Source organism: Aeromonas sp. ASNIH7 (genome assembly GCF_002903485.1).
Lineage (GTDB): Bacteria > Pseudomonadota > Gammaproteobacteria > Enterobacterales > Aeromonadaceae > Aeromonas > Aeromonas caviae.
This window is the reverse complement of record NZ_CP026226.1, coordinates 4,240,539-4,355,881: the sequence shown is the minus strand read 5'-3', so window position 1 is coordinate 4,355,881 and position 115,343 is coordinate 4,240,539. Positions and strand designations below refer to the sequence as shown.

Here is a 115,343-nt window from a genome sequence, read left to right as displayed (position 1 = left end):
AGATGAGGCTGGCATCGAGCCGGCTCAGGCCCAGACCGTCATACTGCTCCGGGGTATAGAGGCCGCACAGGCCCAGCGCCGCCGCCTGCTTGATGGTGGGGATGGGGAACTCGTGCTCCCTGTCCCAGTGCGCGGCATGGGGTTTGAGCGCCAGATCGGCGAAGGCGCCGGCCGACTCGACACAGGCCCGTTGGGATTCGGTCAGGGTAAAATCCATCTTGTTCGCTTCCTTTGTACTTGTTCCGTCGATCCGTTGCTGTCAATGGGGGCACCCGGGCAAAGTGGGCAACCCCTGCCGTCAGCGCAGCTGAATGGTCATATTGGGGCCGCTGGGAATGTCTTCGTCGAACCAGCGCTCCGTCACCGTCTTGGTCTCGGTGTAAAAACGCACCGCCTGCTTGCCGTAGGCGTGCAGATCCCCGTAGAAGGAGCCGCGCCAGCCGGTAAAGGAGAAGAACGGCAGCGGCACCGGGATGGGCACGTTGATCCCCACCTGGCCCACCGCCACCTCGTGGCGAAACTTGCGGGCGGCGGCGCCACAGCCGGTGAAGAGGGAGGTGCCGTTGCCATAGGGGTTGGCGTTGATGAGGGCAAGCGCCTCATCCAGGCTCCCCACCTCGAGGCAGGCCAGCACGGGCCCGAAGATCTCCTCCTTGTAGATGCGCATCTCGGGGGTCACGCCGCGAAACAGGGTCGGCCCCACCCAGTTGCCCACCGGGTAGCCGGGGACGTCGCAAAAACGGCCGTCCAGCAGGCACTCGGCTCCCTCGGCAATCCCCGCCTCGATAAGCCCCTCCACCCTGACTTTCGCCTCCGGGCTGATGAGGGGGCCGTAGGCGGCCTCGGGATCGTGCCAGACACCGGGTTTCACCTTGGCGAACTCGGCGGCGAGCTCGGGGATCCACTCCCTGGCGCTCCCCACGAACACCGCCACGCTGATGGCCATGCAGCGCTGACCGGCGGCGCCGACTCCGGCTCCCACCAAGTTGCCGAGCACCTGCGCCTTGTTGGCATCCGGCATGATCACCATGTGATTCTTGGCGCCGACAAAACACTGGGCGCGCTTGAGCTGCGACGTGGCGCTGCGATAGACGTGGCCGCCGACCCGGGCCGAGCCCACGAAACTGACTGCCTTGACATCGGGATGGGCCAGCAGCGCATCCACCTGCTCGGCGCCGCCGTGCACCACCGACAGAATGCCCCTGGGGGCCCCCGCCTCGGTAAACAGCTCGGCCAGGCGCATGGGGGTGAGGGGATCCTGCTCGGAGGGCTTGAGCACAAAGCCGTTGCCGCAGGCCACCGCCAGCGGGAACATCCACAGCGGTATCATGGCTGGGAAGTTGAACGGCGTGATGCCGACGCAGACCCCGAGGGGCTGCACCCAGGAGTGGCCATCCACCCGGCGCGCCACGTTGCCCATGGTCTCCCCCAGGGTCTGACTGGCAATACCGCAGGCCTGCTCCACCACCTCGATGCCGCGCCACACATCCCCCTTGGCATCCGCCAGGTTCTTGCCGGTTTCCTGGGCCAGCAGGGTCGCCAGCTCGTCGTGATGCACTTTCAACAGATGCTGGTAGTTGAACATGACCCGGGCCCGCTCGGGGGCCGGCACCTCCCGCCACAGCAGGTAGGCGTCGTGGGCGGCGCGCACCGCCAGCTCAATTTCCGCAGAGGTAGCTTTCGGCACACGCGCCAGCAGATGCTGGTCCGCCGGGTCGGTCACCTCTATCCACTCGTCGCTTGCGGACGGACACGCCTCGCCACCGATGTAGAGCGGCAGATCCCCGTACTGGGTGTGATGCTGGCTCATGCCCCCCTCCTAGCCCGTTGGCTGGCGATGGCAGGCCACTGCAGGCCGGCCACATCCATGTTGCTGTTGCACATCCTGTTCACTCCTTGCGCTCCTCTGCCCGGGTAGCCCCTTGCGGCGGGCTGCCATCGAATTTACCTTAGACTAACAATCAATTTACGTTTACGCTAACGTAAACTTGAATCACGAATGGACTGACCAATCATCACCCTGATGGCAGGGGAAATCGGCAGTCCACTGCACCAAGGAGAGCACGGATGCATGCCCTGATGGATGAAACCCTCCAGGCCCTGACCGAACAGGTCGAGGCTTTCTGCCAGAAAGTGATCGCACCGCGCGCCAGCGAGATCGATCAGAGCAACGCTTTTCCCCGGGATCTCTGGCCCCGCATGGGTGAGCTGGGGCTGCACGGCATCACGGTGGCGGAGGAGTATGACGGGGTGAACCTCGGCTATCTGGCCCATGTGCTGGTGATGGAGCAGGTGAGCCGCGCCAGCGCCTCGGTCGGCCTCTCCTACGGCGCTCACTCCAACCTCTGCATCAACCAGATCCACCGCCACGGCACCCCTGATCAGAAGGCGAAATATCTGCCCTCCCTCGTCAGCGGCAAACACGTGGGGGCGCTGGCCATGAGCGAGCCGGGTGCCGGCTCCGATGTGGTGAGCATGCGCCTCACCGCGGTGCGCGAGGGGGATCACTTCGTGCTGAACGGCAACAAGATGTGGATCACAAACGGGCCCGATGCCGACACCTTCGTCATCTATGCCAAGACCGATGCCGCTGCAGGGCCCAAAGGTATTTCCGCCTTTATCGTCGAGGCGGGAACTCCCGGTTTTTCCACCGCCCAGAAGCTCGACAAGCTCGGCATGCGCGGATCCAGTACCTGCGAGCTGGTGTTCGACAACTGCCGGGTGCCGCAGGAGAACCTGCTGGGTCCCCTGCACGGCGGGGTCAAGGTACTGATGAGCGGGCTCGACTACGAGCGGGTGGTGCTGGCAGCAGGCCCCCTTGGCATCATGCAGGCCTGCATGGACGTGGTGCTTCCCTATGTGCGCGAGCGCAAGCAGTTCGGCCAGGCCATCGGCGAGTTCCAGCTGGTGCAGGGCAAGCTCGCCGACATGTATACCCGTCTCGCCAGCAGCCGGGCGCTGGTCTATTCGGTGGCGAGCGCCTGCGATCAGGGCCGCACCAGCCGCAAGGATTGCGCCGCCGCCATCCTGTTTGCCGCCGAAAATGCCACCCAGATGGCCCTCGATGCCATCCAGCTGCTCGGCGGCAACGGCTACATCAACGAATACCCCACAGGCCGCCTGCTGCGGGACGCCAAACTCTACGAAATCGGCGCCGGCACCTCGGAGATCCGCCGCTGGCTCATCGGCCGCGAGCTGATGGGGGATAATGCATGAGCAGGATCCACTCCCGTCTCGACACCGCGAGCCCCGACTATGAGGCCAATCGTGCCGCCATGCAGGCACTGGTCGACGATCTCAATGCCCGCCTGGAGGAGATAGCCTTGGGCGGCGGTGCTGCCAACAAGGCCCGCCACCAGGCCCGTGGCAAGCTGCTGCCCCGGGAGCGCATCGACCAGCTGCTGGACCCGGGTTCCCCCTTTCTCGAACTGTCGGCGCTGGCTGGCTGGCAGGTCTATGACGAACCGGTGCCCGCTGCCGGCATCCTCACCGGCATCGGACGGGTCTCGGGGCGCCTGTGCATGCTGGTGGTGAATGACGCCACCGTGAAGGGCGGCACCTACTACCCCCTCACGGTGAAAAAGCACCTGCGCGCCCAGGCCATTGCCGAGCGACTGCGCCTCCCATGCCTCTATCTGGTGGATTCCGGCGGTGCCTTCCTGCCCATGCAGGACGAGGTGTTCCCCGACCGGGAGCATTTTGGCCGCATCTTCTACAACCAGGCTCGCATGTCGGCCCAGAGCATCCCCCAGCTGGCGGTGGTGATGGGACTCTGTACCGCCGGGGGTGCCTACGTGCCCGCCATGGCGGACGAGTCGATCATGGTCAGGGAACAGGCCACCCTCTTTCTGGCGGGCCCGCCCCTGGTCAAGGCCGCCACCGGTGAGGAGATCAGCGCAGAAGCCTTGGGCGGCGCCGAGGTGCACTGCGTCCACTCCGGGGTGGCGGATCACATGGCCAGGGACGATGCCCATGCCCTGGCCATCACCCGCACCCTGGTAAGCAACCTGGGTGACAACCAGACGGCGGCGTCACCCGCCCCATCCGCTCCCTCCTATGATGAGCCGCACTACCCCATCGAGGAGCTCTACGGCCTGGTGGGCACCAGTCTCAAGCGCCCCTATGACGCACGAGAATTGATCGCCCGACTAGTGGATGGCTCTGTGTTTGACGAATTCAAGGCGTTGTTCGGCACTACCTTGGTGACGGGTTTTTCCCGCATTGAGGGCATGCAGGTGGGGATCCTCGCCAACAACGGCGTGCTGCACAGCGACAGCGCCCAGAAGGGGGCCCACTTCATCCAGCTCTGCAACCAGCGGGGGATCCCGCTGCTGTTTCTGCAAAACATCACCGGCTTTATGGTGGGGAGTACGGCGGAGAAAGAGGGGATCGCCAAGCACGGCGCCAAGCTGGTGACCGCCGTGGCCTGCAGCCGGGTGCCCAAGATCACTCTGATCGTCGGCGGCAGCTTCGGTGCCGGCAACTACGGCATGTGCGGGCGCGCCTATGAACCGGATTTTCTCTTCAGCTGGCCCAACAGCCGCATCTCCGTCATGGGGGGCGAGCAGGCGGCCGGGGTGCTGGTGCAGGTGCGCCGGGACAAGCTGGCCGCCGAGGGCAAGACTCTGGGCGAGCCGGAGGCGGCCGCCATTCGCGCCCCGGTGATCGCGCAGTACGAGCGCCAGGGTCACCCCTATTACGCCAGTGCTCGCCTGTGGGATGACGGCGTCATCGACCCGGCCCAGAGCCGCACCGTGCTCGCCCTGGCGCTGGCGGCCTGCCAGGGGGCCGAGCCGGGCCCCGGGCAGTACGGCATCTTCCGGATGTAAGGAGTTCATATGTCAGACCCGCTCTTCAACGATCCCCTTGCCCATTTTCGCCTGGAGCGCCACGGCCCGGTGATCGAGCTGGTGCTCGCCCGCCCGGCCCGTCACAACGCCCTCGATGCCGACCTGATGCAAGGGCTGCTCGACTGCCTCGACGAGCTGACCCACGGCCAGCCCCTCGCCGACCGCCCCCACGTGCTGCTGCTGCGCGCCGAGGGGCCGCATTTTTGCGCGGGCGCCGATCTCGAGTGGATGCGCAAGATGGCAGGGGAAGCGTTCGACCCCCGCGCCTTTGACAAGAATCGCGAGGACGCCCGGGTGCTGGCCCACCTGATGCAGGCACTGGACGAGCTGCCCTTCCCCACGGTAGCCCTGGTGCAGGGGGCCGCCTACGGCGGCGCCTTAGGCCTTGTCTGCGCCTGCGACATCGTGCTGGCCAGCGAAAATGCCCGCTTCTGCCTCTCCGAGGTGACCCTGGGACTGGTGCCTGCGGTGATCAGCCCCTACGTGGTGCGCGCCATGGGGATGCGCCAGGCCCGCCGCTACATGCTGAGCGCAGAGCCTTTCGATGCCATCACCGCCTGCCGACTCAACGTGGTGCACAGGCTCAGCCAGCCTGATCAGTTGCTGGCGGAGGGACGCGCCATGGCCCTGCGGTTGTGTCGCAACGGCCCCCAGGCGATGAAGGAGACCAAGCGGCTGCTGGCCGCCCTCGAAGGGCGCCCAGGCCACCAGCACGAAGAGCAGACCGTCGAGACCATCGCCCGGGTACGGGTCGGTCTCGAGGCCCAGGAGGGGATCCAGGCCTTCTTCGACAAACGCCCCCCAACCTGGCGCCCCCGTTTCAAGGACGAAGCATGACTCAATACCACCTCATCAAGCACCTGCTGATCGCCAACTGTGGTCAATATAACGGGAGTGTGGATCAACACGCTTCGCACTTGTGCGCCTTGAACAACAGGGAGGCAGCATGACCCATCACACTCCCATCAAGCGCCTGCTGATCGCCAATCGCGGTGAAATCGCCGTGCGCATCATCAAGACAGCACGGCGCCTCGGCATTCACACCATCGCCCTCTACTCGGACGCCGATGCCCGCGCCATGCACGTGCGCGAAGCCGACGAAGCCTGGCATCTGGGGCCGGCCCCCGCCCGGGAGAGCTACCTCGACACCGGCAAGGTGCTCAAGATTGCCAAAGAAGCGAATGCCGACGCCATCCACCCGGGCTACGGTTTCCTCTCCGAGAACAGCGACTTTGCCACCGCCTGCGAGCAGCGGGGCGTGCGCTTTGTCGGCCCAAGCGGCGCCGCCATCCTCGCCATGGGGGACAAGTCGGGGGCCAAAGGGCTGATGCAGGCAGCCGGCGTCCCCGTGCTGCCCGGTTATCACGGCGCGGATCAGCATCCCGACTTTTTGCGCGATCAGGCGAGCCAGGTGGGCTTCCCGCTCCTTATCAAGGCGGCCAGCGGCGGCGGTGGCAAGGGGATGCGGCGGGTCGATCAGCTGGCCGACTTTGACGACGCCCTGGCGGCGGTCAAGCGGGAGGCGAGTGCCGCCTTTGGCGACGACCATGTGCTGCTGGAGCGCTATCTCCCCCGCGCCCGTCACGTGGAGGGGCAGGTCTTTGCCGATGCCCTTGGCAACGCCATCTATCTGGGGGATCGGGACTGCTCCTTGCAGCGCCGCCACCAGAAGGTGATCGAGGAGGCCCCCGCCCCCGACATCTCCCCTGCCCTGCGCCGCGCCATGGGCGAGGCGGCCGTGGCGGCGGCCAAGGCCATCGCCTATCGGGGGGCGGGCACCATCGAGTTTTTGCTCTGCGGGGAGGAGTTCTTCTTCATGGAGATGAACACCCGGTTGCAGGTGGAGCACCCGGTTACCGAGGCCATCACAGGCCAGGATCTGGTGGCCTGGCAGCTGGCGGTGGCCGAGGGCAAACCGCTGCCCCTCACCCAGGAACAGGTGGTGCTGCGTGGCCACGCGGTGGAGGCGCGCCTCTACGCCGAAGACGTGGCCGCCGGTTTTCTGCCAGCGAGCGGCCCCATCCACTGGCTCACCTGGCCCAAGGGGGTGCGCATCGACACCGGCGTCACCGCTGGCGATGAGGTGAGCCCCTATTACGACCCCATGATCGCCAAGCTCGTCGCCCACGCACCGAGCCGCAGCGAAGCCTTTGCCACCCTGGCCGATGCCCTGGCAGCCCTGGATCTCGGCCCTCTGGTGCACAACGGCCCGCTCCTGCAGCGCCTGTGCGAAGCGCCAGAGGTGCTGGCGATGCGCCACCACACCCAGTGGCCCATTCCCACCGACACCCTGCCCGTTCCTGCGCTCGCCTGGCCCCTCGCCACCCTCTGGCTCGCCACTTGCGAGCGCGATGCCTCCCCCTGGCAGCAGGCCGCAGGCTTTCGGCTGGGCCCCACCCGCCGCTTTTGCGCCACGGTGCGCATCGGCGAGGAGACCCGCACTCTCACCCTCGCCGAGCGGGCAGGCAGCCTACTCTGGCAAGGCGAGCAGATCCCGTTTGAACTCGGGTCAGAACAGATCCGCCTGTGCCAGGGTGGACATTGGCAGCGCTATCCGGTGCAGCCCCTCGGCGAGGACGCCTATTTGCTGCACCTGGCGGGCAGGCGCATCCGCTTCTCGCTCGATGATCAGCATCATCAGCTCCACCATGATCACGACACGAGCCATGTCCCGGGCATCCTGGCCCCCATGCACGGCATCGTGGTGGCGCTGCAGGTCGAGGCCGGCCAGCCGGTCAGCAAGGGGCAACCCCTGCTGGTGCTGGAGGCAATGAAGATGGAGCACGTCCTCAAAGCTGACCGGGACGGGGTGATTGAGGCCCTGCAGTGCCGCCAGGGCGAACAGGTGAGCCAGGGCGCCGTGCTGGTGCGCTTTGCCGAGGACCATACCGCGCAGGAGGAGCGCTCATGAGCCACACGCACGAGAACCGGGACGACAAGGTCAGCCTGGTGGAGATGGGGCCGCGGGACGGCCTGCAAAATGAGACCGCCACCCTCTCCCTGGCGCAGCGGCTGGCGCTCATCGCCCACCTGGCCGAGAGCGGGTTGCAGCGCATCGAGGTGGGGGCCTTCGTGTCGCCCAAGAAGGTGCCGCAGATGGCGGATTCCGCCGCACTCTTTAATGCCCTGCCGCGCAGGGGGCCGACCCGCTATGGCGCCCTGGTGCCCAATCTGCAGGGTCTGCAGGCCGCCGTCGCCGCACGCGCCGACGAGATAGGTCTCTTCACCGCCTGCTCGGACGGCTTCACCCGAGCCAACATCGGCATCAGCGTGGAGGAGTCCCTGGTGCGCTTCGCTCCCCTGGTGCAGGAGGCGCGCAGCCTCGGCATCAAGGTGCGCGGCTACCTCTCCACCGTCATCGCCTGCCCGTTCGACGGCCCGACCCGCCCGAAACGGGTCGCCGCCCTTGCCGAGCGGCTGCTGGATCTGGGCTGCCATGAGATATCCCTCGGCGACACCATCGGCGTCGGCACCCCGGGCACCGTGGCTCCCATGCTGGATGCGGTGCTGCACGAGATCCCGGCGGGCCGGCTTGCGGTTCATTTTCACGACACCTACGGCCAGGGGCTGGCCAACCTGCTGCCGGCGCTCGAGCGCGGGATCCGCACCATCGACTGCTCGGTGGCCGGGCTCGGCGGCTGCCCCTATGCCCCCGGTGCCTCCGGCAATGTGGCGTCGGAAGAGGTGGTCTATCTGCTGCACGGCCTTGGCATGAGCACCGGCGTCGACCTCGACCAGCTGGCCGCCACCGGCCAGTGGGTGAGCGAGCTGCTGGGGCGCCCCAACGGCTCCCGGGTCGGCCAGGCCCTGCACGGGAGGGGGCGGCGCTTCGCACAAGAGCGTGAGCAGCGCCCCCCGGGAGGCCATCATGCATCATGAACCCGGCCCTTGCCGCGGGGCCAGGACCCCGCCAGCTCATCAGGAGGGCGCACCATGAGAGCCAGACACGCCAGTGGCAAGGAGAGGACCTACAGCATCTCGGAGCTGGCCCAGGAGTTCGACATCACCCCCCGCACCATCCGCTATTACGAGGACGAGGGGCTCATCACCCCGACCCGGGAGGGGCAGACCCGTATCTACAGCCACAAGGACAGGATCCGCCTGAAACTGACCCTGCGCGGCAAGCGCCTCGGGTTCAGCCTGGCGGAGATCCGCGAGCTGTTCGACATGTACGACACCGACCGCTCCAGCCGGATGCAGCTTCACTCCATGATCCAGCTCATCGAGGCCAGACGCCACTCCCTGCGCCAGCAACTGGAGGACATCCAGATGGTGATGGCCGAGCTCGATGCCGCCGAGCAGCGCTGCATCCACTCCCTCGGCGGCTTGAAAACCGACGGGGATTGACAGACTCTGGGGGTATCTCGCCCCCGGTATCCCGGTTTTCCAGTGGATATTCGCAGTGGCAGGCCCTGACCCGGCAACCCCCTTGTTCCCCACATCGCCCGTCACGGCATGCCGGACAGACTGGGCGGTTTGGGCAAGCGGCGAGGTGGGGCAAACGGGGGAAATCCGGCCTTGGTCGCACAATAATTCCCCAGCCCGGTCAGAGTGCGGCGCACCTCATGAGTCCTTCCCATGAACCGGGCACGATTAATTGCTACCATATGCGCATCAAATGGAGACCATCATGCTCAAGCCTCTGCCCGCTCGTCTGCTGCGCTATGCCCTCTATCTTCTCGCGCTCCTGCTCATCGGCATCACCATCCTGCTCTGGCAGGCGCCGACCCTCATCCAGCGCCATCTCCCCGGCTGGCTTGCCACCCATTACGGTCTGCACCTCTCCCTTGGCAAGATAGAGGTGGGGATCCGCTCCCCCTCCCTCGTGCTGGGGCCCAGCGCCCTGCTCGATGACAAGCAGCAAGCACTGGTGTCATTTGAAGAGCTGAAGCTCATTCCCGCCTTGAAAGCGAGCTGGCAGCAGCGCGCCCTGGTACTGGAAGAGGCCACCCTGACCGCCCCCAGGGCAGATCTGGTGCGCCTCGAGGATCTCAAGGGGGAGGCACGCTTCAACCTGACCGATGCACTGGCCTCCCTGCTCGCCCCTGCGCCGGAGCAAACACCGCCAGCTAGCGCCGAGCCCGTGCTGGTGACCATCGGCAAGCTGTCCGTCGAGCAGGGCCGGCTCAGCTACCGGGACAGCCGCAAGCAGAGCAGCCCGGGGTGGGTCCCGCCCCTCACCCTGGACAAGCTCGCCCTGCACCTGCCCGGCTTTTCCAGCGCAGAGGGGGTGCTCAACCCCTATCGCCTGAGCGCCACCGTCAACGAGAAGAGCCCCCTCAAGGCCGAAGGGGAATTCGACATGATGAGCGGCGCCGGCAAGGGCAACCTCAGCCTTGGCAAGGTGGCCATCGCCCCCTTCGCCCCCCTCTGGGCCCCCTATCTCAAGGCGACCCTCGCCAAAGGGGAGGCCAGCGCCGAGCTCGCCTATCGCCTCACCCAGGGCAAGCAGGGACTGGACTGGCAGTTGTCAAAGGGCAAGCTGACCCTGGCCAACTGGCAGCTCACACGCAACAAGGGGGAGGAATTTGCCCGCTTCAAGCAGTTGGCGCTGACCGGGATCCGCATCGATGGCAACAAGCAGCGCCTTGAGCTCGATGCCGCCACCCTCAAGAGCCCGGCCATCACCGCCGTCCTCGACCAACAGCAACAACTGGATCTCGCGGACCTGTTGATCCCCCAGAAGACCCCCAAGGGGGGCAAACAACCGGCCACCCCCGCCAAGCCCTGGCAATGGGCCCTCAAGCAGACCCGCATCGACCAGGGCAGCCTCACTCTGACCGAAGCCACCAGCGGCAAGCCCCTGAAACGGGCCATCTCCGCCCTCGCCCTCACCCTGGGGCCCCTTGGCAGCCAGACCGCCCAACCCAGCCCCCTCACCCTCAACGCAACCCTCGACACCAGGACGACGGTGGCGTTTGACGGCACCCTGGGGCTGACCCCCTTCACCCTGAACGGCGCCATCCGCCAGCAGGGGCTGCCGCTGACCCTGGCTCAACCCTACCTGCAGGATCTGCTGCGCATCAGCGTACGGGACGGCGAGCTTGCCAGCCGCACCAGGCTGGACCTGGCCACCGACCGCCAGGGGGCCATCAGCAAGCTGGAGATAAGCGGTGGACTCGAGGTCGCGGGGCTCAACGTGTTGGATCGGGCCGACAACCAGCGCCTGCTCCAGATAGAGAATCTGCAATTGAGCGGCCTGCACTATGATGGCCTGAGCCAGCAACTGCGCATCGCCGACATCCTGCTGAGCAAACCCTATGCCCGCATCGAGATCAACGAAGAGGGGATCACCAACGTGCAGCAACTGCTGCTGCCGCAACCCGCCGCGAACGCCAGGGAGAGCGCCCCCGCCCCGCACATCGTCATCGATCAGATCCGTACCGCCCAGGGCAACCTGCGCTTCGCCGATCGCAGCCTGAGCCCGGAGTTCGTGGTGGACATCGCCTCCCTCGACGGCCAGAGCCGCCATATCAGCAACACCCCGGGGCAGCGCTCCGAGCTCGCCTTCAACGGCAAGGTGGACCGCTACGCCCCCGTCACCATCCGGGGGGCGCCAACCTGCTCATCGAGGATCCCGTGCTGGATGTGGCCGTGGCCTTCAACAATCTGGAGCTCACCACCTTCACCCCCTACTCCAGCACCTATGCAGGCTATGCCATCGACAAGGGGCAGCTCTCCATGAAACTCAACTACAAGCTGCAGGGCAACCGGCTGGAGGGGGACAACGACATCACCATCAAGAAGCTGCAACTCGGGGAGAAGGTCAAGAGCGAGCAGGCCAAGGATCTGCCCCTCGGCCTCGCCATCGCCCTGCTGAGCGATTCGAACGGCGTCATCAAGATGAACCTCAAGGTGAAGGGCAATCTGGATCAGCCTGATTTCAGCCTGGGCAACATCTTCTGGGACGTGCTCGGCAATACCCTCGGCAAGGCCATCACCTCCCCCTTCTCCCTGCTTGCGTCCTTGACGGGGGGCACCAAGGATCTCGACGAGCTCCCCTTCCTACCTGGCGATCCCGCCCTGACCCCGACCCAGCAGACCAAGCTGACCACCCTCGCGCAGGCCCTCAAGGAGAGGCCCAAGCTCAGCATGAACATTCGCGGCAAGGTCAACTTCAACGAAGAGCGCCCCATCCTCCAGCGCCAGAAGCTTGAGCGGCTGCTGGCCAAGACCACCGGCAGCCCGGTGGATTTGACGCTGCTGGAGCAGGATCCCGCCATGCAATCCGCACTGGCAGAGGCCTATGAAGCTAAGTTCAACGAAGATCTCGGGGATCTGGCCGACCGGTTGCGACTCGATGAAGGGAGCGAGGCCCTGCGCGCCCAGGCGGTGCTCCTGCTACGGGATCAGCAGCTCATCACCGCCAAGTCCCTGCGAAACCTCGCCATGCGCCGCGCCCAGAACACCAAGGAGTATCTGGTGGATACCCAGGGCATCGCGCCGGAGCGCCTCTTCGTGCTCGACAGCCAGGTGAAGGAGACGGACAAGGAAGCCAAGGTGGTGCTGACCCTGGACAACTGATCCGGCGCCCGCCGGATGCCCCTCTTGTTTGCCCCGACGGCATATGGCCCAAGGGGCTCCCACCCCCGACCCCCACCGGATAACGCCTTCCTGGCCATTTAAGGTGCCCACCGCCCAGATACCCGTGCGGTGCCAGTTGCTCGACCCTTTCTCATCCCTTTCTTTCCCGCCGGAGCGAGCGGGCGGTGGCTGGTCCCGCGCTTTGCCCCTGCTGTTCCCTTTGTGCCTAGCGGCGGCGACATCATGGTGGAGCTGCCTTATCCCTGCTTGCCTCCCCTTCTCTAACCTCCCCCGACCCCTGCCATCAGGATTTATCTCTCGCTAGCCGTCTCGAAAGATCTCGTTATCCCGTTATCCCGTTATCCCGTTATCCCGTTATCCCGCATGTCGGCATGTCGGCATGTCGGCATGTCGGCATGTCAAAATAGATGGCCCGATTAGATATACAGTGTCTAATCGGGCCAATCCTGAACACCCTCTCGCGCACGCCAAAGGGCCAACCCCGCGCCCCCCTTCCATTTCGAAGCGTCTTTACTGGGCCCATGGCCCATCCCGCCTCTGGCTTTCTGACAAGGGCAGCCTCTGATCCTGCCCGTTAATCTTGCGCCCCTTTCGCCCGTGGCAGTCAACACAGCGCGCCTGCGGGTTTCTCAGGCGCCCCGCCCTTGTGTAGGGAACACGGTGGCGAGCGCGGGGTTGACGAGAAAATGGGGAGCGCAACGGACACTGCGATGGCAAGCGATACGGGAGGTCCATGCGCCACAAACAGGAGGGAAACACTCTGGTCTGATGGCATATGAACTCATTTTTCAATCAAACCGCCATGACGCGACCATCCGGGGCGCGTTTCCCTCACCAGTCCCAGTCACCATCGTCGTTGCCGACTTTCATGCCAAGTTGCCTTTTATACAAAATCGCAACGTTGAAAACGTTTTTCATTCACCACTCGTCTACCTGAATGGCACGAATGGTTGGCCACTTAAACTTTCGTGTTCTTTTTTTACCATTTCTGTGTGTCCCCCCCTTGCCCGGGACCCTGAGCCTGCCTAAAATCGCGCGTCTTTTATCAACCCCACCTCTATTGTTGGAGAACACCACGTGAGCGAAAAATTGGCCAACCCTGCCCCTCTGGGTCTGATGGGTTTCGGTATGACCACCATTCTGCTGAACATCCATAACGCAGGTTTCTTCCCCATCAGCGCCATGATCCTGGCCATGGGTCTGTGCTATGGCGGTCTGGCCCAGATCATCGCCGGCATCATGGAGTACAAGCGTGGCAACACCTTCGGTGTCACCGCCTTCATCTCCTACGGCACCTTCTGGTGGAGCCTGGTGTTCCTGCTGGTGATGCCGACCATGGGTCTGGCCGAGGCCACCCCGCACGCCTACATGGGCTGGTACCTGCTGATGTGGGGCATGTTCACCCTGTTCATGCTGATCGGGACCGTCAACTTCCCCCGCGTGAAGCAGTTCGTGTTCGCCTCCCTGACCGTGCTGTTCTTCCTGCTGGCTGCCCGTGACTTCACCGGCAGTACCCTGATCGGCACCATCGCCGGTTTCGAAGGCATCATCTGCGGCGCCAGCGCCATCTACCTGGCCATGGCCACCGTGATCAACGAGCAGTTCGGTCGCACCGTGCTGCCCATCGGCGAGCAGAAGAAAGCCGCTCCCGCCCAGCTCAAAGCCGCTGCCTAAGCACCCGGCGACATCGCTGTCACGAAAAAGGCACCCTCAGGGGTGCCTTTTGTGTTTCTGCCGCCCGGACGCAGTGCCGGTCAGCCCTGCGCTCCGGGATCTCCGGCCAGCAACCGGGTGGCCGGGTAGCGGGCAGCGGGATCCTGACCGTAGAAGCGGGCGAACTGGTCATAGACCGCAGGGTAGACGACACGCAGACGCAACGGATCGGTGAAGAAGCTCTCGCTGCACACCGCGAAGAATTCGGCGGGGTGCGAGGCGGCGTAGGGGTCTATCTCGGTCACCTCCTCTCTGGTCAACTGATCGTTCATCTCGTCAAACGCACCTTGCAGCGCCCGGGTCCATTGCTGGGGATCCATGCCCCGCGGCAGGGGCGGTGCACCGTCCGCATCCCCTCCCAGCATGTCGAGCTTGTGGGCAAGCTCATGGATCACCAGGTTGAATCCGTCCCAGTCCCCGTCCTGCTGCAATTCGCTCCAGGCCAGCACCAGTGGCCCCTGGGGCCAGGATTCACCGGCGTTCTCCTCTTCAAATTCGCTCACCAGCCCGAACTCGTCCTGCACCTCCTGACGACGGGTCACGGGCTCGGGGATGATGATCACCTCGTGGAAACCTCGATACCAATCGAACCCCAGGTGCAGGATGGGCAGCACTGCCTGCAGGGCCAGCACCCCCTGCTGGCGGGGCGTCAGTTCCACCCCGATCTGGGTGAGGGTCTTGCGCGAGAGAAAATGGCGCGCCAGCTCCATCAGCCTCTGCGCCTCTTCTTCTTCAAGCCCCTGCAAGATGGGCACCGCCGCCAGCGCCTCGCGCCACTCCTGCTCTTCTGGGAGACGAGGCTCCCGGGGAGATGCACCACCCAATACCTCTTTCAACCTGGACCAGAACACACAGACTCCTCTTGCCAATCAGACAGCTTTCACAAAACGTTTCGGACGCTCGCAATACCCTTGCGCCAGATAAAATCGGTGCGCCCCTTCGCGCTTGAGGCTGCTGGAGAGCTCCAGCTGGCCGCACCCCAGAGCTGCCGCCCGCTGCTCTGCCGCCGCCAGCAGCAGGGCCCCGATGCCCCCGCCCCTTGCACCCTCATCGACAACCAGCGCCGAGATCAGGCCCCAGGCTGGTGCAAGGTGCATGGGTTGCAAGTGGTGCCACACCAGCACCCCCACCGGGATCCCCTCGCACAGGGCTACCAGTACCTCCCGCGCCGGATCGGGCTGGGCCAGCCTGGCGCTGACCGCCCCGTCAGGGTTGGGGTAGCCCAACTGGGCAAACAACCCCGTCAATCCGGCCCCATCCGCCTCCCCGGCGAGGCGAATGATGTATCTGTTTTCCCTTGTTGCCACTCCTGGCCTCCTATTTGCATTACCTCAATCAGCCCTCTGGGCATGGCAAAGCGGCAGATGATGGGTATGTACCGAATCTTGTCCAGTTCCATTCACCATTTGTTAATGTCAATTCACAAATTAACAAAGCCACAACACTTTTCACTAGGAAGGCCCTGAACAAACCGATATGTTAAATCCCGCGGACTAACCAGTCGAAAGTCCCGCACAATCCTGAGTGACCCCCTTGGTCACCGCATATTTCAATGTTAAGGGAGCGAGGCATATAGACCTCGCCAAGACAGCGCAACAAAGGAGTTGTTGTACATGAATGAGATCGTCAATGCCATCAATGGCGTGATTTGGAGCCCAGCGCTCATCTATCTGTGTCTGGGGGTAGGCCTCTACTTCTCCCTGCGCAGCCGTTTCCTGCAACTGCGCCACTTGAAAGGCATGATACGCCTGATGTTTCAGGGCAAGGGCAACGATGCCGGTGTCTCCTCCTTCCAGGCACTCTCCATGACCCTGGCCGGTCGCGTCGGTACCGGCAACATCGCCGGTGTGGCCACTGCCATCACCTTCGGCGGCCCGGGCGCCCTGTTCTGGATGTGGATGGTCGCCTTCCTTGGCGCCAGCTCCGCCTTCGTGGAGTCCACCCTGGGCCAGGTCTACAAGGAGAAGATCAACGGTGAATATCGCGGCGGTCCGGCCTTCTACATCGAGAAGGGCCTGGGCATGAAGTGGTATGCCTGGACCTTCGCCATCGCCACCATCTTCGCCTGCGGCGTGCTGCTGCCGGGCGTGCAGGCAAACTCCATCGGCTCCAGCCTGCAGACCGCCTTTGCCATCGACCCCAACGTGACCGCCGCCGGTCTGGCGCTGCTGCTCGGTTTCATCATCTTCGGCGGCGTCAAACGCATCGCCAATTTCGCCAGTACCGTGGTGCCCTTCATGGCGCTGGGTTACATCATCGTGGCCTGCGTCATCATCGCCCTGAACATCGGCCAACTGCCGGGCGTGATCCTGCTCATCTGGAAGAGTGCCTTCGGGATGGAAGCCGGCTTCGGCGCCATTCTGGGTCTGGCCATCATGTGGGGTGTCAAGCGCGGGGTCTACTCCAACGAAGCCGCCCAGGGGACTGGCCCCCACGCCTCCTCCGCCGCGGCGGTGAGCCACCCGGCCAAGCAGGGCCTGGTGCAGGCGTTCTCCGTCTATATCGACACCCTGTTCGTCTGCTCCGCCACCGGCTTCATGCTGCTCATCACTGGCCTGTACAACGTGCAGGGTCCGGACGGTGCCGCCCTCTACACCGGCATCGCCGGCATCGCGGCAGGCCCCGGCTATGTGCAGACCGCCATGGAGAGCATGATGCCAGGCTTTGGCAACTACTTCGTCGCCATCGCCCTGTTCTTCTTCGCCTTCACCACCATCGTGGCCTACTACTACATCGCCGAAACCAACATCGCTTTTGTCAACCGCAAGATTAACCGCCCCTGGCTCACCTTCCTGCTGAAGATTGCGCTGATGGCTGCCACCGTCTACGGCACCGTCAAGACCGCCGATCTGGCCTGGGGCCTGGGTGACATCGGGGTCGGCCTGATGGCCTGGCTCAACATCGGTGCCATCCTGATGCTGCAAAAGCCGGCTTTCGCCTGTCTGAAAGACTACGAGGCACAGCTGGCCAAGGGTCTGGATCCCGTGTTCCACCCGGAAAAGCTCGGCATCAAGAACGCGGACTACTGGATTGAAAACCGCGCCGAAGTAAACCTGATGCGCGAGCAAACCGGCCACCCCTTCGAGGCGGACCCGGATACCGTTGCCAAGTAATCAGACGGCACAATGCAAAATGGCAGCTTCGGCTGCCATTTTCATTTGTGTTGGATGGGTGAGGGGTTCAAAGCGCGTTGCGGCGCGGTCCGAATGGCAGGCGCCAGCGAAACAGGCTGTTGAGGGTCGCCCGCCACTGGTTGGGGCGCCCCAGGATCTGCCTCTGCAACCGGGTCTCTTCCTTGAGCATGGCCTCGTCACTGCGAGCCCAGGCCTGGGTGTAGAGCTGCTTGATCCCCGCCAGCGCATCCGGCGACTTGGTGATCAGGGTCCGGGCAAAGGCCCGCGCCTCTTCCAGGGGATCCGCGCACACCCGGCTCACCAGGCCGAGGGACTTGGCTTCGCTGGCTTCCAGCTCGCGCCCGCTCATGGCAAGCTCCATGGCGGTATCCATCCCCATCAGGTTGCGCAGGGTGACGCTGCCGCTCATGTCGGGGATGATGCCCCACTTGATCTCCATCACCGAGAAGCGGCAATCCGGGGTGCTGAAGCGAAAATCGGCGCCGAGCGCTATTTGCAGGCCGCCGCCAAAACAGACCCCCTGGGTCACCGCAATCACGGGCACCGGCAGTTGATGCCAGCCATAGGCCACCCGCTGGGCCAGGTTGGTCGCCTCGTCCGCCTCGCGCTTGAGGATCTCCAGCGCCGCCACAGGCTGCCTCAGCATGGATTTCACATCCAGCCCGGCGCAGAACGCCCGCCCCTCCCCGTGCAGGATCACGGCCCGCAGCCCTTTTTGCCGGGATAGCGCGTTCAGCGTCTCGTCGATGGCGTCGAACATGGCCCGATCCAGCGCGTTGAGCTTGTCCCCCCGGCAGAGCATCACCTCGGCGATCCCCTCCTGAAACACCCATTTGACCCTTGGCTTTTCCATCTCCGTCTTCGTCCTTTTGATTCAACTGGTCATACCACAACGTTACCAGAGTGTTATGGGCAGGTACAGGGAGGCCGCCCCGGGCCTGCGACTAAAGTCGGCTGGCCCGGTGGTAGAGCCTTTGTCAGACTGGCCCCATGGTCACGGTGGAGCCTCTCATGTCACTTCTGTTCAATTTTGCCCGTCCACCGTTCGACGGCCTGGACGAGGAGGCACGCCAGCGGCTCGGTCAGCACCTCAGCATCTGCTACTTTCGCGCGGGCCAGACGGTGCAGCACGCCGGGGAGGAGCCCGCCGGGCTCTACCTCATCATCAAGGGGGCCGTGGAAGAGTCTGCCCCCCATCAATCCTTTGGCGACTATGGCGAGGGGGACATGTTCGACGTCCGTGCCCAGTTTGACGGGCACTGCCGCCACCGTTTCGCCGCCCTGGAAGATACCCTCTGCCAGCTCATTCCCCGCCCCGTCTTTCTGGCCCTGTGCGACGCGCACCCCCATATCGCCCGCTACTTCACCGCCACCCTGGCGGAGCGCCAGCGGGAGCAGGAGCGGCGCAGCCAGCTCGGGCAGCAGAACCTGGCGGAGTTCATCCTGACCCGCATCGCTCCCGACCATCTGCAGGCGCCGCTCATCGTGGAAAGCAGCCTCTCGCTCCTGGCCGCCACCGAGGCCATGGTGGCCAGGGGCACCGACTGCCTGCTCTATCCCGGAGCAGACGGCAGCCTGAGCCTGGCCACCCGCAAGACCCTGCTCCACGCCCTCACCCTCAAGGGATTGCCGCTCAGTGCGCCGCTGGCGGTGCTGACCCCCACCCCGCTGACGGGTCTGCCACTGGGGAGCTATCTGTTCGATGCCCTGCTGCTGATGACCCGCCACCGCATCAAGCGCCTGGTCATCTGGCAGGGGCAGGAGGTGGCAGGCATCCTGCATTTGACCCAGGTGCTCGGGCTCTTCTCCACCCACTCCCATGTGTTGACCCTGCGCATCGCCCGCGCCGACTCCCCGGCCGCCCTCGAGGCGGTCGCCCGGGAGCAGCAGCAGCTCATTCGCTCCCTGTTTGCCCAGGGGATCCACACCCTGTTCCTGATGAAGCTCATCGCCACCATCAACGAGCAGTTGATCGCCAAGGCCTTTTCCCTGGTGATCCCCGCGGCGCAGCAAGAGCAGGTGTGCCTGCTGATGCTGGGGTCGGAGGGGCGTGGCGAACAGATCCAGAAAACCGATCAGGACAATGCCCTGATCCTGCCGGATGGCCTGCCGTGGCCCACCCAGTCGGCGGATCTGGCCGCCTTCAGCGCCCTGCTGGCGCGCCTGGGTTATCCCCCTTGCCCGGGCAGGGTGATGGTCAACAACCCGGCCTGGGTGAAGCCGCTTGGCGGCTGGCTGCAAGGGATAGAGCAGGCCTGTGTGCGCGCCAGCGAAGCGGATCTGCTCTGGCTCGCCACCCTGGCAGATGCCCAGGCCATCACGGGAGATCGCGCCCGGCTCGCCCCCGTCGCCCGTCACCTGCGGGCCTGCCTCGCCGACCGGCCGGATCTGCTGGCGGAGATGGCAAGGGCCGCCGTCGCCTTTCACGCCCCCCTCACCCTCTTTGGCAGGCTGGAGCAAGCCCCGGAGGGGCTGGATCTCAAGCGGGGCGGCCTCTTCCCTCTGGTCCACGGCGTCCGGGTACTCTCCCTGGAGGCGGGGATCCTGGAGACCTCGACCACGGGGCGCATCGAGGCCCTGGTGGGCCAGGGACGCCTCAGCCGGGACTATGGCACCAATCTGGCGGAGGCCTTCCGGCTGTTCATGCGGCTTCGGCTGCGCAGCCAGTTGCAGGAGGGAGACGGACGGGTGCGGGTGGCCGACCTCGGCCCCGCAGAGCGGGATCTGCTGCGCCATGCCCTGCACCAGGTGAAGAAGTTCCAGCAATGGCTCACCTTGCACTTTCGTCTTAGGCAATAGCGATGTGGATGCACTGGCGCCGCCGCTGGCTTGGCAGGACGTTTCGGGAGGGGGAGTTTGCCCCGCTCTTTGCCCGCCCTGCTGGCGACGAGTGGGTGGCGCTGGACTTCGAGACCACCAGCCTGGATCCGGCGCTGGCGGAGATCGTCTCCATCGGGGCGGTGCGCATCCGGGGCAACCGGATAGAGACGGGCGATGCCCTTGCCATCCGGGTCCAGGCTCCCGCCAGCCTGAGCGCCGGGTCCGTGGTGATCCACGGCCTGCGCCATCAGGATCTGCAACAGGGAATGGCACTGGAGCCCGCGCTGCGCGCGCTGCTGGAGTTCATCGGCCCCCGTGAGCTGGTGGGGTATCACATCGCCTATGACCTGCGCATTCTCAACCTCGCCTGCCAACGGCTGTGGGGGCTCACCCTGCCCCAGCGCGGCATCGAGGTGAGCCGCCTCTATCACGATCACCTCTATCGCCGCTATCCCGACGCCGCCATCGATCTGCACCTGGCCGCGATCTGTCGCCATCTGGCGCTGCCAGCCCTGCCCCCCCACGACGCCCTGAGCGATGCTGTCACCGCCGCCCTTGTCTTTGTACGCCTGCATCAGGGCGGCCCGCTGGCTTATCCCAAAGTCTAATTGTTCGGAAATAACATTTAATTCACATTTTGCTTACATGGACAGCCGTGCTGTCCGGTAGGGAACCCCTCATCCACCGCTGACATTCACTGTCATGGAGAACTGCAATGGAACAGCAACCGTATCTTCGGATCCAGCAAGATCCCAACTTCCAGACACTGGTCGCCAAACGCCAGCGTTTTGCCTGGACCCTCTCCATCCTGATGCTGGGGCTCTACCTGGCGTTCATCCTGCTCATCGCCTTTGCACCGGGCTGGCTTGGCACCCCCTTGAGCGAAGGCTCCAGCATCACCCGTGGCATCCCGGTCGGGATTGGTCTCATCGTATCGGCCTTCGTGCTGACCGGTATCTACGTATTTCGTGCCAACGGCGAGTTCGACGAACTGAACCAGAAGATCCTCAAGGGAGCGCAATCATGAAAGGCAAGTTTCTGCTGCCGCTGGCAGGTCTGATCTCCACCCCCTTGCTGGCGGCCGACGCCATCAGCGGCGAGGTGCAACGCCAACCCCTCAATATCTCGGCCATCGTGATGTTCGTGATCTTCGTGGCCGCGACCCTGTTCATCACCTACTGGGCCTCCAAGCGCAACCGCTCGGCTTCCGACTACTACGCCGCCGGCGGGCGCATCACCGGCTTCCAAAACGGTCTGGCCATCGCCGGTGACTACATGTCCGCCGCCTCCTTCCTCGGCATCTCTGCCCTGGTCTACACCTCGGGCTACGACGGTCTCATCTACTCCATCGGCTTCCTGGTGGGCTGGCCCATCATCCTGTTCCTGATCGCGGAGCGGCTGCGCAACCTCGGCAAGTACACCTTTGCCGACGTGGCCTCCTACCGCCTCAAGCAGACCTCGGTGCGCAGCCTCTCCGCCAGCGGCTCCCTGGTGGTGGTCGCCCTCTACCTCATCGCCCAGATGGTCGGTGCCGGCAAGCTCATCGAGCTGCTGTTCGGCCTCCAATACCATGTGGCCGTGGTGCTGGTCGGCATCCTGATGGTGCTCTACGTGCTGTTCGGCGGCATGCTGGCCACCACCTGGGTACAGATCATCAAGGCGGTGATGCTGCTCTCCGGTGCCTCCTTCATGGCCATCATGGTGATGAAGTCCGTCAACTTCGACGTCGGTACCCTGTTCAGCGAAGCGGTCAAGGTGCATGCCAATGGTGCGGCCATCATGAGCCCGGGCGGCCTAGTCGCCGACCCCATCTCCGCCATCTCCCTTGGGCTGGCCCTGATGTTCGGTACCGCCGGTCTGCCCCACATCCTGATGCGCTTCTTTACCGTGAGCGATGCCAAGGAAGCCCGTAAATCGGTGTTCTATGCCACCGGCTTCATCGGCTACTTCTACATCCTCACCTTCATCATCGGCTTTGGCGCCATCCTGCTGGTCAGCACCAACCCGGACTTCAAGGACGCCACCGGCGCCCTGCTGGGGGGCACCAACATGGCGGCCGTCCATCTGGCCGACGCCGTGGGTGGCAGCCTGTTCCTGGGCTTCATCTCCGCCGTGGCGTTTGCCACCATACTGGCGGTCGTGGCCGGGCTGACCCTGGCGGGGGCCTCAGCGGTCTCTCACGACCTCTATGCCTGCGTCATCAAGGAAGGCAAGGCCAACGAGGCCGACGAGCTGCGTGTCTCCAAGATGACCACCCTGGTGCTGGGTGTGGTCGCCATCGGCCTTGGCATCCTGTTCGAGAAGCAGAACATCGCCTTCATGGTGGGCCTGGCCTTCTCCATCGCGGCGAGCTGCAACTTCCCGGTGCTCTTCCTCTCCATGTTCTGGTCCCGCCTGACCACTCGTGGCGCCGTCTATGGCGGCTGGCTCGGTCTCATCAGCGCCGTGACCCTGATGATCCTGGGCCCCACCGTCTGGGTGAAGGTGCTGGGTCATGCCCAGGCCATCTTCCCCTACGAATACCCGGCGCTCTTCTCCATGGGGCTGGCCTTCATCGGGATCTGGTTCTTCTCGGTCACCGACAAGTCCCAGGCAGCCTCCGACGAGCATGCGAAGTTCTTCCCGCAGTTCGTCCGCTCCCAGACCGGGCTCGGTGCCTCCGGCGCCTCCGCCCACTAAGTGGCATCCCACGCATCCAAGCCGGCCCAGTGCCGGCTTTTTTCATGACCGCCCCCTCGCCTCCCCTCTGCAAGAGAGGCCGGAGCCCGTTGCCGGCCTGGTCGTGAAATCTTCCCCCCTGCAATGGGGCCAGATCACAGTTCCTGCTAAAACTTTCGGGGATCTGTGCCATAATGCGCGCCATTTGACAGACCAACCGGGACATTCCAGTGCTTTCAAGCAACAACATCACCATGCAGTTCGGCGCCAAGCCGCTGTTTGAGAACATCAGCGTCAAGTTTGGCGGCGGCAACCGCTACGGCCTCATCGGTGCCAACGGCTGTGGCAAGTCCACCTTCATGAAGATCCTCGGCGGCGATCTCGAACCCACCGGCGGCAATGTGAGCCTGGATGTCAACGAGCGCATCGGTAAGCTGCGCCAGGATCAGTTCGCCTACGAAGAGATGCGCGTACTGGACGTGGTCATGATGGGCCACACCGAGCTGTGGGCCGCCATCGCCGAACGCGATGCCATCTACGCCAACCTGGAGGCCACCGACGACGACTACATGAAGGCCGCCGAGCTGGAAGGCCTGGTCGCCGAATATGATGGCTACACCGCCGAATCCCGCGCAGGCGAACTGCTGCTGGGTGCCGGTATTCCCATCGAGCAGCACAACGGCCCGATGAGCGAAGTGGCCCCGGGCTGGAAACTGCGGGTACTGCTGGCGCAGGCGCTCTTCTCCAACCCCGACATCCTGTTGCTGGACGAACCGACCAACAACCTGGACATCAACACCATTCGCTGGCTGGAGCAGGTGCTCAACGATCGTGAAAGCACCATGATCATCATCTCTCACGACCGTCACTTCCTGAACTCCGTCTGCACCCACATGGCGGATCTGGACTACGGCGAGCTGCGGGTCTACCCGGGCAACTACGACGAGTACATGCTGGCTGCCACCCAGGCCCGCGAGCGCCTGCTGGCCGACAACGCCAAGAAGAAGGCCCAGATCGCCGATCTGCAATCCTTCGTCTCCCGCTTCAGCGCCAACGCCTCCAAGTCCAGCCAGGCTACCTCCCGCCTCAAGCAGATCGACAAGATCAAGATTGAGGAAGTGAAGGTATCCAGCCGTCAGAACCCCTTCATCCGCTTCGAGCAGGACAAGAAGCTCTACCGCAACATCCTGGAGATCGAAGGCGTCTCCAAGGGTTATGGCGACGGTCCCCTGTTCAAGGGGCTCAACATGATGCTGGAAGTGGGCGAGAAGGTCGCCATCCTGGGTACCAACGGGATCGGTAAGTCCACCCTGATCAAGACGCTGGTCGGTGCCCTGGCACCGGATACCGGCACCATCAAGTGGTCCGAGAACGCCCAGATCGGCTACTACGCCCAGGATCACGCCGAAGACTTCGACACCGATCTCAATGTGTTCGACTGGATGGCCCAGTGGAAGCAGGAGAACGAAGACGAGCAGGCGGTGCGCTCCGTGCTGGGTCGTCTGCTCTTCTCCCAGGACGACATCAAGAAGCCGGTCAAGGTGCTCTCCGGTGGTGAACAGGGCCGGATGCTGTTCGGCAAGCTGATGATGCAGCGCCCCAACATCCTGATCATGGATGAACCGACCAACCACCTGGACATGGAATCCATCGAATCCTTGAACCTGGCGCTGGAGATGTACAAGGGCACCCTGATCTTCGTCTCCCACGACCGCGAGTTCGTCTCCTCCCTGGCGACCCGCATCCTGGAGCTGACCGAAGACGGCATCCGCGACTTCGGCGGCACCTACGAGGATTACCTGCGCACCCAGGGTGTGGTGTAATCCCCCGCCTTCAAGCAAAGTGATCAGAACCGGCGCCTCGTGCGCCGGTTTTTTTATGCCTGCTGGCAACGCCGAGCGGGATGCAAACTAGGACGACGTATCCCCCCTGCGAGCGGGCAGCAGCTCTCCCTTGTGCCGCGTGCAGATAAAAAAACGGCTCCATCATGGAGCCGTTTTCACACTTGGGGCCGTGAGGCTGACTTACTCGACAGTGGCTTCCACGTCGGTGAAGTATTCGATCTTGGCCGCCTTGCGCAGCTCGTCGATCAGCGACTTGTAGTCGGCCTGTGCCTTGCCCTGACCCAGCTGACCTTGCAGCAGGCTCACCATCTGGGACGGCTCCTTGATGACGTTGACCTTGTCCAGCGCCACCACCACACGATCACCGTTGGCTTCGGTCACCAGCTCGACGCTCGGCTTGCCATCGGTCGGATGGGGCATGCGGAACGCCTGGGTCACCAGGTTCTGATCCATCTCCTGGGCGAAACGGGATACGCCGGTATGGGTATCCACTTTCAGACCCAGCGCGGTCAGGTCGGCCTGAACGTTCTGACCGGCCTTGAGCTTGTCCAGCAGACCCTGGGCCTTGCCACGGGCCACTTCACTGGCCTTGTCGTGCTTGATGGCGGTGATCACCTGCTCTTTCACCTCGGCAAGCGGCTTGGCCGCCTTCGGCTGGTGACCCATGATGTGCAGCACCAGCGCCTTGCCGTCAGCCAGCTCGATCACGTCGGAGTTGGTGTTGTCATCGCGCAGCTGTTCGGAGAATGCCACGGAGAGCACCTTGGGATCATTGAGCGGTGCCGGCGCATCGGCCTGGCTGAAATAGCCGGTGGACTGCACCTGGAGACCCATAGCTTCGGCGGTCAAGTCCAGGGAGTCCGGGTTCTCGAAGCTGCTGTCGGCCATCTTCTGCTGCTCGGCGAAGAACTGCTCCTTGGCCTTCTCAGATTGCAGACGGGCGATGGTATCGCTCATCACGTCCACGAAGGGCTTGGTCTTGGCAGGCTCGACTCCCAGCAGCTTGATGATGTGGAAGCCGAACGGGCTCTTCACCACGGCGGAGAGATCGCCAGCCTTGGCCAGCGCGAACGCGGCTTTCTCGAAGGCAGGATCCATCACCCCTTTCTCGAACCAGTCGAGCTCCCCGCCCTTCTTCGCAGAGAAGGTATCGGAGGAGTCGGCCTTGGCCAGCGCGGCGAAATCGTCACCTGCCTTGGCCTTGGCCAGCACGGCCTCGGCTTTCTGCTCGGCGGCCTTTTCATCCTTGCCAAACGGGATCAGGATGTGCGCCACCTGACGGCGCTCGGGACGCTGGAACAGATCCTGATGCTGGTCGTAGTAATCCTGGGCATCCTGCTCGGTGACCTTGATGTTCTTGCCAAGGTTCGCGGCATCGAGCAGCAGATAGTCGACCTTGACCGTCTCGTCGTTCATGAAGCGAGCGCTGTTGGCCTTGTAGAACTGCTCCACCTCGGCATCGCTCACCTCGATCCCGTCCACATAGGCGGAAGCGGCCAGACGGATCAGGCGCAGGTCACGGGTCTGGTTGTAGAGACGATCCAGTTGCTCGGCTTCACCCTTGAGGGCGAACTCCGATCCCAGCACGGCGCCCATCAATTGCTGGCGCACCATGTCCTGGCGCAGGGAGTCGCGGAACATCTCGGGGGTCATGCCGGCACGGCGAATGAGCTGCAGGTAGCGGTCATTGCTGAACTTGCCGTTCTCGGCAAACTCGGGCATGGCGACGATGGCCTGCTTGATCTGCTCATCGCTGACGCGCAGACCCAGGGAGCGGGCCTTGTCATCGATCAGCGCCTGATCGATCAGACGGTCCAGCACGCCACGGCGGAACTGTTTCATGTAATCGGGATTGGCGGCCAGCTGGTTGAAGGCCTCACCCATTTGGGATTCCATACGGGCCCGCTCATTGCGGTAGGCATTCTCCAGTGCGGGGGCACTGATGTCATTGCCGTTGACGGTGGCGGGGGCGGTACGTGCCGGGCCATTGAGGTAGCTGCCTACCCCGGCCAAGGCAAAGGAGAGGATGATCAGGCCCAAGATAACCTTGGCTACCTTGCCCTGCGCCCCTTCGCGTAGTTTATCCAACATCATGTTTGTACTTATGCTCCCGAACTCGATGGGCGTAAATAATGAAAAGGCGCACCGATTGCGATGCGCCTTGGTCAAGCAGTATGAGGGAGAGCCCTCTCACTTGTCTGGTCAGAGACCAAGGACGGTGCCGATAGATATCAGCGACCGGCTTAGTTGACCGCGTCTTTCAGGGCCTTGCCGGCTTTGAAGGCAGGAACTTTACCGGCAGCGATTTCGATGGTCGCACCAGTTTGCGGGTTGCGGCCGGAACGGGCTGCACGCTCGCGAACGGCGAAAGTACCGAAACCAACCAGAGCAACCTGGTCACCCTCTTTCAGGGCTTCGCCCACGGCATCGATGAAGGCATCCAGCGCACGGCCAGCGGCAGCTTTGGAGATATCAGCACCGTCTGCAATCTTGTCAATCAGTTGAGATTTATTCACTCTTATATTCCCCTTTTATCGAACATCGCTGCGGCGCTGATTTCCCTGGCCACAACAAGTGGAGGTTTTATAACAAGCCTCCTGATCAGTTGCAAGTGACAATCTGGCGCAAACCCGCGCCACATCACGCATTGCGACTCATCATGAGTACCCGATCGGTGGTCAAGGCTACTTCCGTTGTCCGGTGCATGCAAGCCTTAACCACCCCCCGAATGCGCCAAATTTGCGGCGCATCAACATTTACACGACAGAAACGCGTTCGAAACCTTGCGGATTGTCCTGCAACGCCAGTGCAAGCACCTCATCAATCCAGCGAACCGGATAGATTTCAAGATCTTGTTTGACGTTGGCCGGGATCTCCTCGAGGTCACGTTCGTTCTCTTTCGGGATCAGCACACGCTTGATGCCACCACGGTGGGCCGCCAGCAGTTTCTCCTTGAGACCACCGATGGGCAGCACCTCGCCACGCAGGGTGATTTCACCCGTCATGGCCACGTCGGCACGCACCGGGTTGCCGGTGAGGCTGGAGACCAGGGCGGTACACATGGCGATACCGGCGCTCGGGCCGTCTTTCGGGGTCGCCCCTTCCGGCACGTGCACGTGGATGTCGCGCTTCTCGTAGAAGTCGCCGTTGATACGCAGCTTCTCGGCACGGGCCCGCACCACCGTCATGGCCGCCTGGATGGACTCCTGCATCACGTCACCGAGGGAACCGGTGTAAGTGAGCTTGCCCTTGCCCGGCATGTTGGTGGTCTCGATGGTGAGCAGATCGCCCCCCACTTCGGTCCACGCCAGCCCGCACACCTGACCAATCTGGTTCTGGTCGGTGGCCTTGCCATAGTCAAAGCGCTGTACCCCCAGGAACTCCTTGAGGTTCTCCTGGTTGACCTGAACATGCTTGATGCTCTTGTCCAGCAGGATGCGTTTGACTGCCTTGCGACAGATTTTGGAGATTTCACGCTCCAGGCTGCGCACACCCGCCTCGCGGGTGTAGTAGCGAATCACCCCGATCAGCGCCGAATCCTCAATGGTGATCTCGGATGGCTTCAGGCCGTTGCGCTGGATCTGCTTGGCCACCAGGTGCTGCTTGGCAATGTTGAGCTTCTCGTCCTCGGTGTAACCGGACAGACGGATCACTTCCATCCGGTCCAGCAGCGGACCCGGTATGTTCATGGAGTTGGAGGTGGCCACGAACATCACGTCCGACAGGTCATAATCCACTTCCAGATAGTGATCGTTGAAGCTGCTGTTCTGCTCGGGATCCAGCACCTCCAGCAGGGCGGAAGCGGGATCGCCACGCATGTCCGAGCTCATCTTGTCGATTTCGTCGAGCAGGAACAGCGGGTTCTTCACGCCGACTTTCGCCATCTTCTGGATGAGCTTGCCGGGCATGGAGCCGATGTAGGTACGGCGGTGACCACGGATCTCCGCCTCGTCACGCACCCCACCCAGGGCCATGCGCACATACTTGCGGCCGGTGGCCTTAGCGATGGACTGGCCCAGGGAAGTCTTGCCCACCCCGGGAGGCCCGACCAGGCAGAGGATGGGGCCCTTAAGCTTGTTCACACGCGCCTGCACTGCCAGGTATTCGAGGATGCGATCCTTGACCTTGTCCAGGCCATAGTGATCCGCATCCAGCACCTCCTGGGCCTTGCCTAGGTCTTTCTTGACCTTGGAGCGGGCCTTCCAGGGCACCTGCACCATCCAGTCCACATAGCTGCGCACCACGGTGGCTTCCGCCGACATGGGGGACATCATCTTGAGCTTGGCGAGCTCGGCCTGGGCCTTCTCGCGGGCATCCTCCGGCATCCCGGCCTCTTCAATCTTGCGATTGAGGGCTTCGAATTCATCCGGGCTGTCTTCCAGCTCACCCAGCTCTTTCTGGATGGCCTTCATCTGCTCGTTGAGGTAATACTCCCGCTGGCTCTTCTCCATCTGCTTCTTGACCCGAGAGCGGATGCGTTTCTCGACCTGCAACAGGTCGATCTCCGACTCCATCATGGCCATCAGAAACTCGATGCGCTCGGACACGGAGGCGATTTCCAGCACCTTCTGCTTGTCTTCGAGCTTGAGCGGCATGTGGGCAGCCATGGTATCGGCCAGGCGCGCCGCATCGTCAATCGCCGAAATCGAGGTGAGTACCTCGGGCGGGATCTTCTTGTTGAGCTTGATGTAACCTTCGAACTGGCCGATGGCAGAGCGCACCAGCACGTCCTGATCCTTCTCCTCGATGGGGGCGGACGCGATGTACTGGGCCTCCCCGACAAAGAAGTCGCGATCGTCGATCATCCGCTCAAGGCGGGCACGCTGGCCCCCCTCCACCAGCACCTTGACGGTGCCGTCCGGCAGCTTGAGCATCTGCAGAATATTGGCCACTGTCCCGACGGAGAAAATTTCCTCCACCGTCGGTTCGTCAGTCGACGCATCCTTCTGGGCCACCAGCAGGACTTTCTTGTCCTGCTCCATGGCCGCTTCCAGACAGCGAATGGATTTTTCCCGCCCCACAAAGAGTGGAATGACCATGTGGGGATAGACCACCACGTCACGAAGAGGCAGGACGGGAATCTCGATGCGTTCTGAACGCTCTAGGTTCATATATGTCCTCTCGGCTTGTTATACCGTTGGCAAAGGCTTGGCTGAGTATATGGGGGCGCAAAGATGAGATTCAATCGCCTTGGCCGTAAAAAGCATGAAAGGGGCAAAAAGCCCCTTTATGTGATTAAAAATCAGACAGTTACTCTGAGGCTGCGGCCTGAGTCTCGGGATTGTCGTAGATCATCAGGGGCGCGGAGTCTCCCTTGATCACCGTCTCGTCGATCACCACCTTGCTGACCCCTTTCAGGGAGGGCAGGTCATACATGGTGTCGAGCAGTACGGCCTCGACAATGGAACGCAGACCCCGGGCACCGGTTTTGCGCTCCATGGCCTTGCGGGCAATGGCATTGAGCGCGTCGTCACGAAACTCCAGCTCCACCTCTTCCAGGGCGAACAGCGCGGCATACTGCTTGGTCAGCGCGTTTTTCGGCTCTTTCAGGATCTGGATGAGGGCAGCCTCGTCAAGCTCGGTCAGGGTCGCGACCACCGGCAGACGGCCGATGAACTCGGGGATGAGACCGTACTTGATGAGATCTTCCGGCTCCACCTTGGCAAAGTTCTCGCTCAGGGTTGCCTTGGCATTCTTGGATTTCACCTCGGCGCCAAAACCGATGCCGGTGCCCTTGACGGAGCGCTGCTCGATCACCTTGTCCAGCCCCGCGAAAGCACCACCACAGATGAAGAGGATCTTGGAGGTGTCGACCTGCAAAAACTCCTGCTGCGGGTGCTTGCGACCGCCCTGGGGCGGCACGGAGGCGATGGTGCCTTCGATCAGTTTCAGCAGTGCCTGCTGCACCCCTTCCCCGGAGACGTCGCGGGTGATGGAGGGGTTGTCCGACTTGCGGGAGATCTTGTCGATCTCGTCGATGTAGACGATGCCACGCTGGGCCTTCTCCACGTCGTAGTCGCACTTTTGCAGCAACTTCTGGATGATGTTCTCCACGTCCTCGCCCACATAACCGGCTTCGGTCAGGGTGGTAGCATCGGCCATGGTGAAGGGCACATCCAGCAGACGAGCCAGGGTCTCGGCCAGCAGAGTCTTGCCGCTGCCGGTGGGGCCAATCAGCAGGATGTTGGATTTGCCCAGCTCCACGCCACCGGACTCGCTGCCGCTGCGAAGACGCTTGTAGTGGTTGTAGACAGCCACTGCCAGCACCTTCTTGGCGTACTCCTGACCGATCACGTAGTCGTCCAGATGGGCGCGGATCTCATGAGGGGTCGGCAGCTCGCTACCATCGCGCTTGGGAGAGATCTCGCGGATCTCTTCGCGGATGATGTCGTTGCACAGCTCGACACACTCATCACATACGTAGACGGAAGGGCCAGCGATCAGCTTGCGCACTTCATGCTGGCTTTTGCCGCAGAAAGAGCAATACAGCAGCTTGTCGCCCTCACCCTTGCGTTTCTCTGTCATTCAGCGACCTCGTTTTATCAATAGAGGATGGATCGTCCTGCTGAGTTTACAACAGGACGGGGTACCCTGCTCAGCCGCGCTGGCTCAGGATGCCGTCAACCAGACCATAGGCAACGGCCTGCTCGGCGGACATGAAGTTGTCACGGTCGGTGTCGCGCTCGATGGTGGCCATGTCCTGACCGGTATGGAACGCCAGACGATCGTTCAGGGTATTCTTGATTTTCAGGATCTCCTGGGCATGGATCTGGATGTCAGAAGCCTGCCCCTGGAAGCCGCCCAGCGGCTGGTGGATCATCACTCGGGCATTGGGCAGGCAGAAACGCTTGCCCTTGGCGCCACCGGCCAGCAAGAAGGCCCCCATGGAGCAGGCCTGCCCCATGCAGACGGTGCTCACGTCCGGCTTGATGAACTGCATGGTGTCATAGATGGACATACCCGCAGTGACGGCGCCACCCGGCGAGTTGATGTAGATGCTGATGTCCTGATCCGGGTTCTCGGACTCCAGGAACAGCAGTTGGGCCACCACCAGGTTCGCCATGTGATCCTCGACCTGACCGGTCAGGAAGATCACCCGCTCTTTCAGCAGACGGGAATAGATGTCGTAGGAACGCTCCCCTTTCGCGGTTTGCTCTACCACCATCGGGATGAGCGCATTGCGTGGGGATTCAGTCACATCGTTATAGTTCTTGTACATAAGGCATTGTCCCTAAAATAAAATGGCCCGAGTGGAGATCACACGAGCCATTATACTTAACAGTTTTGACCTTAAGTCAAATGTTCTTAGGCAGCGGCACCGGACTTGTTGATCACTTCGTCGAAGGCAACTTCTTTCTCGGTGACTTGCGCCTTGGACAGGATCAGATCGATGGCTTGATCTTCAATGGCCAGGTTGCGCACGCCGTTCAGCATCTGCTCGTTCTGCTGATAGTACTCGATCACTTCTTTCGGATCTTCGTAGGCAGTGGCCATGGACTCGATGATGCTGGTCACACGGGCGTCGTCAGCCTTGATCTCGTTGGTGCGGATGACGTCACCCAGCAGCAGACCAACGCGGACACGGCGCTCGGCCTGGGCCTGGAACAGCTCGGCCGGCAGCTCGGGGGCGTTGCCGCCCTGGAAGCCACCGAAGCGCTGCAGAGCCTGCTGACGCAGGGTGTCGATTTCCTGGGCAACAGCAGCCTTCGGCAGATCGATCTGGTTGGCTTCAACCAGGCCGTTCAGTACCTGCTCTTTCACGCTGTTTTTCAGGGCCTGGGCCAGTTCGCGCTCCATGTTCTTGCGCACTTCAGCCTTCAGCTCTTCAACGCTGCCGCTCTCGATGCCGAAACGCTTGACGAACTCTTCGGTCAGCTCGGGCAGCACTTGCTCTTCAACCTTGTGCAGCTTGGAGGCAAACTTGGCAGCCTTGCCCTTCAGGGCTTCGGCGTGGTAGTCAGCCGGGAAAGTCACCTCGATGGTGAACTCGTCGCCCGCTTTCTTGCCCAGGATGGCGTCTTCGAAGCCCGGGATCATGCGGCCAGCGCCCAGTTCCAGGGTGAAGCCTTCAGCCTTGCCACCGTCGAACTCTTCACCGTCGATGGAACCGACGAAGTCCATGGTCACACGCATGCCGTTGGCGGCAGCCACAGCGGCTTCAGTCCAGGTGGCGTGCTGCTTGCGCAGGGTGTCGATCATGTTTTCCAGGTCGCTGTCCTTAACGGTGGCAACCGGCTTCTCGACCTTGATGCTCTCCAGACCGGCAACTTCGAACTCCGGATACACTTCGAAAGTGGCGGTGAACTCGAAATCCTGACCTTCTTTGATTTCTTTCGGATCCATGGTCGGGGCGCCAGCCGGGCTCAGTTTGTTCTCGATGATGGCCTTGATGAAGTTGTTCTGCATCATTTCATCGGCAACGCGGGCGTGAGCCATGGCACCGAACATCTTCTTGATGATGGCAACCGGAGCCTTGCCAGGACGGAAACCGTCGATGCGACGGGTTTTGGCCAGGCCATTCAATTCTTTGCGCACGGCGGCGTCAACGGTAGCGGCCGGTACAGTGATGGTAAGACGGCGTTCCAGACCCTGGGTTGTCTCTACAGAAACTTGCATTCTTTTACCTCGTTCAACTCAGCACTGCGTGCTGACCCTTTATTGCCCCCGGGCAAGCCCGGAGTCTTCCTGTTTATAAAGACAACGACTGTCTTTGTGATGAGAAAATATGACGCGACATTATAGCGGCGTGCAGTGGTCGCGTCGAGCCGCACATCCCCCATCCGGGGCACAGACAGCACAATTTGCGCAAGACTTTCTCCTATATGGGGAAGCCTTGCACCGAGTTCAAGCATTCCATCCGCAATAATTTGCACTGGCTCACTCTTTTTCACGGTAAACGGGCCATTTTGATCGCCATCCGCCGCCAATCGGGCACAAAAATGGCGTGCTGCGACCCAAATTGTCCACCTTCTCGCCTGTGCCATTGCGTCCCCCGGCCGGCCTCGCTATGGTGACAGCCAATTCACGTGCTGCTGGAGTCACCCACATGTCCTTTTTCCGCTTCTTGTTCAATCTGTTCTGGTTCGTGCTGGGAGGCGTCTTCATGGGGCTGGCCTGGTGGCTGGCGGGGCTGCTCTGCTTCGTCTCCCTCATCGGGATCCCCTGGGGACGCGCCTGCTTCGTCATCGGCACCTTCACCTTCTTCCCGTTTGGCAAGCAGGCGGTGAGCCGCAAGAGCATGACGGGCCAGAGCGACATCGGCACCGGCGCCCTGGGGCTGATTGGCAACATTCTCTGGTTTGTGCTCATCGGGGTCTGGCTGGCCATCGGCCACATTGCCTCGGCGCTGGCCTGTTTCGTCACCATCGTCGGCATCCCGTTCGGCATCCAGCACCTCAAGCTGGCCCTCATCAGCCTGGCCCCCATCGGCCAGATGATAGTGACCAACCACGAGGCCGAATCGGGTCGCTACATCCGCTGAGGGCCCATCTCAGGCTATCCTTGCGGGTGGAAAAAAGGGCAGACTAGGGTCTGCCCTTTTTCATTGCCCCATTCGAGGTCTTCCATGCTGCCCAGCCATTTTTTTGCCAACCTCGCCCGTATGCGCCTCATCTACCGCTGGCCCCTGATGCGCAACATCCAGCCCGAAAACATCGCCGAGCACAGCCTGCAGGTCGCCATGGTGGCCCACGCCCTCGGTCTTATCAGCAATCGCCTGTTCGGCGCTCAGGTGGATGCAGACCGGGCCGCCGTCATGGCCCTCTACCACGACAGCAGCGAGGTGCTGACCGGGGATCTGCCCACCCCGGTCAAGTACTTCAATCCCGAAATCGCCCGCGAATACAAGAAGATTGAGCTTGCCGCCGAGCAGCGCCTGCTGGGCATGTTGCCGCCTGAGCTGGTAGAGGACTTTCGCCCCCTGCTCGACTCCGGCGCCCAGGACGAGGCCCTCACCAGCCTGGTGAAGGATGCAGACACCCTCTGCGCCTACACCAAGTGTCTGGAGGAGCTGAGCGTCGGCAACCGGGAGTTCGAGCCCGCGCGAAAGCGCCTCGAGCAGATGCTGGACGCCAGGATGAACCCCGCCATGCGCTACTTCATCGATGTCTTCGTGGGGAGTTTTTCACTGCCTCTCGATGAGTTGAATGCCCATTGATGCCATTAACACGGCACCGGGCATCATCTCCTCCTGCGTATTGCCCCGATAACCGCCACGTCGGGGGTTTCCCCACAAAAGAGTGACAATAAAAAGGGCCCCGCAGGGCCCTTTATCACATCCATGGGCATCAATGCCCCAGTTCCCGGGACGGCACCAGGCCGCTCGCCCGCCAGGCAGGATAGAGGGTCGCCACCAGGCTCATCAGGATGGCGGCGCCGGTCACGATGAGCAAGTCCTGCATGTGCAGCTCGGTCGGCAGGAAGTCGATGAAGTAGATGTCGGGATTCAGGAAACGGTGCCCGATAACCCCTTCGATGGCGCTCAGGATCTGGGTCAGCTTGCTGGAGAGCAGACCGCCAAGCAGGGCGCCGAGCAAGGCTCCCGCCACCCCGTTCACCATCCCCTGGATGACGAAGGTAAGCCGGATCTGGCCCGGGCTCGCCCCCATGGTCTTCAAGATGGCAATCTCGCTGCGCTTCTCATTCACCGCCATCACCAGAGTAGAGACGATGTTGAAGCAGGCCACCGCCACCACCATCAGCATCACCACGTACATCACGGTGCGCACCATCTGGATGTCCTGATAGAGATAACCCTGACGGCTCATCCAGCTACTGATATAGACGTAGTGCGGGAATTTCTGGGCCGCCGCCACCGTGATGGACTGGGCCTTGAGCACGTCGTTCACCTTGAGGCTGAACCCCTCCACCGCGCTGCCCATGCCGGTGATGGCCTGGGCGTCCGCCAGGTGCATGAAGCCGAGCAGGCCGTCGAGCTGGCCGCCGATCTCGAGCAGCCCCACCACGGTGAGCGCCTCCCGTTTCGGGTTCTTGATGCCGGCGGCATCACCCGCCTGGGGCAGCAGCAGGGTGACGGTGTCCCCTGTCTTGACCCCCAGCTTGTCGGCGATGATCTTGCCGAGGATGACCCCGTGTTCACCCGCCTGCAGCTCGCGAAGGCCCCGACCCGTCATGAAGTTGCCCGCATCGGAGAGATTGGCTTCCAGCTCCGGCAGCACCGCACGCAGCTGGACCCCCTTGAGGGCGGAGCCGTGCTCCAGCAGGCCGTCCAGGCGAATGACGGGGGCAGCCGCCTCCACCCCGGGCTGAGCCAGCAGGTAGTCCCTGAGCCGCGGCCAGTCAGGCAGTGGCGCCTCCATGCCGATGAGCTCGCCGTGGGGGACCACGGAGAGCACCCGGTTCTTGAGCTCCCGCTCGAACCCGTTCATGGCGGAGAGGCCAAGAATGAGGGCCATCACCCCGAGGGCGATGCCGATGAGGGAGGAGGCCGAAATGAAGGCGATGAAGCCGTTGCGACGGCGGGAGCGGCTGTAACGCAGGCCCAGGAACAGGGGCAGCGGTTTGAACATCAGGCGACCTCCGCCATGATGCCGCTCACCAGGGTGACCCGGCGGTGGAGCTTGGCCGCCAGGCTCAAGTCATGGGTCACCACCACGAACGCGGTGCCAAGCTCGCGATTGAGCTCGCACAAGAGCTCATAGACGGCGGTGGCGCTGGCGTGATCCAGGTTGCCGGTGGGCTCATCCGCCAGCACCAGGCTGGGTTCGTTGACCAGGGCTCGGGCGATGGCCACCCGCTGGCGCTCGCCACCGGAGAGCTCGGACGGTCTGTGGTTGAGACGGTGGGAGAGCCCCACCCGCCCCAGCATCTTGCTCGCCTTCTCGGTGGCGCTGGCCACCGACTCACCGGCGATCAGCAGCGGCATGGCCGCATTTTCCAGTGCGCTGAATTCCGAGAGCAGGTGGTGGAACTGGTAAACGAAACCCAACTCCTGGTTGCGAAACCTCGCCTGGGTGCGGCTGTCCCAGCCATGGATGTCCTGCCCCTTGAACAGCACGGCGCCGCTGGAGGGGTTGTCCAGCGCCCCCATCAGGTGCAGCAGGGTGGTCTTGCCGGAGCCCGAGCTCCCCACCACCGCCAGCATCTCCCCGGGGGCAACGTCCAGCTCGATCCCCTTGAGTACCTGGGTCTCCAGATTGCCCTCTTTGTAGACATGATTGAGGGCCTGGCAGCGCAGCAGCGGCTCGCAGGAGACGGATTGATTCATAACGGGGGCTCCACTTGCACCAGTAACAACAGAAGATGAATTATTCATAACGCAGCGCCTCCGCCGGTTTGACCCGGGCCGCGCGGGAGGCCGGGTAGAGGGTGGCACTGAAGCTGAGCAGCACGGCGCCCAGCAAAATGGTCATGACCTGGGCCGGCTCGACGATGACCGGTAGACCGCTGCCCCCCGCCGCCATATAGAGGTTGAGCCCAAGGGCATTGAGCAGAGGATTGAGGCCGAAGCAGAGCGCCAGCCCCGCCAGCCCCCCGAACAGGGCGCCGATGACGCCGCTCGACGCCCCCAGCACCATGAAGATCTTGACGATGCCGGATTCGCTCATGCCCATGGTACGCAGGATGGCCACCTCCCCTTCCTTGTCGGTGACCACCATCACCAGGGCGGAGAGGATGTTGAAGGTGGCGACCGCGATGATCAGCACCAGCATCAGCCCCATCATCCGTTTTTCCATGGCCACCGCCTGGAACAGCTCGCCGCGCTCGCGGCGCCAGTCCTGCCACTCCAGCCCGTCCGGCAACGCGGTCTTCACCACCTCGTCGGCGGCGAAGGGATCGTCCAGCCAGAGGCGGATGCCGCCCACCTTGTCTGCGGGCAGGCGCAGCATGCGCTGGGCATCCCCCAGGGCAATCAGGGCCACCTGGCTGTCCACGTCGGCGCCGACCCCGAAGATGCCGGAGACGGTGAAAAGACGCTGGGCCGGCACCCGGCCAAAGGGGGTGAAGCGGGTACCTTCGGTCAGGATGAGACGCACCTGGTCGCCGATGGAGACCTTGAGGCGGCTGGCCACCCCCTGCCCCAGCACGATGTGGTATTCACCGGCCTGCAGGCTGTCAAGGCGCCCACCCAGCATCTGGGCGTGCAGGATGTCATCCTTGGGCCAGCGGGCGGGATCAATCCCCTGCACGCTCACACCGGTGAGCTGACCGGGGCTTTGCAGCATGCCTTCGCTGTCGAGCATGGGGGCCGTGGCCACCACGTGGGGCAGGCGGGCCAGATCGGGCAGACCTTCGGGCTCGGCCTCGATGCGTCCGGCCTGATTGGTCACCACCACATGGGGGATCACCCCGAGGATGCGTCCCTTGAGCTGGCCTTCGAACCCGTTCATCACCGAGATCACCACCATCAGGGCGGCGACCCCGATGGCGATGCCAAAGGTGGAGAACAGGGAGATAAAGGAGACGAAGCGGTTACTGCGTCGCGAGCCTGCATAACGCAGGCCGATGGCCAGCGACAGTGGCTGAAAAAGTCCGGTCTTCAAGGATATCTACGTTGCCAACGAAATAAGATACCGGATAATAAAGGGAAACCGTCTATGACAACAAGGGATAGCCTCCATGCAGGAACAGTTCTTCAGCGTCACCCATGCCACGCCGGTCAATGTGATCCCCATGCCGGCCGACTTTCGTCTGCCGACGCTGGAGGCCCTGGAGGCCGAGTTGCCCGAGCCGTTTCGCATCGCCTCCGCCATCACCTCCATCGATCTGGTGAGCAGCCGGTTGCTGCGCAGCCAGAACGAGTCCATGCACGATCTGGTGGAGATCATCAATCAGCAGTCCCGCAAGATCGACATGATCATGGGCTATGTGCTGGCGGCCCAGGATCACCCTGAGCACCGCTTCCACACCCTGCGCTTTGGCGCCGGGCAGCTCACCTACCTGCACCCCCACCAGGGGCACGGGGAGGCCCCCGCCCTGCACCAGATCGTGCGGCTCAAGATCTTCCTGCGGGAAGAGGCCTCCGCCGTCTACTGCTACGGCGAGGTTGTGCAGCGGAACGCCGGAGAGCACGGCACCCATGTGGTGCTCGACTACGTGCGCATCCGCGAGGATGACCGGGAGCTGCTGGTGCGCGCCAGCCTGCATGTGCAGTCGAAACAGCTCAAGCTGCGTGCCCAGGAACGTCAGCGCTAACCCAGGTCCATGTCAAAAGAACGCCAACAGTAAAAGACTCCGATGATGCCAATGACCCTCCCCGCCTTGCCCGCCAAAGCGGGCCAGAAGACAACGTTCGGCCAGCTGGTCGGCAGCAGCCTGGCGCTGGTTGCCGCCCGCCTCACCCGGGAAGCCCGAAGACCCGTCCTGCTGGTCACCGCCGATACCCCGAGCGCCCTGCGCCTTGAACAGGAACTGGGGTTCCTGCTGGCGGATCAGGATTGCCCGGTGCTGCTGTTCCCGGACTGGGAGACCCTGCCCTACGACAGCTTCTCTCCCCACCAGGACATCATCTCCCAGCGCCTCGAGACCCTCTACCAGTTGCCGCAGATGCGCCACGGCGTGCTCATCGTGCCCATCTCCACCCTGATGCTGCGCACGGCGCCCCAGGCTTATCTCGACAAATACAGCCTGATGGTCACAAGCGGCCAGCGCCTCAACCTGCAGCAGCTGCGCGGGCGTCTGGCGCAGGCGGGCTACGTGGCGGTGGAACAGGTGCTGGAGCACGGCGAATTCGCCGCCCGCGGCTCCCTGCTGGATCTCTTCCCCATGGGGAGCAGCCGCCCCTATCGCATTGATTTTTTCGACGACGAGGTGGACTCCATCCGCCCCTTCGATCCCGAGACCCAGCGCTCCAGCGAGCCGGTGAAGTCGGTGAGCCTGCTGCCCGCCCGGGAATTTCCCACCGACGAGGGGGCCATCGAGCTGTTTCGTGGCCAGTATCGCGAACAGTTCGAGATCTCCCGGGCCGAGGGCTCCGTCTATCAGGAGGTGAGCAAGGGGCGCTGGCCCGCCGGCATCGAATACTACCTGCCGCTCTTCTTCAACCAGACCGCCAGCCTGTTTGACTACCTGCCAGGCAACACCCTGCTGCTCACCGTGGGGGAGATCTACCCCGCGGCCCAGCGCTTCTGGAACGACATCGGCCAGCGCTATGAAGATAGGCGCTGGGACAACACCCGTCCCCTGCTGCCGCCCCAGCAGATCTATCTGCCGGTGGAGCAGCTCTTCGCCGCCCTCGGGGACTATGGCGCCGTGCGGCTGCAGGAAGCGACCGTTGACGGCGGAGCGGGTCAGCAGGATCTGCCCCTCGCCCCCCTGCCGGATCTGCAGCTCGACCACAGCAAGGAACAGCCCCTGCTGGCCCTTGACGGTTTCCTGCAAGGCTTTGCCGGGCGCACCCTGTTTGCGGTGGAGTCCGAGGGGCGGCGCGAGGGGCTCGGGGATCTGCTCGCACGGATCAACCTGCAACCCCGGGAGTTTGCCTCCCTCGACGCCTTCCTCTCGAGCGATGCGCGCCACGGGCTGCTGGTCTGTCCCCTGGAGCGGGGCTTCCTGCTGCAAGAGCCCAGCCAGACGCCCCTTGCCCTCATCACCGAAGCCGAGCTGCTCGGCGGCAAGATCCGCAGCAAGCGCCAGCGGGACAAGAGCAAGAACTTAAGCTCGGATGCGGTGATCCGAAACCTGGGCGAGCTGACCCAGGGCCAGCCGGTGGTGCACCTGGATCACGGGGTCGGTCGCTATCTGGGGCTCGAGACCATAGACGCAGGCGGCCTGCCCACCGAGTTTCTGACCCTGGAATACGCCGGCGGCGACAAGCTGTTCGTGCCGGTCACCAGTTTGCACCTGATCAGCCGCTACACCGGCTCGGACAACCCGCCCAGCCACAAGCTCGGCGGCGAGGCCTGGGTCAAGGCGCGGCGCAAGGCGGCCGAGAAGGTGCGGGACGTGGCGGCCGAGCTGCTGGATGTCTATGCCATGCGGGCAGCCCGCCACGGCTTTGCCTTCAAACACGACCGGGAGGCCTACCGCCAGTTTGCCGCGAGCTTCCCGTTCGAGGAGACCGAGGATCAGCTCAATGCCATCAACGCTGTGCTCGGCGACATGTGCCAGGCCAAGAGCATGGACCGCCTGGTGTGCGGCGACGTGGGCTTTGGCAAGACCGAAGTGGCGATGCGGGCGGCCTTTGTGGCCGTGCACGGCGGCAAGCAGGTGGCCGTGCTGGTGCCCACCACCCTCCTGGCCCAGCAGCACTACGACAACTTCCGCGACCGATTCGCCAACTGGCCGGTGCGGGTGGAGGTACTGAGCCGCTTCCGCTCCGCCAAGGAGCAGAGCGCCGTGATGAAGGAGATGGCCGAGGGCAAGGTGGACATCATCATCGGCACCCACAAGCTGCTCGGCGCCGAGCTCACCTTCAAGGATCTGGGCCTGCTCATCGTCGACGAGGAGCACCGCTTCGGGGTGCGCCAGAAGGAGAAGATCAAGGCGCTGCGCGCCGACGTGGATATCCTCACCCTCACCGCGACCCCCATTCCCCGCACCCTCAACATGGCCATGTCCGGCATGCGGGATCTCTCCATCATCGCCACCCCGCCCGCCAAGCGGCTCGCCATCAAGACCTTCGTGCGCCAGCACGAACCTGCGGTGGTGCGCGAGGCGGTACTGCGGGAATTGAAGCGTGGCGGCCAGGTCTACTACCTGCACAACGACGTGGAGAGCATCGAGAAGTGCGCCGCCGATCTTGCCGAGCTGGTGCCGGAGGCGCGCATCGGCATCGCCCACGGCCAGATGCGCGAGCGGGAGCTCGAGCGGGTGATGTCGGACTTCTACCACCAGCGCTTCAACCTGCTGGTCTGCACCACCATCATCGAGACCGGCATCGACGTGCCGAGCGCCAACACCATCATCATGGACCGGGCGGATCACCTTGGTCTGGCCCAGCTGCACCAACTGCGGGGCCGGGTGGGGCGCTCCCACCACCAGGCCTATGCCTACCTGCTCACCCCCCATCCCAAGCTGATGACCAAGGATGCGGCCAAGCGGCTGGAGGCCATCGCGTCCCTCGAAGATCTCGGCGCCGGCTTTGCGCTCGCCACCCACGATCTGGAGATCCGGGGCGCGGGCGAGCTGCTCGGCGACGATCAGAGCGGCCAGATCGAATCGGTGGGCTTCACCCTCTACATGGAGATGCTGGAGCAGGCGGTGGAGGCGCTCAAACATGGCAAGGAGCCGTCGCTCGAGCAGCTGATGAGCCAGCACACCGAGGTGGAGCTGCGCCTGCCCGCCTTGCTCCCGGACGACTACATCCCGGACGTCAACATGCGCCTCTCCATGTACAAGCGCATCGCCAGTGCCGCCGATGAGCAGGAACTGCGGGAGCTCAAAGTGGAGCTGATCGACCGTTTCGGCCTCTTGCCTGAGGCGACCAAAACGCTGATGGAGCTGGCCGCCTTCCGCCAGCGCGCCACGGCGCTGGGCATTCGCCGGGTGGAGATGAGCGAGCGCGGCGGCTATCTGGACTTTACCCAGGAAACCCGCGTCAACCCGGCCTATCTGGTCAAGCTGCTCTCGGAGCAGCCGCGCATCTACAAGATGGACGGGCCGACCCGGCTGCGCTTCCAGGTGCCGACCCAGGACAGGGCCATGCGCCTCAAACTGGTGGACGGCCTGCTGGCGGATCTCGCCCGCCATGCCACCCCCTGAGGGGAAGCATGACGTCAGCAGGGCGCGACCTGCCGCCCATAACAACGGGAGCCCCAGGGCTCCCGTTTCGTTGCTGGCAAGGGGCGGCATCTCGCCCCCGGCCCGCCTTCTTGCCCCCGACGCCTCGGTTCGCCCTTCTGGCAGCACCATTTTGCCGCCGAATCCATCTGTTGATACGATGCATTGAGTCATAACCCATCTGAAAAACAGATGGATGTGGGGATGATCGTGGGCAAAAAACGGGGTCAACGCACCTCGATAGCCCCGCAGATGGCCCGTGCCGTATTTATCCCGCCCACGTATCCAGACCAGGTATCCAGGCCAGGCATCCCGGCAAGGGGGCCACCAGCCATTGCACCGCGACAACCGAGGCGCCGCGTCAGTCCGTCAGTCCGTCAGTCCGTCAGTCCGTCAGTCCGTCAGTCCGTCAGTCCGTCAGTCCGTCAGTCCGTCAGTCCAGTCCAGTCCAGTCCAGTCCAATCCAGTCCGCCAGCATATCAACCTGGTTCAACCCGCCAGCACGCCAATAAGAACGGGAGCCTTGACGGCTCCCGTGACGAAGGGACGCTGGCCCGGGCTCAGCCCTGGTTGGCCGGATCCTCGTGGGCGGAGAACTCCCGCATGAAGGCCTCGGCCCGCTCCACCATCCTGGTGGACCCGACGAAGTAGGGGGTCCGCTGGTGCAGGGCGGTAGGCTGGATGTCCATGATGCGGCCAAAGCCATCGGACGCCTTGCCACCGGCCTGCTCCACCAGGAAGGCCATGGGGTTGCACTCATAGAGCAGGCGCAGCTTGCCGTTCGGGGAGTTGGTGCCGGACGGGTAGATGTAGATGCCCCCCTTGAGCAGGTTGCGGTGGAAATCCGACACCAGGGAGCCGATGTAGCGGGAGGTGTAGGGCCTGTGAGTCGCCTCGTCACGCTCCTGGCAGTATTTCAGGTACTTCTTCACCCCGTCCGGGAACTTGATGTAGTTGCCCTCGTTGATGGAGTAGATCTTGCCCTCCTCCGGAATGCGGATGTTCTCGTGGGAGAGGCAGAAGCAGCCGATGGAGGGGTCATAGGTGAAGCCGTTGACCCCAAAGCCGGTGGTGTAGACCAGCATGGTGGAGGAGCCGTAAACCACGTAGCCCGCCGCGACCTGACGGTGACCCGGCTGCAGGAAGTCCTCCAGAGTGACCCCGGCGCCCGGTTTGCTGACCCGGCGGTAGATGGAGAAGATGGTCCCGACCGAGACGTTGACGTCGATGTTGGAGGAGCCGTCGAGGGGGTCTATCAGCACCACGTACTTGGAGTGACGAGAGAGCTCGGAATCGAAGGAGACGAAGTCCTCCTCCTCCTCAGAGGCCATGCCGCACACCTCGCCACGGGCCTCCAGCGCCGCCTTGAAGCGCTCGTTGGCATAGACGTCCAGCTTCTGCTGCACCTCGCCCTGCACGTTTTCGGCGCCGATGGAGCCGATGATGTCCGCCAGACCCGCCTTGTTGATCTCCCGGTTCACCACCTTGGCGGCCAGGCGGATGGAGCTGAGCAAGGAGGTCAGCTCGCCGGTCGCGGTCGGGTAGTCCGCCTGCTTTTTGACGATGAACTCGCCCATGGTGATCATGTTTCGCATTCTTGTTCCTTTAAGATCGTTTCCGTTGGCCGTTGAAAACGTTTGCAAGTGTCGGCAAAAAAAGTGCCGATCCCCGGCAGCGTTGTTTTGTAACCCAATGTAACGCCTGTTTTTTGTTTTTGCAGCGAATTAAGCCGTTCTTTAAATCGCCAGAAAACCGCGCCACCACGGGCTTTCGCCGTGAAACAAGGGTGCCATCCGGCATCTTTTGGGGGGTTAATTCGTGACAAGAATGCATCCTGGCCGACGCGGCTGCCCGCCTTGCTCCCCCTGGCGCCCGGCAATGTTGCGCCAGAGGCTCCCCTCTTGAGATCTCCCCCCCAATCCCGCACACTGGCTGCGCTTTGGAAGCAAAAAAACATAAGGATATTCAATGAAAAAGTCGCTTATCGCCGGGGCGGTTGCCGCTCTGCTCACCCTCCCCGTCCTCGCTGCCCAGGTGCCTGAAGGCACCCAGCTTCTGCCAGCCGCCCAGCAAGTGTTCGTGCGCAACATCGGCACCGAGCCTGCCTCCATCGATCCCCAGATGGTGGAAGAGAGCGCGGGCAGCGACGTCGTCAACGATCTGTTCGAGGGGCTCTATACCCTGGATGGCAACGGCAAGCTGCAGGCGGCGGGCGCCCTTGGCTACGAGCTCGATGCCACGGGCACCGTCTACACCTTCAAGCTCAGACCCGATGCCAAATGGTCCAACGGCGAGCCGGTGACGGCGGCGGACTACGTCTATGGCTGGCAGCGGGCGGCGGACCCCAAGAACGCCTCCAACTACGCCTGGTTCATCGAGCTGACCGGCGTCGCCAATGCCAGCGACGTGGTGCAGGGCAAGCAGAGCCCGGATGCCCTGGGGATCAAGGCGCTCGATGACTACACCCTGCAGATCACCCTGAAAAACCCGGTCCCCTTCTTCCTCAAGACCCTCTCCCACTACACCACCTTCCCGGCGCCCAAGGCCACCATCGAGAAGTTCGGTCATGAGTGGGTCAAACCGGCCAACATCGTCTCCAACGGCGCCTTCGCCCTCAAGGAGTGGACCCCGAACGAGCGCCTCATCGCCGAGCGCAACCCCCACTACTGGGACAACGAGCACACCGTGCTGAACAAGGTGATCTATCTGGAGATCGTCTCCGATACCGCGGCCTACAACCGCTATCGTGCGAGCGAGCTGCACTACACCACCTATCCCCTGGAGCAGTATCAGCAGATCAAGCGCCAGAGCCCGGAGGAGCTGGTGAGCGCCCCCATGCTCGCCACCTACTACTACGTCTTCAACACCCAGCGCAAACCCTTTGACGACGTCAGGGTGCGCAAGGCACTGTCTCTTGCCATCGACCGGGACACCATCACGGAGAAGATCCTGGGACAGGGGCAGCTCTCCGCCTTCAGCCTGACCCCGCCGAGCGTGGACGGCTTCGAGCTCAAACGCCCCGCCAGCGAGCTGATGAGCAAGGAAGAGCGCATCAAGCAGGCCAAGGCGCTGCTTGGCGAGGCGGGTTACGGCCCTGACAAGCCGCTGACGGTGGACATCCTCTACAACACCAACGAGGGGCACAAGAAGATAGCGCTCGCCATCTCCTCCATGTGGAAGCACAACCTGGGGGTCAAGGCGGAGCTCAACAACATGGAGTGGAAGACCATGGTGTCGGCCCTGAACGAGGGTGACTTCGGGGTGAGCCGCTACTCCTGGAACGGAGACTACAACGATGCCTCCACCTTCCTCGACATCATGACCTCCAGCAGCAGCGCCAACAGCGGCAAGTGGTTCAACAAGGAATACGACGCCCTCCTGGCCAAGGCCCATGACGCCAAGGACCCCGCCGAGCGCAACCGCCTCTATCAGCAGGCCGAGGTGCTGATCGACGAGGAGGCCCCCATCGCCCCTGTCTACTTCTACGTGAAATCACGGCTGCTCAAACCCAACGTCAAGGGCTACCCCTACCAGAACCCGCAAGACCTTGTCTATGCCAAGGATCTCTATCTGACGGCGCAGTGACGCTGGGCACCGAACCAAAAGACCGCCTCGAGGGCGGTCTTTTTCTCCTACTTTTCCTGACAGCCCGCCACTGCAAGCCGGGCGCCCCTTCGCACCGTCACGGGCCTGACCAGCAACTGCGCCAGCAGCACCCCCATCAGGGTCATGCCGCCACCGATGAGGTGATAGCTGGTGAGCCGCTCCCCGAGCCAGCTGATGGCAAGGGCTGCCGTCATGACCGGCAACAGGTTCATGAAGATGGCGGTGCGGCTCGCCCCGAGCAGGGCAATGCCCTGCATCCAGAGCCAGGGCGAAAGGGCCGAGGTCGGGATCCCCGCATAGAAGATGAGCCAGAGGGCGCTGCCATCGGGCCAGTGCCCGTCCACCAGCAGATAGAAGGGGGTGAGGAACAGGAGGCTGCACAGCACCTGACCGTAGAGCATGGACCAGTTGTCCAGCCCCAGATCCCAGCGCTTGAGCAGCACGCTATAGAGCGCATAGGTGGCCGCCGAGAGCAGCATGTAAACGGAACCGATATGGATGCCCTGGGTCAGCAGCCGGGCCGGATCCCCCTGCCCCAACAAAATCGCCAGCCCCAGAATGGAGATGGCGCCTCCCAGCAGCGCCCCCCAGGTGGGCCGCTCGCGCAGCAACCAGATGCTGAGCAGCACTGTCATCAAGGGGGTCAGCCCCATCATCAGGCCAATCTCGGTAGCCCCCAGGGTCTGGGCCGCGTAATAGCCAAAGGTCTGGTTCAAGACCATGCCGAGCAGGGCCAGCACCGCCAGCTTCGAGAAACCGGCCCGCAGCTTGCGACGCTCGCGCCAGGCCCGGTGAGCCAGAAACGGGGTCAGCACCAGGGCCGCCACCATCCAGCGCGACCAGGCGAGCGCCGCAGGAGACAACACCCCGACCGCCAGCTTGCTGACGATGCCATTGCCGGCCCAGATGGCCATGCAGGAGAAGGGAAACAGGAAGGCAAGGGGCATTGCGATATCCAGAATAAAAAGGCGGGTATTGCGCGCGAGTATAGAGAGGCAATCAGGATAAGCAAGCCTGCCAACGCAGGAAGAAGCGCCATGACGCGAACGGTTGGCACCGCGCCCAGGCGCCATCAACAATCATGCCCGCACAGGGGCGGGCATGAGGGGGACCAGGGTCAGCCTGAGGCGCCTCAGGCGGCATCCATGTGGAGCCTTGAAATCAGTTCATTGACCTCGAGCACCGTCTGGCGATGGGGAATGTCGGCTTGCAATGGCATCATCAGCAAGCCCGACTGGAAATCGAAGCGCCCCCTGCCGTGGATGTAAATCCGCCCCTTGAAGAAGGTTTTGACATGTTTTGCCACCATCAGTGGCAGGTACTTCTTGAACACTCTCATCGTTTGCAACCTCTTGAAGTTGTATCCGTATGACAGCAGCTTATGCGAAATAATTCCGTTAAATTTATATAAAAAACCGGAAAATTCGACTCTCTCTTCCCCAAAAAACCAAACTGTAACTTATTATTAACTTTTACCGTATTGTATGCGGTCCTTCCAGCCAGAGCAAGACTCCTTTGCCATCTTGCCATTCGATGCAGGCCAGCCCGGACGTCGCGAACATGGGGGCCCCTGCCGCCGGGCAGAGACTCTGGACCAGATACCCCACCAGCGGCAGGTGGCTGACCATAAGGATGTTGTCATGCTCCGCCGCCAGCTCCGTGAGGTAGCTTGCCACGAAAGCCGGATCCCCGTAGGGGGTGATGTCGCCGCTCTCCTCGACCTTGAGGGCCTTGGGCAACACGGGGGCGATGGCCTGCCAGGTCTGTCTGGCACGCAGATAGTTGCTGTGGATCACCAGGTTCAGGGAGCCTGCCAATTGGGGAGCCAGCCAGCCCGCCATGTGGATGGACTCTTCGATGCCTTGCTCGGTCAGTGGACGCTGTTCATCAGTCTTTGCGTTCATGCCAGCCTGGCCATGACGCATGATGTAGATTTTCATTACAACCTCGCCCAGGGGGCCTGTTTAAATAGCGGGGGGATCTTACCCCGCCATGCCGGGGGAAACAATTGCGCCACCTCTCAGAAAAGGGTTTGCCTCGCAAGATAGCGGGGTCGATAATCATGTTTAAATTCAAATAAATTCACCGCGAGCCCCTCCCCAATGAGCCCATATGCCAGTCCCAATGACCATCGGCGGTATCACTATCTGGAGCTGGCAAATCGGCTCAGGGTCTTGCTGATCTGTGATCCCGAGACCGACAAATCCGCCGCCTCCCTGGCGGTGAATACCGGCCACTTCGACGATCCTGCCGATCGCCAGGGCATGGCCCATTTCCTCGAGCATATGCTGTTTCTCGGTACCCGCACCTACCCCAAACCCGGTGAGTACCAGCAATTCATGAGCCGTCACGGGGGCAGCAACAACGCCTGGACCGGTACCGAGTTCACCAACTTCTTCTTCGACATCGACAACGGCTTCTTCGAGGCGGGGCTCGACCGGTTCTCCCAGTTCTTCATCTGCCCCACCTTTGCACCGGAGTGGGTCGACAAGGAGCGCAACGCGGTGGACTCCGAGTACCGCCTCAAGCTGCAGGACGACGTGCGCCGCAGCTACCAGGTGCACAAGGAGACGGTCAATCCGGACCACCCCTTCTCCAAATTCTCGGTGGGCAACCTCGACACCCTGGCGGATCTCCCCGGCCGGGATCTGCGTTCGGATCTCATTGCGTTCTACGAAACCCACTACAGTGCGGATCGCATGGCGCTGGTCATGCTTTCACCGGCACCCATCGAGACCCAGCTGGCCTGGTGTGATCGCTTCTTTGGTGCCATTCCGGATCGCCGCCTCGGCCCTCCGGTACTGAGCCATCCTCTCTATCGGCTCGATGATCTCGGCATTCGCATCCAGCTGACCCCGGTCAAGGAGACCCGCAAGCTGGCGCTGACCTTCCCGCTGCCGTGCGTGGATGAGTATTACGACAAAAAACCCCTCACCTTCCTGAGCCACCTCATCGGCTATGAGGGGGAAGGCAGCCTGCTCTCCCTGCTCAAGGGGCGGGGCTGGGTCAATCAGCTCGCCGCCGGCGGCGGCATCAGCGGCGCCAACTTCAAGGACTTTGGCGTGAGCTTTGGCCTCACCCCCCTTGGGCTTGAGCATGTAGACGAGATCATCGCCGCCCTGTTTGGCTATCTGAAGCTCATCGAGCGGGGCGGGGTGCAGGCCTGGCGCTATGAGGAGAAGCGCAGCGTGCTGGAATCCGCCTTCCGCTTCCAGGAGCGGGGCCGGGCCCTCGACACCGTCTCCGGCCTCGTGCTCAACCTGTTCAGCTACGGGCCGGACGATCTGCTCTACGGCGACTACATGATGCGCGAGTTCGATGAGCCGCTGATCCGGCGCTTCCTCGCCAAGCTGACCCCCCACAACCTGCGGGTGACCATCCAGGCCCCGGAAGCGAGCACGGATCGCCTCGCCCGCTGGTACCAGACACCCTACAGCGTCCAGAGCATCAGCGAGGCCGAGAAGATCCGCTGGCAGCAGAGTGAACCGGATCCCGCCCTGCACCTGCCGGCGCCCAACCCCTTCATCAGCACCCGCCTCGACGCCCGTCTGCCGGCGCTGCCCGCCGACATGCCGTCCTGCCTCATCGACAGGCCCGGTTTCCGGCTCTGGCACCTGCATGAGCATCAGTTCAGCGTGCCCAAGGGCAGCCTTTATATCTCCGTCGACAGCGAACATGCGGTCAAGAGCCCGCGTCACATCGCCATGGCGCGTCTGGCCGTGGAACTGCTCACGGATCACCTCAACGCCCTCACCTACCCGGCGGAGCTCGCGGGCCTTGGCTACCAGATTTATGCCCATCAGGGGGGCTTTACCATCAACCTCAGCGGCTTTGCCGACAAGCAACCGCTGCTGCTCGACATGATCCTCGGCAACCGCACCCTGGGGTATCCGGATCCGGCCCGCTTTAGCGAGATCAAGGAGCAGCTTATCCGCAACTGGGAGAACCAGTCCAAGACCCGCCCCATCTCCCAGTTGTTCAACCAGCTCACCAGTTTGCTGCAACCCAACAACCCGCCCTTCGAGCAGCTGTTGCGCCACCTGCGCACCGTCGAACTCGGGGAGATGCCCGGCTTCGTCTCCGAGCTCTTTGCCAGGGTGCATCTGGAGGCCCTGGTACACGGAGACTGGACGGCCGCCGAGGCCCTCGAACTCGCGGCCCTGCTGGAGCGCCACCTCGGTGCCAACAGCCAGCCCAGCGCCGAGACCCGCCGCCCCCTCATCTCCATCCAGGACAGAGGCACCCTCATTCGCGAGCAGGGGTGCGATCACGAGGACTCGGCGCTGCTGGTCTACTACCAGTCCCGCACCACCCGGGCGCGGGATCTCGCCTGCTTTACCCTGGCGAACCACATCATGTCCTCTACCTTCTTTCACGAGCTGCGCACCCGCCAGCAACTGGGGTATGTGGTGGGCGCCGGCAACCTGCCTCTCAATCGCCATCCGGGGCTGATCTTCTATATCCAGTCGCCGGTGGCGGGACCGCAGATCCTGCTCGATGCGGTGGAGGAGTTTATCGACCTCTTCCCGCTCGCCATGCTCGAATTTACCGAGCAACAGTGGCAAGAGAGCAAGGCGGGGCTGCAAGCCCAGTTGAGCGAGCGGGATGCCAACCTGCGCAGCCGCGGCCAGCGGCTCTGGGTCAGCATCGGCAACAAGGATCTGGGGTTTGATCAGCGGGAACGGGTCTGCGACGAGGTGGGCAAGTTGAGCCGCGCCGATCTGGTGCGCTTTATCACCCAGCTGCGATCGCGCACCTCCGATCGGCTGATCCTCTGCAGCTATGGTCAGGGGCACGAACATGACGAGCGGATCACCGGCCAGTTTATCGACGATCCACGGGCATTTCGGCTCAACGCCGCCACCTTCGAAGGCTGACCTCCCCTGTTGGCAACGCGCAGGCAATAAAAAGCCGACCCTGTGGGGTCGGCTGGAAAAACCATAATCAATTGCGACCAGAGCCGCCAAAAGTGAACATGAGCGTGAAAATCAGACACTGGGTTGATGTTCGACCGGCGTTCAAACCAGAGCTCATCGGTCGGCACCAGCAGTGATTGAGAAACAGCCTCATCTTAGGCATTTCCCTGATTTTCCACGTTGATCTATGTCAAAGGAGGTAAAACAAGCGCCACTTCCCTCGTTGGCAGCGGCCTCGCGCCCTCCTCAGCCCCGGCGGATAAGCCGGTAAGCCACCTCGTCGAAATAGGAGAGCTGCCCCGAGAGCACCCTGGGGTGATCCAGCTCAGCCCCCCGGCCCAGCACCTCGACACCAAAGTCGCGCTCAAACAGGGTGCGCACCTCCATCTCCCCCACCGAGAACGGCGGCTGTAGCTGCTGCTCGGGCTGATACTCGAGGGTCACCAGCAACACCTGCCCTCCCGCCTCCACCAGGCGGCTCATCAGGGCGGCATACTGGCGGCGCATGGCGCCCGGCAAGGCGATGAGGGCCGCCCTGTCATAGACCAGGCGATAACGCTGACCAAGCTCCGGAGCGGCGAAGAAGTCCCCCTGATAGATGCGCAGATCCTCGTGCCGGTGGCACTGATAGGGACCCACCTCGCTTCTCTCTGCACTCAGGTTGTTCTCGTCAAAAAACTGGGTAATGGCGAGCTCGGAGAGCTCGAAGCCATCCACCGGATGCCCCTGCTCACGCAGCCAGAGCATGTCCCGGGACTTGCCGCAAAGGGGCACCAGCACGGGGTCGCTCCCTTGCTGGGCCGACCACCAGGATTGCAGCCAGCGGTTGAAATCTGCCTGATGAAAGCCAATCCGGTTCTCTTTCCACTTCTGGTGCCAAAATGCCGCTTCCATCATCTTCCTCTCGTCATCTGCAATGGTGCATCACTATCACAACTTCACCGAAGTGGCGCAAGCCCCATGATCCCGCCCCTGTGCAAGAGAACGCCCACGATGGGCAGGCCTCAGGCCACGACCCCAGGCAGGCTTGTCGCCATCGCTGCCAGCCGGGTCAGGATCTGCGCGAAGGTGGGTCGCCGGGAAGGCACCTCAAAGCCGCACTCTCTGGCCAGTCGATGAAGGGGGTCAAGGTCGGCGTCGCCCCCATTACAGCGCGCCAGCAGCTCGGCCAGCAGGCAGCCAAAGGCCCGCACTTCCAGGCGCTCCAGCCGCCCGGCCAGCACCTCATCGGCGCGGTCGTAACAGGAGGCGGCACCAAAGTCCCCGAGCAGCACCCGGCCCGGCGCCTCCTGCGACGAGTGAGGCATCGCGGGCTGCAAGGAGTACAGCAGGTTGTGTGCGTAGAGATCGCCGTGGAGGATGCCCCGCTCGTGCAGGTGCCGGGCGGCCGCAGCCACCCCCTGCACCATGGCCATCACCTGGGCCGGGGTGAAGTTCAGATCCTCCCCATAGACATCCCGGGTGCAGGAGTCCAGGCTCGGGGGGCCCGCCAGGGTGGCGAAGGCGGGGTCTATCAGGGGCATCACCAGTGCCGGGATGCCGGAGGGATGATCGCTCACTCTCCCCATCACACCGACCAGGTTTGGATGACGACCGGCGGCCAGGGACGCAGTCATCTCGCTCAGGGGCAAGCCATCGCTGGTGACGGCCCCCTTGAAGAGCTTGACCGCCACCGCCCCGGGCCCTTCGGCACCCGCCCACTCGGCGCGATAGATGACGCCGGATGCTCCCTCCCCGAGCACATCCCCCAGTGAGAGCGCCTGCCAGGGGATCTCGGTAGTGAGCTCCGATGTGCCGTTCAGACACGCCTGCTCATCACAGAATGGGTTGCCCGCAAAGGCCAGCCAGGACAGACGCGGCATCGAGGGCAGCCAGCTCGGCAGCGCTGGCAGGCGGTTGGCGGCGATGCGCAAAAGCTCCAAACGGTGGCAACCGGCAAGCGTCTCGGGAAGCTCATGTAGCCGGTTGCCAGAGAGCATCAGCTTTTGCAGGGCGTCGCACTGCCCCAGCTCGTCCGGCAGTCGTTCAATGGCATTGTCGGTCAGGATCATCCAGCGCAATCTGGCGGGCAGGGAGGCGGCCGGGACGGTCGCGATGCGGTTGGCCTTGAAGCCCACCATGGTGAGCGCTGGGCAGCGCCCCAGCACCTCGGGCAGTTCGGTGAAGTTGTTCTCGGAGCAGAAGAGGATGCGCAGCTTCTTGCATTCGGCCAGCGTGTCAGGCAACTCGCTCAGCTGGTTGCCGGTGAGATCCAGCACCTCCAGGGTCTCCTTGAGGCTCAGGATCTCGGGAGGGAACACCGCGAGGTTTTCAGCAAGTTTGAGGTGGCGGGCGCCGCAGAGTTCGCCTGCGCGAAGCTGTTCCAGGGTATGCATGGGATCGTCTCTATCAACATTCGGGCTTGCGGTGGCTCACTGCGGGGCACTCCCCCCAGACCACAAAGGAGGGGCATTATAGGGAATGACGGCCAAAGATGGCCGATTTTCTTGCAACGCCTTCTCTTGCAAAGGCCCCCCATCGCCACATTCCCGCTCTCCGTTGCCATGAACCATCCCGGTCGCGCTTGGGTGGTTGAACATTTGGTTGGCGCCATATAGTATGGCGCCATACAAAGTCATTCGAGACTCACTATCATGATCACGTTGGAACAGAAACACCTCGCCCTGCTCGAGGATGCAGAGCGCCGCGGACACGCGGACACCCAAAACATACGCGTCTGCTTTGAGGTGTTGACCCTCGCCGCTGCCATCGATCAGGCGTGCGCGGCGCGCCTGGCCCCTCACCGCCTCTCCGAAGGCAAGTTCGTGCTGCTGTTTTTGCTGCGCGACCTGCCACAAGGGCTGGCCCCCCACGAGCTTGCCGACAAGGCGGGGGTCACACGGGCCACCATCACCGGCCTGCTCGACGGGCTGCAACGGGACGGCCTGCTGGCTCGCCACAGCGACAGCCAGGACAGGCGAAAGATCTCGGTGCGCCTGACAGAGCAGGGCCAGGCCCTGGCGCAGCACCTGCTCGATGAGCACAGCCAGTGGATAGGCTCCCTGTTTGCCGGGTTCGATCAGGCAGAGCGAGAGACCCTGAGTACCCTGCTCAAGCGGGCCTGGCTCAACGTCATCTCATCCCGGGCAGGCTGCACAGAGGCCGCCACAGAGGAGCACCCATGACACGCAGCCGCATCACGGATATCGCCCCCTCGCGCCTCGCCCAGCTCAACCGGGGAGAGATAGAGGCAAGCAACCTGACCGAATGCCTGGCGGTGGATTTTGCCGCCCTGATGCAGTGCACCCTGCCTTCGCTCGAGCCCCAGGCGCTGGCGTCGATGCACGCCGCATCCGGGGAGGGCATTACCCGGCGCATGGCCCTGGCCGCCAGGCTGCTCCTGACCGAGAACGGCATGAGGGATCTTGCGGCGCTCAGCCGTCATCCCTCCGATACCGTGCGGGGCTGGGCCTGTTTCATGGTGGGCGCGAGCGAGGGGCTGTCGCTCAGCGACCGCCTGGCCCTCATTCGCCCCCTCGCCGATGACCTGCACTTTGGGGTGCGCGAGTGGGCCTGGCTCGCAATGCGAACGACCATTGCTGCGCAGCTGGAGGTGGCCATTGCCGCCCTGGTGCCCTGGACGGCGGAGCCGTCCGAGCGACTGCGACGCTTTGCCAGCGAAGCGACCCGGCCCCGCGGCGTCTGGTGTACCCATCTTGCGTCCCTGCGACAAGCACCGGAGCAGGCCCTGATGCTGCTCGAGCCCCTCAAGGCCGATCCCGCCCCCTATGTGCAGGACTCCGTTGCCAACTGGCTGAACGATGCGAGCAAAGACAGGCCACAGTGGGTCACTGACCTCTGCGCGCGCTGGTCTCGCGAAAGCCCCAGTCCCGCGACAATCCGGATTTGTCAACACGCCTTGCGCACCTTGCGCAAGGGCCAACTCCCGAAGGAACCCCTATGACCCACTATCTGGCAGAGCTCTACACCCCCACTCCCGCCTGGCTGGCACTGAGCCAGACGGCCCGTCAGCAGTTCTTCGAGGCCATTGGCACAGGCATGGCCAACCTCGCCGCCCTCGGGGTGGAGCCCATCGCCCTGGGCGAGACCGATGCTACCACCCTCCATGGTGCGCCCCACCCCTTCTTCGCCATCTGGCGCGGGCCGGATGCCGCAGCCATCGAGGCCCTCGTCCAGGGAATAGCCGCATCGGGCTGGCACGACTACTTCGAGACGGTCAACGCCACCGGCGCCGGTGTCTCCCTGGGCGAGCACCTTGCACAGTTGGCCGCCCTGCCCTGCGCCGCCACATCCAGCCCCGCCCAGGCCTGATAACCCCTAAAAGAGCGTTACCCCACCAGGCTTTGCGTCAGTGCCGCCGACACCGGTGGCACTGTTTTCCATACCCTGCCCTTGCAAACCTAGGTCACCACCACCTGGGAAAGCGGCGCCACAGCCCCGCTCCCTTCCCACTCCCTTCATAAAACGCGGATATCTCCTGATGCCGTGATGAGCCATCGCCGATGGCACAAGTGAGCAAGATCCGGGTCGTCGTGACAAAGGTTCGCCGCCATAGTGCTTTCAAACCAACAGTGCTTTCGACCCCCCCCAAAGCTTTGAACCAAAGGAGGGTTGAACCAAAGGAGGTTTGAACCAGGAGGGGGTTGAACCCATCCACTTGTCTGCCAACCCTGCATGAGCGTCGCCACCTGGCGCCATGTACATCTCGCGAGGGAACTGCCATGTCATTACTGTCCAACAAGGTCGCCATCATCACGGGAGCCAGCTCCGGTATTGGTCGCGCCAGCGCCATCCTGTTTGCCCGGGAAGGAGCCAGCGTCGTCGTCGGCGCCCGCCGCCAGCCCGAGCTGGATGCGCTGGTGGAGGAGATCCGCCATGAGGGGGGGCAGGCGGTGAGCCTGGCGGGAGATGTGAAAAGCGAAACCTATGCCCGCGCCCTGGTGGATCTCGCACTGACCCGTTTCGGCGGACTCGATATCGCCTTCAACAACGCCGGCACCACGGGGACACCGGGCAGCGTGCCGGGGCTTGAACTCGCGCAGTGGCAAGAGACCCTGGATACCAACCTCACCAGCGCCTTTGTGGGGGCCAAGTACCAGATCCCCGCCATGCAGGCACGCGGGGGCGGCTCGCTTATCTTTACCTCCACCTTCGTCGGCCATACCCTGGGGCTGCCCGGCATGGCGGCCTATGCCGCGAGCAAGGCAGGCCTCATCGGCCTGACCCAGGTGCTGGCCGCCGAATATGGGGCACAAGGGGTGCGGGTCAACGCCCTGCTGCCGGGGGGCACCGACACCCCCATGGGGCGGGCCTTTACCGATACACCGGAGAGTCTCGCCTTTGTGCAACAACTCCACGCCCTCAAACGGCTGGCCCAACCGGAGGAGATCGCCCGCTCGGCCCTCTATCTGGCGTCCGATGCATCCAGCTTTACCACCGGCATTGCTCTGCTGGCCGATGGTGGGGTATCTATTTGTCGCACATGACCTTGTCGCCCCAAGATCCTGCGACCGCAACCTTATCGTGAGAGCGCCTTATGTCTGATTACGCCCGCATCGCCGATGCCATCCGTTTTATCGCAAGCCAGGTGGCGCACCAGCCCACCCTGGACGAGATAGCGGCGCACGTGCACTTAAGCCCCTTTCACTTCCAGCGGCTGTTCAGCCGCTGGGCCGGGGTGACGCCCAAACGCTATTTGCAGGTGCTGACCCTGGAGCGGGCCAAGGCGCTGCTGCAGGAGTCTCGCCCGCTGCTGGAGGTGGCCGATACCCTGGGCCTTAGCAGCGGCTCGCGGCTCTACGATCACTTCGTACAGCTCGAAGCGGTGACGCCGGGCGAATACAAGCAGCGCGGGGCCGGTCTGGTTATCGAGCACGGGGTGCACGACACCCCCTTCGGCCAGGCGTTTGTCGCCCTGACCCCACGGGGAATATGCAACTTCTCGTTTCTCGATGAGCAGGCCCCACAAACGCCGCTGAGTGCCCTCGCCCAGCGTTGGCCTGAGGCAGAACTGCGAGAAGCGCCATCACGCACCCAGGGGGTCATCCACACCATGTTCGATGGCAGCAAGGCGCCGGATCGCCCCATCTCCTTGCACGTGAGCGGCACCAACTTCCAGATCAGCGTCTGGCGGGCGCTGCTGCAGATCCCGCCCGCCAAGGTGGTGAGCTACGCCCAGGTGGCGAGCGCCGTTGGCAACCCCAAGGCCGCCCGCGCCGTGGGGCTGGCGGTGGGTGCCAACCCCGTCGCCTTGATGATCCCCTGCCACAGAGTCATCCAGCAAAACGGCAGGCTCGGCGGCTATCACTGGGGCGAGACCCGCAAACAGGCGATACACGCCTGGGAAGCGGCAAGGTATGAGTGAACTCGGCCTTTTCTGCCCGGCCTGATGAGGAGAACAGGAATCTTGGTAGTGAGTCAGCAGACAATCCGACTGCGCCAGGGAAGGTGCGAACAAGTCCCTGATATGAGATCATGTTTGTCATCTGGAGCCATGGAGCAGGGTTCATCATGAGTCATCAACTTACCTTCGCCGACAGTGAATTCAGCAGTAAGCACCGTCAGACCAGAAAAGAGATTTTCTTGTCCCGCATGGAGCAGATCCTGCCATGGCAAAACATGGTGGAAGTCATCGAGCCGTTTTATCCCAAGGCTGGTAATGGCCGGCGACCTTATCCGCTGGAAACCATGCTACGCATTCACTGCATGCAGCATTGGTACAACCTGAGCGATGGCGCGATGGAAGATGCTCTGTACGAAATCGCCTCCATGCGTCTGTTTGCCCGGTTATCCCTGGATAGCGCCTTGCCGGACCGCACCACCATCATGAATTTCCGCCACCTGCTGGAGCAGCATCAACTGGCCCGCCAATTGTTCAAGACCATCAATCGCTGGCTGGCCGAAGCAGGCGTCATGATGACTCAAGGCACCTTGGTCGATGCCACCATCATTGAGGCACCCAGCTCGACCAAGAACAAAGAGCAGCAACGCGATCCGCAGATGCATCAGACCAAGAAAGGCAATCAGTGGCACTTTGGCATGAAGGCCCACATTGGTGTCGATGCCAAGAGTGGCCTGACCCACAGCCTAGTCACCACCGCGGCCAACGAGCATGACCTCAATCAGCTGGGTAATCTGCTGCATGGAGAGGAGCAATTTGTCTCAGCCGATGCCGGCTACCAAGGGGCGCCACAGCGCGAGGAGCTGGCCGAGGTGGATGTGGACTGGCTGATCGCCGAGCGCCCCGGCAAGGTAAGAACCTTGAAACAGCATCCACGCAAGAACAAAACGGCCATCAACATCGAATACATGAAAGCCAGCATCCGGGCCAAGGTGGAGCACCCATTTCGCATCATCAAGCGACAGTTCGGCTTCGTGAAAGCCAGATACAAGGGGTTGCTGAAAAACGATAACCAACTGGCGATGTTATTCACGCTGGCCAACCTGTTTCGGGCGGACCAAATGATACGTCAGTGGGAGAGATCTCACTAAAAACTGGGGATAACGCCTTAAATGGCGAAGAAACGGTCTAAATAGGCTGATTCAAGGCATTTACGGGAGAAAAAATCGGCTCAAACATGAAGAAATGAAATGACTGAGTCAGCCGAGAAGAATTTCCCCGCTTATTCGCACCTTCCTTAGGAAATCTACTTTACCACGCAAACGATATGAAAATGAAAAGACACTACTCGGGTGTCTTTCTTATTGTTGGGTGTTGGAGCCAACTGGTTGGAGGCTATGACCCCTCCCCGCTTTGCCCCGTAGCCAAATCAGATCGGGGTGATGGCGGTGATATGGGCCGAACCATCCAGGGATTGGAAGATCTGCACCACGGCTTCCCCGTGGATCGGGTTGGGCAGCGGCACCATGGTTTTGCATTTGAAACGGTAACTGGTACGCCTGCTATCACTTGGGGGGATTTTGAAGGAGTGCTCCCTTCCCATCTTTTGATGCTGGACACAGTGGCACTTAACTTTCTGGGCATAACACTCGTGGATGGCCTTCAGAGGCTATGCAGCAAAGCCTTTCCTCTGCCCGGAGAAACCACAACCTGCCGCCGTGTGTGGATGCGATAGATGAGGTTCTGCCGATCGACTCGGGCACTCACCACGACAACATTGGTAACAGAGCCCTCACCCCTTCGCCAGGAGCAAAATTTTCTCGCAAACGATTGGAAAAAGAAAAGGCGCCTCAAGGGCGCCTTTTTGACAGTTTTGCGTTACCGCTGGGAGAGAGGCGTTAGCCGCTTATTCCCACGCCTTTTATTCCCACTCAATGGTTGCGGGCGGCTTGCCGGAGACGTCGTACACCACGCGAGAGATGCCGTTGATCTCGTTGATGATGCGGTTCGACACGTGGCCGAGGAAGTCGTACGGCAGGTGGGCCCAGTGGGCGGTCATGAAGTCGATGGTCTCGACGGCGCGCAGCGCAATGACCCAGTCGTACTTGCGGCCATCGCCCATGACGCCGACGGAGCGCACCGGCAGGAAGACGGCGAACGCCTGGCTGACCTGGTTGTAGAGGTCGGCCTTGCGCAGCTCTTCGATGAAGATGGCGTCAGCCTTGCGCAGCAGGTCGCAGTACTCTTTCTTCACTTCGCCAAGCACACGCACGCCCAGGCCAGGACCCGGGAAGGGGTGACGGTAGAGCATGTCGTAGGGCAGGCCGAGTTCGAGGCCGACACGGCGCACTTCGTCCTTGAACAGCTCGCGCAGCGGCTCCACCAGACCCATCTTCATCTCTTCCGGCAGGCCGCCGACGTTGTGGTGGGACTTGATGACGTGGGCCTTGCCGGTCTTGCTGGCAGCGGATTCGATGACGTCCGGGTAGATGGTGCCCTGGGCCAGCCACTTGGCGTTCTTGAGCTTCTTGGACTCGTCGTCGAACACTTCGACGAAGACGCGGCCGATGGTCTTGCGTTTGGCTTCCGGCTCGTCAATGCCCGCGAGGGCGGAGAGGAAGCGCTCTTCGGCGTCGACCTTGATGATGTTCAGGCCGAAGTGATCGCCGAACATGTCCATCACCTGCTGGCCTTCGTTCAGGCGCAGCAGGCCGTTGTCGACGAAGACGCAGGTCAGGCGATCGCCGATGGCGCGGTGCACCAGCATGGCGACCACGGAGGAGTCCACGCCGCCGGAGAGGCCCAGGATCACCTCGTCGTCACCCACCTGCTCGCGGATGCGGGCAACGGCGTCGTCGATGATGGTGGCCGGGGTCCAGAGGCATTCGCAGCCGCAGATGTCCTTGACGAAGTGTTCCAGCATACGGGCACCCTGACGGGTGTGGGTCACTTCCGGGTGGAACTGCACGCCGTAGAAGCGCTTGGCCTCGTCGGCCATGGCGGCATGGGGGCAGGTGGCGGTCTGGGCGATGGTGGTGAAGCCGGCGGGGATCTCGGTGACCTTGTCGCCGTGGCTCATCCAGACGTCCAGCAGGGCATTGCCGTTGTCGGCAATGGCGTCTTCGATGTTGCGCAAGAGGGCGCTGGTCTTGCCGGACTGGCCCAGCACTTCGACCTGGGCGTAGCCGAATTCACGCAGGTTGGAGGACTGCACCTTGCCGCCGAGCTGCTCGGACATGGTCTGCATGCCGTAGCAGATACCGAACACCGGCACACCGGCGTTGAACACGTACTCGGGGGCGCGCGGGCTGCCCGCCTCGGTCACTGATTCCGGGCCGCCGGAGAGGATGATGCCGCTCGGATTGAACTCGCGGATCTGCTCTTCGGTTACGTCCCAGGCCCACAGCTCGCAGTAGACGCCGATTTCACGGACGCGACGGGCGATGAGCTGGGTGTACTGGGAACCGAAATCCAGGATAAGGATACGGTGGGCGTGAATGTCTTTAGTCATTTTATTCCTGCATCAGGCTGATGTTGTCACAAAAAGCACGGGATAAAAAAAGGGTGGAAAAACGGGGCGCAGAGCCCCGTTTCATCAGCCCATCCGGTAGTTGGGGGCTTCTTTGGTAATGGTCACGTCGTGAACGTGGGACTCTTTCATCCCGGCGCCCGAGATGCGCACGAACTCGGCCTTGGTGCGCATGTCGTCGATGGTCGCGCTGCCGGTCAGACCCATGGAGGAGCGCAGGCCGCCCATCTGCTGGTGGATGATCTCTTTGAGGCGGCCCTTGTACGGCACGCGCCCTTCGATCCCTTCCGGCACCAGCTTGTCGGCGGCGTTGTCGGTCTGGAAGTAACGGTCGCTGGAGCCCTTGGACATGGCACCCAGAGAGCCCATGCCGCGGTAGGACTTGAAGGAGCGGCCCTGATAGAGCTCGATCTCGCCCGGCGCCTCTTCGGTACCGGCAAACATGGAGCCCACCATGACGCAGCTTGCGCCCGCGGCGATGGCCTTGGCCACGTCGCCGGAGAAGCGGATGCCGCCATCGGCAATCACCGGCACGCCGGTGCCTTCCAGGGCGTCGACGGCGTCGGAGATGGCGGTGATCTGGGGCACGCCCACGCCGGTCACGATACGGGTAGTACAGATGGAGCCCGGGCCGATACCGACCTTGACGGCGTTGACACCCGCTTCCACCAGCGCCTTGGCGCCAGCGGCGGTGGCGACGTTGCCGCCGATGATCTGCAGGTCAGGATAGGCTTCACGGGTCGCCTTGATGCGATCCAGCACGCCCTGGGAGTGGCCGTGGGAGGAGTCAATCAGCAGCACGTCCACACCGGCTTCCACCAGGGCGGCGACGCGCTCTTCGTTGCCGGCACCGGCACCGACGGCGGCACCGACCCGCAGACGGCCACGCTCGTCTTTACAGGCGTTGGGCTTGCGCTCGGCTTTCTGGAAGTCCTTCACGGTGATCATGCCCTTGAGCTTGAAGTCGCCGTTGACCACCAGCACCTTCTCGATGCGGTGCTTTTGCATCAGAGCCACCACCTCTTCACGAGGGGCCCCTTCACGCACGGTCACCAGACGATCTTTCTGGGTCATGATCTGTTCGACGGTCTGGGAGAGATCGATGACGAAGCGCACGTCACGGCCGGTGATGATACCCACCAGCTGGTTGCCGTCAGTCACCACGGGGTAACCGGCGAAACCGTTCTTGTGGCTCAGCTCCTTGATCTGGGCGATGGTCATGTCAGGGCGCACGGTAACGGGGTCGCTGACCACGCCGCTCTCGTACTTCTTGACCTTGCGCACTTCGGCAGCCTGCTGCTCGATGGACATGTTCTTGTGAATGAAGCCGATGCCGCCTTCCTGGGCCAGTGCGATAGCCAGACGGGCTTCGGTCACTGTGTCCATGGCAGCGGAGATCATCGGAATATTCAGCGTTATCGCAGACGTGAGCTTGGTACGCAGGTCGGCGGTATTGGGGAGAACAGTGGAGTGGGCTGGAACCAACAGTACATCGTCGAAGGTCAGCGCTTCTTTGGCAATCCTGAGCATGGCAATATCTCACCGTTGAGGAGTGGGGGTGTAAAATATTGCCGACAAATTTTACTCATGCATTGGGCAGTGGTAAAGAAGTTTTTTGAATTTTTTATGGCGTAGCCCGATTTAACGCCACCAACAGGGCAAAAAACCAATAAATTCAGCCGTAACCATGCCGTTTTTCCCGACAAGATGATCTTTTTTGCCGTTGAGCCCCTTTCTGCCGCCAGTCTCCCGGAACGGCCTTTTTTCCACTCACAGCCGTCAGCCAGACCGGCGGTCAGTTCCCCTGATAGCGGCCCGGCTTGTGCCAGTTCATCAGCATGGCGTTCATGGCCAGCGCACTCAGGGTTGACCAGAGCAGCAGGGGAAGCGGCAGGGTGAGCAGAGAGAGCGCAAACACCAGCACATCCAGCACCATCTGGCTCTTTCCTGCATTGATGCCGGTGCGCCGTTGCAGCCAGAGCGTCACCACGCCGGTGCCCCCACGGAGGCATTGTGGCGCGCCAGAGACAAGACCCCCATGCCGAGGAAGGTTCCCCCACCAGGGCGGCAAACAGGGGATGGACATAGCTCACCGTCAGCAGCAGCGGCACCGCCTGGGTGGCCGCCGAGAGGGCGACGTTGACGATCAGCGTCTTGAGGGTGAAGGCGCGCCCCATGGTGACGTAGCAGAACACCATGAAGGGCAGGTTCACCAGGAAGAAGAGCACGCCGATGGGCAGGGTGCTGACATGGGCGATCAGCAGGGCGATGCCCGCGATGCCGCCGGTGATCATGCCGGAACACTTGAGCAGATTGAGCCCCACGGCGATAAACATGACCCCGAGCACCATGCCGTAGACATCGTCCTTGAGGGTATGGGCCAGCCCCCTGCCCGCGGCCGCTGGCTGCATGGTCATTTCACCTTCCATATGACTCCTTAGATCCGATTTGATGGTGGCATCCGTTGCCCGACAACCAGGCCGCATTGGGGCTGATGGCGGCGACCCATTCACCTTGCCGTCCCAACCCCCAATCTTGCGCTCCCCCGCCCCCTGATGTCGCCATCATGGGGATGACAAGGCACAGCAAAAAGAGCGCCAATCAAAACAAGAGTCCGCGACACCATAAATAATCGGATTTAAATTCTGATAAATACGCAATGTGCAGACCGAATGCACTACTTCAGTGATCGGCCATCATGGTGGCGCAGCATGTTTACCCGAGTCACCGAGAAAGGCCTCGTGGTATCCCCTTCACAGTCCGGTTTTTCGGCAGATCATGTCGATACGATGCCGCTTTTCAGCATGGATGATGCCTGTCATGGGGTAAGCCCGAGGGCTATACGGCGTGTTTCTTCGGGGCGGGCTCCAGGGGCGGATGTGGATGGATCGCACCAATAAAGTGCAATTGCACCAATATAGATCAACCGAGTGGCACAGTTTGCCTTGCACCGCGGCGCAAAGGCGGTATGGGCACCGCTTTGCTCACTGCCATGAGCACTGCAATATGCAGAGCATGGAGTGACTCGGGCGGCGGATGCACCACTCCCCTTCCCTCTAGCCCCCTGCCCATGAGCGTGCTGGTCGCGAGTCCACAGGTCTGCCCATTCACCAGCCCCTCCGCAGCCAGAGTCCCATCAGGATGGGGCATCCATTCAGGCATAGGCAGAAGGCAGAATAAAAAAGTCGGCCCGAAGGCCGACTCGCTGCTCCCTGTGACAGGGCTTCCTTACTTGAGGTATTTGCCGTCCGCGCCCACCTTGCCCGGGCCGTTCAGTACCCAGACCCGCGCCGAATAGGCGGGCACCGCAAAGCTCAGGCTGCCGTTGCTGACGCTCTGGCTCGCACCGGTTACCGCGTCCGTGTAGGTGCCGTTCTTCAGGCCACTCAGGTTTATCTGCTGGGCCGAGTTGGCCGCAAGGCCCACGGCAGCGTAGCTCCCTTGGGCGCTCAGATCACGCACGAAGCTGATGCCGCTCCCCCACTCGTTCACCTGGCTCATGGGCGCCTTTTGCAGGGCGGGCACCGCCTTGCGGATCTGGTTCAGGCGCTTGATGTGCTGATAGAGCGGGTGGCTCGGGGTGGCGGGGTTGTCCAGCACCTCCCCGTAGTAGGCACGACCGGTCTGATCCACCGTCATGGTGGCCCCGTCGATGTCCTGGGGCTTGCCCGCCTGGAACATCACCTCCTCCCCGTAGTAGAGGGTCGGGATCCCCCGCGCCGTCCAGAGCAGGTTGTAGGTCATGGCCGCATTCCCCTCTTCCCCGCCGTAGCGGTACTTGAAGTCATTGTCCGGCCCCACGTCGTGGTTCTGGAAGAAGGTGATGAGCTTGGTGGCATCCCCATAGACCCAGTCCATGGCGAAGATCCCCCCTACCCCGCCAAAGTTCCCCCGGGTGACGTTGTCACGGAAGGTGGAGAAGAGGGAGAAGTCCAGCACCGAGAGGCCGGAATCACCCCCTGCACGGGGATTGGCCGGGTTCGGCGTGGTGCGGGTATACCACCAGGGGCGGATCACCGCCGAGGCATTGTCGTTGGCGAGCTCAGAGCCCCAGCCGGTGCCCTTGACCAGGTTTTCGCCAAAGACGAACAGCCCCGGCTTGTGGGCCTGCCAGTCATGGACATAGGTCAGCAGTTCGTCCCGCTCGATGTGCTTCAAGGTATCGATACGGATGGCATCGACCCCCATGTCGAGGTACTGACGAATGGCGCCGTTGAGGTAGTCCTTGACGTTCTGGTTGCCGGTGGCGAGATCGATGCAGTCCCCCGCCATGTGCTTGCGCTGCAGGGCGAGCGGGCTCTCCCAGTCACCGCCTGACATGAAACCGTCCAGGTGATACCAGGCGGGATCCAGGGTCTGGGCGTCGATGCCGAAGAAGCGGTTTGGGTTGTAGCCTGCGCTCGGCACGGTGGCGCCGGTCTTGGGGTCTACCAGGGGCTGGGTGCCCGCCGGATCGGACTGGCAGCGGGCCTTGTACCAGTCGGGCGCCGCCGGGTTGTCGTCGTCACAGCGATTGGCGCTGGCGTAATCCCCGAGATTGCCCTGATAGGGACCATTGTTGATGAGCCCCTGGCTCGACCCCGCCGGTACGTAGTATTTGACGGGCAGGCGATCGATCCAGGTCTTGCCGCGCAGGCCGTACTGGCTCGAGTGGTTGAGCACCACATCCTGGATCACCTTGAGCCCCTTGGCGTGAGCCGCCTGGATGAACTCCCGGTAACCCGCCCCCGGCGACTCCAGACGGGGATCGACCCGGTAGAAGTCGTAGGCATGGTAGCCGTGGTAGTCGAGGCCGGAGCGGTTCTCCACCGGCGGCGTCACCCAGATGGCGGTGAAGCCGAGATCCTTGATGTAGTCGAGCTTGGCGATCAACCCCTTGAAGTCGCCACGCCACTGGGGATCCCCCGCTTTGTAGCGATCCCGGTTGTAGTAGTTGTTGCTGGCATCGCCATCATAGAAGCGGGCAGTCAGCAGGAAGTAGATGCTCTCGGCGCGAAAATCGCCGCTCGCCACCCCCTGCTCGCCGATACGGTACTCGAAGCGCTGCTCGCGCTGATTGCCGCTGGCGTCGATGGCAAAGGTGCGGATCACCAGATCGGTGCCGCTCCCCTTGTCACTCGCCACCAGGGGCTGGCCTGCATAGCGGGCCGATGCCGTGGTGGGCTGGCTGCCGTCCGTCGTGAAATGCACGGCGGGGGCGCTGTCCTGATCGTCGCTCACTCCCAGGGTGATGGACTGACTGTCCACATAACTCCCCGGAGACGGGGTGGCCGTCACCGTGGGGGCCTGCAGATCGGCCCCGGCCAGCGTCTCCACCTCGATGGCCTTGCGCAGGCTGTCAAAGCAGATGCGATAACTGGTGTTGGCGCTGACCAGGTAATCCTGGGCCGGATACGCCTCGCTCCAGTCCCCCTTGTGGTCAATCTTGAAGCGGGGGTTGTTGCTGCCAAAGGCCTGCTCGGTGCAGAAGGTGGTGCCATCCTCGCTGGTCATGGGGGTGAGCCCCCAGTTGTTGGCCGTGCCCCGGAAGTACCAGCTGTCGCTGCTCTGTCCTGCCCCGACCACCACACTCACGCTGCTGCTGCCCTTGGCGCCCTGATCGTCGGTGACAGTGAGGCCATAGGTGAAGGTGCCGGTCTGGGTGGTGTTGACGACGATGCTCTCCGTGGTCTCGCCGCTGCTCCACAGATAGCTCGCGATCTGGCCGTCGGGATCCGTGGAGTCGCTGCCGCTCAAGGTGAGCGACGCCCCCTGGGTCACGTTCACCGTCCCCCCGGGGTGATGACCGCGAGCGGCGGCTGGTTGTCATCCCCGAGGGGGGTGATGCTGTAGGCCAGGGTCTGATCGTTGACCTGGATGCGCACCGTGCCCACGGCGCTCCAGAAGATGTCGCCGCCACTTTTCTCCAGCACGCCGTCGCCGTTGCTGTCGCCAAAGTTGACGGCCCAGTCGCCAGCCTGATCAAACTTGAGGCGCTGGCTCGCCTTGCCATCCAGGTAGGCTTCCACCTGCCACAGGTGATCCCCTACCAGGGTCATGGGGAGGCTGGCCCAGCCGTTGAAGGTGCCGCGCACGTTGAGCTGCGGCAAGGTGCTGGCAAACCCCGAAGCCTCGCAACTGGCCACCGCCGTCACGCTCACCGCCTGGGTGCTCGCGTTGATGCGGATCTGGTACGCCGTGTTGGCATTGACCCCGTAGTCGGCCGCCGGGTAGCTCTGCTGCCAGTTGCCGTACCTGTCTATCTTGAAGCGCGGGCCGCCGCTGGCATCCCCGCTCACGAAGCGCTGACAGGTATCAAAATTGACGCCGTCCGTCGACGTCATGGCGGTCGCCGCCCATCCATTCGCGGTGCCCCGGAAGAACCACTCCGCCGCCGTGCTCGGCGCCGTGATCAGGGTTCCCAACAATCCGGCCGCGAGTATCCATCTAGCCATTGATAGTCCTTTATTTTCATTGTTTGTGTGTGATGCCGGTGTGTCCCGGCATTCCCCCATCCGCAACGTCCCGCCTTCAGATGAGCCCGACCAGTCTAGAGTTCCCCATGGCCAATTAATGGCCAGCACGCGCAAAATGTGACCACTGTCGACCTCGTCATGGGCTGTATGTGATTGATAGCGCTTTCATTTCCTGGCGCAGAAGTGAGGGGCACCCCCATCGGGGAGAGCAAGATGGCCGCCCTCCGCGACCACCTCGGGCACAGGGTCAGCCCCTGCCTCCTGCACGGCGCCGTTGCCACCGGGGACACTTGCCCCCATGATGCAATCCCCCTTGCCATCTCGGGCAACAGGGCGGTTCATTCAGGGAGAAACGATGAGACCATCGGATTACGGGAGATTGCTCGCGCTGGCAGCCATCTGGGGTGCCAGCTTTTTGTTCATGCGCATCGCGGCGCCGGCGTTCGGCTCGGTCAACACCACCTTCCTGCGGGTCTTCTTCGCCCTCGTCGGGCTCGCCGCCATGCTCCTGCTGCTGCGCACCCCCATGCAGTTTCAGGGCAAGCTCAAATCCATCATGGTGCTTGGCATCATCAACTCCGGCGTCCCCTTCCTGATGTATGCCGTGGCGGCCCTCTGGCTGCCCGCAGGGTATTCCGCCATCCTCAACGCCACCACGCCCCTGATGGGCGCCCTCATCGGCTTCTCCTTCTTTCACGAGACGCTGACCTTGCGAAAGTGGGCCGGGGTCATGCTGGGGCTGGTGGGCATCGGGCTCATCACCACCACCGGGGAGGTCGACCTGAGCGGCCAACTGGCCATCGGGGTGCTGGCCTGCCTCATCGCCACCGCCTGCTATGGCTGCGCCGGCTTCCTGACGAGACGCTGGGTCACCGAGCGGGGAGGCCTGGACGCCAAACTGGTGGCCTTTGGCAGCCAGATAGGGGCCGTCCTCTTCCTGCTTCCCTTCTTCGGCTACACCCTGGCGACCGGCCCCGCCGTCGACTGGGCCCAGCCTGGGGTCTGGGCCAGCGTGCTGGCGGTCGGCTTCCTCTGTACCGCCTTCGCCTATCTTCTCTATTTCAGGCTGATCGCCGACATCAGCCCCCTGCGAAGCCTCACTGTCACCTTCCTCATTCCGCCCTTCGGCATCCTGTGGGGCTATCTGGTGCTGGGGGAAACCCTCACCGGCGGCTTCGTGTTCGGCGGCGCCGTGGTCTGCCTCGCGGTCTGGCTGGTGACCAGCCCCGCCAGAGCCGTCAAGTCGGCCAAGGCACAAGCCTAGGCTCCGCGTCATCTGCCGGGCCCATGGCTCGGCAGATGGGCGCAACTGGGGTAAGATGACCCCCATCGTTTCTCCCGCCCCGGCGGACACCACAGCAGGGCCAGCCTTGAATCACCTCGAACCCGCCAGTCAGAGCAGACAACAGCAGATCTTCACCGTCACCCGCCTCAACAGCGCCGTGCGCATGATCCTGGAGCAGGATCTGGGGCTGGTGTGGCTCACCGGCGAGCTCTCCAACCTGGCGATGCCAAGTTCCGGCCACTGGTACTTCTCCCTCAAGGACATGTCGGCCCAGGTGCGCTGCGCCATGTTCAAGGGCAACAACCGCCGGGTGCCGTTCCGTCCCCAGGATGGCATGCAGGTGCTGGTGCAGGCGCGAGTCTCCCTCTATGAACCCCGGGGCGACTACCAGCTCATCATCGAGTCCATGCAGCCCGCCGGGGATGGCATGCTGGCCCTGCGCTTCGAGGAGCTCAAGCGCCGCCTCGGGGCCGAAGGGCTCTTTGACGAAGGGCGCAAGCGCCCCTTGCCCCGGGAACCCCGCGCCGTCGGGCTGGTCACCTCCGCCACAGGCGCCGCCCTGCACGACATGCTGACGGTGCTTGAACGCCGCGCCCCGGACTTGCCCGTTTTCATCTACCCGACCCAGGTGCAGGGGAGCGCCGCCACCGCCCAGATCGTCTCGGCCATCATGCTTGCCAACCGCCGCGCCGAGGTGGATGTGCTCATCGTCGGACGCGGCGGCGGTTCCCTTGAAGATCTCTGGTGCTTCAACGAAGAGGCGGTGGCACGGGCCATCGCAGGCTCCGCCATCCCCGTGGTGAGCGCCGTAGGACATGAGGTGGACGTCACCATCAGCGACTTTGCCGCCGACCTTCGTGCCCCCACCCCCTCTGCCGCCGCCGAGCTGGTCGCGCCGGACAGGAGCACCCGCGCCCAGCGCCTCGTGCACCTGCGCCAGCGGCTCACCCAGGCCATGAGCCGTCACCAGGTCGCCGCCCGCCATGGCTTCGTCCTGCTGCAGAAGCGGCTCGATCATCAGGATCCCAAGCGACGGCTGGAGCAGCAGTCCCAGCGCCTCGACGAGCTCGACCGCCGCTTGCAGCAGCACCTGCGTGATCGCCTGCACCAGGGGGAGCGGCGCCTCGCGGGCCTCGCCATGCGCCTGCAGGCCAGAAGCCCCGAAAAGCGGCTGGCCATCGGCAAACGTCGTCACCAGCTGGCCGAGGAGCGCCTCCATGCCCTCATCGCAAAACGCCAGGATCTCGCCCGCCACAGCCTCGCCATGCTGGGAGCCCGCCTCGACGGCATCAGCCCGCTGGCCACCCTGGGGCGCGGTTACGCCATCGTGCGCACCCCCTCCGGGGAGGTGATCCGCCGCGCATCCCAGGTCAATGCAGGCCAGACCCTGATCACCACCCTCGCAGAGGGAGCGCTGCGGGTACGGGTGGACGAGGTCGACAACCGCTGACAAAAAGCGGGGGCCTGCACCAGGCCCCCGCCTCCTTTCTGTGCTCCGATAGCCCGTTATACCAGGGCATGACCGGCCATCTTGCCCGGGTGGCCGGATGGTTTCTCGCCCCCCTTGATCCCCCCCGGTGGATTGCACCTCAGATACTCGAACAACCCGGCCTGCAAATTCACGTTCCAGAAACGCCCCGCCAGGGTGAGGGCGAGACGCTCGGCCGAGAGCCGTGCCAGCCCGTGTCGCTGCCAGGCCTCAAAGAGCGGCATCAGGTGGGAGACCAGCCCCTGTGGCAATTGCGACAACGCCAGCCATCCGGTATCGAGCCCCCCTCGCAGCAGCCCGTCGAGACGGGCATCGGGATTGGGCCTCATCACCATGCCGGGAGCACGCACGCCCCCCGCCTGCGCCTCATGCCAGGGCGCCAGATCCCGGCCATACATGAGGCCGTGGCCGTGAATGTTGCCCCCCGCCCCTGCGCCGAAGGGCAGGATCTCGGCGCCCCACTTGGCCATCTGGTTGTAGCGGCTCTGCTCGGCATCGATGCGCCGCCAGTGGCTGCAGGAGAGCCGCTCCCAGCCCCCCGCCTCCAGCGTCCGTGCCCCGTCGGCATACATGACTGCCCGCTGCTGGCCATCGGCGGCCCAGCCCTGGGTGCCTTTCTCGTCGGCGCGCGCCAGGTTGGTGCCCGCCATGGAGAAGAGTTGATAGAGATCAACCCCGTGCACCCCGCTCGCCATCACATCCGCGATATCCTGGCGCCACACGGCCTCATCCTGCCCCGGCAGACCGAAGATGAGATCCGCCACGATCACCGCCTCGTTGTGGCGGGTCAGCGCCGCCAGCCGGGACAGCAAGGTCTCCCTGTCATCGAAGCGGGCCGCCTGCTGGCGCACGCGGGTATCAAAACTCTGCACGCCGAACGAGAAGCGGTTGAAACCGCCCGCCAGGGCCGTCTGCCACTTCTCGTCATCAAAGCCGTTGAGTCGCCCCTCCAGGGTCAGTTCCGCATCCACGGTCAGGGGAAAACGGCGGATGACGCTGGCCAGGCGGGCGAGATCGCCCGCCGCCATGTCGGTTGGCGTACCGCCCCCCACATAGACCGCCGAGAAAGGCCGGCTCTGGACAAGCGGCGTCTCGGCTGCCTGGCGCAGCGACCCGCAGAGTGCCTCCATGTAGCGGCTCATGCGCGCCGGATTGGCGCCGTTTTCGAAGAAGTTGCAAAAACTGCAGCGCTTGCGGCAAAACGGGATATGGATATAGAGCGCTCGGGCCTTGGCCTCGCTCTCCTGCTGCCACCAGGCTTGCCAGCCGGCATCGTCCAGCATCAGGGGGGCGGTCCCTCCCCGGCTGGCATGGGCCGACGTCTTGGCGGTGAAGGCGAATTTGAGGGGATCCGGGGTACAAAGCCCCGTCATGGTCGAAGAAAGCTGGAGAGTCGTCACTGGGTTACCCTGCGTAAATAACGCAAATGATAACGAATATCAGTTGCAGGTATTTGTGCTGGATCAAGTCGGGAAGGATTGAGCCGTCACTCTGTCCCCATCAGGGCAACAGCGCGTCAGGCAAGGAAAGCGTGAAACAACAAGGGAAGAGAGCCACTCTCCCACTGGAGAGTGGTGGCACACACAGGATCGGGCGGTTGATTCAAGGCTCCTGACGGGAGCGCCGCGCCGATACCGGCTGACGGGGGTCAGCCATTGCCGATGATGATGGCAACCCGGCGATTTTCCGCTCGCCCGGCAGCGGTCGCGTTGTCGGCGATGGGCGCCTCTTCTCCGCGGCCGCGGATATCCAGGTTCCCCTGTGGCATACCCACCGACACCAGGACATCGGCCACCGACCGTGCCCGCTTGAGGGAGAGTTGCTGGTTGTAGGCCTCATCACCGTTGGAGTCGGTATGACCGTCCACCCGGGCCCGGTTCAGTCCTACCTCAATCAGGGCCTTGCCGAGTTTCTCCACCACCTGGCGGGTCTCGGGGTTGAGGGCCCCCACATTGTTGGCGAACAGCACCTTGTTGGAGATATCCAGGGTCCATCCCTCGTCGGTCAGGTGAAATCCCTGCTCCTTCAAGGCGGCGATCTGCTCCGCCGTGAGCCCCTGGGGAGGGCTCTGGCACGCCGCCAGCACACTCAGCAACAGTGCCACCAGGCCCGCTTTGATCGGGTTCAACATGCGCATTCTTATCATCCTTTCACTATTTCCGGTTCAACTTCACGTGCTCGTTTTTCGTGTTTCTCTCTCCTCCCTGCGTTGTCGTTTGGCTTGATACATGGCGTCGTCTGCCCATTGCAGCAGGGCATCCGCCGTCTTCCCCTGCTCGGGATAGCGGGCAGAGCCGATGCTGATCCCCACCCCGAGATGGCGACCGTCACTCAATACCACGGGGGTGTTCATGGCCTGCTGCACTCGCCCTATCACCTCGCGCACCTCGTCCTCCCCATGGATCGGGGTCAGGAGGATGACGAACTCATCTCCCCCCAGCCGGCAGACCAGATACAGGGGCCTGAGCTGATGCTGCACCCGCCGCGCCACGGCGATCAGCACTTCGTCGCCGATGCTGTGGCCCAGGTTGTCATTGATCTGCTTGAAACGATCGCAATCCAGATAGAGCAGGGCAAAACCTTCATGCCCCTTGTTGCCTGCCAGGATGGCCTGCTCCATGCGAGCCTCGAACAGAGCGCGGTTGGGCAGACCGGTCAGGGGATCATGGGTTGCCTGATGCAGCAGGCTGGCGTTCTCCCGCTTCTGGTGGGCCTGCCAGGCTTCCAGCTCATCGAGCAGCGAATTGAAATCCTCGCCCAGCTCGTGCAGCTCGTGCAGCTCGGCGATATTGGCCGCCGGCACCCGCTCCTTGAGGGCCCGCTGGCGGCTGACGTTGTAAGCCACCTCGGTCAGGGCCTTGAGGGGTGCCGTGATGGAGCGTTGCATCCGGCGCGCCACATGGAGTGCCCCGAGAATACTGATGAGCAGGCACACCAGGGTAGCCAGCAAGGTCTGCAATAGGAATCGCAACAGGTACTGGCCGTGACCGACCAGATGCACCCTGGCTATCTCCTTGTGCTCGCGCACCATGGGGAGCGCCACGGGCCCCGGCAGGATCAGGCGGGCCAGGTGCTGCTCCAGGGTGGTCCAGGGGGTAGTGATGTCCCGGCGCCAGCTCGCCAGCACCTGGCCGTCCGGCAGCACTATGCTGGCGCTGGCTATGTCTTCCCGGGAGGTGATGGTCTCCAGGGCATCCAGTGCCGCCTCCTTGTCATGGAAGACCACGGCCGCCTCAGTGGTGTAGCTGATGGCCCGCGCCACCAGCTTGAGGTTGTGATCCGCATAAAGGCGCAGCGCCAGCAGCGCCGTGACGGTCAGAAACAACCCGGCCATGCAGACGGCAGTCAGGGAGATCATCATGTGGGTGCGCCCCAGACTCTGTCGCAGGGTAAGCCGGGGAGTGGCGTGATGGACCGTCATCGCACCTCCTCATCGGCTCGCGCTAGCTTGAGCACGGCCGGGTGCACTCGCACACCGCTGCGGGCCAGCGCATCCAGATTGACCCGAAAACGCACCCTCTCCTCCCCGGCCTGCAGACAGAAGACCGCATCGGCGATGCATTCGCGGCTCTGCTCACTGATGCTGAGGATGGCGTGACCGCGCAGGCGCTCGAACAGGGAGAGGCGCTGTGCCGGTGCCAGCACCCCCAGATAGATGACATCGCAGCGCTGGATCAGCGCCTCATCGCCCATGTCGTAGCGATGCACCTCCACCGGTCGGCCATTGGCCTGCCGTTCGATGGTCAGAAGGGATGACGCATATTCCGTCGGCGCCGTGATGCAGAGCCGAAGTCTGGCGGGCTCGCTGGGCCAGCGGGTGTAACTGAGGATATCGAGCACGGTCTGGCGCACCATGTCACTGCGCGCCTCGGCGGAGGTCGCCGCCACGGTCAGGTTTGCCAGCATCAGCATGCAGCACAGTGGCGCCAGCCACATCAGTAACCGGAGGTAACAAAACATCTGCATGGTGCCCGCGAGAGTGTCAAGGTCGGCGCCGGGGTAACCCGACGCCCATGATGAGAGTGCCTGCATGGCACCGCACCGAGCTTACCAGCCGGGTGGCCAGCCCCCAGAGGCAAGTGGCACGGCTGCGTCACCGGGCGTCGCAGCCGTGCCAGCAAGGCGCTCAATGCCCCAGGCAGACACCGTCCATCGACACTACTTCTTGCCAATCCCATATTCGCGCAGCTTGTTGGCGATGGCGGTATGGGAGACACCGAGCCGCTTGGCCAGTTGGCGGGTGGAGGGGAACGCCGGGTAGAGCCGCTCCAGCAGGCGGCTCTCGAAACGCTTCACCGCCTCGTCGAGCCCCCCTTCGAACCACTCGTCGATGAGCGGCATGGCATCGGCCGCCACCGGCAAGTCCACGTGCTCGGGTCCAATCTCGTCCCCTTCCAGCAGGGTCATGGCCCGATAGAGGCAGTTGCGCAACTGGCGCACGTTGCCGGGCCAGCGGTAGGCGGTGAGGTACTCGGCCATGTTGCGGGTAAAGCGCGGACGCGGGCGCTGCAGTTCGCTGGCAAAGCGCGACACGAACTGCTGGGCCAGGGCCATGATGTCCGCCTTGCGCTCGCGCAGCGGCGGCAGATTGAGGCTAAGCACATTGAGGCGGTAGTAGAGATCTTCGCGAAACTTCCCTTCATGAACCAGATCCAGCAACTGCTTCTGGGTGGTGCAGATGAAGCGCACGTTGACCCTCACCTCCTGCTCGTCACCGACCCGGCGAAACACGCCATCTTGCAGCACCCGCAGGAACTTGGTCTGCAGATGGGGGGACATGTCGCCGATCTCGTCCAGCATCAGGGTGCCGCCGCTGGCCAGCTCCAGCACCCCGCGCTTGCCCTCGGTGTTGTTGCCAAAGGCGCCGGGGGCATAGCCGAACAGCTCGCTCTCGGCCACGTTGTCCGGCATGGCCGCGCAGTTGAGCGCCATGAAGGGGTGGCTGGAGCGCAGGCTGGCGCCGTGGCAGGCCCGGGCCAGCAACTCCTTGCCGGTGCCGGTCTCCCCCACGATGAGCAAGGGAGCGTCCTGCATCGCGAGCTTGGCTGCCTGGGCCAGCACCTCTTTCATCTTCTGGCTCTCGGCCTGGAGGTGCTCAAAGCCCCCCACTTCCACCGCGTGCAGGGCACTGAAGTGCATGCCGACCCGGCGGGCGGATTTGAGCACCACTACGGCGCCGGCCAGAGCCTGCTTGCCCTTCTCTTCGGCCACGAACAGCGGCATCAGATCGCCCAGGTACTCTTCGCCACCGAGGCTCAGCTTGCAGGTCTGGGGCTTGATCTCACCCGACTCCAGCCAGCGGCCAAACGAGAAGCCCTTGACCAGGGAGGCGATCGCCACGCCGCGCACCTCGTCCGGTGGCAACGCCAGGGTGGTGAGGGCGGCCTGGTTGGCCTGGGTCACCCGCCCCTTGCTGTCGAGGGAGAAGACCAGGTCCGGCAGCGCCTTGAGCAGGGCCTCTATCTCGTGGTGTTCCCGCTCGGAGGGCATGTAGGGGATGGTCTTGACGTCATAGACGCCGGGAATGCGGCGAATTTCCGGCATCAGATGCTGAAAGTCACGGAACTCCAGCTCGGGGAAATTGAGATAGATGATGCCTGAGGTATCGATTTCGATGCCGCGCAGATCGATGTTGTGCTCCACCAGTCGGTCGAGCAATTCCCGGGTCAGGCCCAGACGGTCTTCACAGCTGACTTCAAGACGCATTCGGCACACACTTCCTAGCTAACATTCTGAATAACGGGATAATACAGACTCGATCCCGCCAGTGCGAGCGCTCCCCCATAAAAATGCGGGCCTGCCCCGCTTTCACCGGGCAAGCCCTGTCTGCGTTGGCGCCAGATGGCGGTTACTTCATCAGCCCGTCGGTGCGGGCTGCCATGATGAAGTCGTTGCGATGCAAGCCGCCTATCTTGTGGGTCCACCAGCTCACGGTCACCTTGCCCCATTCAAGCAAGATCGCCGGATGATGGAACTCCGCCTCCGCCAGTTCTCCGAGGCGGTTGGTGAACGCCAGCCCCTCCTTGAAGTTGCGAAACACAAATTCACGGCGCAGTTGCAGCTCGCCGTTGACCACCAGGGGCTGCCAGTCGGGGATGAGGTGCATCAGCTCCCCCAGCTCCTGATCGCTCACCCTGGGGGCATCGGCGCGGCACGCCTCGCATCGTTGACTCGCCAGTTCAGTCATTCGGGACTCCTTTCATGAAACATCGTGGGAATGAATTCGGGTTAGCTCGCCTGCTTGCCGGCAACGGGAGCAAAGCGGGGTGGACGCAAGCCAAGACGACGGGCCTCGGCCACGGCCGCCATGATCCCCTGCCCCTCCAGACCATAGAGGGTATCGAGACGAGGCAGCACGAAATAGGTCGGCTGCATGATGTCGATGCGATAGGGGGTACGCAGGATCTCCAGCAGATCGAAGGGTTGCAGCTCGGGCTTGCCCGAGAGGGCATAGGCGGTCTCGCCGATGGAGGAGAGAATGCCGCCGCCGTAGATACGCAGCCCCTCCTCCCCCTGCAGGAGACCGAACTCCACCGTGAACCAGTAGAGCCTCGCCAGATAGACCCGCTCCTCCTTGCTGGCATGGAGTCCGAGCCGACCATACAGGTGGGTGAAGTGGGCAAAGGCCGGGTTGGTCAGCATGGCGCAGTGGCCGAAGATCTCGTGGAAGATGTCGGGCTCTTGCAGGTAGTCGAGCTCGTCCCGGCGGCGAATGAAGGTGGCGACGGGAAAACGGCGATCAGCGAGCAGCGCGAAGAAGTGATCAAAGGAGATGAGGGCCGGCACCGCCGCCACCGACCAGCCGGTGGCGGGCATCAGGGCGGCGTTGATCTCGCCCAGCTGGGGGATACGGTTCAGAGGCAGGTCGAGGCGTGCCAACCCGGCCTGGTATTCGTCGCAGGCCTTGCCATCGAGCGCCGCAAGCTGGCGTGCAATCAGGATCCGCCAGGTGCCATGCTCCTCGTCCGTGTAGTGGATCCGGCCCTGCCCATCCGGTTGGCGGGCCGTGTAGAGACTTGCCATGAGTGCTCCCATCCTTCGGGTGCCAGCCGCCATCCGGGCGGTCACTGGCCGTTGAGTCATGGGATCACTGTAACGGTTTGCCCCTCAAAAAAGCAGCCGACCCCGGGGTCGGCTGCTTTTGACAATTGTAAATAATTTGTGACATCCATGTCGGGTGCCAGCCACCTCACGACTTGTTGAGATAACCCGCCAACTGGCCGATCAGCCGCTTGCGCAACTCCCCCAGTTTCGGCTTCTCGTCGGCACACCAGGGGAGCGGACGACAGGCTTCCATGGTACGCATCCCGAGGCGCGCGGTGAGCAACCCGGCCCCGACACCTTGGGCGGCGCGGGCGGAGAGCTTGGCGGTCAGCTCGGCCCCCAGCAGATCCATCCCTACCTCGGTCACCAGCTCGGTGGCCCCCGCATAGAGCATGTTGCGAAACACCTTACGAATGAGGCGGATGCGGCTCCAGTAGCCGAGCTCGATGGCGTAGACATCGGCGATGTCCTCGATCATCCGCAGGTTGCGCCAGAGCATCAGCATCATGTCGACCGTGGCGAGCGGGCTCAGGGCCACCAGCACGGCGGCCTCCCCCGACCATTTGGCGACGCGGGCCTGGGCCAACTTGTCCCGCTCGGTGAGCACCAGCTGGCTGTAGAGGGTCAGCACTTCCCGATCGCTGTGGCTCTCGTCAAGCTGGGATAACCAGGTGCGATACCCTTCCCGCCCCTTGTCACCGCTCTTCTCGGCCAGGGCCTCGCAGAAGGCCTGCCCCTGACCGACCCCCTGGTGGGCCAGCAGATCCTCGGCTCTTGAGCGCACATCCTGGCGCCGCTTCAAGGTGCGCAGCCGCAGCCATTCGCGCCCCGCTACCCCGGCGGTGCCTACCGCCACCAGGCCGGAGGCAAGCAGCCAGGCGCCGCCCCAGAAGGGGGAAGCGGCAAACTGATCCACCAGAAAAGCGCCAAACTGGCCAAGCGACAGCAGCCCCACCCCGCCCAGCCCCCAGGCCAGCAGACGATGGCGGCGCCGAGGCCTGACGTGAAGCGCGGGTTCCACCTCGGTGAGCTCGTCCAGCGCGTCCAGAGGCTCGAAGCTCTCCTCTTCCAGCCGCCGGGCCGGGGCCGGTGGCTGCGCTTCGTTTGCCACCGAGGGCGCGGGCTCCAGCGTCACCTTGCCTTGCAGGGGAGCGGCGTCATCGGTGCGCCATCTTGTCTGATCGTTCATCGCATTCTCTCCTGTGGGCGCCCCTCGAGCACAGCGGGCCACCCACCCGTTATTCGAGGTGATCCCCGAGCAGGAATTCCAGCGCCGCATCGAGCCGGATATGGGGGAGCGCCTGATGGGCGCTCATGGGCAACGGGCGAAAGGCCTGAAAATCAAACCCTTGAGTTTTCCACCACTGCGCAGGCGGGATCTGGGCAGGCACCTCCCCCGGGAAGAGCAGCAAGGGCTCGCCCGAGAGGGTAGTGCCACGAATGGCGGGAAATTCCCGTCCGTCTGCCACCCCCTTGCCCACCTCGGTGGCCTTGATGGCGGCCAGCGCCAGGCATTCGGTCTCTATCCCCTCGAAGCGGGCCTGACCCCGGCCACGGCTCACCAGGTGCTGCAGGAGCGACACCAGAGGCCCGTGCTGCTCCGGCGTGACGTGATCGGCCTTGCTCGCCACAAACAGCAGCTTGTCGATGCGCGGGGCGAACAGACGGCGCCACCAGTTGCTCTTGCCGTAGGCGAAGCTCTCCATGATGCGGGCGATGGCCTGCTGCATGTCACCAAAGCTCGCGGCACCGGCATTGAGGGGCGCCAGGCAGTCCACCAGCACGATCTGGCGATCAAAGCCTGCAAAGTGCTGCTCATAGAAGCCCTGTACCAGATGCTGCTTGTACTGCTCGAAGCGCTGCTTGAAGGTGGCGTAGAGGGTGCCGTCTTCGGGGGAGTGTGTGGGCATCTCCCATACCCAGGGCACGAATTGCAGCAGCGGCGCACCGGCATACTCGCCGGGCAACACGAAACGCCCGGGCTGGATGAGGTGAAGCCCGAGCGCCTGCTTGCAGGCGTGCAGATAATCGGTGTAGCGGGCGGCCAGTTCGCTGGCGGCCCGCTCCTCGAAGGCTTGATCCGCCTGCCAGTGCGGCGTCAACCAGCCTGCCGCCAGGGCTTGCAGCTCGGGGCGGCACAGTTGCTCCCGCACCTGCTCGCTCCACTGCTCGTAGTTCAGATCCAGCAGCGGCAAATCCAGCAGCCACTCCCCGGGATAATCCACCAGATCCACATAGAGGGTGGAGATCTCCCCCAGGTGCCGACGCAGCGGATGGCGGGTGCGATAACGGATCTCGAGGCGTACCTCGGCCACCCCCCGGGTCGGCGCGGGCCAGGCGGGCGGATCGCCAAACAGGGCATCGAGGCCCCGTTCGTAGGGAAAGGTGGGAATGTGGACGTTTTGCTGGGGCACCCGGCGAGCACCAAGGATGCGTCCCTGGCGCTGGGCGTCCCAGAGTGGCAGACGACCGTCGATGGCCGCGTGCTCCAGTTGATTGACCAGCGCCGTGATAAACGCGGTCTTGCCACTGCGAGAGAGGCCGGTGACCGCCAGCCTGATGTGGCGATCCCGGGCCCGGTTCACCGCGTCAACGGCCTTGTGCTGGAGCACCGACCAGGAGTGTTCGAGTTTGTTGCGTATCAAGGCGGGTCTTCTTCTCCTTGTGATCACATCAGAGAGACGGCCGCGAGGCAGTATCCTCGCGGCCCGGCACGATTAGAGCTTGCTGAACTCCCGTTGCAGGGTGAACTCCTTGGAGGTCACCAGCTTCTCGATGCGCTGCACCCTGGGCTCCAGTGCATCCAGCTCCTGGCCGATGCGGGCAAGGGCCTGATGAGGTGTGACGCCAGCCTGCCAGCTGCGCGCCTTCATCCGCACCTCGGCGAACTCGGCATCTTCCTGGGAGTAGAGGGTGACCGGCTTCTTGTCGAGCAGGAACCAGGCGGCAATATAGGCGGTGAAGGTGATGAAACCGGCGAAGATGAGACCACTGATGGCCAGCAGCCGCACGATCCAGGTCTCCACCCCGAAGTACTCTGCCAGACCGGCACAGACCCCGGCAATCTTGCCTCGCTGGGGATCCCGGTACAGGTTGCGCCCTTCACGACTGACACTGTTCATACCTTGTTCCTCCAACCGGGGACTTCCGCATCCAGAATCGACGCCAATACGGTTTCGGCCCGCTCCGGCTTTTTGCCACGGTCATGACATCTCTCATTGAAAACCGTCATACCTTGTTTCTCCAACCAGGAACCTCGGCATCCAGAATCGACTCCAGGGCACCGACCCGTTCCTGCATCTTCTCGGCACGCACCAGCAAGCCCTGCAGCTGTTCACGCTCACCATCGGCAAGACCGGCGCCAATGCGTCCCTTGGCGCGGTAGTGCAGCACCAGCCAGATGGGGGCCACCACCACCATGAAGACCACCATGGGAACCATCAATACACCCAGCAGATCTTCCATCTGTTACTCTCCCTGTTTCGGTGCCGGATTGTGCTGGCCCAGCTTCTGGCGCATGGCTTCCAGCTCGCGGCTGATCTGGTCGTCCGCTTCCAGCTCGGCAAACTGCTGGGCGAGCGCCTTGTCGGACTGCCCCAGATCGGCGCGGGCTTCCATCTCGTCGATGCGGCGCTCCATGCGCTCGAACTTGCTCACCACGGCCTGACTGTCGCCACGAGCCACCTGGCTTTGCACGTTGAGGCGGCTGCTGGCGGCTTCGCTGCGAATGGCCATCGCCTTCTGGCGGGCACGGGCGTCTTCCAGCTTGGCTTCCAGCTGGCGGATCTCCTCCCCCAGCTTCTCGATGCCGCTGTCCACCGCCTGCTGTTCCCGAGACAGGGCGTCGGCAAGCTCCGCCTGTTTGCTCTTCTCGATGAGGGCGGCCCGGGCCAGATCTTCGCGCCCCTTGGTCAGGGCCAGCTCGGCCTTGCCCTGCCACTCGGCGACCCGCTCCTGATGGCGGCTCACCTGACGGCCGATCTCTTTTTGATTCGCGAGGAAGCGGGCCAGGTTGGAGCGCTCCTTCACCAGTTCATCTTCCATCTCCTGGATGATCAGACGCACCATCTTCTGGGGATCTTCCGCCTTGTCGAGCAGGGCCGTCAGATTGGAATTGATGATGTCGGCCAGGCGAGAAAAAATGCTCATGATTGTACTCCTGTGATAGGCATCGGGTTGTGTCTCCATTGACAATGGCAACTTGTGTGCCAATCTGGAACAATATTTAACTTGTTGATTTATATGGGCACTCAGAATGCAGTTCAAGTCCCTGGGAAACAAGTGATGATTAAAATAACCAACTTTTGGTAAGATTAACCAGATTTTTCAACTCACAGGGGCAGGGATGACCACGGCCACGGAAAGTCTGTTGGGTGAATCCAACGCATTTCTAGAAATCATCGAGCAGGCATCGCGCCTCGCGCCGCTGCGCAAGCCCGTACTCATCATCGGCGAGCGGGGGACCGGCAAGGAGCTCATCGCCCACCGCCTACATTATCTCTCGGATCGCTGGGATCAAAGCTTTGTCACCATCAACTGCGCCACCTTGAGCGAGAGCCTGCTAGAGACCGAGCTGTTCGGCCACGAGGCGGGCTCTTTCACTGGCGCCGCCAAGCGTCATCAGGGGCGCTTCGAGCGGGCCGACGGCGGCACCCTGTTCCTCGACGAACTGGCCACCACCAGCGCCCGGGTGCAGGAAAAACTGCTGCGGGTCATCGAGTACGGGGAGTTCGAGCGGGTGGGCGGCGCCAAGCCCCTCAAGGTGGATGTGCGGCTGGTGTGCGCCACCAACGAGGATCTGCCAGCACTGGCACAGAAAGGACGGTTTCGTCACGACCTGCTGGACCGGCTCGCCTTCGACGTCATCACCCTGCCCCCCCTGCGGGAGCGGCGCGAGGACATCCTGATGCTGGCGGAGCACTTCGCCCACGGCATGACCCGGGAGCTGGGGTATCCGCTCTTTGCCGGCTTCTCGCGCAAGGCGACCCAGCTGCTGCAAGATTACCCCTGGCCGGGCAACGTGCGGGAGCTCAAGAACGTGGTGGAGCGCAGCCTCTATCGCCAGGGCAACCCCCAGCTGCCGCTGGCGGAGCTGGTGCTCAATCCCTTTGACTCCCCCTGGCGCCCCCGTGCCCGAGGTGACGCCGCCCCTTCCACCGACGCGCCGACCTCGGCAGAGACGGCCCCGACCCTGCCGCTGGATCTCAAAGGGGCGGTGGCGGAGTACGAGATTAATTTACTCAAGCAAGCGATGCAGCAATCCCAGTATAATCAGCGCAAAGCAGCCCAGTTGCTGGCCCTGAGCTATCACCAGTTCCGGGGGATGCTGCGCAAATATCAATTGCTGGACGGGGATGACAACAGTGGCAACCAGGAGGCGGGCTGATGCCTGGCACCGGGTCTGTGCGCGCGGATAACGCGGCGCACGTCACCCCCGACGGGAGCGCCTGCCCGGCCGCCCCCCGCAACGCGCCCGCCCCCTGGCGGGCAACTTTGTCTGAAAACATGGTTCCAACATGAGAATGCTCACCCCCCTGCTGCTTGGTCTCCTGGTCCTGGTCAGCGGCTGTCAGAAACGCGATGAAGCCTCCAAAACCGGGCTCATCTATTGTGCCGAAGGGGCACCCCGAACCTTCAACCCGCAGCTTGCCAATTCGGATGCGACCCTGGATGCCAGTGCCCGTCCCATCTACGATCGCCTGCTCGAGGTCAATGCCAACACCCTCGGCATCGAAGGGGGGCTCGCCACCCGCTGGCAAAGCAGCGAGGACGGCCTCTCCTATACCCTAACCCTGCGCAAGGGAGTGACCTTCCACCGTACCCCCTGGTTCAGCCCGACCCGTCACTTCAATGCCGACGACGTCCTGTTCACCTGGCAGCGTCTGCTGGACGAACACCACCCCTTCCACGCCGTCTCCGGCGGCGAGTACCCCTATTTTTACAGCCTGGGGCTCGGCAACCTCATCAAGCGGGTCTACAAGAAGGGGCCCTATGAGGTGGTGTTCGAGCTGAACCGCCCCGATGCCTCCTTCCTCGCCACCCTGGCCAGCGACTACGCCATCGTGCTCTCCGCCGAGTACGGGGAGCAGATGCTAAAGGCCGGCACCCCGGCGCTGCTGGACAGCCGCCCCATCGGCACCGGCCCCTTCAGCTTCAAGGAGTATCGCCACAACGAGTTCGTGCGCTACCTGCGTCACCCCGGCTACTGGGGCGGCGAGGCCAGAATGGAGCAGCTCATCTACGACATCACGCCCAAATCCTCCAAGCGCCTTGCCAAGCTGCTGACCGGCGAGTGCGACGTGATGAGCACTCCCTCTGCCAGCCAGCTGTCGGTGATCGACAAAGACTCCCACCTGGATCTGTCGGTGCAGTCGGGGATGAACGTCGCCTTCCTCGCCCTCAATACCCGCAAGGCCCCGTTCAACAAGGTGCAGGTGCGCCAGGCCCTCGCCAGCGCCATCAATGTGCAGAATCTGCTGCAGGCGGTCTATTTCGAGACCGGCCAGAGCGCTGCCAGCCTGCTGCCGCCCCTCTCCTGGGGTTACAACCCCTCCCTGCCCCAGCGCAAGCCGGATCTCAAGCTCGCTCGCCAGTTGCTCAAGGACGCGGGCTACCCCAACGGCTTCGAGATGCAGGTGCTGGTGCAACCCGGCGCCCGTCCCTACAACCCGGACGGCCTCAAGACGGCGCAACTGATGCGCAGCGATTTCGCCAAGATAGGGGTGAGCCTCAAGATAGTGCAGCAGGCCTGGCCGGTCATCGAGACCCGGCTCGCCCATGGACAATATGACAGCCTGCTCTCGGGCTGGATCGCCGACAACGCGGATCCGGACAACTTCTTCCGCCAGTTGCTGAGCTGCGCCGCCGTCGAGCGGGGCAACAACTACAGCCGCTGGTGCAGCCCCGCCTTCGATCAACTGCTGGACGATGCGGTGACCACCCCGCAGCTCGCCTTCCGCCTGCGCAACTATTACTATGCCCAGTCCCTGCTCAACGAGCAGTTGCCGCTCATTCCCCTGGCCCATGCCCTGAGAACCCAGGTGAGTCGCAGCGACATTCAGGGGCTGACCCTGATGCCCTTTGGTGGCACCACCTTCAACCAGGCCCATCGGGAGTGACCATGACAGATAACCACTCCATCGTCGGGCCATCGGCGCACCGTCCCCAGGAGGCATAACCATGTTTTTCTATATCCTGCGCCGCATCACCCTGCTGGTGATCACCCTCCTGGTGCTGACTCTGGGGGCCTACCTCCTGGAGTTTCGCCTCATCACCCAGGTGCTGGATTTCTGGCACGGCTATCCTGACTTCCTCCAGCGCATCGCCGCCGGGGATTTCGGGCTCTCCAGCGTCTCCGGCCAACCGGTCCTCGACGAGATCCGTCACTACTTCCCGGCGACCCTGACCCTCTGCCTCGCCGCCTTCGCCATCTCGCTGCTGGTGGGCATCCCTCTGGGCACCCTCGCGGCCCTCTATCAGGGGCGCAGCCCGGACCTCTCCATCATGGCCGCCGGCCTCGTCGGCTATGCCATCCCGGTCTTCTGGCTGGGGCTGCTGATGGTGATGTTCTTCTCCCTGGATCTTGGCTGGCTCCCCTCCTCCGGCCAGATCAGCCTGCTCTACGACGTGCCCTCCATCACCGGGATCGCCATCGTCGATGTGTTGATGAGCCAGGAGCCCTGGCGGGAGGCGGCCCTGCACGATGCCCTGCGCCATCTGGTACTGCCTTCCCTGGTGCTGGCCGTGGTGCCCACCACCGAGGTGATCCGCCACGTGCGCAGCTCCCTCATCGACGTGATGAAACAGAACTACATCAAGGCTGCCGCCAGCCGCGGACTTTCCCGCCGCCAGATCGTCTGGCGTCACGGGCTCAAGAACGCCCTGCCCCCGGTGTTGCCGCTGCTGGGGCTGCAACTTGGCAGTGTGCTCACCTCCGCCATGATCACCGAGGTGGTGTTCGACTGGCCCGGCATCGGCCGCTGGCTGGTGAGCAGTATCGCGCTGCAGGACTATGCCGCCATCCGCGGCGCCTTCCTGGTGGTGGCGAGCTTCGTCATCTTCATCAGCGTCAGCACCGATCTGCTGACCACCATCATGTATCCGGCACGGCGTAAAGAACTCTATGCAAGACAAGATTGATTGCGGTCTGTGGATGAGCCACGGCGGCCCATGGGCCACCGGCGCACAGGCGTGCCCATCCCCTTGCGACCAGCACGGGAGCCTGCATCATGCACGATAAATCGAACATCTATCCGGAGCTCAAGATCCTCTCCCCCCTGGAGCAGACCTGGGCTTCCTACCGGCGCAACCCGCTGGCCATGGCGGGGCTCTGGTGCTTCGGTCTGCTGCTGCTGGTGACCCTCATCGGTCCCCTGGTGATCCCCTACGGCATCGACGATCAGCACAGCAACCACCTGCTGCTCGCCCCCTCCTGGGCCAACAGCGGCAACATCGATTACTTCCTGGGGACCGACGATCTGGGGCGCGACATCCTCTCCCGTCTGGTGGCCGGGGCCAGGCTCACCTTCGGCAACGCCCTGCTGGTGGTGCTCATCGCGCTGGTCATCGGCTCGGCCATCGGCATCCTCGGCGGCATGAGCAAGGGGGTGAAGTCGAGCGTGCTCCATCACCTGCTCGATACCCTGCTCTCCATCCCGTCCCTGCTGCTGGCCATCATCGTCGTGGCCATCCTGGGGCCGGGTCTGTTCAACACCCTGATCGCCATCACGCTCGCGTTGATACCGCCTTTCATCCGGGCCACCTACAACGCGGTCCACGCCGAGATGCAGAAGGAGTACATCATCGCCAGCCGCCTCGACGGCTCTCCGCCCCAGCGGATCATGCGTCTGGCCATCTTGCCGAACATCGTCGAGACCCTGGTGACCCAGACCACCCGCACCCTCTCCGCCGCCATCCTGGACATCTCGGCGGTAGGCTTCCTCGGTCTCGGGGCCCAGTCTCCCCAGCCGGAGTGGGGGGCCATGCTGGCCGATTCGAGCGATCTTATCTATCTGGCCCCCTGGACGGTGACCCTGCCCGGGATGGCCATCCTGTTCAGCGTGCTGGTGACCAACCTGGTGGGCGAAGGCATTCGCGAAGCACTCAAAGAGGGGAACGACTGATGTTGCCAGCCTTGTTATCTATCCCCGCCCCCGGACGCCCTGAGCGACCCGGCTGCGCCCTGAACGGGGGACGTTGCTGATGCCCCTGCTCGACATACGCAACCTCACCATCGAAATCGACACCCCCCAGGGCAAGGTCAAGGCGGTGGACAGAGTCAGCCTAACCCTGAACGAGGGGGAGATCCGCGGGCTGGTGGGGGAATCCGGCTCGGGCAAGAGCCTGGTGGCCAAGGTGATCGTCGGCATCCAGAAGGACAACTGGACGGTGCGCGCCGACCGGATGCGCTTCAACGACATGGACCTGCTGACCATGGCGCCCAAGGAGCGGCGCCGCATCATGGGGCGGGAGATAGCGATGATCTTCCAGGACCCTATCAGCTGCCTCGACCCCTCCGAGGAGATAGGCACCCAGCTCGAAGAGGCCATCCCCACCAGCGCCTTCACCGGCAAGTTCTGGCAGCGTTTCCAGTGGCGCAAGAAGCGGGCCATCGCCCTGCTGCACCGGGTTGGGGTCAAGGATCACCGCAAGGTAATGCGGGCCTATCCCCACGAACTGTCGGACGGCATGTGCCAGAAGGTGATGATCGCAATGGCCATCGCCAACCAGCCGCGCCTGCTGGTGGCGGACGAGCCCACCAGCGCCATGGAGTCCACCACCCACTCCCAGATCCTGCGGTTGCTGGACAAGATGAACAAGCTGGGCAATACCACCATCCTCATCATCAGCAACGACATCGCCGCCATCGCGAACCTGACCGACACCCTCAACATCATGTATTGCGGCCAGATGGTGGAAGTGGGGACCCGGGACCAGATCCTGGAATCCCCTCACCACCCCTATACGGATGCCCTGCTCAAGTCCATCCCCGACTTTGACAAGCTGGTGCGCCACAAGTCCCGGCTCGAGACCCTGCCCGGGGTGATACCGCCGCTGCAACATCTGCCCATCGGCTGCCGCCTCGGCCCACGCTGCCCCTACGCCCAGAAGCAGTGCGTGCAGACGCCGCTGATGAGCAAGGTCAAGGGGCATCAGTTCAGTTGCCACTTCCCGCTCAACATGGAAGAACCGAAGAAATGAACCGGCACCAGACCCTGATCCGGGGCACCTGCCCGCCCCGTCAGCCCCTCTATCCGGCGAGCACACCCAAGGAGACCACGTCGTGACCGAACCTTCCCTGTTGCAGGTCAGGGGCCTGTGCAAGACCTACCAGAACCGCACCGGCCTGTTCAGGCGCCGCGCGGTGGAGGCGATAAAGCCCCTCTCGTTCGATCTCGAGGTGGGCCAGACCCTGGCCATCGTCGGGGAGGCGGGCTCGGGCAAGAGCACCCTTGCCCGCATTCTGGCCGGCATGATTGAACCAAGCGGCGGGGAGATCACCATCGAGGGGCAACCCATGGTCCACGGCGATTACCAGACACGCTGCAAGCTGCTGCGGATGATCTTCCAGGACCCCAACACCTCCCTTAACCGGAAAATCCGGGTCGGCCAGATCCTGGAGACCCCCCTTCGCCTCAACACGGCCCTGAGCGAGGAGGAGCGCCGGGAGAAGGTGATCCAGACCCTGCGCATGGTGGGCATGCTGCCCGACCACGCCCTCTTCTATCCGCAGATGCTCTCCGCCGGCCAGCAGCAGCGAGTGGGGCTGGCACGGGCGCTCATCCTCAATCCCAAGATAGTGGTGGCTGACGAGGCACTCTCGACCCTGGATATTTCGGTACGCTCCCAGATCATCAACCTGCTGCTGGAGATGCAGGAGACCATGGGGCTGAGCTATGTGCTGGTGGCCAACGATCTGGGGATCGTCAGCCACATCAGCGACGAGGTGCTGGTGATGCACGAAGGCCGTGTGGTGGAGCGCGGCAAGACCTTGCGGGTCTTCGCCGATCCCCAGCACGACGTCACCCGCCGCCTCATTCAGAACTACAACAACGAATACCGCCGCTGATCCCGCGGCGCGTTTCCCCTTGCGCCAGACATAAAAAAACCCGGCCTGATGTCTCATCAGTCGCCGGGGGATTGCGCTCAAAAAGTGATTGCGTCGCTCGTAGTAGGAACAGGGGAATGGTAGGCAGCCCCCGTCACCTCAACAACTGTCAGATCTGACAGGCAGTCCGCTATGGAACCGGAATTGCGGATCCGGCGAACAGATGAGCTCGGCCTCCAGGCGACCGAAGAAGGCCACCCGCTCGCTGATGTCTTCGTCTGCGAACGTCTGTGCCAGGGCCAGGTAGTCCTGATAGTGACGCGCCTCCGAGCGCAGCAGGGAGACATAGAAGCGGCCAAGCTCCTCGTCCAGATGAGGGGCCAGCCTGGCAAAACGCTCGCAGGATCGCGCTTCGATATAGGCACCGATGATCATCTTGTCCACCACGGCCGCCGGCTCGTAGGTGCGCACATGGGTCAGCAGGCTGCGGGCATAGCGGGAGGCGGTGACGGGACCATAGGGGATGCCCCGTGCGGCCATGATCTCCAGCACCTGCTCGAAGTGGTGCAGCTCCTCCTGGATGAGGCGCACCATGGGGAACAGCAGGGGATTGCGCTCCAGCTCGGCAAACACGCTCCTGTCTGATTCGCCCATGGTGCGCTTGCCGAGGATCTCCGCCTTCTCCGGCAAGGCATCGAGCTCCCGGTAGAAGGTCAGCTTGGGCAACAGGTGACGCTTCTCCTTGGGCAGGCAGTAGCGGCGCACCAGGCTGTGGGCGGTGAGTGCCGCCTTGTTCTCGCAGTTGGCGTGATCGATAAGCAGGGTCTGCAACTGGGCGGGATCCCGCGCCATTTCCACCCACTCATCCGGGGTCTCGCAATGCAGGAACTGGCGAACGGGGGCTAACAGGTCATCCATCTGAACTCTCATCTGTTGATACGACACGCGGCGCCTGGCGCCGGGGGGCCTATGCTAACGGATCCCGCCCGGCCTGCCCACCGCCATCATGGCTCAGCCCGTCAGACGCCTGAGGGAGTCGCGGCGGATCAGGGTGCCGCTGAAGGCGGGCAGTGCGTCCCGGCTCCCCTCCTCCACCATGGTGATCAGGCGGTTGATGGTCTCCTGGATCATCCCGTTCACCGGCATCTTGACGCTCGACAGCGCGGGAATGACGTAAGGGGCCAGGGGGATGTCGTCAAACCCCACCACCGAAACCTCGTCAGGCACCATCACACCGGCTTCGTGCAGCCGTTTGATGGCCCCGATCGCCATGTCATCGTTGCTGGCCACCAGGGCGCTGAAGCGAGCGCCTCGCGCCAGCAAGGTCGAGACGGCGGCCGCGCCACAGGCGGGGGTCCATTTGCCGGGGGCGATCAAGGTCTCCTGCACGGGGATGCCGTGCCGGATCAGCGCCTGCCGGTAACCGGCCAGGCGCTCGGCGCCGGTGGGGGAATCCGCAGAGCCTGCAATGAAGGCGATCTCCCTGTGCCCCATGGCCACCAGCTTGTCCATCACCGCCTCCGCCGCCGCCTGCTGATCCGCATAGACGCAGTGGGCCGGATGGCGGCTCAGACGCCGGTTGAGCACCATGATGGGCTGCTCATGCTGCTCGATGATCTCGTCCATCTCCTCCACCCCAAGAAAGCGCGGATAGATGATGACGCCATCGCAACGGGAATCGAGCAGATACTGGATGGCCTGGCGCTCCTCGTCGGCGCTGTGCTTGCCGTCCGCTAGTATGAGCTGGCGCCCGCGATCCTCGGTCATCCGCGCCACCTGGGAGAGCAGCTCGCCGAAGTAGACGCCGTGGTAGAGGGTGTTGGTGACCACCAGTCCCAGGGTCCGGGTGTGCCTGGTCGCCAGCTGCCTCGCCACCAGGTTGGGGCGATAGCCGCACTCCTCGATGGCCTGCTGCACCCGGTCCCGGGTCTCCTGGCTGGTGTAACCATTGCCCGACAACACCCGGGAGACCGTCGCCTTCGACACCCCTGCCCGCCTTGCCACCTCCAGCATCGTCGTCATTGTGTTCTCCCTTGCTCGTCACGGGGCGCAGTGTACTGCACCGCCCCCGGCTTGTCGTCGCACGAATGGCGTGCTGGCCCGGGTTCAGTGATCCCATTCACGGATCCGGACGCTCGCTGCACAAGGTGCTTGTCTCCCGCGCTCAGGCCGCGCACTCTATGTGGAACCGGTTCCACATTCAGTTTCATGCGCGTTCCCGCCCTTCGCGGCGGCGGGGGCGAGCAGGCCCACTTGGTGAAAAGGATCTACCTCGATGTCAAAAAACTATGCGGCTCTGGCCGGTACCGTCATCACCGCACTCGGCGGCGCCGACAACGTCGTCGCCGTGACCCACTGCATGACGCGGCTGCGCTTTGTGCTCGGCGATCCCGCCCGGGTCAATGGCCCTGCCCTCAAGGCCATCACGGGCGTGCTCGGGGTGGTGCAGGCGGACAACCAGTGTCAGGTGATCATCGGCAACACCGTCTCCCACGCCTATCGCGAGGTGCTGGCCCTGCTGCCCCAGGGCGGCGGGCAGACTCCGCTTCCGGAGGCTTCCGCTGGCTGGAGCCTGCGCCGCATGGGCGCTGCCATCCTCGACGCCCTGATCGGCACCATGTCCCCCCTCATCCCGGCCATCATCGGCGGCTCCATGCTCAAGCTGCTGGCCATGGTGCTGGAGATGACCGGCGTGCTGGAGAAAGGCTCCTCGACCCTCACCATCCTCACGGTGGCCGGGGATGGGGCCTTCTTCTTCCTGCCCCTGATGGTGGCCGCCTCCGCCGCCGTCAAGTTCAAGACCAACATGTCCCTGGCCATCGCCATCGCAGGCGTGCTGGTGCACCCCAGCTTCATCGAGCTGATGGCCAGAGCCGCCGAAGGGGAGCAGGTGACTTTCGCCCTGGTCCCGGTGACCGCGGTCAAATACACCTACACCGTCATTCCGGCGCTGGTGATGACCTGGTGCCTCTCCTACATCGAGGGCTGGGTCGACCGCATCACCACGGCGGTCACCAAGAACTTCCTCAAACCCATGCTGATCGTGCTGATCGCGGCGCCGCTGGCCATCCTCTTCATCGGCCCCGTCGGCATCTGGATTGGCACCGCCATCTCCGGCCTGGTCTACACGGTCCACGACTACCTGGGCTGGCTGTCGGTGGCCATCATGGGGGCGCTCTGGCCCCTGCTGGTGATGACCGGCATGCACCGCGTCTTCACCCCGACCATCATCCAGACCATCGCCGAGACCGGCAAGGAAGGCATGGTGATGCCCTCCGAAATTGGCGCCAATCTCTCTCTTGGCGGCTCGTCCCTGGCGGTGGCCTGGCGCACCCGAAACCCGGAACTGCGCCAGACGGCGCTCGCGGCGGCCGCCTCCGCCATCATGGCGGGGATCTCCGAACCCGCGCTCTACGGTGTGGCCCTGCGCCTCAAGCGTCCGCTCATCGCGAGCCTCATCAGCGGCTTTGTCTGCGGTGCCGTCGCCGGCATGGCGGGGCTCGCCAGCCACTCCATGGCCGCCCCCGGGCTCTTTACCAGCGTGCAGTTCTTCGATCCGGCCAACCCCATGACCATCGCCTGGGTGTTCGGCGTGATGGCCCTCTCGGTGGTGCTCTCCTTCGTGCTGACCCTGGTGATGGGGTTCGAGGACATCCCGGTCGAGAGCCCGGCCTCCCGCGCCGAGCCCGTGCAACCCGTCGCCACCAGCCAGGCGCAGGCCGGGCTGTGACACCCCATTCAGACATGACAAGAGGTAACAGATGTCGTTAACAAGATTTCCCGAGGGCTTTCTCTGGGGCGGTGCCCTGGCCGCCAATCAGGCGGAGGGCGGCTATCTCGAGGGGGGCAAGGGGCTGACCACGGTAGACATGATCCCCCATGGCCCGCGCCGCATGGCGGTCAAACTCGGCCAGGAGAAGCGCATCACCCTGCAAGATGACGAGTTCTACCCAAGCCACGGAGCCATCGATTTCTATCACCGCTATCGGGAGGACATCGCCCTGATGGCCGAGATGGGCTTCACCGTGTTTCGCACCTCCATCGCCTGGGCCCGTCTCTACCCCAGGGGTGACGAGCGCGAGCCCAATGCCGAGGGCATCGCCTTCTACCGGGCGGTGTTCGAGGAGTGCAGAAAGTACAACATCGAGCCCCTGGTGACCCTGTGCCACTTCGATGTGCCCATGCACCTGGTGACCGAGTACGGCTCCTGGCGCAACCGCCAGATGGTGGAGTTTTTCACCCGCTACGCCCGCACCTGCTTCGAGCAGTTCGACGGCCTGGTGAAGTACTGGCTCACCTTCAACGAGATCAACATCCTGCTGCACAGCCCCTTCTCCGGGGCGGGGCTGGTGTTCGAGCAAGGGGAGCACCAGGATCAGGTGAAGTATCAGGCCGCCCACCACGAGCTGGTGGCCAGCGCCCTGGCGACCCGGATCGCCCACGAGGTGAACCCGGCCAACCAGGTGGGCTGCATGCTGGCGGGGGGCAACTTCTACCCCTACTCCTGCAAGCCCGCAGACGTCTGGACCGCCCTCCAGAAAGATCGGGAGAACCTCCTCTTCATCGACGTGCAAGCCAGGGGCGCCTATCCGGCCTATGCGCAGAGGGTATTTCGTGACAAGGGGATCACCCTGGTGAAGGGGCCGGAAGATGACGAGATCCTCAGGCACACCGTGGATTTCGTCTCCTTCAGCTACTACGCCTCCCGCTGCGCCGCCGCCGACATGAATGCGGGCAACACCAGCGAGGCCAACGTGGTCAAGTCCCTGCGCAATCCCCACATCGAGGTGAGCGAGTGGGGCTGGGGCATCGACCCCCTGGGCCTTCGCATCACCCTCAACACCTTGCACGATCGCTACCAGAAGCCCCTCTTCCTGGTGGAAAACGGCCTGGGTGCGGTGGACGAAGTGAACGAGCTAGGGGAGATAGAGGACGACTACCGCATCGCCTACCTGCGCGCCCACATCGAGGCCATGAGGGACGCCATCGAGGACGGCGTGCCCCTGATGGGGTACACCAGCTGGGGCTGCATCGATCTCGTCTCCGCCTCCACCGGCGAGATGAGCAAGCGCTATGGCTTCGTCCACGTGGACCGGGACGACGCCGGCCATGGCACCCTGGCCCGCCGGCGCAAGAAGTCGTTCTGGTGGTACAAGAAGGTGATCGCGAGCAACGGGGAGGATCTGGCCTGAGCCCCCCTCAGTTTCGCCGCAAGGCGCATCCATGCAACAGGGGGGCCGAGGCCCCCCTGTTGTTCATCACGCTGGCAATCTGAAAACGTTTAACTGCCTTCGTTGAAGATCTCGAGGTTGCTGGTCCCTTCCTGCCACTCGCGCACCGCCTTGTTGTCGTCGCTGCGCAGGGCATTGAGGTGGTCCAGATAACCCTGATCCACGTCGGAGGTGACGTAGTGACCGTTGAAGACCGAGGTCTCGAAGTGGCGCAGCTCGGGGTTGATCTCCCGCACCGCCTCTTCCAGATCTTCCAGATCCTGGAAGATCAGGCCGTCAGCACCAATAAGCTTGCACACCTCTTCCACTTCACGGCCATGGGCAATGAGCTCGTTGGCGGTGGGCATGTCGATGCCGTAGACGTTGGGGAAGCGAATTTCCGGCGCGGCCGAGGCGAAGTAGACCTTGGCGGCCCCCGCTTCACGGGCCATCTGGATGATCTGCTCGGAGGTGGTGCCCCGCACGATGGAGTCGTCCACCAGCAACACCTTCTTGCCCTTGAATTCGGAGCTGATGGCGTTGAGCTTGCGGCGCACCGACTTCTTGCGCTGGGTCTGGCCCGGCATGATGAAGGTACGGCCGATGTAGCGGTTCTTCACGAAGCCCTGACGGTACGGAAGGCCCAGGGTGTGGGCGATTTCCAGCGCCACGTCGCAGGAGGTCTCGGGGATGGGGATGACCACGTCCACGTCGAGATCGTCCCACTCCCGTGCGATCTTCTGGCCCAGCTTGCGACCCATGTTGAGGCGGGCGGCATAGACGGAGACCTTGTCGATGAAGGAGTCGGGGCGGGCGAAGTAGACGTATTCGAAGATGCAGGGGTTCATCTGCGGGTTCTCCGCACACTGCTCGGAGAAGAGCTGGCCCTGCTCGGTGATGTAGATGGCCTCGCCCGGGGCGACGTCACGCACCGTCTCGAAGCCGATGGCGTCGAGGGCCACGCTCTCGGAGGCGAGCATATACTCCACCTGCCCCTGCTCGTCGACCCGGCGACCCAGGATCAGCGGGCGAATACCGTTGGGATCGCGGAAACCGATGAGGCCGTGACCGATCACCAGAGAGACCACGGCATAGGCGCCGCGGATCTGCTGGTGCACTTTGCGCACCGCCGAGAAGATATCTTCCGGGCGCAGCGCCATCTTGTCGCACAAGTCCAGCTCGTGGGCCAGCACGTTCAACAGCACTTCGGAGTCCGAGGTGGTGTTGATGTGGCGGCGGGCCACCTTGAACTGCTGCTCCTTGAGCTCCTTGGCGTTGGTGAGGTTGCCGTTGTGGGCCAGCACCATGCCGTAGGGGGAGTTCACGTAAAACGGCTGTGCCTCTGCCGCGCTGGAGCTGCCTGCGGTGGGATAACGGACGTGTCCGATGCCGATATTCCCTTTCAGGCGCTGCATGTGGCGCACTTCAAACACATCCTTCACCAGACCGTTGGCCTTGCGTTGCCGGAAGTTTCCACTGTCAATGGTCACGATCCCGGCGGCATCCTGTCCCCTGTGCTGCAACACCGTCAAGGCGTCGTAGAGGGCCTGATTGACGGGGGTGGTGCCAACTATACCGACAATACCGCACATGTCTTTGCTACCTCGAAGTCACTGTACCTGTTGAAGAAAACTGGACGAGTTCATCATGAACCCGAAAAACCACTGGATCACCGGCTTGAACTCCGGCACCAGCCTGGACGCCACCCACCAGTCGCTCTGGGAGAGGCTGGTGAAGGTATCCATGAAAAACAGCAGGGCGCTGACGATCAGCACCCCGCGAATGGCGCCAAAACAGACCCCGAGCACCCTGTCTGTGCCGGAAAGCCCGGTCTTTTCCACCAGCAGGCCCACCACGTAGTTCACCACGCTCCCCAGGATCAGGGTCGCCACGAACAGGGCGGCGATGGCCAGACCGTTGCGCACCATGGCATCGGAGAAAGAGGTGAAATAGACGGCGAGATCGGGATAGAAATGGCTGGCAATGAAAAAGGCGACGAACCAGGTGACCAGAGACATGGCCTCCTTGAGAAAGCCGCGCACCAGGCTGATGAGGGCGGAGAAACCGACGATGCCGATGATGGCGTAATCAATCCAGACCATAGAAAAAGATGTCCTGCGAAATTGCGGCGCAGTCTAACAAAAACGATTGCGCAATGCTTGATAAAATTGTGTTACAGGCCCGAAGGGAGCTATCCCTTCCCCTTGCGGCGGGTTTCCCGGGCCCAGAATGCACAACGCCATGGCATGCCATGGCGTTGTCGTCTGCAACGAGCGCTTACCCGATGTGGGTCAGGCCGCCCATGTAGGATTGCAGCGCAGCCGGGATGGCGATGCGGCCATCTGCCTGCTGGTAGTTCTCGAGCACGGCCACCAGGGTACGACCCACCGCCAGACCGGAACCATTCAGGGTGTGAATGAGCTGCGGCTTGCCGTCGATGCGCACGCGAGCCTGCATGCGGCGCGCCTGGAAGTCGGTGCAGTTGGAAACGGAGGAGATCTCGCGATAGGTGTTCTGGGCCGGCAGCCACACTTCCAGATCGTAGGTCTTGGCGGCGCAGAAGCCCATGTCACCGGTGGAAAGCGCCATCACGCGATACGGCAGCTCCAGCAGTTGCAGCACCTTCTCGGCGTGACCCACCATCTCTTCCAGGGCATCCCAGGATTTTTCCGGGTGCACCAGTTGCACCATCTCGACCTTGTCGAACTGGTGCATACGGATGAGGCCACGGGTATCACGACCGTAGGAGCCCGCTTCGGAGCGGAAGCAGGGGCTGTGGGCGGTCATCTTGATGGGCAGCTCCTGCTCGTCGAAGATCTCGTCACGGGCCATGTTGGTGAGCGGCACTTCGGAGGTCGGGATGAGGGAGAACTTGCGCACCTTGCCTTCGTCTTCCCCTTCCCCTTCGATGCCGGTATTGAAGAGATCCTGGGAGAACTTGGGCAGCTGGCCGGTGCCGTACAGGCTGTCCGGGTTGACCAGATAGGGCACGTAGCACTCGGTGTAGCCGTGCTGCAGGGTGTGCAGGTCCAGCATGAACTGGGCCAGGGCGCGGTGCAGACGGGCAATCTGGCCCTTCATGACCACGAAACGGGCGCCGGAGAGCTTGACGCCGTTCTTGAAGTCGACCCCCTTGGCCGCCTCACCCAGATCGATGTGATCGCGTACCGGGAAATCGAACTCACGCGGGGTACCCCAGCGGCGGACCTCCACGTTGTCGTTCTCGTCACGGCCCACCGGGGCGGTCTCGCTCGGCAGGTTGGGGATGGCGTCGGCGATCCCCTTGAGCTGGGCCAGCAGGGCCTCCAGCTCGACCTTGCTGGTCTCGAGCTCGTCGTTGATCTTGGTCACCTCGGCCTTGAGGGGGGCAACATCTTCACCACGACGGGCAGCCTCACCGATGGACTTGGAGCGGGCGTTGCGCTCGGCCTGCAGCTCCTGGGTGCGGGACTGCAGATCCTTGCGTTTCTCTTCCAGAACATTGACCGCCGCTACGTCCAGAACGTAGCCACGTGTCGCCAGACGAGCGGCAGCTTCGGTGATGTCGCTGCGCAGATATTTGGGATCCAGCATGGTTTACCTACTTTTTTTAATGGGATCTGGGCCCGGGTCATCGTGACCGGGTTGGGAAACAGATCCGGAAGTTAACATCGGTTGGCGCACCCCTTTGCCTTCGGAATCGGGCCTTCGAAATCAAGAAGATGGTGCAAGGCCAAGACAACCGGGGTCAGACGGGCAGTGTAGCAGACCGCCCCCCCGCCCGAACAGGGACTATTACGCCCGTTTTTGCCGGGCCCCCCTCCCCTGATGCCTTTGCCGTGCGCTTTCCGGGCAAGGGGCTTGAAGGTCTTTCCTATCGCTTGCGCGGGCTCTGCTTGTCCAGCTCGTGCAGATAGTCGAGCTTCTGGGCTATCTGCTTCTCAAGCCCCCGCTCGGTGGGTTGATAGTACTGCTTGCCGGCAAGCTCCGGGGGGAAGTACTGCTCGCCGGCGGCATAGGCCCCCGGCTCGTCGTGGGCGTAGCGATATTCGGCGCCGTAGCCCAGCTCGCTCATCAGCTTGGTCGGTGCATTGCGAAGGTGCGGTGGCACCTCGAAGTCCGGCAGGTTCTTGGCGTCGTGAAGCGCCGCCTTCCAGGCGGTGTAGACCGCATTGCTCTTGGGGGCACAGGCGAGGTAGACGATGGCCTGGGCGATGGCCCGCTCCCCTTCCGCCGGGCCGATGCGATGGAAGCAGTCCCAGGCCGAGAGCGCCACCTGCATGGCACGGGGATCGGCGTTGCCCACGTCTTCCGAGGCAATGGCCAGCAAGCGGCGGGCGATGTAAAGGGGATCGCAGCCGGCGCTCACCATGCGGGCATACCAGTAGAGGGCCGCATCCGGTGCCGAGCCGCGAATGGACTTGTGCACCGCCGAGATGAGGTCGTAGAAGTGATCGCCGCCCTTGTCGAAACGGGCCACGTGCTCCCCCACCACGGCGGCGAGCAGGGTACTGTCGATCACCCGCGCCCCTGAGCTGTCGGCCTCGGCCATGTCGGCCAGGAGCTCCAGATAGTTCAGAGACTTGCGCCCGTCCCCGTCCACCGCTTTCGCCAGCGCCTCCTTGGCCCCGGGGGCAAAGCGCAGGCTAGGGTCATTGAGGCCGCGCGGGTCCTGCATCGCCTGATCGATCATGGCGAGGATGTCATGCTCCTCCAGCCTCTTGAGCAGATAGACCCGGGCCCGGGAGAGCAGCGCATTGTTGAGCTCGAACGAGGGGTTCTCGGTGGTGGCGCCGATGAAGGTGATGGTGCCGTCTTCGATGTGGGGCAGGAAGACATCCTGCTGGCTCTTGTTGAAGCGGTGGACTTCATCCACGAACAGGATGGTGCGCACCCCGCGCCACCCGTTCTCCTTCGCCTTGTCGAGGGCGGCGCGGATCTCCTTGATGCCGGAGGTGACCGCCGAGAGCCGCTCCACCTCCGCCTGGCAGTAGTGGGCAACCAGTTCTGCCAGCGTGGTCTTGCCGGTGCCGGGGGGGCCCCAGAGGATCATGGAGTGGCAGTGCCCCGCCAGGATCGCTTTTCGCAGGGGCTTGTCCGGCCCCAGGATATGCTGCTGGCCGATGTACTGCTCGAGGGTTTGCGGCCGCATCCGGGCCGCAAGCGGACGAAAGTCCGAGGAGAAATCCAGGGATAAATTGCTCATCTGCATTGACCTTGCATCTGACCGGTCATAAACAACGCCCGGTCAGACGATAACGCCGGTAACGGCTGGCTCATCAGCGCTGGTCGTCCAACTCGACCCCCTTCGGGATCTTGAAGACAAATTCGTTGCCCTTGAGCACCGGCTTGCGGTTGAAGCTGCTCAGGGTGAACTCGCTCCACTGGCCCTGGGCCTCTTTCACGTCGAAGCGACTGATGTTGTTCTGACGGTCGAAGGTGATGCGAAAGGAGGCGATCAGCTCGTCCTTGTTGCGGCTGGTGACGGTATAGACATCCCCTTCCTGGGTCACGTCATAGTTCTTCCAGAGGCTGTTGTCGTTGCCCGCGATGAGCACGAAGGGGGTGTTGAGCACCGCATCCTTCATCTTGAGAGCGGTGACCTGCTCGACGAAGGGGTCGTACACCCACACATCCTTGCCATCGGCCACGATCAGGCTCTCGTCCGGGGAGGTAGTGTGCCAGTTGAAGCGGTTGGGTCGCTGCACCAGCAGGGAGCCGCTCGCCTTTTGCAGCTCCTTGCCCTTGCTGTCATAAACGGTCTGGGCAAATGTCGCGGAGAAGACATTGACGGAGGAGAGCTTCTCCTTGAGATCGCTGGCCGCATCGGCCCACACCTGGCTGCTGGCAACCAGCAGAATGGAACCCATCAACAGTTGTTTTTTCATCAGGCTCTTCATAGGGAGGTTCTCGATAAAAGGCCACGCCCGCAAAGGGCATGGCCAGAATGATACAGGAGTTAGGCTTAGTCACGAACCGGCGGCGGTGCCAGCACGTCGCGCTGGCCGTTGCCACCCGGGGCGCTGACGATGCCCTGGTTTTCCATCTGCTCGATGAGACGGGCCGCCCGGTTGTAACCGATCTTGAACTTGCGCTGGACGCTGGAGGTGGAGCCACGGCGGGATTCCACCACGAAGGCCACCGCCTCGTCGAACAGGGGATCGAGCTCTTCATCGCCGCCCCCGCCGAAGTCGCCACCGCCGCCCTCGCCGTCCGACTCGCCGGAGAGGATCTCGTCGATGTAATCCGGCTCACCACGCAGTTTCCAGTCCGCCACCACCTTGTGTACCTCGTGGTCATCGACGAAGGCACCGTGGACACGGGTGGGGTTGGAGGTGCCGGCAGGCATGTAGAGCATGTCACCCATGCCGAGCAGGGATTCGGCGCCCCCCTGGTCCAGGATGGTGCGCGAATCGATCTTGCTCGACACCTGGAAGGAGATACGGGTCGGGATGTTGGCCTTGATGAGGCCGGTAATGACATCCACCGACGGACGCTGGGTCGCGAGGATAAGGTGAATACCGGCCGCCCGCGCCTTCTGGGCGATACGGGCGATAAGCTCCTCCACCTTCTTGCCGACGATCATCATCATGTCGGCAAACTCGTCCACCACCACCACGATGTGGGGCAGCTTTTCCAGCTCCGGCGGCATCTGATCCATGGAGTCGCCCGGACGCCACAGGGGGTCGACCAAGGGATCCCCCGCCTCGATGGCGGCCAGCACCTTGTCGTTGTACCCCTTGAGGTTGCGCACCCCGACCGCGGACATCAGCTTGTAGCGACGCTCCATCTCGCCTACGCACCAGCGCAGGGCGTTGGCGGCATCCTTCATGTCGGTGACCACCTCGGTCAGCAGATGCGGAATCCCTTCATAGACCGAGAGCTCCAGCATCTTGGGGTCGATCATGATGAAACGCAGATCCTCGGGGGAGGATTTGTAGAGCATGGAGATGATCATGGTGTTCACCCCCACCGACTTGCCCGAGCCCGTGGTACCCGCCACCAGCAGGTGGGGCATCTTGGCGAGGTTCACCACCACGGGTTCCCCCGCGATGTCCTGACCCAGCCCCATGGTGAGCGGATTGCGGCTGGCCGCGAACGCCTCGCAGTCCAGGGTCTCCCGCAGGTAGACGGTCTGGCGTACCCGGTTGGGCAGCTCGATCCCGACGAACGTCTTGCCCGGGATCACTTCCACCACCCGCACGCTGCTGGCAGAGAGAGAACGGGCGAGATCCCGGGAAAGATTGGTGATCTTGCTCGCCTTCATGCCCGGCGCCAGGTCCAGTTCGAAGCGGGTAATGACGGGACCGGGATAGACGCCCACCACCTTGGCCTGCACGTTGTAATCGGCGAGCTTCGCCTCCACCAGCCGGCCCATGCGCTCCAGCTCGTCCTTGCTCATCATCTGGGTCTTGGCGGGCGGCCTGTCCAGCAGATCGATGCTCGGCAAAGGGGCCAGACCGGGCTGGGGACGGCGCTTGGCTTTCACCGGAGCAGCGGCAACGGGAGCATCGGGTTCGTCATCCCCCTCCGCCCAGGGCAAGTCGAGGTCATCTTCTTCCTGGCGCACGGCGGGACGCGGACGGCCATTGGCCACGCGCTTGCCCTTGGCGGCAGGCGCCGGAGCCTCGTCCTCTTCGTCGTCAAACTGCGGATCGAACTGGAAGGTGTCTTCGTCAAGCTCCGGCAGCCATTCGTCAGCTTTTGTCTTTTGAGCGCGATTCTTCGCCTTGGGGTTGCGTGTCCAGCTGCTGTGGGGGTCTTCGTCATCCTCTTCCTGATCGAAGCTACCCACGCCCCCTTCCAGCAGGGGATCCGGCCCCTCATAGCGAGGCTGGCGCCAGCCACCGGTGAGCCAGCGGCCCAGAGTGGTGGGGAAATGGTAGATGGCGCTGACAGAGCCGGTGCAGGCGGCACCGATGCGCTCGACAATGGTGAGCCAGGACCAGCCGGTAAAGAGGGTGATGCCGGTCGCCACGAAGCAGAGCAGCATCAGGTTGGCCCCCACGCCGCCAAACAGCGGCACCACGGCGGAGGCGATCACATCCCCCACCAGGCCGCCGGCGGAAAAGTTCTGCAAGTCGTTGAAGTTCATGCTGGCGATGGCGGACATGCCAAGCACCGTCAGCACGAAGCCGATGATCCGTACCGACAGGGTGAGGTAATCCACTTCCAGCAGCTTGCTCGGGCGCCAGAACAGGCTCCAGCCAAGCAGCACTACCAGGGGGGGCACCAGATAGGAGAAGGCCCCGAAGGTAAACATGGTGATGTCGGCGAGCCAGGCACCGGCGCTGCCCGCGAGGTTTTTCACCTCCCCTTGCCAGGAGGTTTGCGACCAGCCGGGATCGGCGGGATGGTAGGTCAGCAGGGCAAGCAAAAGATAGGCAGCCATCAGGGTGATGGCGATCAAGACGGCCTCGAAGATCCGTTGTGTACCTGATAAAGGAGTAAACAGCTTTTTATCGGCCAAACTCCGGCTCCTTTGTGAAAACATGAATGCGGGGATAGGGGGCCTAGTATCCCTGAAAAGCCCACCGATTGTCAGCCAGTGCCTGAGGGCGGGCCTGAAACTCTCTATAAGAAGAAACGAGCGGACCGGCCGCTCGTTTCTGACTATCGTGACTCGTCATGGAACTTGCAAGTCACAGCACAACCCCGCTTATCGGGTGCTGATCACCAGACGACTGCTCTGTTTGACCTCTTCCATCACCACGTAGGTGCGGGTGTCGTTGACGCCCGGCAGACGCAGCAGGGTTTCACCCAGCAGGCGGCGGTAAGCGGACATGTCGCTGACGCGGGTCTTGAGCAGATAGTCGAAATCACCGGACACCAGATGGCACTCCTGGATCTCTTCGAGCACCTGAACAGCCTTGTTGAACTGCTCGAACACATCGGGGGCGCCACGATTGAGGGTAATTTCCACGAACACCAGCAGAGACGCGTCCAGATAATGAGGGTTCAGAATGGCGGCATATCCTTCGATATACCCTTGTCGCTCCAGGCGACGAACCCGTTCCAGACACGGTGTGGGACTCAGGCCAACTCGTTTGGACAACTCAACGTTCGAAATCCTGCCATCCTTTTGCAGTTCATTCAGAATGTTGCGGTCAATCCTGTCCAAATCCTTTAGCCGACTCTTAGCTTCCATCATTTAATTCCATCCTTTGGCTATTTTTTGGTAAGAATCACCAGTCATTTTATAATAATGGTCACAAATCCTGTCAATACCTGAATATACTAGGCGCAAATGTCGCTTAACATCTAGGCAACATAAACCACCAATCGATAGACGAGGGATAGCATGATTATCGGTGTACCTAAGGAAATAAAAAACCATGAATATCGCGTAGGCATGGTTCCGGCCAGTGTACGTGAACTGACAGCACGAAACCATACTGTTTTCGTCCAAAGCGGCGCAGGAAATGGCATTGGGTTCAGTGACGCAGATTATCTGGCTGCCGGAGCCGAGATCCTAGCCTCCGCTGCCGAAGTTTTCGCCAAGGCGGAGATGATCGTCAAGGTCAAGGAACCCCAGGCAGTGGAACGGGCCATGCTGCGTCCCGGCCAGACCCTCTTTACCTATCTGCATCTGGCGCCGGACCTGGCCCAGACCCAGGATCTCATCGACAGTGGTGCCGTCTGCATCGCCTATGAAACCGTCACAGACGGTCGTGGCGGTCTGCCCCTGCTGGCCCCCATGTCGGAAGTGGCCGGACGCATGTCTATTCAGGCCGGAGCCCAGGCACTGGAGAAATCCCGTGGCGGCAGCGGCGTGCTGCTCGGCGGTGTGCCCGGTGTGGAACCGGCCAAGGTGGTGATCATCGGTGGTGGTGTGGTGGGCTCCAACGCAGCCCGCATGGCCGTCGGCCTGCGTGCCGACGTCACCATCCTCGACAACAACGTCGATACCCTGCGCCGTCTCGACAGCGAGTTCCAAGGGGCTGCCAAGGTGGTCTACTCCAACCGCGAGACCCTGGAGCGCCATCTGCTGGCGGCGGACCTGGTCATCGGCGGCGTGCTGGTACCTGGCGCCACTGCGCCAAAACTTGTCAGCCGTGACCACATTGCTCGCATGAAACCCGGTGCAGCCATCGTGGACGTGGCCATCGACCAGGGCGGCTGTGTCGAGACCTCCCATGCCACCACCCATGAAGATCCCACCTTCATCGTCGACGAGGTGGTGCACTACTGCGTGGCCAACATGCCGGGTGCCGTGGCGCGGACCTCCACCGTGGCCCTGAACAACGCCACCCTCCCCTTCATCATCAAGCTGGCCGAACAGGGCTATCGCAACGCTCTGCTCGCCGATCCCCACCTGTTGCACGGCCTGAACGTGATGGCGGGCAAAATCACCTGCAAGGAGGTTGCCGTGGCCCACAACCTGGCTTACACGGATCCCCTGACCCTGCTGAACTGATCGCGTCCCTGCAAAGGGAGGTAGATGAGTGAAAATCCGCCCGCGATGGGCGGTTTTTTTATGCCTGCCATCCCCGGCTCACCCCTCTTGCTGGCGATTGCCCCAATCGATGCGCTGGCCTTTGACCACGGATCACGAATTACCTACAATCGCGCAAACTCATCACGTCTCGGAAATCACATCATGAGCCAAGTCACTCACAGCAAACTGCTGATCCTGGGATCCGGTCCGGCAGGTTACACTGCGGCCGTCTATGCCGCTCGCGCCAACCTCAATCCCCTGCTCATCACCGGCATGCAGCAAGGTGGTCAGCTGACCACCACCACCGAAGTGGAAAACTGGCCAGGGGACGCGGAAGGGCTGACCGGCCCGGCCCTGATGGAGCGCATGAAAGAGCATGCAGAGAAGTTCGATACCCGCATCCTCTTTGATCATATCAATGAAGTGACGCTGACCGAGCGTCCCTTCCGCCTCAAGGGGGACAACGGTGAATACACCTGCGATGCGCTGATCCTCGCCACCGGTGCCTCCGCCAAATATCTGGGTCTGCCCTCCGAAGAGGCTTTCAAGGGCCGCGGCGTCTCCGCCTGCGCCACCTGTGACGGCTTCTTCTACCGCAATCAGGAAGTGGCAGTGGTCGGCGGCGGCAACACCGCCGTGGAAGAGGCACTCTATCTGGCCAACATCGCCAAAAAGGTGCACCTCATCCATCGCCGCGACGAGTTCCGCGCCGAGAAGATCCTGATCAAGCGCCTCAACGACAAGGTCGAGAGCGGCAATATCGTCCTGCACACCCATCAGACCCTGGACGAAGTACTGGGTGACGACATGGGCGTCACCGGCGTGCGCCTGCGCAGCACCCGGGATGACACCACCTCCGAGCTGCCGCTGATGGGGGTCTTCATCGCCATCGGTCACCAGCCCAACACCCAGATCTTCGAAGGGCAGCTGGCGATGGAAAACGGCTATCTGAAAGTGCGTGGCGGACTGGAAGGGTTCGCAACCCAGACCAGCATCCCGGGCGTGTTCGCCGCCGGCGACGTGGCCGACCACGTCTACCGCCAGGCGATCACCTCCGCAGGGACCGGCTGCATGGCCGCCCTCGATGCTGAGCGATATCTGGACGCACAATAATCGGAAGGATATAAAGGGCATGCCAGTTGGCATGCCCTTTTTTATTGCAAGGAGCAGGATGAAACGAAAAATAATGATAGTGGAAGACAGCCTGACGGTACGCCGCATGCTGACCCAGGCCATTGCGCAGCAGACCGGGCTGGAAATCGACGCGTTCGATACCCTTGAAGGGGCTCGCGATTGCCATGGGGAAGATTATGTGGTCGCCCTGGTGGATCTCACCCTGCCGGACGCCCCCGGCGGAGAGGCTGTCAACGTGCTGAGGGAGCGTGGGCTGCCGGTGGTGATCCTGACGGCCGACATCAGCGAAGAGAAGCGGGAAGCCTGGCTGGAGGCCGGGGTGCTGGACTACGTGATGAAGGATTCACGTCACTCCCTGCAATATGCTGTCGGTCTGGTGCACCGCCTCTACCTCAACCAGGCCATCGAAGTCTTGGTGGTCGACGATTCACGCACCTCCCGTCACCGTACCGCGGCCCAGTTGCGCAAGCAGTTGTTGCAGGTGCACGAGGCCAATTCTGCCCGCGATGCGCTGGCGCAGCTCGAGCAGCACCCCGCCATTCGCCTGATGCTGGTGGACTACTATATGCCGGAGATCGACGGCATCAGCCTGGTGCGAATGCTGCGCGAGCGCTACAGCAAGCAGCAGCTCGCCATCATCGGCATCTCGGTATCGGACAAACACGGCCTCTCGGCACGCTACCTCAAGCAAGGGGCGAATGATTTTCTCAATCAGCCCTTTGAACCCGAGGAGCTGCAGTGCCGGGTCAGCCACAACCTGGAGGCCCTTGAGCAGTTCAACAACATCCAGGAATCGGCCAACCGAGACTACCTGACCGGACTTTACAACAGACGCTACTGGTTCAACGAGGGTCAAAAGTGGTTCGAGGAGCATCAGCGCCATCAGGCGCAGCTCTCCCTGTGCGTGCTCGATGTGGATCACTTCAAGCAGGTCAATGATCACTGGGGGCACGCCATCGGCGATCAGCTGCTCTGTCATCTGGCCAGGCTGCTCACCCAGTTCTTCCCGGATGCCATGATAGCCCGATTCGGTGGTGAAGAATTTGCCCTGATGGTGCCACACTGCCCCGTTCCCGTGCTGCTCAAGCGGCTGGAAGGGCTTCGTCTGCAAATGCGCCAGCAACCGCTGTCCCGGGAGATATCGCTCTTTGTACGCGCCAGTTTCGGCGTCATCAATGTCGGGCGGCTCTCCATGGACGAGGCGCTGAGCGAGGCAGATCGCCAGTTGTATCAGGCAAAGAATACCGGGCGAGACAAGATAGTCTGTCAGGACGTCTGAGCAAGCATCAGCAGAGACACTCCGTGTAGTACCGCCCGGCGCCCCTTGTGTGGCGGCCGCCGGGTCAATCCCTTCTTCACCGTTCAATAGGTCTTGTCGACCCGCACTCCATCGTTGAAATAGAGGATGCGTACCTTGTCGCCCTGCGCAAAGACCATGGCCGGATCGTAATCCTGGATCACGTTGATGAGCCCATTCTGCTCGTTGCGGATCAGCAGCTCCACCAGCTTGTTCTCCACCACGCTGCCCCCTGACTGAAACTGCTGCACCGCCGCCGCTCCCGCCAGTGCCCCGACCGCAGTGGCAATCTCCCGCCCGTGCCCACCGCCAAACTGGTTGCCGAGCAGCCCGCCAAGCACGGCCCCTCCCAGAGTTTTCCAGCCGGAATGCTCTGATTCCACCATCTGGCGCTGGGTGATGTTGCGCACCGCATCCACCTGGCCGAAGACCACCTGCTCCACCGGACGCGCCGTGTTGCGTTCATACACCGCACTCCAGGCCGGTGCCGTGACAAAGCCAAGCAAGCTGGATACTATCAGGATAATGGCCTTCATCTATGAACCTCTGCCTTATGTCTCGCTATCTTACCGAACTGGATGATGAGCTGTGCTGGTTTCCCTCCCCCAGCCATGCGCTGGAAGAGCCCAACGGGCTGCTCGCGATTGGGGGAGATCTCTCCCCCACTCGATTGCTGGCAGCTTACCACAGCGGGATCTTTCCGTGGAATGAACCCCATCAGCCACTGCTGTGGTGGTCACCGGATCCCAGGGGAGTCATCGTGCCCGAGGAACTCCACATCGGCCGCAGCCTGCAGAAGTGTTTGCGCCGCACCCCCTTCGAGATTTACATCAATCGCGCCTTTGATGACGTCATTGCAGCCTGCGCCGCCCCCCGTCGCACCGCCAGCGGCACCTGGATAAGTGCCCCCATGATCGACGCCTATCGGCGCCTTCATCGCCTCGGTCATGCCCACTCCATCGAGATCTGGCAGGATGATCAGTTGCAGGCAGGTCTCTATGGCCTCTCCCTGGGCCGACTCTTTTGTGGTGAATCCATGTTCAGCCGCATCGACAATGGCGCCAAACTGGCCATGGTGGCCCTCTGTCGCCACTTTGCAGGGCACGGCGGTGCCCTCATCGACTGCCAGATGCAAAACGACTTTCTGGCCACACTGGGCGTTCAGGAGTGGCCAAGGCAGCGCTTTCTGACCACCCTGGCCACCCTGACCCGGCAACCGTTGCAAGAGGGATGCTGGCAACCGAGGAGAATCAGCCTATGAGTGAAGAAGTGATCCTCAAGGTCGGGCTGACCCCCAGGCACCCGTGCAGCTACCTCGGTCACGAGCAGGAGCAGTTGCTGGTCCTGATGGACCATGAATTGCTCAACGCCGCCGGGTACGAACGGCTGCTGACGGCAGGATTCCGGCGCAGTGGCAACGACATCTATCGTCCTCACTGCCCCGCCTGCAGCGCCTGCCAATCCTTGCGCATACACAGTGAACGCTTCACCCCGAGCCGTGGGCAGAAACGCATCCGCCAGTTGAACCGAGATCTCGAACTCGTACTGAGCTATGACGACAAGCCCGAGTATTACCAGCTCTATGAACGCTATATCCGTGAACGTCATCGGGATGGCAGCATGTATCCACCGAGCCGGACCCAATACAAGGGATTCCTGCACTGCGACTGGATGCCCCCCCTCTATCTGGAGATGCGCAAGGAGGGACGCCTCATCGGCGTGGCCACCACGGACCTGCTTCCCCACTCTCTGAGCGCCATGTACACCTTCTTCGACCCCGACTATGCCGATCGGTCGCTCGGCACCTTCGCCATCCTGAGCCAGTTGGAACTGGCCAGACGTACCGGTCGTCAGTGGCTCTATCTGGGGTATCTGGTGGAGGAGTGCCGCAAGATGAATTACAAGCGCCAATACCTGCCCCATGAGCTGCTGGTACAGGGCGAATGGAAAAAAATCGACACCAAGCCCGAGTAAACTTTACACATAGCCTTAAATCCGGCATGATCCAGCGGTTTTTTGTTGTGGCTTATCAAGAGGATTCAATGGCTAAAGAAGACAGTATTGAGATGCAGGGTACCATTCTCGAAACCTTGCCCAATACCATGTTCCGTGTGGAACTGGAAAATGGTCACGTGGTTATCGCTCATATTTCCGGCAAGATGCGCAAAAACTACATCCGTATCCTGACTGGGGACAAAGTAACGGTGGCTCTGACTCCGTACGATCTCTCCAAGGGACGTATTGTTTTCCGCTCTCGCTAAGCCAGGAATTCAGCAAAAAACCCCAGCCTCTCGGTTGGGGTTTTTTGTCATTTCCGGCCTTGCTCACAGTCAGTGAGAGACAGCTTCAACGTTGACCTGAAAATCAAAGCTGAGGCTGTTGTTCACCAGCTCGACCTTCACAATGCCGCCATCGACCAGGGAACCGAACAGGATCTCGTTGGCCAGGGGCTTCTTGAGGTGCTCCTGAATGACCCGGCCCATGGGTCTTGCTCCCATTGCCCTGTCATACCCTTTCTCTGCCAACCAGTGGCGCGCCTCTTCAGACACCTCCAGTGAAACGCCCTTGGCATCCAGCTGAACCTGCAGCTCGACGATGAACTTGTCGACCACCTGATGGATCACTCCCATGTCGAGATGGTTGAACCAGATGGTGTGATCGAGCCGGTTGCGGAACTCCGGACTGAACGTCTTGTTGATCACCGCCATGGCATCATGGCTCATGTCCTGCTGCTGGAAGCCGATGGACTTGCGCTGGGTCTCCTGAACCCCTGCGTTGGTGGTCATCACCAGGATCACATTGCGAAAATCTGCCTTGCGCCCGTTGTTGTCCGTCAGGGTACCGTTGTCCATCACCTGCAGCAGCAAGTTGAAGACATCCGGGTGCGCCTTCTCGATCTCGTCAAGCAGCACGACGGAGTGCGGATGCTTGAGGACGGAGTCGGTCAACAGCCCTCCCTGTTCGAATCCCACGTAACCGGGAGGAGCCCCGATCAACCGGGACACGGTATGGCGTTCCATGTATTCCGACATATCAAATCGCAATACCTCGACCCCGAGCGCCTTGCCCAGTTGCTGGGTCACTTCGGTCTTGCCCACCCCGGTCGGGCCGGCAAACAGGAAGCAGCCCACAGGTCGGCGTTCGTTGCCAAGCCCTGAACGTGACAACCGAATGGCATCGGTCAGCACCTCGATGGCCTTGTCCTGCCCGAACACCACCATCTTGAGATTGCGCTCCAGATTCTTCAGCACCTCCTTGTCGGAGGAGGAGACAGATTTCTCGGGAATACGAGCAATCTTGGCAACAATGGCCTCGATTTCCGGCACATTGATCACCTTCTTGCGCTTGCTGACGGGCAAGAGGCGTTGCCCTGCACCCGCTTCGTCGATGACGTCGATGGCCTTGTCAGGCAGATGGCGATCATTGATGTACTTGGCGGAAAGCTCCACCGCCGCCCGGATCGCCTTGACGGTATAACGCACGCCATGGTGAGACTCATAACGGCTCTTGAGTCCCATCAGAATGCGAGTGGTGTCGTCTACTGTGGGTTCGACGATGTCGATCTTCTGGAAGCGACGAGCCAGAGCCCTGTCCTTCTCGAAGATCTGGGCATATTCCTGGTAGGTGGTGGAGCCCACGCAGCGCAGCAGACCATTGGAGAGCAGCGGCTTGATGAGGTTGGCCGCATCCAGCTGGCCACCGGAAGCCGCACCAGCGCCAATGATGGTGTGGATTTCGTCGATGAAGAGGATGGCCCCCTCCTGACGTTCGATCTGCTTGAGCAGCACCTTGAGGCGCTTCTCGAAGTCACCTCGATACTTGGTGCCCGCCAGCAGGGAGCCCATGTCCAGGGAGTAGATGGTGCTACCCGCAATCACCTCGGGCACATCCCCCTTGACGATACGGTAGGCAAGCCCTTCGGCGATGGCGGTCTTGCCCACACCGGCTTCCCCGACCAGCAAGGGGTTGTTCTTGCGGCGGCGGCACAATACCTGAATGGTGCGATTGAGCTCCTGATCACGGCCGATGAGCGGATCGATGCGCCCCTCCAGCACCAGCTGGTTGAGATTGGTGGCAAAGCTTTCTATCTGGGCAGAGGATACCTCGTCATCAGATTCCGCATTGTTGCCACCACTCTCGGGCTTGCTGTCCTTGCGCACCCCGTGGGACAGGAAGTTCACCACATCCAGGCGGCTTATTTCGGCTTTTTTCAGGAAATAGGCGGCCTGGGACTCTTGTTCGCTGAAGATGGCAACCAGGACATTGGCACCGCTCACCTCGGTATTGCCGGACGACTGGACATGGAAGACGGCACGTTGCAGCACGCGCTGGAAGCCCAGTGTCGGCTGGGTTTCCCTGTCTTCGTCGTCACGGGGGATGAGCGGGGTCGTTTGATTGATGAAGGCGCGGATCTCTTTGCGCATTTGTTCCACATCCGCACCACATGAACTCAGCGCCTCATGGGCTGAGCTGTTATCCAGCAGGGCCAACAACAGGTGCTCGACGGTCATGAATTCGTGGCGCTCGTCACGGGCCAGCTTGAAAGCCTCGTTCAGCGTCTTTTCTAGATCTTTGTTCAACATAGGCACCTCCCCTCAGTACAGCAACAATGCGGTGTCGTTATCGCCATCAAGTCATCAGATTCAAGCCTTTTCCATGGTACATAGCAGTGGATGTTCGTTGTTACGTGAATAGGTGTTGACCTGGACCACTTTGGTCTCGGCAATCTCAGCGGTAAATGTGCCGCAGACTCCCTTACCACTATAATGCACGCTCAGCATCACCTGAGTGGCCTTCTCCAGATCCATACCAAAGAACCTTTGCAGCACCTCCACCACGAACTCCATCGGTGTGTAGTCGTCGTTGTTCAGGACGACCTTGTACATGGGTGGCGGTTGCAGCTTCGTTTTCTCTGCCTCTGCAATCTCTTCATTAGCAAAGAGTTCTTTCTGCTTGCTCATAGTTGCGCTTTGGTACCTCTAGATTACTACCGTGTCGCTCAAGATTGTCAATAGACTTGTTAACCAGATCACATCGGTTGTTAACAACTTCTTGACTCGCTTAAAAGTTGGACTAGATTGGTTACTTGCTAATCGGCGCCCGTCTGCTACGGGGTCATGCCCTAGTTATATAAGGCTGGCGCAGGTTACTCAACGACTTCAGGGTAATCAATAAAAGGATGTAGATGTATGGCAACCGGAACAGTCAAGTGGTTCAACAACGCAAAAGGATTTGGGTTTATCTGTCCGGAAGGCGGTGGTGAAGACATCTTCGCTCACTACTCCACGATTCAAATGGAAGGTTACAAGACCTTGAAAGCAGGTCAGGCAGTCAACTTTGAACTGCAGCAGGGGCCGAAAGGAAATCATGCCTCTGTCATCGTGCCAAACGAAGCACAGAACATCTAAGAGTCAAACTGGATAAATTAAAAAGCGGCATCCCAAGGGATGCCGCTTTTTTATGGACAGGCACGAAGAGGGGAACAAGAAAGGCCAGGCCTTCCCTGTTCCCTGCTGCAGCTACCTCAGCGGGCCAGCAGGATGTTCAGCATGCGACGCAGCGGCTCGGCGGCGCCCCACAGCAGCTGGTCACCCACGGTAAAGGCGGCCAGGTACTCCGGACCCATATTGAGCTTGCGCAGACGACCCACCGGGATGCTGAGGGTGCCGGTGACGGCAGCCGGGGTCAGCTCGCGGGCGGTGATGTCGCGATCATTCGGGATCACCTTGACCCAGTCGTTGTGGGCGGCCAGCAGGGCTTCGATCTCGGCCAAGGGCACATCTTTTTTCAGCTTGATGGTGAAGGCCTGGCTGTGGCAGCGCAGGGCCCCGATCCGCACGCACAGACCATCCACCGGAATGGCGGCGTTTTCGATACCCAGGATCTTGTTGGTCTCGGCCTGGCCCTTCCACTCTTCACGGCTCTGGCCGTTGTCGAGCTTGGTGTCGATCCAGGGAATGAGGCCACCGGCCAGCGGTACGCCGAAATTGTCCACCGGCAGGGTGCCGGAGCGGGTCTTCTCGGTGATCTTGCGCTCGATGTCGAGGATGGCGGAGGCGGGATCCGCCAGCTCCACCGCCACTTCATCCCGCAGCATGCCCATCTGGGTGACCAGCTCGCGCATGTGGCGGGCACCACCACCGGAGGCCGCCTGATAGGTGGCCACGCTCACCCACTCCACCAGATCGGCCTTGAACAGGCCACCCAGGGCCAGCAGCATCAGGCTGACGGTGCAGTTGCCGCCAACGAAGGTCTTGATGCCGTTGTTCAGGGCGTGTTCGATGACGTCGCCGTTGACCGGATCCAGGATGATGACAGCGTCCTTCTCCATGCGCAGGAAGGAGGCGGCGTCAATCCAGTAGCCCTGCCAGCCGGCGGCTTTCAGACGCGGATAAACATCCTTGGTGTAGTCGCCGCCCTGGGCGGTGATGATGACGTCCTGCGCGGCCAGCGCCTCGAGATCGAAGGCGTCCTGCAAGGTGCCGGCATCGACACCAAAATTGGGGGCGGCCTCACCGGCCTGGGAGGTGGTGAAGAAGGTGGGTTGAATGCGGGCAAAATCCTTCTCTTCCTGCATCCGGCTCATCAAGACCGAACCCACCATGCCACGCCAACCGACCAAACCTACTTTTTTCATAATGTCCTACCCTGGATAGCTGCTTATAGAAATCGTGTGTGGTACCCGTGACCCCTGCCTTGGCGCCAGCCGTTTACAAGGGATTCACAATATATGAGTTGCAAAAAATGCGTCTGTCCACATTACGGATTGTGACGGCGGGCGCAAGTCGAATTGCGCAATATTCTGTGCCATTCGCTGCAATATCCGTCGGCCTGGCCGACCTGCGGGCAGCCGGTTGGCATCCTGCCTCCAGTTGGGGCATCATTGAGACCGACCGGCAGCCCCGCTGCCCCTCGGGGACGGCCCCGAGGCCTCCTGATACGCAGGGACGACCCTGCTTCCTGCGGAATCTGCCTTATGTCGTGGTTGCTCCTGCTGTTGGCCGGCCTGTTCGAGGTCGCCTGGGCCATTGGCCTCAAGTACACCGACGGTTTCAGCCGTCCCCTCCCCACCCTGCTGACCCTGAGTGCCATGGCCGTGAGCGTGCTGCTGCTCGCCATGGCGGTCAAACAGCTGCCCCTTGGCACCGCCTATGCGGTCTGGACCGGTATCGGCGCGGTCGGCACCGTGCTGATGGGGATCTGGCTGTTCAACGAACCGGCCACCCTCGCCCGGGTGCTCTGCCTGCTGCTGATCATCGGCGGGATCCTGGGTCTGAAATTCATCGGTTAGGCGCGCTGAAAGGGCCGGGTACACCGGCCCCGACGTGGCAAGCTCCAGGGGGCGATGTCGGCCCGGCGTGTTGCTGCGTTCCTCTGCTTGCTGATGTGTTCGCAGGCGGTGGGGAAAGGCGGGTGGCACAGACGTGGCATGGCGCGTGATGGCGAGCAAGATCCGCCCCATGACCGCCCGGGCGAGCATGGGGCGCCTCCTTTTATCTTTTCGTCTGCTCCTTCAATCACTCCACCAGCGTCTGCTCGATGCGGGCCCCAGGCATCATCTGCGTGAGACCGGCAATCAGCCTGTCGCCGGCCTCCCACAAGGCCGTGCGCGGCATCGGCGGCAGACACTCCAGAATGAACCACATCCGGGGGGAAGAGAGGCTCAGGCGAGTGCGGATCCCCTGGCGCCAGTTCCAGCGGCGACAGGTGACGCCGAGATCGTCCCGCCACACCACCTCTCCGGGAGCCGGTGCCTCCTGGATTGGCAGCCCTTCTTTGAGGGGTGTCAAAGCATTCGCTGCCATCGGCAATCACCAGGCGCGGCGCTCCCACATAGGCCGCCAGATCCTCCCCGCCCACGGGAATGGCATACTCGATGCTGATGGCGTTGTAGAGATCCACCACAGGATCGATGGCGGGCAAGACGCCATCGCGCAGCACCCGCTTGCGCAGTGCCTGGGCCGAGCAGGGCGTGCGGGCAGGCTTGGCGCCAAACCCCTTGAACACCTGATCCCAGGCGGCCAGATGTTCAAGGGCCCAGGGGGCCTCGTCGGTGCCAAGGGCCGCACATGCCCGGGCCAGGGCCCGCTCCCCCACCAGAGTGTCAATCACGGGGGCGGCTTCCACCACGATGCTGAGGGCACAAAAACCCGGCGCCAACCTGGCTATCTCGGGGTCGATACGGGGGATCATCGGGAACATTCAGCACTCCTGGTCAAGGCTCATCAAGACGGGGTGGCGGAACGGGCACGGGCGTTCCCCTCTTTTCCTTCCCCCGCCAACGGTTGACGCCATGATGAAGGGCACAGGGTCATAATAAAATTTACTTTATCTTAATTATGTTAAGTAAAACTGATGACCCAACCCTCTTTCCCATGAAAAATCGCCGCCCCGCAGCGCACCGTCCGGCCCCACTACCACACCCCGCCCATCCAATGCAGACCTGGGCAAGCCCACACCATTGCCCTGGCCGCTTTCCCCGTCACTCATGCTATTATCTGCGTCCAAACATGAGCCCATAAAATCAGGACATTGTGATGACCGACCACACTTTTATTCCCGGCAAGGACGCAGCGCTGGAAGATTCCATCGAACGCTTCCAGACCAAGCTGCAAGCCCTGGGGTTTGATATCGAAGAGGCCTCCTGGCTCAACCCCGTGCCCAACGTCTGGTCCGTGCACATCCGGGACAAGGAGTGCGCTCTCTGCTTCACCAACGGCAAGGGTGCCAGCAAGAAGGCGGCGCTCGCCTCCGCCCTTGGCGAGTATTTCGAGCGTCTCTCCACCAACTACTTCTTCGCCGACTTCTACCTGGGCGAGCAGGTCGCCAATGGCGACTTCGTCCACTACCCGAACGAGAAGTGGTTCCCCATCGAGGGGGATCAGCTGCCCGCCGGTCTGCTCGACTCCTTCACCCGCAAGTTCTACAACCCGGACGGTGAAGTGACCGCCGACATGCTGGTGGACCTGCAATCCGGCAACGAGGAGCGCGGCATCGTCGCCCTGCCCTTCGAGCGCCAGTCCGACCACCAGACCGTCTATATCCCGATGAACATCGTCGGCAACCTGTATGTTTCCAACGGCATGAGTGCCGGCAACACCCGCACCGAGGCCCGCACCCAGGGGTTGTCGGAGGTGTTCGAGCGCCACGTGAAGAACAAGATCATCGCCGAGGCCATCAGCCTGCCCCAGATCCCGGGCGAGGTCATCGCCCGTTACCCGGGCATCAAGGCGTCCATCGATGCACTGGAGGCCGAAGGCTTCCCCATCTACAGCTTCGATGCCTCCCTCGGCGGCCGTTATCCGGTCATCTGCGTGGTGCTGCTCAACCC

At 62.7% G+C, this 115,343-nt stretch carries 96 protein-coding genes and 1 pseudogene (2 of these 97 cut by a window edge); 45 read left to right on the top strand and 52 right to left on the bottom strand.

The features are described 5' to 3' along the window. Both C2U47_RS20370 and C2U47_RS20365 read right to left on the bottom strand, forming a co-directional pair. A protein-coding gene (locus C2U47_RS20370; RefSeq protein WP_010674595.1) for an acyl-CoA dehydrogenase family protein crosses the window boundary here: on the bottom strand, window positions 1–217 show its start. The gene continues 941 nt to the left of window position 1, outside the view; 217 of the gene's 1,158 nt are visible here — the first part of the coding sequence; it begins with the start codon at window positions 215–217; its stop codon lies off the left edge, out of view. Window positions 218–298: 81 nt separating this feature from the next. After that, window positions 299–1,810: a CoA-acylating methylmalonate-semialdehyde dehydrogenase gene (locus C2U47_RS20365; RefSeq protein ID WP_010674594.1), complete on the bottom strand. Its 1,512-nt coding sequence runs from the start codon at window positions 1,808–1,810 to the stop codon at window positions 299–301. 257 nt (window positions 1,811–2,067) lie between these two features. On the opposite strand from C2U47_RS20365, the gene C2U47_RS20360 reads away from it, so the two are divergent. From C2U47_RS20360 to C2U47_RS20325, 8 genes and pseudogenes are all read left to right on the top strand, one after another. Further along, the gene (locus C2U47_RS20360; protein ID WP_010674593.1) at window positions 2,068–3,216 is read left to right on the top strand and encodes an isovaleryl-CoA dehydrogenase; all 1,149 of its coding nucleotides are present in this window, start codon (window positions 2,068–2,070) and stop codon (window positions 3,214–3,216) included. Further along, window positions 3,213–4,829, top strand: a complete 1,617-nt coding sequence (locus tag C2U47_RS20355; protein ID WP_010674592.1) for a carboxyl transferase domain-containing protein — start codon at window positions 3,213–3,215, stop codon at window positions 4,827–4,829. Before C2U47_RS20360 ends, C2U47_RS20355 begins: the two co-directional genes overlap by 4 nt. Before the next feature lie 9 nt (window positions 4,830–4,838). Continuing rightward, entirely contained in the window at window positions 4,839–5,687 is an 849-nt protein-coding gene (locus tag C2U47_RS20350) for an enoyl-CoA hydratase-related protein (protein WP_010674591.1), read from the top strand. A gap of 109 nt (window positions 5,688–5,796) precedes the next feature. After that, a complete protein-coding gene (locus tag C2U47_RS20345) occupies window positions 5,797–7,761 on the top strand; it encodes an acetyl/propionyl/methylcrotonyl-CoA carboxylase subunit alpha (RefSeq protein ID WP_010674589.1) in 1,965 nt (654 codons plus the stop codon). Further along, window positions 7,758–8,729, top strand: coding sequence for a hydroxymethylglutaryl-CoA lyase (locus C2U47_RS20340; RefSeq protein WP_010674588.1), 972 nt, complete (start codon window positions 7,758–7,760; stop codon window positions 8,727–8,729). Before C2U47_RS20345 ends, C2U47_RS20340 begins: the two co-directional genes overlap by 4 nt. Window positions 8,730–8,783: 54 nt before the next feature. Then, window positions 8,784–9,197 carry a MerR family transcriptional regulator gene (locus C2U47_RS20335; protein ID WP_010674587.1) on the top strand — a complete coding sequence of 138 codons (414 nt, stop codon included), beginning with the start codon at window positions 8,784–8,786 and terminating at the stop codon, window positions 9,195–9,197. 271 nt (window positions 9,198–9,468) lie between these two features. Next, a pseudogene (locus C2U47_RS20330) lies at window positions 9,469–12,374 on the top strand (DUF748 domain-containing protein). Window positions 12,375–13,472: 1,098 nt separating this feature from the next. Continuing rightward, window positions 13,473–14,069 carry an acetate uptake transporter gene (locus C2U47_RS20325; protein ID WP_029314465.1) on the top strand — a complete coding sequence of 199 codons (597 nt, stop codon included), beginning with the start codon at window positions 13,473–13,475 and terminating at the stop codon, window positions 14,067–14,069. 80 nt (window positions 14,070–14,149) lie between these two features. Here C2U47_RS20325 and C2U47_RS20320 read toward each other — a convergent pair whose 3' ends face one another. Next, window positions 14,150–14,959: a zinc-dependent peptidase gene (locus tag C2U47_RS20320; RefSeq protein ID WP_029314463.1), complete on the bottom strand. Its 810-nt coding sequence runs from the start codon at window positions 14,957–14,959 to the stop codon at window positions 14,150–14,152. Window positions 14,960–14,977: 18 nt separating this feature from the next. Further along, window positions 14,978–15,391: a GNAT family N-acetyltransferase gene (locus tag C2U47_RS20315; protein ID WP_029314462.1), complete on the bottom strand. Its 414-nt coding sequence runs from the start codon at window positions 15,389–15,391 to the stop codon at window positions 14,978–14,980. 330 nt (window positions 15,392–15,721) lie between these two features. Here C2U47_RS20315 and C2U47_RS20310 point away from each other — a divergent pair, with 330 nt between their 5' ends. Beyond that, complete coding sequence (locus C2U47_RS20310) at window positions 15,722–17,221, top strand: alanine/glycine:cation symporter family protein (protein WP_010674582.1); 1,500 nt, start codon at window positions 15,722–15,724, stop codon at window positions 17,219–17,221. A 67-nt stretch (window positions 17,222–17,288) separates the two neighbouring features. Here C2U47_RS20310 and C2U47_RS20305 read toward each other — a convergent pair whose 3' ends face one another. Beyond that, complete coding sequence (locus C2U47_RS20305; protein WP_010674581.1) at window positions 17,289–18,095, bottom strand: crotonase/enoyl-CoA hydratase family protein; 807 nt, start codon at window positions 18,093–18,095, stop codon at window positions 17,289–17,291. Between the two features lie 158 nt (window positions 18,096–18,253). On the opposite strand from C2U47_RS20305, the gene C2U47_RS20300 reads away from it, so the two are divergent. The 5 genes from C2U47_RS20300 (at window position 18,254) to C2U47_RS20280 (ending at window position 24,543) form a co-directional block, all read left to right on the top strand. After that, entirely contained in the window at window positions 18,254–20,041 is a 1,788-nt protein-coding gene (locus tag C2U47_RS20300) for a putative nucleotidyltransferase substrate binding domain-containing protein (RefSeq protein WP_041211372.1), read from the top strand. A 2-nt stretch (window positions 20,042–20,043) separates the two neighbouring features. Beyond that, entirely contained in the window at window positions 20,044–20,670 is a 627-nt protein-coding gene (locus C2U47_RS20295) for a 3'-5' exonuclease (RefSeq protein ID WP_029314461.1), read from the top strand. Between the two features lie 107 nt (window positions 20,671–20,777). Then, window positions 20,778–21,089 carry a DUF485 domain-containing protein gene (locus C2U47_RS20290; protein WP_010674578.1) on the top strand — a complete coding sequence of 104 codons (312 nt, stop codon included), beginning with the start codon at window positions 20,778–20,780 and terminating at the stop codon, window positions 21,087–21,089. Then, entirely contained in the window at window positions 21,086–22,741 is a 1,656-nt protein-coding gene (locus C2U47_RS20285; RefSeq protein WP_010674577.1) for a cation acetate symporter, read from the top strand. Before C2U47_RS20290 ends, C2U47_RS20285 begins: the two co-directional genes overlap by 4 nt. A 209-nt stretch (window positions 22,742–22,950) precedes the next feature. After that, complete coding sequence (locus C2U47_RS20280; RefSeq protein ID WP_010674576.1) at window positions 22,951–24,543, top strand: ABC-F family ATPase; 1,593 nt, start codon at window positions 22,951–22,953, stop codon at window positions 24,541–24,543. Window positions 24,544–24,744: 201 nt separating this feature from the next. On the opposite strand, the gene ppiD is transcribed toward C2U47_RS20280, so the two are convergent. The 6 genes from ppiD to tig all read right to left on the bottom strand — a co-directional run bounded on the left by ppiD (window position 24,745) and on the right by tig (window position 33,180). After that, entirely contained in the window at window positions 24,745–26,658 is a 1,914-nt protein-coding gene (gene ppiD, locus C2U47_RS20275; RefSeq protein ID WP_010674575.1) for a peptidylprolyl isomerase, read from the bottom strand. Between the two features lie 149 nt (window positions 26,659–26,807). Then, window positions 26,808–27,080, bottom strand: coding sequence for a nucleoid-associated protein HU-beta (gene hupB / locus C2U47_RS20270; protein WP_005315375.1), 273 nt, complete (start codon window positions 27,078–27,080; stop codon window positions 26,808–26,810). A 240-nt stretch (window positions 27,081–27,320) separates the two neighbouring features. After that, window positions 27,321–29,675: an endopeptidase La gene (gene lon, locus C2U47_RS20265; protein WP_010674574.1), complete on the bottom strand. Its 2,355-nt coding sequence runs from the start codon at window positions 29,673–29,675 to the stop codon at window positions 27,321–27,323. Between the two features lie 139 nt (window positions 29,676–29,814). Then, a complete protein-coding gene (clpX, locus tag C2U47_RS20260; protein ID WP_010674573.1) occupies window positions 29,815–31,089 on the bottom strand; it encodes an ATP-dependent protease ATP-binding subunit ClpX in 1,275 nt (424 codons plus the stop codon). 70 nt (window positions 31,090–31,159) lie between these two features. After that, window positions 31,160–31,783, bottom strand: coding sequence for an ATP-dependent Clp endopeptidase proteolytic subunit ClpP (gene clpP, locus C2U47_RS20255; protein ID WP_005324106.1), 624 nt, complete (start codon window positions 31,781–31,783; stop codon window positions 31,160–31,162). Between the two features lie 86 nt (window positions 31,784–31,869). Continuing rightward, a complete protein-coding gene (gene tig, locus C2U47_RS20250) occupies window positions 31,870–33,180 on the bottom strand; it encodes a trigger factor (RefSeq protein ID WP_010674572.1) in 1,311 nt (436 codons plus the stop codon). Window positions 33,181–33,610: 430 nt separating this feature from the next. On the opposite strand from tig, the gene C2U47_RS20240 reads away from it, so the two are divergent. Together C2U47_RS20240 and yfbR are read left to right on the top strand one after the other, a co-directional pair. Next, complete coding sequence (locus C2U47_RS20240) at window positions 33,611–34,045, top strand: YccF domain-containing protein (RefSeq protein ID WP_010674570.1); 435 nt, start codon at window positions 33,611–33,613, stop codon at window positions 34,043–34,045. Window positions 34,046–34,129: 84 nt separating this feature from the next. After that, a complete protein-coding gene (gene yfbR, locus C2U47_RS20235) occupies window positions 34,130–34,720 on the top strand; it encodes a 5'-deoxynucleotidase (protein WP_010674569.1) in 591 nt (196 codons plus the stop codon). Between the two features lie 130 nt (window positions 34,721–34,850). Here the strand turns inward: yfbR and lolE are convergent, their stop codons facing one another. Genes lolE through C2U47_RS20220 form a run of 3 tightly spaced genes read right to left on the bottom strand, consistent with a single transcriptional unit; the run spans window position 34,851 to window position 38,066 of the window. Further along, window positions 34,851–36,092 (bottom strand): lipoprotein-releasing ABC transporter permease subunit LolE, encoded by a 1,242-nt coding sequence (gene lolE, locus C2U47_RS20230; RefSeq protein WP_010674568.1) that lies wholly within the window; start codon window positions 36,090–36,092, stop codon window positions 34,851–34,853. Continuing rightward, window positions 36,092–36,790, bottom strand: a complete 699-nt coding sequence (gene lolD, locus C2U47_RS20225; RefSeq protein ID WP_010674567.1) for a lipoprotein-releasing ABC transporter ATP-binding protein LolD — start codon at window positions 36,788–36,790, stop codon at window positions 36,092–36,094. Before lolD ends, lolE begins: the two co-directional genes overlap by 1 nt. 40 nt (window positions 36,791–36,830) lie before the next feature. Beyond that, complete coding sequence (locus C2U47_RS20220; protein ID WP_010674566.1) at window positions 36,831–38,066, bottom strand: lipoprotein-releasing ABC transporter permease subunit; 1,236 nt, start codon at window positions 38,064–38,066, stop codon at window positions 36,831–36,833. A gap of 76 nt (window positions 38,067–38,142) precedes the next feature. Between C2U47_RS20220 and C2U47_RS20215 the strand changes: the two genes are divergently transcribed. Together C2U47_RS20215 and mfd are read left to right on the top strand one after the other, a co-directional pair. Then, a complete protein-coding gene (locus C2U47_RS20215; protein WP_010674565.1) occupies window positions 38,143–38,718 on the top strand; it encodes a PilZ domain-containing protein in 576 nt (191 codons plus the stop codon). A gap of 42 nt (window positions 38,719–38,760) precedes the next feature. Continuing rightward, entirely contained in the window at window positions 38,761–42,225 is a 3,465-nt protein-coding gene (gene mfd / locus C2U47_RS20210; RefSeq protein ID WP_029314454.1) for a transcription-repair coupling factor, read from the top strand. 578 nt (window positions 42,226–42,803) lie between these two features. On the opposite strand, the gene fbp is transcribed toward mfd, so the two are convergent. Further along, window positions 42,804–43,838: a class 1 fructose-bisphosphatase gene (fbp, locus tag C2U47_RS20205; RefSeq protein ID WP_029314452.1), complete on the bottom strand. Its 1,035-nt coding sequence runs from the start codon at window positions 43,836–43,838 to the stop codon at window positions 42,804–42,806. Beyond that, on the bottom strand, window positions 43,826–44,068 hold the full coding sequence (locus C2U47_RS23005) for a hypothetical protein (protein WP_125117245.1): 243 nt from the start codon (window positions 44,066–44,068) through the stop codon (window positions 43,826–43,828). Before C2U47_RS23005 ends, fbp begins: the two co-directional genes overlap by 13 nt. Before the next feature lie 143 nt (window positions 44,069–44,211). Between C2U47_RS23005 and C2U47_RS20200 the strand changes: the two genes are divergently transcribed. Further along, window positions 44,212–45,828 (top strand): peptide ABC transporter substrate-binding protein, encoded by a 1,617-nt coding sequence (locus C2U47_RS20200; protein ID WP_010674562.1) that lies wholly within the window; start codon window positions 44,212–44,214, stop codon window positions 45,826–45,828. Between the two features lie 47 nt (window positions 45,829–45,875). Here the strand turns inward: C2U47_RS20200 and C2U47_RS20195 are convergent, their stop codons facing one another. From C2U47_RS20195 to sixA, 3 genes are all read right to left on the bottom strand, one after another. Beyond that, window positions 45,876–46,796 carry a DMT family transporter gene (locus C2U47_RS20195; protein WP_010674561.1) on the bottom strand — a complete coding sequence of 307 codons (921 nt, stop codon included), beginning with the start codon at window positions 46,794–46,796 and terminating at the stop codon, window positions 45,876–45,878. Window positions 46,797–46,981: 185 nt separating this feature from the next. After that, window positions 46,982–47,188, bottom strand: a complete 207-nt coding sequence (locus tag C2U47_RS20190) for a DUF1107 domain-containing protein (protein ID WP_005324080.1) — start codon at window positions 47,186–47,188, stop codon at window positions 46,982–46,984. 133 nt (window positions 47,189–47,321) lie between these two features. Beyond that, window positions 47,322–47,789: a phosphohistidine phosphatase SixA gene (gene sixA / locus C2U47_RS20185; RefSeq protein WP_010674560.1), complete on the bottom strand. Its 468-nt coding sequence runs from the start codon at window positions 47,787–47,789 to the stop codon at window positions 47,322–47,324. A 162-nt stretch (window positions 47,790–47,951) separates the two neighbouring features. On the opposite strand from sixA, the gene C2U47_RS20180 reads away from it, so the two are divergent. Further along, complete coding sequence (locus tag C2U47_RS20180; protein ID WP_010674559.1) at window positions 47,952–50,726, top strand: insulinase family protein; 2,775 nt, start codon at window positions 47,952–47,954, stop codon at window positions 50,724–50,726. Between the two features lie 285 nt (window positions 50,727–51,011). Here C2U47_RS20180 and C2U47_RS20175 read toward each other — a convergent pair whose 3' ends face one another. Both C2U47_RS20175 and C2U47_RS20170 read right to left on the bottom strand, forming a co-directional pair. Beyond that, window positions 51,012–51,659 carry a thiopurine S-methyltransferase gene (locus tag C2U47_RS20175; RefSeq protein ID WP_010674558.1) on the bottom strand — a complete coding sequence of 216 codons (648 nt, stop codon included), beginning with the start codon at window positions 51,657–51,659 and terminating at the stop codon, window positions 51,012–51,014. Window positions 51,660–51,769: 110 nt separating this feature from the next. Next, window positions 51,770–53,140, bottom strand: a complete 1,371-nt coding sequence (locus tag C2U47_RS20170; protein ID WP_010674557.1) for a leucine-rich repeat-containing protein kinase family protein — start codon at window positions 53,138–53,140, stop codon at window positions 51,770–51,772. Window positions 53,141–53,398: 258 nt separating this feature from the next. On the opposite strand from C2U47_RS20170, the gene C2U47_RS20165 reads away from it, so the two are divergent. The 6 genes from C2U47_RS20165 to C2U47_RS20135 all read left to right on the top strand — a co-directional run bounded on the left by C2U47_RS20165 (window position 53,399) and on the right by C2U47_RS20135 (window position 58,256). After that, window positions 53,399–53,929 (top strand): MarR family winged helix-turn-helix transcriptional regulator, encoded by a 531-nt coding sequence (locus C2U47_RS20165; protein WP_029314450.1) that lies wholly within the window; start codon window positions 53,399–53,401, stop codon window positions 53,927–53,929. After that, window positions 53,926–54,708: a DNA alkylation repair protein gene (locus C2U47_RS20160; RefSeq protein ID WP_010674555.1), complete on the top strand. Its 783-nt coding sequence runs from the start codon at window positions 53,926–53,928 to the stop codon at window positions 54,706–54,708. Before C2U47_RS20165 ends, C2U47_RS20160 begins: the two co-directional genes overlap by 4 nt. Further along, complete coding sequence (locus tag C2U47_RS20155) at window positions 54,705–55,076, top strand: DUF6616 family protein (RefSeq protein ID WP_010674554.1); 372 nt, start codon at window positions 54,705–54,707, stop codon at window positions 55,074–55,076. Before C2U47_RS20160 ends, C2U47_RS20155 begins: the two co-directional genes overlap by 4 nt. A gap of 410 nt (window positions 55,077–55,486) precedes the next feature. Then, on the top strand, window positions 55,487–56,251 hold the full coding sequence (locus C2U47_RS20150; protein ID WP_010674553.1) for an SDR family oxidoreductase: 765 nt from the start codon (window positions 55,487–55,489) through the stop codon (window positions 56,249–56,251). Between the two features lie 50 nt (window positions 56,252–56,301). Then, on the top strand, window positions 56,302–57,129 hold the full coding sequence (locus C2U47_RS20145) for a bifunctional transcriptional activator/DNA repair enzyme AdaA (protein ID WP_010674552.1): 828 nt from the start codon (window positions 56,302–56,304) through the stop codon (window positions 57,127–57,129). A 146-nt stretch (window positions 57,130–57,275) separates the two neighbouring features. After that, a complete protein-coding gene (locus C2U47_RS20135) occupies window positions 57,276–58,256 on the top strand; it encodes an IS5-like element IS5 family transposase (RefSeq protein WP_041211574.1) in 981 nt (326 codons plus the stop codon). Between the two features lie 770 nt (window positions 58,257–59,026). Here C2U47_RS20135 and guaA read toward each other — a convergent pair. From guaA to C2U47_RS23410, 5 genes are all read right to left on the bottom strand, one after another. Then, a complete protein-coding gene (gene guaA, locus C2U47_RS20130) occupies window positions 59,027–60,616 on the bottom strand; it encodes a glutamine-hydrolyzing GMP synthase (protein ID WP_010674550.1) in 1,590 nt (529 codons plus the stop codon). 84 nt (window positions 60,617–60,700) lie between these two features. Next, window positions 60,701–62,164, bottom strand: coding sequence for an IMP dehydrogenase (guaB, locus tag C2U47_RS20125; protein ID WP_010674549.1), 1,464 nt, complete (start codon window positions 62,162–62,164; stop codon window positions 60,701–60,703). Then, window positions 62,137–63,063, bottom strand: a complete 927-nt coding sequence (locus C2U47_RS23810) for a YitT family protein (protein WP_233735839.1) — start codon at window positions 63,061–63,063, stop codon at window positions 62,137–62,139. The genes guaB and C2U47_RS23810 overlap by 28 nt, the downstream gene beginning before the upstream one ends. Before the next feature lie 799 nt (window positions 63,064–63,862). Then, the gene (locus C2U47_RS20115; RefSeq protein WP_233735838.1) at window positions 63,863–66,400 is read right to left on the bottom strand and encodes an alpha-amylase family glycosyl hydrolase; all 2,538 of its coding nucleotides are present in this window, start codon (window positions 66,398–66,400) and stop codon (window positions 63,863–63,865) included. Next, entirely contained in the window at window positions 66,397–67,068 is a 672-nt protein-coding gene (locus C2U47_RS23410; protein ID WP_233735837.1) for a hypothetical protein, read from the bottom strand. Before C2U47_RS23410 ends, C2U47_RS20115 begins: the two co-directional genes overlap by 4 nt. 376 nt (window positions 67,069–67,444) lie before the next feature. Here C2U47_RS23410 and C2U47_RS20110 point away from each other — a divergent pair, with 376 nt between their 5' ends. Next, window positions 67,445–68,353, top strand: coding sequence for a DMT family transporter (locus C2U47_RS20110; protein WP_029314444.1), 909 nt, complete (start codon window positions 67,445–67,447; stop codon window positions 68,351–68,353). Window positions 68,354–68,459: 106 nt separating this feature from the next. Beyond that, window positions 68,460–69,824 (top strand): exodeoxyribonuclease VII large subunit, encoded by a 1,365-nt coding sequence (xseA, locus tag C2U47_RS20105; RefSeq protein WP_010674545.1) that lies wholly within the window; start codon window positions 68,460–68,462, stop codon window positions 69,822–69,824. A 56-nt stretch (window positions 69,825–69,880) separates the two neighbouring features. Here xseA and hutW read toward each other — a convergent pair whose 3' ends face one another. From hutW to pspA, 12 genes are all read right to left on the bottom strand, one after another. After that, a complete protein-coding gene (gene hutW / locus C2U47_RS20100) occupies window positions 69,881–71,236 on the bottom strand; it encodes a heme anaerobic degradation radical SAM methyltransferase ChuW/HutW (RefSeq protein WP_010674544.1) in 1,356 nt (451 codons plus the stop codon). Between the two features lie 275 nt (window positions 71,237–71,511). Next, window positions 71,512–72,000 (bottom strand): OmpA family protein, encoded by a 489-nt coding sequence (locus C2U47_RS20095; RefSeq protein WP_010674543.1) that lies wholly within the window; start codon window positions 71,998–72,000, stop codon window positions 71,512–71,514. A gap of 33 nt (window positions 72,001–72,033) precedes the next feature. Next, entirely contained in the window at window positions 72,034–73,284 is a 1,251-nt protein-coding gene (locus C2U47_RS20090; protein ID WP_010674542.1) for a diguanylate cyclase domain-containing protein, read from the bottom strand. Next, window positions 73,281–73,829, bottom strand: a complete 549-nt coding sequence (locus tag C2U47_RS20085) for a YfiR family protein (protein WP_029314443.1) — start codon at window positions 73,827–73,829, stop codon at window positions 73,281–73,283. Before C2U47_RS20085 ends, C2U47_RS20090 begins: the two co-directional genes overlap by 4 nt. Before the next feature lie 192 nt (window positions 73,830–74,021). Next, the gene (gene tyrR / locus C2U47_RS20080) at window positions 74,022–75,569 is read right to left on the bottom strand and encodes a transcriptional regulator TyrR (RefSeq protein WP_010674540.1); all 1,548 of its coding nucleotides are present in this window, start codon (window positions 75,567–75,569) and stop codon (window positions 74,022–74,024) included. Between the two features lie 142 nt (window positions 75,570–75,711). Further along, on the bottom strand, window positions 75,712–76,050 hold the full coding sequence (locus tag C2U47_RS20075) for a 4a-hydroxytetrahydrobiopterin dehydratase (protein ID WP_010674539.1): 339 nt from the start codon (window positions 76,048–76,050) through the stop codon (window positions 75,712–75,714). Window positions 76,051–76,091: 41 nt separating this feature from the next. Then, entirely contained in the window at window positions 76,092–76,886 is a 795-nt protein-coding gene (gene phhA, locus C2U47_RS20070; protein ID WP_010674538.1) for a phenylalanine 4-monooxygenase, read from the bottom strand. Window positions 76,887–77,052: 166 nt separating this feature from the next. Continuing rightward, window positions 77,053–78,096 (bottom strand): YcjF family protein, encoded by a 1,044-nt coding sequence (locus tag C2U47_RS20065; RefSeq protein ID WP_010674537.1) that lies wholly within the window; start codon window positions 78,094–78,096, stop codon window positions 77,053–77,055. Between the two features lie 49 nt (window positions 78,097–78,145). Continuing rightward, the gene (locus C2U47_RS20060; RefSeq protein ID WP_010674536.1) at window positions 78,146–79,552 is read right to left on the bottom strand and encodes a YcjX family protein; all 1,407 of its coding nucleotides are present in this window, start codon (window positions 79,550–79,552) and stop codon (window positions 78,146–78,148) included. 72 nt (window positions 79,553–79,624) lie between these two features. Then, a complete protein-coding gene (gene pspC / locus C2U47_RS20055; protein WP_010674535.1) occupies window positions 79,625–80,029 on the bottom strand; it encodes an envelope stress response membrane protein PspC in 405 nt (134 codons plus the stop codon). A 106-nt stretch (window positions 80,030–80,135) separates the two neighbouring features. Next, the gene (gene pspB, locus C2U47_RS20050; protein WP_005300084.1) at window positions 80,136–80,372 is read right to left on the bottom strand and encodes an envelope stress response membrane protein PspB; all 237 of its coding nucleotides are present in this window, start codon (window positions 80,370–80,372) and stop codon (window positions 80,136–80,138) included. A gap of 3 nt (window positions 80,373–80,375) precedes the next feature. Then, on the bottom strand, window positions 80,376–81,056 hold the full coding sequence (pspA, locus tag C2U47_RS20045; protein ID WP_010674534.1) for a phage shock protein PspA: 681 nt from the start codon (window positions 81,054–81,056) through the stop codon (window positions 80,376–80,378). A gap of 196 nt (window positions 81,057–81,252) precedes the next feature. Here pspA and pspF point away from each other — a divergent pair, with 196 nt between their 5' ends. The 6 genes from pspF to C2U47_RS20015 all read left to right on the top strand — a co-directional run bounded on the left by pspF (window position 81,253) and on the right by C2U47_RS20015 (window position 87,975). Beyond that, window positions 81,253–82,293 carry a phage shock protein operon transcriptional activator gene (gene pspF / locus C2U47_RS20040; protein ID WP_010674533.1) on the top strand — a complete coding sequence of 347 codons (1,041 nt, stop codon included), beginning with the start codon at window positions 81,253–81,255 and terminating at the stop codon, window positions 82,291–82,293. Window positions 82,294–82,429: 136 nt separating this feature from the next. Then, window positions 82,430–84,025 carry an ABC transporter substrate-binding protein SapA gene (gene sapA / locus C2U47_RS20035; RefSeq protein WP_010674532.1) on the top strand — a complete coding sequence of 532 codons (1,596 nt, stop codon included), beginning with the start codon at window positions 82,430–82,432 and terminating at the stop codon, window positions 84,023–84,025. Window positions 84,026–84,086: 61 nt separating this feature from the next. Next, complete coding sequence (locus C2U47_RS20030; RefSeq protein ID WP_010674531.1) at window positions 84,087–85,046, top strand: ABC transporter permease; 960 nt, start codon at window positions 84,087–84,089, stop codon at window positions 85,044–85,046. Between the two features lie 89 nt (window positions 85,047–85,135). Then, the gene (locus C2U47_RS20025) at window positions 85,136–86,029 is read left to right on the top strand and encodes an ABC transporter permease subunit (protein ID WP_010674530.1); all 894 of its coding nucleotides are present in this window, start codon (window positions 85,136–85,138) and stop codon (window positions 86,027–86,029) included. Between the two features lie 79 nt (window positions 86,030–86,108). Continuing rightward, window positions 86,109–87,107, top strand: coding sequence for a peptide ABC transporter ATP-binding protein (locus C2U47_RS20020; protein WP_010674529.1), 999 nt, complete (start codon window positions 86,109–86,111; stop codon window positions 87,105–87,107). An 82-nt stretch (window positions 87,108–87,189) separates the two neighbouring features. Next, window positions 87,190–87,975 carry a peptide ABC transporter ATP-binding protein gene (locus C2U47_RS20015; RefSeq protein ID WP_010674528.1) on the top strand — a complete coding sequence of 262 codons (786 nt, stop codon included), beginning with the start codon at window positions 87,190–87,192 and terminating at the stop codon, window positions 87,973–87,975. Between the two features lie 138 nt (window positions 87,976–88,113). Here C2U47_RS20015 and miaE read toward each other — a convergent pair whose 3' ends face one another. Further along, window positions 88,114–88,872 (bottom strand): tRNA isopentenyl-2-thiomethyl-A-37 hydroxylase MiaE, encoded by a 759-nt coding sequence (gene miaE / locus C2U47_RS20010; RefSeq protein WP_010674527.1) that lies wholly within the window; start codon window positions 88,870–88,872, stop codon window positions 88,114–88,116. Window positions 88,873–88,965: 93 nt separating this feature from the next. Continuing rightward, window positions 88,966–89,976, bottom strand: coding sequence for a LacI family DNA-binding transcriptional regulator (locus tag C2U47_RS20005; RefSeq protein ID WP_029314441.1), 1,011 nt, complete (start codon window positions 89,974–89,976; stop codon window positions 88,966–88,968). Between the two features lie 253 nt (window positions 89,977–90,229). On the opposite strand from C2U47_RS20005, the gene ascF reads away from it, so the two are divergent. Continuing rightward, window positions 90,230–91,684, top strand: coding sequence for a PTS cellobiose/arbutin/salicin transporter subunit IIBC (ascF, locus tag C2U47_RS20000; RefSeq protein WP_010674525.1), 1,455 nt, complete (start codon window positions 90,230–90,232; stop codon window positions 91,682–91,684). Window positions 91,685–91,715: 31 nt separating this feature from the next. Further along, window positions 91,716–93,146, top strand: coding sequence for a 6-phospho-beta-glucosidase (locus C2U47_RS19995; protein ID WP_010674524.1), 1,431 nt, complete (start codon window positions 91,716–91,718; stop codon window positions 93,144–93,146). An 89-nt stretch (window positions 93,147–93,235) separates the two neighbouring features. Here the strand turns inward: C2U47_RS19995 and purF are convergent, their stop codons facing one another. From purF to lrp, 7 genes are all read right to left on the bottom strand, one after another. Continuing rightward, window positions 93,236–94,756: an amidophosphoribosyltransferase gene (purF, locus tag C2U47_RS19990; protein ID WP_010674523.1), complete on the bottom strand. Its 1,521-nt coding sequence runs from the start codon at window positions 94,754–94,756 to the stop codon at window positions 93,236–93,238. Between the two features lie 18 nt (window positions 94,757–94,774). Continuing rightward, window positions 94,775–95,266, bottom strand: coding sequence for a CvpA family protein (locus C2U47_RS19985; RefSeq protein ID WP_010674522.1), 492 nt, complete (start codon window positions 95,264–95,266; stop codon window positions 94,775–94,777). Window positions 95,267–95,441: 175 nt separating this feature from the next. Beyond that, the gene (gene serS / locus C2U47_RS19980; RefSeq protein WP_010674521.1) at window positions 95,442–96,737 is read right to left on the bottom strand and encodes a serine--tRNA ligase; all 1,296 of its coding nucleotides are present in this window, start codon (window positions 96,735–96,737) and stop codon (window positions 95,442–95,444) included. A 280-nt stretch (window positions 96,738–97,017) separates the two neighbouring features. After that, window positions 97,018–98,355 carry a replication-associated recombination protein A gene (locus C2U47_RS19975; protein ID WP_041201597.1) on the bottom strand — a complete coding sequence of 446 codons (1,338 nt, stop codon included), beginning with the start codon at window positions 98,353–98,355 and terminating at the stop codon, window positions 97,018–97,020. Window positions 98,356–98,422: 67 nt separating this feature from the next. After that, window positions 98,423–99,031 carry an outer membrane lipoprotein chaperone LolA gene (gene lolA / locus C2U47_RS19970; protein ID WP_039039163.1) on the bottom strand — a complete coding sequence of 203 codons (609 nt, stop codon included), beginning with the start codon at window positions 99,029–99,031 and terminating at the stop codon, window positions 98,423–98,425. 77 nt (window positions 99,032–99,108) lie between these two features. After that, a complete protein-coding gene (locus C2U47_RS19965) occupies window positions 99,109–101,613 on the bottom strand; it encodes a DNA translocase FtsK (RefSeq protein WP_029314440.1) in 2,505 nt (834 codons plus the stop codon). Between the two features lie 189 nt (window positions 101,614–101,802). Continuing rightward, window positions 101,803–102,294, bottom strand: coding sequence for a leucine-responsive transcriptional regulator Lrp (gene lrp, locus C2U47_RS19960; protein WP_005300047.1), 492 nt, complete (start codon window positions 102,292–102,294; stop codon window positions 101,803–101,805). Window positions 102,295–102,444: 150 nt separating this feature from the next. On the opposite strand from lrp, the gene ald reads away from it, so the two are divergent. The 3 genes from ald to C2U47_RS19945 all read left to right on the top strand — a co-directional run bounded on the left by ald (window position 102,445) and on the right by C2U47_RS19945 (window position 105,994). Then, window positions 102,445–103,560 carry an alanine dehydrogenase gene (ald, locus tag C2U47_RS19955; protein ID WP_010674517.1) on the top strand — a complete coding sequence of 372 codons (1,116 nt, stop codon included), beginning with the start codon at window positions 102,445–102,447 and terminating at the stop codon, window positions 103,558–103,560. Between the two features lie 183 nt (window positions 103,561–103,743). Then, the gene (gene trxB / locus C2U47_RS19950) at window positions 103,744–104,694 is read left to right on the top strand and encodes a thioredoxin-disulfide reductase (protein WP_010674516.1); all 951 of its coding nucleotides are present in this window, start codon (window positions 103,744–103,746) and stop codon (window positions 104,692–104,694) included. Between the two features lie 58 nt (window positions 104,695–104,752). Then, entirely contained in the window at window positions 104,753–105,994 is a 1,242-nt protein-coding gene (locus tag C2U47_RS19945) for a diguanylate cyclase (RefSeq protein ID WP_029314438.1), read from the top strand. An 83-nt stretch (window positions 105,995–106,077) separates the two neighbouring features. Here the strand turns inward: C2U47_RS19945 and C2U47_RS19940 are convergent, their stop codons facing one another. Continuing rightward, the gene (locus C2U47_RS19940) at window positions 106,078–106,548 is read right to left on the bottom strand and encodes a glycine zipper 2TM domain-containing protein (RefSeq protein ID WP_010674514.1); all 471 of its coding nucleotides are present in this window, start codon (window positions 106,546–106,548) and stop codon (window positions 106,078–106,080) included. Between the two features lie 17 nt (window positions 106,549–106,565). Here C2U47_RS19940 and aat point away from each other — a divergent pair, with 17 nt between their 5' ends. From aat to infA, 3 genes are all read left to right on the top strand, one after another. Next, a complete protein-coding gene (aat, locus tag C2U47_RS19935) occupies window positions 106,566–107,273 on the top strand; it encodes a leucyl/phenylalanyl-tRNA--protein transferase (protein ID WP_029314435.1) in 708 nt (235 codons plus the stop codon). Beyond that, window positions 107,270–107,986, top strand: a complete 717-nt coding sequence (locus tag C2U47_RS19930) for an arginyltransferase (protein WP_010674512.1) — start codon at window positions 107,270–107,272, stop codon at window positions 107,984–107,986. The genes aat and C2U47_RS19930 overlap by 4 nt, the downstream gene beginning before the upstream one ends. A 68-nt stretch (window positions 107,987–108,054) precedes the next feature. Further along, window positions 108,055–108,273 (top strand): translation initiation factor IF-1, encoded by a 219-nt coding sequence (infA, locus tag C2U47_RS19925; protein WP_005300033.1) that lies wholly within the window; start codon window positions 108,055–108,057, stop codon window positions 108,271–108,273. Window positions 108,274–108,342: 69 nt separating this feature from the next. On the opposite strand, the gene clpA is transcribed toward infA, so the two are convergent. Both clpA and clpS read right to left on the bottom strand, forming a co-directional pair. Then, window positions 108,343–110,595, bottom strand: a complete 2,253-nt coding sequence (clpA, locus tag C2U47_RS19920; protein ID WP_103261879.1) for an ATP-dependent Clp protease ATP-binding subunit ClpA — start codon at window positions 110,593–110,595, stop codon at window positions 108,343–108,345. A 60-nt stretch (window positions 110,596–110,655) separates the two neighbouring features. Further along, window positions 110,656–110,973, bottom strand: coding sequence for an ATP-dependent Clp protease adapter ClpS (clpS, locus tag C2U47_RS19915; RefSeq protein WP_005325410.1), 318 nt, complete (start codon window positions 110,971–110,973; stop codon window positions 110,656–110,658). Between the two features lie 228 nt (window positions 110,974–111,201). Between clpS and cspD the strand changes: the two genes are divergently transcribed. Continuing rightward, window positions 111,202–111,420 (top strand): cold shock-like protein CspD, encoded by a 219-nt coding sequence (gene cspD, locus C2U47_RS19910; protein WP_010674510.1) that lies wholly within the window; start codon window positions 111,202–111,204, stop codon window positions 111,418–111,420. Window positions 111,421–111,536: 116 nt separating this feature from the next. Here the strand turns inward: cspD and asd are convergent, their stop codons facing one another. Further along, entirely contained in the window at window positions 111,537–112,649 is a 1,113-nt protein-coding gene (asd, locus tag C2U47_RS19905) for an aspartate-semialdehyde dehydrogenase (RefSeq protein WP_010674509.1), read from the bottom strand. A 339-nt stretch (window positions 112,650–112,988) separates the two neighbouring features. Between asd and sugE the strand changes: the two genes are divergently transcribed. Beyond that, window positions 112,989–113,303: a quaternary ammonium compound efflux SMR transporter SugE gene (gene sugE / locus C2U47_RS19900; RefSeq protein WP_103261878.1), complete on the top strand. Its 315-nt coding sequence runs from the start codon at window positions 112,989–112,991 to the stop codon at window positions 113,301–113,303. Here sugE and C2U47_RS19895 read toward each other — a convergent pair. After that, window positions 113,300–114,214 (bottom strand): B3/B4 domain-containing protein, encoded by a 915-nt coding sequence (locus C2U47_RS19895; RefSeq protein WP_233735836.1) that lies wholly within the window; start codon window positions 114,212–114,214, stop codon window positions 113,300–113,302. The genes sugE and C2U47_RS19895 overlap by 4 nt on opposite strands. 335 nt (window positions 114,215–114,549) lie before the next feature. On the opposite strand from C2U47_RS19895, the gene ycaO reads away from it, so the two are divergent. Beyond that, window positions 114,550–115,343, top strand: the start of a protein-coding gene (ycaO, locus tag C2U47_RS19890; protein WP_010674506.1) for a 30S ribosomal protein S12 methylthiotransferase accessory factor YcaO. The gene runs 967 nt beyond the window's last position; the window shows 794 of its 1,761 coding nt (coding positions 1–794); the start codon lies at window positions 114,550–114,552; its stop codon lies beyond the right edge, outside the window.

What these genes read in the sequence shown, in the direction of transcription:
- tig (WP_010674572.1), bottom strand. Translation starts at nt 33,180, where the DNA reads ATGCAAGTTTCTGTAGAGACAACCCAGGGTCTGGAACGCCGTCTTACC.
- C2U47_RS20305 (WP_010674581.1), bottom strand. Translation starts at nt 18,095, where the DNA reads ATGGAAAAGCCAAGGGTCAAATGGGTGTTTCAGGAGGGGATCGCCGAG.
- miaE (WP_010674527.1), bottom strand. Translation starts at nt 88,872, where the DNA reads ATGGATGACCTGTTAGCCCCCGTTCGCCAGTTCCTGCATTGCGAGACC.
- C2U47_RS20200 (WP_010674562.1), top strand. Translation starts at nt 44,212, where the DNA reads ATGAAAAAGTCGCTTATCGCCGGGGCGGTTGCCGCTCTGCTCACCCTC.
- C2U47_RS20310 (WP_010674582.1), top strand. Translation starts at nt 15,722, where the DNA reads ATGAATGAGATCGTCAATGCCATCAATGGCGTGATTTGGAGCCCAGCG.
- purF (WP_010674523.1), bottom strand. Translation starts at nt 94,756, where the DNA reads ATGTGCGGTATTGTCGGTATAGTTGGCACCACCCCCGTCAATCAGGCC.
- fbp (WP_029314452.1), bottom strand. Translation starts at nt 43,838, where the DNA reads ATGCGAAACATGATCACCATGGGCGAGTTCATCGTCAAAAAGCAGGCG.
- sapA (WP_010674532.1), top strand. Translation starts at nt 82,430, where the DNA reads ATGCTCACCCCCCTGCTGCTTGGTCTCCTGGTCCTGGTCAGCGGCTGT.
- C2U47_RS20165 (WP_029314450.1), top strand. Translation starts at nt 53,399, where the DNA reads ATGATCACGTTGGAACAGAAACACCTCGCCCTGCTCGAGGATGCAGAG.
- lon (WP_010674574.1), bottom strand. Translation starts at nt 29,675, where the DNA reads ATGAACCTAGAGCGTTCAGAACGCATCGAGATTCCCGTCCTGCCTCTT.
- C2U47_RS20155 (WP_010674554.1), top strand. Translation starts at nt 54,705, where the DNA reads ATGACCCACTATCTGGCAGAGCTCTACACCCCCACTCCCGCCTGGCTG.
- clpA (WP_103261879.1), bottom strand. Translation starts at nt 110,595, where the DNA reads ATGTTGAACAAAGATCTAGAAAAGACGCTGAACGAGGCTTTCAAGCTG.
- C2U47_RS20300 (WP_041211372.1), top strand. Translation starts at nt 18,254, where the DNA reads ATGTCACTTCTGTTCAATTTTGCCCGTCCACCGTTCGACGGCCTGGAC.
- lolD (WP_010674567.1), bottom strand. Translation starts at nt 36,790, where the DNA reads ATGAATCAATCCGTCTCCTGCGAGCCGCTGCTGCGCTGCCAGGCCCTC.
- clpX (WP_010674573.1), bottom strand. Translation starts at nt 31,089, where the DNA reads ATGACAGAGAAACGCAAGGGTGAGGGCGACAAGCTGCTGTATTGCTCT.
- C2U47_RS20290 (WP_010674578.1), top strand. Translation starts at nt 20,778, where the DNA reads ATGGAACAGCAACCGTATCTTCGGATCCAGCAAGATCCCAACTTCCAG.
- C2U47_RS20085 (WP_029314443.1), bottom strand. Translation starts at nt 73,829, where the DNA reads ATGCAGATGTTTTGTTACCTCCGGTTACTGATGTGGCTGGCGCCACTG.
- C2U47_RS20355 (WP_010674592.1), top strand. Translation starts at nt 3,213, where the DNA reads ATGAGCAGGATCCACTCCCGTCTCGACACCGCGAGCCCCGACTATGAG.
- C2U47_RS20150 (WP_010674553.1), top strand. Translation starts at nt 55,487, where the DNA reads ATGTCATTACTGTCCAACAAGGTCGCCATCATCACGGGAGCCAGCTCC.
- C2U47_RS20215 (WP_010674565.1), top strand. Translation starts at nt 38,143, where the DNA reads ATGCAGGAACAGTTCTTCAGCGTCACCCATGCCACGCCGGTCAATGTG.
- C2U47_RS20295 (WP_029314461.1), top strand. Translation starts at nt 20,044, where the DNA reads ATGTGGATGCACTGGCGCCGCCGCTGGCTTGGCAGGACGTTTCGGGAG.
- C2U47_RS20095 (WP_010674543.1), bottom strand. Translation starts at nt 72,000, where the DNA reads ATGCGCATGTTGAACCCGATCAAAGCGGGCCTGGTGGCACTGTTGCTG.
- C2U47_RS20350 (WP_010674591.1), top strand. Translation starts at nt 4,839, where the DNA reads ATGTCAGACCCGCTCTTCAACGATCCCCTTGCCCATTTTCGCCTGGAG.
- phhA (WP_010674538.1), bottom strand. Translation starts at nt 76,886, where the DNA reads ATGGCAAGTCTCTACACGGCCCGCCAACCGGATGGGCAGGGCCGGATC.
- C2U47_RS20190 (WP_005324080.1), bottom strand. Translation starts at nt 47,188, where the DNA reads ATGAGAGTGTTCAAGAAGTACCTGCCACTGATGGTGGCAAAACATGTC.
- C2U47_RS20160 (WP_010674555.1), top strand. Translation starts at nt 53,926, where the DNA reads ATGACACGCAGCCGCATCACGGATATCGCCCCCTCGCGCCTCGCCCAG.
- C2U47_RS19930 (WP_010674512.1), top strand. Translation starts at nt 107,270, where the DNA reads ATGAGTGAAGAAGTGATCCTCAAGGTCGGGCTGACCCCCAGGCACCCG.
- C2U47_RS20145 (WP_010674552.1), top strand. Translation starts at nt 56,302, where the DNA reads ATGTCTGATTACGCCCGCATCGCCGATGCCATCCGTTTTATCGCAAGC.
- C2U47_RS20345 (WP_010674589.1), top strand. Translation starts at nt 5,797, where the DNA reads ATGACCCATCACACTCCCATCAAGCGCCTGCTGATCGCCAATCGCGGT.
- clpS (WP_005325410.1), bottom strand. Translation starts at nt 110,973, where the DNA reads ATGAGCAAGCAGAAAGAACTCTTTGCTAATGAAGAGATTGCAGAGGCA.
- yfbR (WP_010674569.1), top strand. Translation starts at nt 34,130, where the DNA reads ATGCTGCCCAGCCATTTTTTTGCCAACCTCGCCCGTATGCGCCTCATC.
- guaB (WP_010674549.1), bottom strand. Translation starts at nt 62,164, where the DNA reads ATGCTCAGGATTGCCAAAGAAGCGCTGACCTTCGACGATGTACTGTTG.
- lolE (WP_010674568.1), bottom strand. Translation starts at nt 36,092, where the DNA reads ATGTTCAAACCGCTGCCCCTGTTCCTGGGCCTGCGTTACAGCCGCTCC.
- C2U47_RS20285 (WP_010674577.1), top strand. Translation starts at nt 21,086, where the DNA reads ATGAAAGGCAAGTTTCTGCTGCCGCTGGCAGGTCTGATCTCCACCCCC.
- C2U47_RS20025 (WP_010674530.1), top strand. Translation starts at nt 85,136, where the DNA reads ATGCACGATAAATCGAACATCTATCCGGAGCTCAAGATCCTCTCCCCC.
- sugE (WP_103261878.1), top strand. Translation starts at nt 112,989, where the DNA reads ATGTCGTGGTTGCTCCTGCTGTTGGCCGGCCTGTTCGAGGTCGCCTGG.
- ascF (WP_010674525.1), top strand. Translation starts at nt 90,230, where the DNA reads ATGTCAAAAAACTATGCGGCTCTGGCCGGTACCGTCATCACCGCACTC.
- C2U47_RS20335 (WP_010674587.1), top strand. Translation starts at nt 8,784, where the DNA reads ATGAGAGCCAGACACGCCAGTGGCAAGGAGAGGACCTACAGCATCTCG.
- tyrR (WP_010674540.1), bottom strand. Translation starts at nt 75,569, where the DNA reads ATGCGTCTTGAAGTCAGCTGTGAAGACCGTCTGGGCCTGACCCGGGAA.
- C2U47_RS20170 (WP_010674557.1), bottom strand. Translation starts at nt 53,140, where the DNA reads ATGCATACCCTGGAACAGCTTCGCGCAGGCGAACTCTGCGGCGCCCGC.
- cspD (WP_010674510.1), top strand. Translation starts at nt 111,202, where the DNA reads ATGGCAACCGGAACAGTCAAGTGGTTCAACAACGCAAAAGGATTTGGG.
- mfd (WP_029314454.1), top strand. Translation starts at nt 38,761, where the DNA reads ATGATGCCAATGACCCTCCCCGCCTTGCCCGCCAAAGCGGGCCAGAAG.
- C2U47_RS20110 (WP_029314444.1), top strand. Translation starts at nt 67,445, where the DNA reads ATGAGACCATCGGATTACGGGAGATTGCTCGCGCTGGCAGCCATCTGG.
- hutW (WP_010674544.1), bottom strand. Translation starts at nt 71,236, where the DNA reads ATGACGGGGCTTTGTACCCCGGATCCCCTCAAATTCGCCTTCACCGCC.
- pspF (WP_010674533.1), top strand. Translation starts at nt 81,253, where the DNA reads ATGACCACGGCCACGGAAAGTCTGTTGGGTGAATCCAACGCATTTCTA.
- C2U47_RS20005 (WP_029314441.1), bottom strand. Translation starts at nt 89,976, where the DNA reads ATGACGACGATGCTGGAGGTGGCAAGGCGGGCAGGGGTGTCGAAGGCG.
- C2U47_RS23410 (WP_233735837.1), bottom strand. Translation starts at nt 67,068, where the DNA reads ATGGCTAGATGGATACTCGCGGCCGGATTGTTGGGAACCCTGATCACG.
- C2U47_RS20360 (WP_010674593.1), top strand. Translation starts at nt 2,068, where the DNA reads ATGCATGCCCTGATGGATGAAACCCTCCAGGCCCTGACCGAACAGGTC.
- lrp (WP_005300047.1), bottom strand. Translation starts at nt 102,294, where the DNA reads ATGATGGAAGCTAAGAGTCGGCTAAAGGATTTGGACAGGATTGACCGC.
- C2U47_RS20090 (WP_010674542.1), bottom strand. Translation starts at nt 73,284, where the DNA reads ATGACGGTCCATCACGCCACTCCCCGGCTTACCCTGCGACAGAGTCTG.
- C2U47_RS20365 (WP_010674594.1), bottom strand. Translation starts at nt 1,810, where the DNA reads ATGAGCCAGCATCACACCCAGTACGGGGATCTGCCGCTCTACATCGGT.
- C2U47_RS20195 (WP_010674561.1), bottom strand. Translation starts at nt 46,796, where the DNA reads ATGCCCCTTGCCTTCCTGTTTCCCTTCTCCTGCATGGCCATCTGGGCC.
- C2U47_RS20065 (WP_010674537.1), bottom strand. Translation starts at nt 78,096, where the DNA reads ATGAACGATCAGACAAGATGGCGCACCGATGACGCCGCTCCCCTGCAA.
- pspC (WP_010674535.1), bottom strand. Translation starts at nt 80,029, where the DNA reads ATGAACAGTGTCAGTCGTGAAGGGCGCAACCTGTACCGGGATCCCCAG.
- ppiD (WP_010674575.1), bottom strand. Translation starts at nt 26,658, where the DNA reads ATGATGTTGGATAAACTACGCGAAGGGGCGCAGGGCAAGGTAGCCAAG.
- clpP (WP_005324106.1), bottom strand. Translation starts at nt 31,783, where the DNA reads ATGTACAAGAACTATAACGATGTGACTGAATCCCCACGCAATGCGCTC.
- guaA (WP_010674550.1), bottom strand. Translation starts at nt 60,616, where the DNA reads ATGACTAAAGACATTCACGCCCACCGTATCCTTATCCTGGATTTCGGT.
- C2U47_RS20240 (WP_010674570.1), top strand. Translation starts at nt 33,611, where the DNA reads ATGTCCTTTTTCCGCTTCTTGTTCAATCTGTTCTGGTTCGTGCTGGGA.
- aat (WP_029314435.1), top strand. Translation starts at nt 106,566, where the DNA reads ATGTCTCGCTATCTTACCGAACTGGATGATGAGCTGTGCTGGTTTCCC.
- C2U47_RS19985 (WP_010674522.1), bottom strand. Translation starts at nt 95,266, where the DNA reads ATGGTCTGGATTGATTACGCCATCATCGGCATCGTCGGTTTCTCCGCC.
- ald (WP_010674517.1), top strand. Translation starts at nt 102,445, where the DNA reads ATGATTATCGGTGTACCTAAGGAAATAAAAAACCATGAATATCGCGTA.
- pspA (WP_010674534.1), bottom strand. Translation starts at nt 81,056, where the DNA reads ATGAGCATTTTTTCTCGCCTGGCCGACATCATCAATTCCAATCTGACG.
- C2U47_RS20340 (WP_010674588.1), top strand. Translation starts at nt 7,758, where the DNA reads ATGAGCCACACGCACGAGAACCGGGACGACAAGGTCAGCCTGGTGGAG.
- C2U47_RS23810 (WP_233735839.1), bottom strand. Translation starts at nt 63,063, where the DNA reads ATGGAAGGTGAAATGACCATGCAGCCAGCGGCCGCGGGCAGGGGGCTG.
- sixA (WP_010674560.1), bottom strand. Translation starts at nt 47,789, where the DNA reads ATGAAAATCTACATCATGCGTCATGGCCAGGCTGGCATGAACGCAAAG.
- C2U47_RS19945 (WP_029314438.1), top strand. Translation starts at nt 104,753, where the DNA reads ATGAAACGAAAAATAATGATAGTGGAAGACAGCCTGACGGTACGCCGC.
- C2U47_RS20030 (WP_010674531.1), top strand. Translation starts at nt 84,087, where the DNA reads ATGTTTTTCTATATCCTGCGCCGCATCACCCTGCTGGTGATCACCCTC.
- C2U47_RS20075 (WP_010674539.1), bottom strand. Translation starts at nt 76,050, where the DNA reads ATGACTGAACTGGCGAGTCAACGATGCGAGGCGTGCCGCGCCGATGCC.
- trxB (WP_010674516.1), top strand. Translation starts at nt 103,744, where the DNA reads ATGAGCCAAGTCACTCACAGCAAACTGCTGATCCTGGGATCCGGTCCG.
- infA (WP_005300033.1), top strand. Translation starts at nt 108,055, where the DNA reads ATGGCTAAAGAAGACAGTATTGAGATGCAGGGTACCATTCTCGAAACC.
- C2U47_RS19895 (WP_233735836.1), bottom strand. Translation starts at nt 114,214, where the DNA reads ATGTTCCCGATGATCCCCCGTATCGACCCCGAGATAGCCAGGTTGGCG.
- C2U47_RS19975 (WP_041201597.1), bottom strand. Translation starts at nt 98,355, where the DNA reads ATGCAGATGAGCAATTTATCCCTGGATTTCTCCTCGGACTTTCGTCCG.
- pspB (WP_005300084.1), bottom strand. Translation starts at nt 80,372, where the DNA reads ATGGAAGATCTGCTGGGTGTATTGATGGTTCCCATGGTGGTCTTCATG.
- C2U47_RS20180 (WP_010674559.1), top strand. Translation starts at nt 47,952, where the DNA reads ATGAGCCCATATGCCAGTCCCAATGACCATCGGCGGTATCACTATCTG.
- C2U47_RS19995 (WP_010674524.1), top strand. Translation starts at nt 91,716, where the DNA reads ATGTCGTTAACAAGATTTCCCGAGGGCTTTCTCTGGGGCGGTGCCCTG.
- lolA (WP_039039163.1), bottom strand. Translation starts at nt 99,031, where the DNA reads ATGAAAAAACAACTGTTGATGGGTTCCATTCTGCTGGTTGCCAGCAGC.
- C2U47_RS20020 (WP_010674529.1), top strand. Translation starts at nt 86,109, where the DNA reads ATGCCCCTGCTCGACATACGCAACCTCACCATCGAAATCGACACCCCC.
- C2U47_RS19940 (WP_010674514.1), bottom strand. Translation starts at nt 106,548, where the DNA reads ATGAAGGCCATTATCCTGATAGTATCCAGCTTGCTTGGCTTTGTCACG.
- asd (WP_010674509.1), bottom strand. Translation starts at nt 112,649, where the DNA reads ATGAAAAAAGTAGGTTTGGTCGGTTGGCGTGGCATGGTGGGTTCGGTC.
- serS (WP_010674521.1), bottom strand. Translation starts at nt 96,737, where the DNA reads ATGCTGGATCCCAAATATCTGCGCAGCGACATCACCGAAGCTGCCGCT.
- C2U47_RS20135 (WP_041211574.1), top strand. Translation starts at nt 57,276, where the DNA reads ATGAGTCATCAACTTACCTTCGCCGACAGTGAATTCAGCAGTAAGCAC.
- C2U47_RS20175 (WP_010674558.1), bottom strand. Translation starts at nt 51,659, where the DNA reads ATGGAAGCGGCATTTTGGCACCAGAAGTGGAAAGAGAACCGGATTGGC.